Origin of the sequence: Luteibacter yeojuensis (genome assembly GCF_011742875.1) — a bacterium.
Classification (GTDB): Bacteria; Pseudomonadota; Gammaproteobacteria; order Xanthomonadales; family Rhodanobacteraceae; genus Luteibacter; species Luteibacter yeojuensis.
In genome coordinates this window covers 454,521-569,863 of the sequence record NZ_JAAQTL010000002.1, presented here as the reverse complement: position 1 = coordinate 569,863, position 115,343 = coordinate 454,521, and the positions used below count along the sequence as shown (strand labels likewise).

The window sequence follows — 115,343 nt, the reverse complement described above, 5'->3', positions numbered from 1 at the left end:
CCAGCCGATGCTGGCGCACAAGGCCACGCACGAAGCCAAGGTGGCGGCCGAGGCCGCGGCCGGCGAGAAGAGCTTCTTCGACGCGCGCGTGATCCCGTCGGTGGCCTATACCGATCCGGAAATCGCCTGGGTCGGCGTCACCGAACGCGAAGCGAAGGAAAAAGGCCTGAAGGTCGGCGTGGGCAAGTTCCCCTGGGCCGCCTCCGGCCGCGCCATCGGCATCGACCGCACCGAAGGCTTTACCAAGCTCCTGTTCGACGAGGAAACCCACCGCATCGTCGGCGCCGGCATCGTCGGTCCGCACGCGGGCGACCTCATCTCCGAACTCGCGCTGGCCATTGAAATGGGCGCCGAAGCCGGCGACATCGGCCGCACCGTCCACCCCCACCCCACGCTCGGCGAATCCGTCGGCATGGCCGCGGAGGTGTACGAGGGCACGATTACCGATTTGTATATTCCGAAGAAGAAGTAAAACGCCTACGCCCACGCTGCCGGCAAGCCGGCAGCGTGGCTATCGGCACCGGGCCATCCTCGAGGGATGCCCCTCTCAGAAAATTCCAATCAGTTGCGCCGCGGCCGGGTATCGGAGCCCGGGCGCATTTATCTGATCACCAGTGTCACGTGGAACCGCACGCCGCTCTTTCGCAATGTGCGTCACGCGCGTATCGCTTCGCGGATCTGTCACTCAGCGCGCACCTGGCGGCACGGTCGATGTCTGGCATGGGTTCTCATGCCAGATCACTGGCACGGACTGGTCGAGTTGGGCGACGAAGACCTTTATCGTACCGTTGGGCGTTTCAAGGCCGCGGTTTCGCGAGCAATCAATCGCGAAGGGAAAAGACGTTATCCCGTCTGGCAACGCACGTTCCACGACCGCGCCCTTCGCTACGACGACGATATCAAGGCCGCCGCCCGTTACCTGGTGGCCAATCCCCTTCGGGCAGGCCTTGTCGAACGAATCGGCGACTACCCCTATTGGAACGCTATCTGGCTGTAGGAGCCGCTATAGCGGCGAGGAAACCTCGCGACTTGCCAGCAAGATTGCCCTCGCCGCTATAGCGGCTCCTACAGGCGGAGCAGCCGGGCTTCCGGCATCTCGCCCTGCGGCCCGGGTTATGGCATGGTCGGCGGATGCCAGCCCCTCAGCCAGCTCATTACCTCCGTCGCCTGGGCATCTGGGATGCCGCGATGATCGTCATCGGCGGTGTCATCGGTGCGGGTATCTTCCGTACGCCGGCCACCGTCGCGCAGCTCACCAGTTCCGGCACCGAGGTCATCGTGCTGTGGACGCTGGGTGGCATGCTTACCCTTGCCGGGGTGCTCTGTTACGCCGAACTCGGTGCCAGGCGTCCCCAGGCCGGCGGTACCTACGTGTACCTGCGCGAAGCCTTCGGCCAGCTGCCGGCCTTCCTGTTCGGCTGGACCATGGCGCTCATCAACTATCCGGGCAGCGTCGCCGCGGTGGCCACGACGTTCGCCGATTACGCCTGCCAGGCCGTCGGCCTGCCGCACGAATGGGTGAAGCCACTGGCGGTGGGTGCGATCAGCTTCATCGTGGCGGTGAACCTGTTCGGCATTCGCGCCGGTGCGTGGGTGCAGAACACCTTCACCGTGCTGAAGCTCGGCGCCGTCGCGCTACTCATCGTGGTCGGCTTGTATCTGGCGCGGGGCCACCTCGGTCTCGCCTTCGTCGCCGATCCCACCCATGACGTGCCGACGAGCACGATCGTCGGAGCGCTCCTTCCCGCCTTGTTCGCCTACGGCGGCTTCCACTACCTCAACGATCTCGCCGGCGAAGTCCGCGAGCCGCAGCGCACGCTGCCTCGCGCGCTCGGCCTCGGCATGGTCAGCGTCGTCGTCTGCTACGTGCTGGTGAACATCGCCTACATGGCAGGCCTGGGACACGCCGGGCTGGCCGCCAGTACCGCGCCCGCGGCCGATCTCATGCGTCGCGTCTTCGGGGAATCCGGGGCGACCGTCATGGCGGTGGGTATCGCCTGTTCCACCTTCGGTTACTGCAGCATCGCCATCGCCGGCGGCGCGCGCGTTCTGCAGGTGATGAGCGCGGACGGGATGTTCTTCCGGCCCATCGCGCGCATCGAGCCGCGTACCGGCGCGCCGCAGTTCGCACTCGTGGCGCTGGGTGGCTGGGCGATCGTGCTGATCCTCTCCGGCAGCTTCAACGCCCTGCTCAATTACACGACCGTGGGCGAGTGGTTGTCGCATGCGTTCGGTATCGCGACGATCTTCTGGTATCGCAGGAAATTGAAGTCGGAGCCGTCGCCTTACCTGGTGCCGGGGTATCCGTGGCTCCCGCTGATCTTCACGACGACGGTGCTGTGCGTGATCGCGGCCACGGCGTTCGCGGCACCGGGCGATGCCGGGATGAGCTTGCTGATCATTGCGATCGGCGTGCCTGTCTATTACCTGTGGCGCCGGCGACAGAGGACGGCGGAGTCCGTGTAGGAGCCGCTATAGCGGCGAGGAAATCTCGCGACAGCGTGGCAAGATCCGCCTCGCCGCTATAGCGGCTCCTACAGAAGGTCGATCGCAGGGTGCGTTCACGTCGTTCGTGGCAGATTCCGGCGATGCGCTTTGCTGCCGCCATCGTTCTCATCAGCGCCTCGGCCGCTGTCTGGGGCACTACCCTCGATCCCGTTCATCCGGTGGCGATGCGTATCGCGGCGACCGATGCGGCGCTCGACCCCACCGTGCGCAAGACCGCCGACGGCGAGGAACGGGTGGCGGTGACATTCCGCCCGGCGGCGAAGCCGTCGCTTTCGCTGGCGCCGGAGCGGGGCGCCTGGGCGTGGCCCGTGGGTGGGACGATGCGGTGGCGGGTGCAGAACGGGATGCCGTGGCCGGTGACCTTGATCGTGGACGTGGCGTCGGGTGGGAAGCACCTCACGGCGACGGTGGGGCTGCCGCCGGGCCCGCCGATGACATTGGCGCTTCCATTGAAGGCCACCTCGCCGCGGGCCTTCGGGATGCACGCCGGGCCGCCGATGCCGTTTCGCGACGGTGGCACGGAGCGGCTCGTGGCCACCACGGTCGACGGCGCCATCGATGCGGGCGGCGTCACCTCGGTGACGCTGTCGATGCCGCAGCCCGGTGCCGCACAGACGATCCTCGTCGGCAAGCTCGACGGCGTACCGGACGACGATCTTCGCCGGGCTTACACCGGCATCGTCGACCGCTATGGCCAATACACCCGCGACACATGGCCCGAGAAGATCGCCGACGATGCGGCACTCCGGGCGAAAGCCAACGCCGCGCCGGCGAGTCCCGTAGGGAAGAACCTCGACCGTTACGGCGGTCGCACCGATCTTCCGGCACTGCGCGCCACCGGATGGTTCCACACGCAGAAACAGGGCGAGCGCTGGTGGCTGGTGACGCCCGAAGGCCATGCCTTCTTTTCCCTGGGCGTGAATGCCGTGAACCTCACCGACGGGCGCACCTACGTGCAGGGGCGCGAGTACATGTTCGCCGACCCGGATGCCGCCAACGGCAAGTTCGGCGGCACCGGCGACAGTCGCGGCGACCAGGGCTCGCAGCGCGACAACGCCCTGAACCACGGCCGCTGGTGGGACATCTACGCGAACAACGTGGCGCGCACGCTCGGCGACGACGACGCGAGCGCATGGCGCAAACGCACGATAGAGCGCCTCAAGGCGTGGCGCTTCAACACCCTGGGCAATTGGAGCGACCCCGCCTTCGCCGTGGGAACCGCTTCAGCGGCGACGGGTGCCTGCGACAAGCTTGCCCGCTGCCGCGGGATCGCCGGCGGAGTCGGCTCCCGCATGGCTTACACGGTACCGATCCTGATAGCCGGCAACTTCGACGCGGTCAGTACCGGCTTCGACTACTGGGGCCGCATGCCCGATCCGTTCGACCCGCGCTTTGCCGACGCCACGAAAGCCGCGGTGGCGAAAGCGACGCAGGGCGTCAAGGACGACCCGTGGCTACTTGGCTACTTCGCCGACAACGAGCTGGCGTGGGCCGGCGAGGGTCCGCAAGGCCGCTGGGCGCTCGCCACGGGCACGCTGGCGCAGGGCCCGGAAAGCCCCGCAAAACAGGCCTTCCTCGCCTACCTGAAGAAAACCCACGGCGACGCGGCAAGCTTCGCCAAAGCCTGGGGCGTGCAAGTCGCCTCCTGGGACCAGGTGGCAGCGCAAGGCTTCAGGGCGCCGGACCCTGGCGAAGCGCACCCCGCCATCGCCGCCGACGACATCGCCTTTCTCAAGCTATACGCCGACCAGTACTTCCGCACGGTGCGCGACACGCTGAGGCAGGCCGATCCGCACCACCTCTTCCTCGGCGGCCGCCTTGCCGTGAGGACGCCTGAAGTGGAGGAGGCCAGCGCGACATACGCGGACGTCACCAGCATCAACACCTACGCCGACTTGCCGGAACATGGCTTCGACATCGCCGCCTTCAAGAAGCGGGACAAACCGGTGTTGATCACGGAGTTCCACTTCGGCTCGGCGGACAGGGGGCCCTTCGGCAACGGCATCGTCGCGGTGGCCCATGAGGAAGAACGCGGGAAGGCCTATCGGCGCTTCGTCGATGCGGCGGCGGCATCGGGGATCGTCGTCGGCACGCACTGGTTCCAGTACGTGGACCAGCCCGTGACGGGGCGCATCCTCGACGGCGAGAACGCACACATCGGGCTTGTCGGCATCACCGACATCCCGTTCGAGAACTTCACGCGCGCGGTGACAGACACCAACGCGCGGGTGGGCGGTGGATCAGGCGGCGGGCGCTAACGGAACGCCCGGGTGACCGCCGCGCACGATGTCGCGGCCGAGCGCGAAGGCGATGGGCTCGGCGATACCGAACACGGTGCTCAGCACCACGTTCTGGTTCACCGCGTAACTCATGGAAAACGCGATGCTGAAATGCGTCGCGGCAAACTTGATCTGTCGGGCCATGGCCGGACACTCCCAATACGAATAAATCTCATTATGGGGACGGCCCAACCGAAGTCCAACGGATATGGCGAATGGCGCCGATAGGGGCGGTCTATCGCCGGACGACGGTACCCACGACCATCGCCACGACCATCACCAGCGCCACGGCCATGCAGGCGCTGGTCGGCTTCACCCGGCGGGCGTCCACGCGCGGCACCATCCACCAGACCAGCCCGGCGCCCAGCAGCATGTCGACCACCAGCGAGGCGCGTATCCAGGGCAGGGCGAAGAGCGACTGCCCCGGCGCCTGCCCATGCTGGGCGGCGATCGCGATGCCGCCGGTAAGCACGGCCACCAGCGTCCAGACGAGGCTGGCCAGGTAAGCCCGGTTGAACACCACCGGCACCTTTTCCAGCCAGCGCAGGGCCAGCCAGACAATGAGCGCCGGCACGACGGCGACGGCGCTGGAATAGATCACCCACCAGATGGCGGCCGAAAAGAGCGTCAGGAGCGACTGGGTCACGGCATGTCCCTCAGTACGACACGCCGAAGCGGCCGAGGGCCTTGCTCATCAGCCACGCGGGGCCGATCAGCAGATACTGGATGTCGGTGAAGAAAGAGGGGCGGCGGCCTTCGATCTTGTGGCCGATGAACTGGCCGATCCAGGCCACCACGAAGACGCCGATCGCCAGCCGCATCAGCCCGGTGAATCCGATGCTTCCGTAAATCATGTCGGTGAACAGGGCTAGCGCGACGAAGGCGCCCGCCATCGCCAGGCCGATCACGCGCGACAGGCGGTAGTAGTAGAAGCAGAAGGCCAGGAACATCGCCAGCACCGCCCACAGGCCGGGCCGGCCCAGCCAGTGCGGCACGGGAATCAACCAGACGAAGGCGACCACCGTCCAGGTGATCGCCGGCACGCAGATCCAATGGATCAGCTGGTTGGTCGGGTTCTGGTGGTCGCGGCTGTAGTTGCCGAACCAGGTGGCTGCGTCGCGCATGGCTGTCCCCTCCGTGCTGCTTCGATGCGACAAGCTTAGTCCAGGCGGATGCCCGCCAGCTTGTCCAGCGCCTCGGCGTATTTCGCCGCGGTGCCGGCGATGACCTCTTCCGGGACCTTCGGTGCGGGCGGCGTCTTGTTCCAGCCGATTCCTTCGAGGTAGTCGCGCACGAACTGCTTGTCGTAGCTGGGTGGGCTGATCCCCACCTTGTATTCGTCCGCCGGCCAGAAGCGGGAGGAATCCGGCGTGAGCATCTCGTCCATGATGTGCAGCACGCCGTTCTCGTCGGTGCCGAACTCGAACTTGGTGTCGGCGACGAGGATGCCGCGTTCGGCCGCGTAGGCCGCGGCGAAGGCGTAGATCTCCAGCGTGGCCTCGCGCACGGCGTTGGCCAGGTCCTCGCCCACCGCCGCCACCACGGCGTCGAAGCTCACGTTCTCGTCGTGGTCGCCCACGGCGGCCTTGGTCGACGGGGTGAAGATGGGTTCCGGCAGCTTTTCCGCCTGGCGCAGGCCGGGCGGCAGCGTGATGCCGCACAGCGCGCCGGTGGCCTGGTAATCCTTCCAGCCGGAACCGATGAGATAGCCGCGCGCGATGGCTTCCACCGGCACGGGCTTCAGGCGCTTGGTGATCACCGAGCGCTTCGCGTAGAGCGCGACGTCCACACCCGGCGGCAGCACGGAGGCCACGTCCTCGCCGGTGAGGTGGTTGGGGATGATGTGCGCCGTCTTCCCGAACCAGAAGTTGGAGATCTGGGTGAGCATCTCGCCCTTGCCAGGGATCGGGTCGGGCAACACCACGTCGAAGGCCGAGAGCCGGTCGGTCGCCACCATCAGCAGACGGTTGCCGGGCAAGGCATAGACGTCGCGAACCTTGCCGCGATGGATGAGTTCGAGGCCGGGCAGGTCGGATTGCGAGAGGGTGGTGGGCACAGCGGGGCTCCGGTGGGGCATCGATCCGCCCATTGTACCGGCCTACCCCCTGTAGGAGCCGCTATAGCGGCGAGGGGAACGTGCCCCACCGCTTCCTCGCCCCGTTGGCTCCTCGCCGCTATAGCGGCTCCTACTAAGGCGTAACGGTGGACGCCTGCTAGAATCCTGCGTTCACGCCCCCATAGCCCTGCCATGCGAATCCTTACGACCGCGGCATTAGCCCTGGCCCTCTCCACCCCTGTCCTCGCCGACCCGCCTGCGAAGCCGGCGCGCCTCGGCCTGTGCGCCGCGTGCCATGGCGAAGCCGGCATGGCGAGGATTCCCGGCGCGCCGAACCTGGCCGGGCAGAAGCTGGACTACCTGCGCGAGGCGCTGCGCCAATACCGCGATGGCCGCCGCGACATCCCCGTGATGCGCGCCGCGACCGGCCCCCTCACCGACGCGGAGCTCGACCAGCTCGCCGAGTGGTACTCCGCCCAGACCCCTTCCAGGGCCGCTCCATGAATTTCACCGGCACTCTCATCGGCGCCGTGCTCGGCATGTGGCTGACGCACAACCTGCTCGGAGCCCTCGTCGGCGGCGCGCTCGGTTTCATGTTCGACGCCAGCCGCCAGCAGCAGCGCCGCCGCGTACCTGTGCAAGGTGGCTACATCGCGCCGCTGTTCGCCCTGATCGGCGCCGTCGCCAAGGCCGACGGCCGCGTGTCCGAGGCGGAGATCGCCATCGCCGAGCGCCTGATGGCACGCATGGGCCTCGGCCAGGAAGACCGGCGCACGGCCATCGACGCATTCAACGAGGGCAAGCAGCCCGAGTTCAACGCCACGGCGGTCATCGACGAACTCCGCCACTGGGTCGGCCACCGCCGCGACCACGCCTTCCCCGTGATCGACGTGGTCATCGAGACGGTGCTGGCCGAGGGCAGTCCCTCGCCCGAGAAGATGGCCCTGCTGCGCCAGCTCGCCTTCGCCCTGCGCGTGAGCGACATGGAGCTGATGGCGCTGATGGCGATGAAGGGTTACGCCTGGAACGCCGGTGCCGGCGGCCGCGCCTACGGCGGTCGCGCCAACGGCGGCTACGTGCCGCCGCAGCGGAACACGCAAGGCCCGGATCCCTACGCCATCCTCGGCATCCAGCGCGACGCCGACGACCGTGCCATCAAGCGCGCCTACCGCAAGCTCATCTCCGAACACCACCCGGACCGCCTGGGCGACCTGCCCGACGACATGCGCCGCCGCGCCGAAGCCCGTGCGAGCGAGATCAACGCGGCATATGAGCGGATCAAGGCGGAGCGGGGCTTCAAATAATGCGCTGTAGGAGCCGCTATAGCGGCGAGGAGCCAACGCAGCGCTGAAGCAGTAACCTTTCCCTTGAGGCAGGCCCCCCCTCGCCGCTATAGCGGCTCCTACAACGTTACGGTTACCGTCATGGCCAAGCAATCCCCCGTTATCGCCCCGTCCATCCTCTCCGCCGACTTCGCCCGCCTCGGCGAGGACACGCGCAAGGTTCTCGATGCCGGTGCGCAGTGGGTGCACTTCGACGTGATGGACAACCACTACGTGCCCAACCTCACCATCGGCCCGATGGTGCTCAAGGCGCTGCGCGACTACGGCATCGCCGAGCACATCGACGTGCACCTGATGGTGAAGCCGGTGGACCGCATCGTGCCGGACTTCGCCAAGGCCGGCGCGCGCAGCATCAGCTTCCATCCGGAAGCCACCGAACACGTGGACCGCACCATCCAGCTCATCAAGGACGAGGGTTGCGAGGCCGGCCTGGTGTTCAACCCGGCCACCCCGCTGTCCTGGCTGGACTACGTCATGGACAAGATCGACATGGTCCTGATCATGTCGGTGAATCCGGGCTTCGGTGGCCAGAAATTCATCCCGTCCGCCCTGGACAAGATCCGCCACGTGCGCGAACGCATCGATGCCAGCGGCCGGGCCATCCGGCTGGAAGTGGACGGCGGCGTCACGCCGGACAACATCGGGAAGATCTCCGCCGCGGGCGCCGATACCTTCGTGGCCGGCTCGGCCATCTTCAACGCGCCGGACTACGCCGACGTGATCCGCCGCATGCACGCGGCCATCGACGGTCGGGGATCACTTCCCGTGTAGGAGCCGCTATGGCGGCGAGGAAACTCGCCCCACGGCTTCATTGCTTCCGTTGGCTTCTCGCCGCTATAGCGGCTCCTACAGGCCTCGCCCGGCGGCATTCGGCATTTCACTAAAAGATATCAATTCCGGTGCTACGGTGGAGCCGCCCGCCGGGAGTCGTGCCGGGCGGGCAGGGGACGCCGTTTGCGGACCGTGACGGTGGCTCCGGGGAGGAACTTCGACACGGTCCTTATGCCACGCGTACCGGGGGGTACCGCCAGCAAACAGTCGGAGTCGATCATGAAATCCCTGACGTCGTTTGTTCTGTCCCTTGCGGCACTCGCCGCCGCACCCCTCGCCATGGCGAGCGAAAAACCCCAACCGTTGCCCGACCAGCAGGACGCCGTGTCGCGTTCGCTGATGCCATGCCCCGGTGGCCTGGAGCGTTTCCTGCCGGGCGATTACTACTTCTGTTCCGCCGCCCGCAGCTATTGGAGCGGCCACGACGGCCTCGCCCGCCAGAGCCTGCTTAACGCCGCCAGCTGGGGAAGCAAGCCGGCGCAGTACGCCCTCGGTGTCATGTACTTCAACGGCGACCATGCCCAGAAGAACCGCCCGCTGGGCCTTGCCTGGCTGGCCCTTGCCTCCGAAAGGCACGATCCGGCCTACGAGCCGACCTTCGTATCGGCCTTCCAGCAGGTGACGCCCGAGGAACGCGCCCAGGCCAACGCCTATTGGAAGGACATGAAGGGCACGTACGCCGATGCCGTCGCGGCACCGCGTGCCGAGCGCCGCTTCGACCGCGAGTACCAGCGGATCGCATGGGCCGTGAACTTCGGCGGCAGCGTGTTCATCGACGGCGTGACCCTGCCGTACGGCTACGCCGGCATACCCGGCGGCGTTCCGCTGCAGAGCGGCTTCTCGCTGGGCCGCATGCTCCAGACCCAGAAGGCGCAGTACTTCTACGGCTACAACAGCCACGTGTTCGTGGGCGACGCGGAGCTCGTCCCGATAAGCCAGGTGACCACGGCCCGGTCCGAGTAAGCTCCTTCCGCAAAAAAGCTCCCCCGTCCAAGAGGATGGGGGAGTGAAGGAGGCTCCCAGCAAGGAGCTCGGGGGAAAGGGTTAAACGGGTTGCCAGTTCGGGTCGGGTTCCGCCGGCCCGGCGACCGGCGCGCTTCCGTGTGCGCCGGCCGCGCCAAGGCCTTCCATGGCCGGTTCCACGAAGTCGTCGAAGAGATCCATAAATCCTCCCGTCAGTGCATGCCGAAAAGCAGGCCCAGCAGCAGCGCGCCCAGGGCGAGGGCGACGCGCAGGGGCTCGAAGTCGCGTTCCAGTTCGGTGTTGTCGGCGTCGGGCTTGGTCTTCATGGTTTCTCCTCCGGCGCCGGATGGCGCGCCGTCATGCATAGTTGAAAGCCGCAGGCGGCGGGCGGAGCGTCCTGGCGAGGGCAATCCGCGGATCGTTTATGGCAAAAGGAGGGCAAAGACTTCGTGCAGAAGGGCAATGCGGCTATAGGGCTTGCGGTGGGGGCGGGCGCATAGCACGCTGCGCACGCCGATCCCTCTCACGGAATGCCCATGGCCCGCAGCATCGCCATCGTCGAAGACGAACCCCTCATCCGCGCCAACTACGTGGAAGCGCTGAATCGTTTCGGCTACGAGACCCGCGGCTATGGCTCGAGGGGCGACGCGTCCACGGCTTTCGCCATGCGGTTGCCGGAACTGGTGATCATCGACATCGGCCTCGGCGACGAGCCCGAGGGCGGTTTCGACCTGTGCCGCGAACTCCGCGCGAAATCGGCCACCTTGCCGATCATCTTCCTCACCGCGCGCGATTCGGATTTCGACGTGATCTCGGGTCTGCGCCTCGGCGCGGACGACTATCTGTCGAAGGACACCAGCCTCCACCAGCTCGCCGCGCGCATCGCGGCGCTGTTCCGTCGCATCGAGTCGCTGAAGACGCCTGCCGCCAGCGAGACGGTGATCGAGCACGGACCATTGAAGCTCGAATCGGAGCGCATGCGCGTGCTCTGGAACGGCATCGAGATCCCGCTCACCGTGACCGAGTTCTGGATGGTGCACACGCTGGTGCGTTTCCCCGGCCACGTGAAGAACCGCGACCAGCTGATGCGCGAAGCGGAGCTGGTGGTGGACGACGCGACCATCACCTCGCACATCAAGCGCATCCGCAAGAAATTCGTGGCGCTGGCGCCGGAATTCGATGCGATCGAGACGGTGCATGGCGTGGGCTACCGCTGGACACCTTGAGCCTTGCCGCCATGGCGGCTCCTACAAGAGCAAGCCGCCTCCTGTAGGAGCCGCTGCAGCGGCGAGAGCCCGGCCCCTCACCCCATGACCCTCCGCCAAAAACTCCTGCTGGTAGCGCTTTGCACATTGGCACTCCCGGTCGCCGGCTGGCTTTACGTACGCCAGATGGAAACGTTGCTGCGCGAAGGCCAGGCCCAGGCGCTCGTGGCGTCCGCGCGCGCGATGGCGCGCAGCCTGGTCGTGGTCGACGCCCCGCTGCCGCCGGCGGGCCCCGCCTGGTACCTGCAACACACCCCCGTGCCGATCACCATCGACGGCTATGGCGACGACTGGGCCCCGCTCAGCCCGTGGGCGCAGACCTTCGGCAGCAACGCGAAGGTGATGCTGGCCGAGGACGAGCACTGGGTGTATTTCAGCGTCGAGGTGCGCGCACCCCGGCGCCGTCGTGCCGACGCGGGGGATCGTCTCGCGCTCAGCGCCGATCACCTCATCGTCTCCATCGCCAGCGGCGAGGACGCGCAGCGGTACCTGCTGGCCAGCGCCGCGCCCGGTCCGACCACGGCGATCGCGCTCGACGCCGACGCTGGCGTGCTGCCCGATCGCATCAACGCGCAGTGGCAGGAAGACGGCAGCGGTTTCCGCGTGGAATTCCGCCTGCCGCGCGGCTTGCGCCTGGACCACTTCGGCCTCGGCGTGCATGTCGCCGCCGACGGCGACACCGAGCCGCTCAGTGCCGAAACCCGGCCACTGATCGACTTCTCCCCGTCGCTGTCGCAGGAGCTGGGACGCCTGGCGCCCGACGGCGTGCGCGTGCGCATGCTGTCGCCCGATGCATGGCTCGTGGCGCAAAGCGGCAAGCTGGACCTCCCCGATCTTCCCGCCTCGGAACGCCCGGGCTGGTTCGCTTCGCTGGTGTACCGCTCGCTGCTGGCGACGCGTTTCGACGCGCAGAGCCCCTGGGCCGAGGACGTGCCGCGCGTCGACCTGCCCGAGGTGCGCGAGGCGCTGCGCGGCAAGCCCGCCACGGCGTGGCGGGCGGGCGAGGCGCGCGGCAGCGTCGTGCTCGCCGTGGCGATGCCGGTCCAGATGCGTGGCAGGTTGCACGGCGTGGTGCTGCTGGAACAGCCCAGCCGCGCCGTGCCGCTGCTGGCGAACCGGGCGCTGTTCGGCCTGCTGCTCACCAGCTTCGCCGTGTTGCTGGTCGCCGGGGGCGTGCTGCTGCTGTTCGCCACGCGCCTGACCATCCGCCTGCGCCGGCTGCGCAACGCCGCCGAGCGCGCGCAGGCCAACGACGGGCGGCTCGACGGTCCGTTCCCGCTCACCGAAGCGGGCGACGAGCTCGGCGACCTCGCGCGCAGTTTCGCGCGCCTGTTCGAGGCGGTCGGCGGGTATACCGACTACCTGCGCACGCTGGCGTCCAAGCTCTCGCACGAACTCAACACGCCGCTGGCGATCGTCAAATCGTCGCTGGACAACCTCGACCATGCGGGGCTCCCCGCCGAGGCCGAGCCGTACCTCGCCCGCGCCCGCGATGGCGTGGCGCGTCTCGGCGCCCTGGTCCGCGCGATGAGCGAAGCCAGCCGCATGGAGCGCGCCATCGCCGCGGCCGAGGCTGAGGACGTGAACCTCGCCGACATCGTGCGCGGTTGCGCCGAGGGCTATCGCGCACTGGCGGGCGGTCGCCGGCTCGAGGTGGAACTGCCGCCGTCGGCGGTGTTCATGCACGTGTCGCCGGAGCTTATCGCCCAGGCGCTGGACAAGCTGTTCGACAACGCATTGTCGTTCACCCCACCGGACGGGTGGATGCGCATCGCGCTGCGGCCCACACCGGAGGGGGCCGATATCGAACTCGCCAACCAGGGACCGCCCCTGCCGGCGGCCATGCAGGGGCGACTGTTCGACTCGCTCGTGAGCCTGCGCGACAAGGCCACCCCGGGCGACGCGCCCCACCTGGGCCTGGGCCTCTACGTGGTCCGCCTGGTCGCCGAACGCCATCAGGGCAGCGCCAGCGCGCGCAACCTCGCGGACGGCGTGGCCTTCACCCTGCACCTGAGGGGCCTGCCAAGGCAGCGACTGGCCTGATCCGCCCCGTAAATTCTTGCGCAACCCGCTGTAGGAGCCGCTACAGCGGCGAGAAAACCTCGCGACCACCCCGCAAGATCGCCCTCGCCGCCATAGCGATTCCTGCAACACGTCACCCGAGCCCGGTGGACACCCGCACAAGGGGCGCGCAGCCATGCCCGCCACGCCCTACAATCGAGGATTCGTCCCCATCGCCCCGCCCCAGATGATCTCCCGCGAACAATTCGACGCCTACGCCGCGCAGGGCCACACGCGCATTCCGCTGGTTCGCGAGGTCTTTTCCGACCTCGACACGCCGCTGTCGGTGTACCTGAAACTGGCCGACGGCCCGTACACCTTCCTGTTCGAATCGGTCGAGGGCGGCGCCACCTGGGGACGCCATTCCATCATCGGTCTGCCGGCCCGCCGCGTGTACCGCCTGCGCGGCCACGAGCTGGAAGTGGAGGACAGTGGCGAGGTGGTCGAACGCCGCCACCTCGACGACCCGCTCGCCGAGATCGAAACGCTGCGCAAGCAGTACGACGTGCCGAAGCTGCCTGGCCTGCCGGACTTCACCGGAGGGCTCGTCGGGTATTTCGGCTTCGAGACGATCGGCTATATCGAGAAGCGTCTCGCCCAGTGGGACAAGAAGGACGAACTCGGCACGCCCGACGTGCTCCTGATGCTCGCCGACGAAGTGGCCGTGTTCGACAACCTGAAGGGCCGCCTCTACCTCATCGTCCATGCCGATCCGTCGCGCCCGCAGGCTTACGCGGAAGCCTCGCGCCGCCTCGACACGCTGGCCTTCCGCCTGCACCAGGGCGGCGTGTCTTACCCGCAGCTGCTGCAGCCCGAGGCGCTCGACGAATCCGATTTCAAATCCTCGTTCACGCGCGAGGAATACGAGGCCATGGTCCGCACGGCGCAGGAGTACATCCGCGCCGGCGACATCTTCCAGGTGGTGCCTTCGCAGCGCCTGAGCATCGGCTTCAACGCGCGCCCGGTGGACGTGTACCGCGCGCTGCGCGCAATGAATCCGTCGCCGTACATGTTCTTTATCGACATCGGTCCCACGCAGATCGTCGGCTCGTCGCCGGAGATCCTCGTGCGCCTCAAGAACGGCCGCGTGGTGCTGCGCCCGATCGCCGGCACGCGCCGTCGCGGCAAGGACGCGGCGGAAGACATCGCGCTCGAAACCGAACTGCTCGCCGATCCGAAGGAGCGCGCGGAGCACCTCATGCTGATCGACCTCGGCCGCAACGACGTGGGCCGCGTGAGCAAGACGGGCACGGTGGAGCTCGCCGAGTCGTTCGTGGTGGAGCATTACTCGCACGTGATGCATATCGTGTCGCAGGTGGAAGGCGATATTCGCGACGGCCTCTCGTACATGGACGTGATCAAGGCCACGTTCCCCGCCGGCACCGTGAGCGGCGCGCCGAAGATCCGCGCCCTGGAAATCATCCAGGAGCTGGAGCCTTTCAAGCGCAACATCTACGCGGGCGCCATCGGCTGGCTCGGCTGGTGGGGCGACGCGGATACCGCGATCGCCATCCGCACCGCGGTCATCCAGGACGGCCGCCTCCACGTACAGGCCGGCGGTGGCGTCGTCTACGACTCCGATCCCGCGGCCGAGTGGGAAGAAACCATGAACAAGGGCCGCGCGCTGTTCCGCGCCGTGGCCCAGGCGGCCAAGGGCCTTTAAGTCGCCCTCGCTGTAGGAGCCGCTATAGCGGCGAGAAAACCTCGCGACGCCCTCGCAAGATTTCCCTCGCCGCTGTAGCGGCTCCTACAAAGCCAGCCGAAACACGCGAATACCCGTGAAGGATTACCCCATGAACAGCCGAACCATCATCGCCGCCACCTCCCTCGCCGTGCTCGCGGCCACCGCGCAGGCGCGCGAACCGTGGAGCGACGACGTCGCCTCGCGCACGCAGGCGCTGGCGCTGCTGCAATCGCTCAACGCCGACCTGCTGAGCCATCCCAGCGCCACCCTGACACTGGAGCGCTGGTGCGGCGCGCATTCGCTGGCGCCGGAGGCGAAGATCGTCGCCCGCCGTGTGAAGGGCCAGGACAAGCCGTTGCCGGAAGCGGAGCGCACCACCCTGGGTATCGCCCCCGGCGAGGCGGTGCGCTACCGCCGCGTGCAGCTCGCCTGCGGCAAGCACGTGCTGTCCGAAGCGGATAACTGGTACGTGCCGTCGCGTCTCACGCCGGAGATGAACAAGATCCTCGACACCACCGACCAGCCGTTCGGAAAGGTGGTGCAGGCGCTGCACTTCCGCCGGCAGACGCTCAGCGCGGACCTCCTGTGGTCGCCGCTGCCGGCCGGCTGGGAAATGAACGCGCCGCTCCCGCCGTCGCACCAGGGCCCCCTGGCCATTCCGCACGAAGTGCTCCGCCATCGGGCGGTGCTGTTCACCGACGCGAACCAGCCCTTCAGCCTCGTGGTGGAAACCTATACCGCCGAAGTCCTGGCGTTCGGCCGCCGCTAAGCCCCCACAACCCGAGCTGTAGGGGCCGCTATAGCGGCGGGGGGGGGGAACTTGCCGTGTATCGCGAGGTTTTCTCGCCGCTATAGCGGCTCCTACGGATCCTCAGTGTGTGGGAGCCGGCGATCCCGCGGCAGCGGGCCGGGATCCGGCGAGCCCTCTCGCCGCAATAACGGCCCCTGCCGGGGGTGCTTCCTCGGGTTCGGTATGTTTTTGCCCCGGCCAACCCGCTTATTCCATCCGGCCGACTTGGCACGGCCCGCCGGCCGCCGGAAGCTGCGATCGTCCCGTGTCGGAGTGGGGTCATGTCGTCGGTGCCGGTCCAGACTCGAAAGTTTCCCGCGACCGGCGTTCCCGTTGGGAACGCCTTCGGCCCGCTGCTGAGCATCAGCAACGCGCCGCGGCTGGGCCCGCAGCCCAATTCGCTGGATAACGCCGTGAGTTGCGCCACCCACTGGGTGCGGATGTCCGACGGACGCCGGGCGGATGCGATGTGGCTGGAAGCCGGCGCGATGATGCAGAAGATGGTGCCGCGCGCGGAGTGGGTGCGCTACCTGCGGAAGATCCGCCTCGATCGCGGCCAGCTCGTGGGGCGCGAGTGGTTCGAGGTGACGCGCGTACGCGACCCGGTAGGCCTTCCCGCCGGCGATTACCTCAACGTGATCTTCGTATCGCACTACACCCGCGCGGTGCTGTTCGAAACGGTGTCGCTGGCACCGGGCGGCACCGGCAGCGGCAACTGGCTTCCCGTGGGCTACGTCATCCGGCCCGTGCAGCGCGAAATCGCGTTCGCGCAGTAACCATCCCATCCATTCCTCGTTCCTGTAGGAGCCGCTATAGCGGCGAGGCAACCTCGCGGTCGGGGGCAAGATCGCTCTCGCCGCTATAGCGGCTCCTACAGAAGAGCAGGCCTGGAAGGAACCTTGTGGGAGCCGGCTGTGCCGGCGATCCCGCGGCAGCGGGCACGCGTATCGCGAGCACCCATCGCCGCTGAAGCGGCTCCCACACCGGGCGTTGTTTGCGCAGAAGGGGGCTTCAGAGCGCTTCGTCGAGCGCCTTGTAGAAGCGCTCCGGTGCTTCGATCATCGGCGAGTGGGCCAGGCCTTCCAGCGGGATCAGCTTCGCGCCGGGAATGCGCGAAGCGGCTTCCCTCCCGAGCTCCGGGTAATGGCCGAGCTTCGATGCGACGTCCGCGGAGGCGCCCTCGGCGATCGCCGTGGTGTCGCGTTGCCCGATGATCAGCACCGTCGGCACCTCGATCATCGGGAACTCGTAGACCACCGGCTGGGTGAAGATCATGTCGTACGTGAGCGCGCCGGCCCAGGCCGAGGTTTCCTTGCCGTCGCCTTCGTACTGACCGGCCTGCATCAGCGCCCAGCGATCGTAATCGGGCTTCCACTTGCCGTCGTAGTAGTGCGCCAGCTGGTAGCGCTTGATGCCGGCGTAAGAGGTCTTCAGGTCGCGCGCGTACCAGGCGTCGACGCTCTGCCACGGCACGCCCTTCGCCTTCCAGTCTTCCAGGCCGATGGGGTTCACCAGCACCAGCTTCTCGACGCCCTGCGGATACATCAGCGCGTAGCGCGCGCCCACCATGCCGCCCATGGAATGCGCCACGACGGTGACCTTGTCCACGCCCAGGCTCGCGAGCAGGTCGTGCGTATCCGCCGCCAGCTGGTGGAAGCTGTACTGGAAGGTGTGCGGTTTCGAGGATTTGCAGAAACCGATCTGGTCGGGAATCACCACGCGATAACCCTCGGCGCGCAGGTGCTCCGCGGTGGCCGCCCAGTACGGGCCGCAGAAGTTCTTGCCGTGCAGCAGCACGGCGGTGCGGCCGTTGGCGTGTTCGGGCTTCAGGTCCATATAGGCTATCTGCAGCGACTGGCCCTGGTTCGTCACCGTGAACATCGTGACGGGGTAGGGGTATTCGAGCTTTTCGAGGCGGGCACCGAGGGCTTCGACCTTCGGCGTGTCGTCGGCGAAGGCGGGGAGGGACAGTGCCAGGAGCAAGGCGGGAATGAGCGATCGCATCGCGGACTCCTTGTCAGGGTTCTCCCGAGCCTATACGAGGCCACGTTAACCGGGCGCGGAAGCGTGCCTTCGTTCCGCGCGGACGGGACGAAGGCGAGGGCTGAGGAAATCCGGGATGCGTGCCGATATCCATCGAAAGGGCCGATGGCATACTCGGTCTTACGTGCACGCAGGGAGTACATCATGACCGACTTCGACGCACCGGGCCGGCCTTACACGCGCCCGCCCATGACACGCGGCGTGGATCCGCAGCGGATGAACTGGCTATGGCAGCTGATTCTGCAGGCGACCGATCTCGATCCGACCGATGTCCGCGACGCGCTCAAGGCGAACGGCGTGGCCGTGACCGACAAGCGGATGACCAGCTGGCAGGTCACCGACAGCGATGCGGATTATTTTCCACTGACGATCGCGGAACTCGAGCGGAACCTGCGCTCCGTCATCGCGTGGAAGGCAAAGCGTGCGCAGGATGCGCCCGAGGAAAGTCCCTAGCTGTGGGAGCCGCTTCGGTGGCCATGCCGTCACGAGGCGAAGCGTGCGCGGATGCGGCCTGGGAAAATCGCTGGCTCCCTCATGGAGCGGGCCGCGCATGGGCGTATTGGGGGCGTGACGCTAACGGGTTCTCGCCGCTATAGCGGCTCCTACAACAGTGGCGCCCGATTTGTAGGAGCCGCAACGGTGGTGCCCGATCTGTTGGAGCCGCAACAGTGGTGCCCGATCTGTAGGAGCCGCAACGGTGGTGCCCGATTTGTAGGAGCCGCAACAGTGGTGCCCGATCTGTAGGAGCCGCAACGGTGGTGCCCGATCTGTAGGAGCCGCAACGGTGGTGCCCGATCTGTAGGAGCCGCAACGGTGGTGCCCGATCTGCAGGAGCCGCAACGGTGGTGCCCGATCTGTAGGAGCCGCAACAGCGGTGCCCGATCTGTAGGAGCCGCTATAGCGGCGAGCCGACGCAGTCGGCCCGATCGCCGCCGAGCCCGGGCTCTCAGGAATACCGCTCCGACAAGAACCGGAAGAACGCACGCAGGCCCTGGGCCTCGCCACCACGCGGATGGGCAGGGCGGTCCCCGTCGTTCCAGGCGTAGGTGTCCAGGTGCATCCAGTTCTGGCTGTCGGGGACGAAGCGTTCCAGGTACAGCGCCGCGGTGATCGCGCCCGCGTGGCGCGACGGGCCCGCATTGGCGAAATCCGCCACGTACGACTCCAGCATCCGGCGATACGGACGCCACAGCGGCAGGCGCCACAGCGGATCATGCACCCGCTCGGCGGAGCTGATCACGTGGTCCGCCAACGGGTCGCGGTTGGTGAACAGCGCCGGCAGTTCGGGACCGAGCGCCACGCGTGCGGCGCCGGTGAGCGTCGCGAAATCCACGATCAGGTCGGGCGACTGTTCCACCGCGTAAGCAAGGGCATCGCACAGCACGAGGCGACCTTCGGCATCGGTGTTGTCCACTTCCACCGTATGCCCCGCGCGCGTGCGGATGACCTCGCCCGGACGCATCGCGTTGCCCGCGATGGCGTTCTCCACGGCCGGCACGAGCAACGTCAGCCGTACCGGCAGTTTAGCCTTCATCACGAGGCCGGCCAGCGCGATGGCGTGCGCCGCACCGCCCATGTCCTTCTTCATCCAGCGCATGCCGTCGGCCGGCTTGATGTCCAGGCCGCCGGTGTCGAAGCAGACGCCCTTGCCAACGATCACCAGCTTCGGGCTGGAGGCCTTGCCCCAGGTGAGCTCGATGAGGCGCGGCGCGCGATGGCTGGCGCGGCCTACGGCGTGGATGGTGGGGAAGTTGTGCTTGATCAGGTCGTCGCCGACCCATTCCTGCACGGTGGCCTTATGCGCCTTGGCGTGCTCGTGGATGGCCTGCGACAGCTGTTCCGGGCCCATGTCCTCCGTGGGCGTGTTCACCATGTCGCGCACTTCGGCGGTGGCGTCGATCAGCGGTTGCAGCGCGCGGATCGCGGCCGGCGTGACCACCAGCTGCGCAGCCTTGCGCTCGTAGGAGCGGTAGCGGTCGAAGCGGTAGGCGCCCAGCGCCCAGCCGAGGATCGCCAGCTCGATGTGCTCGCGTTCCGTGAACACGCCACCGTCCGACGAAAGTTCGTAGATGCCTTCCGGCAGGCGGAAGGGCAGCCCGCCCAGCGCGGCCATCGGGTTGTGCCGATCCACGCCCACCAGCACCAGGGCGATTTCGCCGGGCACACTGCCCGGCAGTACCGCCAACGCGCCCGGTTTCGGTCGGAATCCTGTGGACTGGAGCCACTTGCGCTGCGCCGTATCCAGGCGAGCCTCCGCGGCAGCCATGCTGCCTGCATCGACGGTTTCGATGGGAACGGCGCGTTTTCCGGATTTGCGATCGATCAGCGGTGACATCAGGCCTCCCGTGCCTCGCGGCCGGGGCGACCGCGTCAAAGGGTTCTTGCTATCGGTGAACCGCCATTCTAACTGTCCCTGGCGAGTGACGCGTCAATCCAGTCCGCAAGGTGGGTCATGTCCGGGAATTCATAGTCCGGCGCGGGACCGTGCGACCAGCGCTCGCCCGTGCGGTTGAGCCATACCGTCTTCATGCCGGCCTCGCGCGCGCCGAGCACGTCGAGCAGGGGGTCGTCGCCCACGTGGAGGATGTCGGCGGGCGCCAGGCCCAGGGCCTCGGCGGCGGCCAGGAAGATCTGGGGGTGCGGCTTCGCCACGCCCACGCCGCTGGCGTTGAGGCGGGTGTGGAAGAGATGGTGCAGGCCGATCACTTCGAGGTCGGCGTTGCCGTTGGAGATGCTCACCAGCGGCACGCGGGCCGCGATGCGCTCCAGGGCCGGCAAGGTGTCCGGGTACAGCTCCACCGCGTTGCGGGCGGCGAAGTAGATGCGCCACACCTCGTCCACCGGCGCATCGTCGATGCCGCAGGCGGCGAAGGCATGGCGGATGGTCAGGCGCCGCTGCGCGCTGAAGTCGTGCGAGAGGTGGGTGTTTTCCTGCGCGATCTTCTCGCGCAGCTCGCGCATGGCCTCGATGGGCCATGCCTCGGCGACATCCGGGTGGTGTTCCCTGAGCCAGCGATTCACGCAGTGCTCGGCCTCGATGAGGGCCGGGAGCACCGGCCACAGCGTGTCGTCGAGATCGAGGGAAACGGCGCGAACCGTCACGGCTCAGCGCGCGCCGACTTTGAGCACCTGGCCGAGGCGGACGTTGTTGTCCTTCAGGCCATTCATGGCGCGCAGGGTGTTCACGTCGATCGCGTTCTTCTTCGCGATGGAGTAGAGGGTGTCGCCCGCGGCCACCTTGTAGGTGCGCGAGGCGGCCGGCTTCCCGGCCTTGGCGACGACCTTCGCCGGCTTCGGAGCCGGCTTGGCCTCCGCCACCTTCGGCGTGGCGACGGTCGTGGACTTCTCCGACGCGTCCGCCGCCTTCGCGACCGGCTTGCCGCGCACGGTGACGGCATCGGCGCGCACCTTGGCGAAGCGTCCGCCGATCTTGGCGTTGTCCGACATGGTGAAAGCTTCCGCGTGCACGCCGACGAAGCTCATGTGCGCCGAGGTGCTGACGCCGGCGACCACGCGAGCGAACTTCGGCGGCTCGGCGGCGGTGGCGGCGACGGTGCCCTTGGTCGTCTTCGCGGCCTTCGCACCCTTGCTCGCGGCCTGGGCCTTGGCGAGGGCGGTTTCCTTCGCGGCGACGGCGGCGGCAGCGGCCGGCGCGGCGGCCACGGCGGCCGGCGTGGTCATCGGCTGGCCGGCGTTGGCGCGCGTACCCACGGCGGACGCGATGGCGGCACGGCGGGAGGCGTCCTTCGCGGCAAGCGCGGCGCCGTCGGCATAAGGCACGAGGCTATGCGAGCGCAGCAGCGAGCTGCCCTTGCTGGACGTGACGAAGGAAATGAACTCCTTCACCTCGGCGGCCTTCGGGCTGCTGTCGTTGGTGACGAGGTAGAGCTCGGTGTACAGCGGATAGGTGCCGCTGCTGACCGTGGACATGGACGGCGCGACGCCATCGATGGAGAGGATCTTCACCTTCCTGTTCGACGAGGCGCCGGCGAGCGTGCTGGCGCCGAGGCCCTGCTTGTCGAGGGTGACGCCTTCCTCGAGCTTCGCCACGTTCACATACAGGCGCGGTGCGGCCACCGGCTGGTTGCCGCGGCCGAAGAGGAGGCGGCGCAGGCTGTATTCGACACCGTCGGCCGGGCTGGCCACCGCGTAGAGGTTGATCGGGGCGTCGTTGCCGCCGAGCTCCTTCCAGTTGGTGATGTGCCCCATGTAGATCTCGTGGAGCTGCTTCAGCGAGATGTTGCTGACCGGGTTGGATGGGTAGGTCACCATCACCAGGGCGTCCCATGCCACCGGCGTGAAGGTGAGCGACTGCTCGGCGGCACCGACGGCGGGGCGGGCCGAACCGGCGAGGTCGGCGCTGCCCTTCACCACGGCGTCGATGCCGGAGGCCGTGTTGAACGGCTGCAGCTCGATCTTGCCCTTGCCGGATTTCTCCCAGGCCTTGGCGACGTCGGTGACCACGCCGCGCGCGGTAGTGATGTCGCCGCGCCAGACCAGCTGGGTGCCTGCGGCGGCAAGAACGGTGGCGGAGGCGCTAAGGCCGATCAGCGTGGCGGTGAACAGTCGCGCGAAACGAAGAGACATGGACGGCTGGGACCTCGGGACGGGGCTAATAGGCAAGCAAGCCGCCATTGTGGGGCATCCCGGCGCCACGCGCAGCATTGACATCGTTCAGCATCCTGCCGTCGGGAAACGGAACGTAGGCTGTAGGAGATCTCCGGCTTCCGTCTTCGTGTAGGAGCCGCTATAGCGGCGAGGGCAATCTTGCGACAGTACGGCAAGGTTTCCTCGCCGCTATGGCGGCTCCTACAAGGCGCTGCGAGGTCACAGCACCGCGTAGTACACCGCGTCGTCTCGCACCACCGTGAGCAACAGTTGCCGCATACCCAGTGAGCCGGTCGTTGGCAGGCTCTTCACACTTGTGATCCGCGCCTGCGAGATCGCCACCACGATATCGCCGTCCTTGAGCCCCGCCGCCGCGGCAGCGGAACCGCGCTGCACACCGCTCAGTGCCACGCCGTAGAGACCCTGCGCTTTCTGTTCCGGCGACAGGTCGCTCAGCGTGACCCCGGCCAGCCGCTTGTCCACCTTCGCCCCGTCCACGCTGGCGATCTTCTCCGCGGCCACCGTGGCCTCGACGTCGCGCGTGGCCCCGTCGCGCTGCACCGTGAGCTTCACCTTCGCGCCCAGCGGCAGCAGACCTTCGGCGTTGCGCAGGTCCTGCGCCCCGTGCACCGGCTTGCCGTTCACCGCCGTGAGCACGTCGCCCGCCTGCAAGCCCGCGCCTTCCGCGGGCGAGGCGTCGTTGATCCGGGTGACCACGGCGCCGTTGGTGTCCTTCAGCCCCAGTGCCTTCGCGATGCGCGGCGTGATGTCCTGCACCTCCACGCCCAGGTTGCCGCGGCGCACCTTGCCGTAGGCCAGCAACTGCTTCATCACGCCCGTCGCCAGGTCGGTGGGAATGGCGAAGCCGATGCCCACGTTGCCGCCGGAGGGCGTGAAGATCATCGAGTTGATGCCCACCAGTTCGCCGCGCAGGTTCACCAGCGCGCCGCCGGAGTTGCCCGGGTTGATCGAGGCGTCGGTCTGGATGAAGTTCTGGATGCCCTTGCCCAGGCCGGAACGGCCCAGCGCCGAAACCATGCCCGAGGTGGCCGTCTGCCCCAGCCCGAACGGATCGCCCACGGCCACCACGAAATCGCCCACGCGCAGCTGCGAGGAATCGGCGATGGGCAGCGCCTGCAGGCGCTCGGCCGGAATCTGCAGCACCGCGATGTCGGTTTCCGGATCGCTGCCCAGCAGCTTCGCCTTCAGGTCGCGGCCGTCCTGCAGGGTGACCGTGATGTCGTCGGCACCACCCACCACGTGGTTGTTGGTGAGCACGTAGCCCTTGGCCGCGTCGATGACGACGCCCGAGCCCAGGCTCTGCTCCACCCGCTCGCGGGGCATGCCGCCGCCACCGAACAGCTGGCGGAACAACGGGTCGTCGAAATAGGGGTCGCGGACCCGTACGCGGGTCTTCGTCGAGATGTTCACCACCGCCGGCGTCACCTTCGCCAGCATGGGGGCCAGGGAAGGAATCGGCTGACCGTCGACGGCCGGAGGCAGGGATGCTAAGGCAGGCGACGCCAGGCTCATGGCAAGGGCGGCACCGAGGGCAAAGCAAGTGGTTCGCCGGTAACTGCGGGCGGGCATTGAGAAGCTCCTTGGCTGGTGTGCTCCGGGCACGTGGGACGGCGCTTTCGACAACAACCCGCGGCGCGGGTTTCAGTCCTTGAGACGCACGTCGCGGATACTTTACATCGCACCCCTGCCGGTTTAAGGTTCACTTCGGCCGCAACCACAACATCTTGTGTTCCTTCGTTCGCTACTTACCAAGTGCTGGTGCTGCGGATAATCAGGTACAAGCTTCAAACCATCGTCGCCAAAGGCTTTTTTGAAAGGTTGGCGAAGGGAAGCCAGGGATGGTCGACAGGAATCTCCGGGGGGAGGGTCCGTCGACGGTGTTGCGCCGACGCAAGCCACTATAAGAAAGGCCCGACAAAGGCCGGAACTCGAGGACGACACATACATGAGCACTGCACGTGCGCAAGCCATGGGGCTTGAGACCGCGGCCATCCCGCTTCAGCCCGCCTCGTATGACATCTGGGACAAGAAGTACCGCCTGAAGTCGAAGACGGGCGAGCCGGTGGACGGCTCCGTCGACGAGACCTACAAGCGCGTGGCGCGCGCGCTCTCCGACGTGGAAGCCACCGACGAGCTGCGCAGCCACTGGTTCGAGCGCTTCCTCTGGGCCCTGCGCCGCGGTGCGATTCCCGCCGGCCGCATCACGTCCAACGCCGGCGCGCTGGAGCACAAGCCCGCCACCTCCACGATCAACTGCACCGTGTCGGGCACCATCCACGACTCGATGGACGACATCCTCGAGAAGGTGCACGAGGCGGGCCTCACGCTGAAGGCCGGCTGCGGTATCGGCTACGAGTTCTCCACGCTGCGTCCGCGCGGCGCGTACGTGTCCGGCGCCGGCGCCCATACCTCGGGCCCGCTGTCGTTCATGGATATCTACGACAAGATGTGCTTCACCGTCTCGTCCGCCGGCGGCCGCCGCGGCGCGCAGATGGGCACCTTCGACGTGAGCCATCCGGACGCCAAGGAATTCATCCGCGCCAAGCGCGAGGACGGCCGCCTGCGCCAGTTCAACCTGTCGCTGCTGATCACCGACGGCTTCATGGACGCCGTGGAGAACGACGAGGACTGGCCCACCGTCTTCCCGGTGCACGTGAAGGAGCAGGGCGAGATCGACCTCGACGACGCCTCCAAGGTCGTGTGGCGCGAGTGGCCCACCCGGGAAAACTACGTCACCCGCGACGACGGCCTGGTGGCCTGCAAGATCTACGGCCACATCCGTGCCCGTCATCTGTGGGACATGATCATGGTCTCAACGTACGACTACGCCGAGCCGGGCTTCATCCTCATCGACCGCGTCAACGAGATGAACAACAACTGGTGGTGCGAGCACATCCGCGCCACCAACCCCTGCGGCGAGCAGCCGCTGCCGCCGTACGGCTCCTGCCTGCTGGGCTCGGTGAACCTCACCACCTTCGTGCGCGACCCGTTCGGCCCGAAGGCCCGTTTCGACTGGGACGAATACCGCGAAGTGGTGCGCGTGTTCACCCGCATGCTCGATAACGTGGTGGAGATCAACGGCCTGCCGCTGGCGCAGCAGCGCGAGGAAATCCTCTCCAAGCGCCGCCATGGCATGGGCTTCCTCGGCCTGGGTTCCACCCTCACCATGCTGAAGATGCGCTACGGCGCGGCGGATGCCGTGGCCTTCACCGAGGACGTGTCCCGCGAGATGGCCCTGGCCGGCTGGGAAGTGGCCCTCGACCTCGCCAAGGAAAAGGGCCCGGCGCCCGTCCTGGCGCGCGAGTACGAAGTGACCGGCGACATGCTGCGCAAGCGCCCGGAAATGGCGAAGGACGGCTGGAAGATCGGCCAGACCATCAAGGGCAGCGTGCTGCACGCGAAGTACTCGCGCTATATGCAGCGCGTGGCCGAAGTGGCCCCGGACCTGGTGGACGCCCTGGCCGAGACCGGTGCGCGCTTCACCCACCACTCGTCCATCGCCCCCACCGGTACGATTTCCCTCAGCCTGGCCAACAACGCCTCCAACGGCATCGAGCCCAGCTTCGCCCACCACTATTCGCGCAACGTGATCCGCGAGGGCAAGAAGTCGAAGGAAAAGGTGGAGGTGTACAGCTACGAGCTGCTCGCCTATCGCGCCCTCATCAACGGCGATGCCCTGCCGCTCTCCGACGACCCGAAGACCCGCCTGCCGGACTACTTCGTGGCGGCCGACGACATCAGCCCGAAGGAGCACGTGGACATCCAGGCCGCCTCGCAGAAGTGGATCGACTCCTCCATTTCCAAGACGGCCAACGTGCCCACGGACTACCCGTACGAAGACTTCAAGGACATCTATTTCTACGCGTACAAGCAGGGTCTGAAGGGCTGTACGACCTTCCGTTTCAACCCGGCCGCGTTCCAGGGTGTGCTGGTCAAGGAAACCGATCTCGAGAACACCCTCTATCGCTTCGAATTGGAAGACGGTAGCGTTGTCGAACTGAAGGGTAACGACGAGGTGGAGTACGACGGTGAAATGCACACCGCCGCGAACCTTTTCGATGCCCTGAAGGAAGGCTATTACGGCAAGTTCTGACCCCGCGGAGAGGGAATACGTATGTCGATCGAGAACCAGACCGTCGAGGGCGAAATGCCCTCGACCGAGAGCAGCGCTACCGACACCATGCCGGCACCGGCGGCGGATCACACCGCCGACGACATGCCGGCACCGGCCGTCGCCAAGAAAGTGGTGAAGCGCAAGCCGGTTGCCCGCAAGGTGATCGAGCCCACGCCGGCACCCGCCGCCAACGCACCGGTGGAAGACGAAACCAGCGAGCCGGCGGTGAAGGCGCCGACCAGGCGTAAGCCTGCGAAGAAGGCTGCCGCTGCCAAGAAGGCGGCTCCGGCTGCCAGGAAGGCTTCGGCCAAGAAGGGCGCGGCGAAGAAGGCGGTTGCCAAGAAGGGTACGGCGAAGAAGGCCGCTGCCAAGAAGGGCGCTGCCGCCAAGAAGGCTACGAAGAAGGCGGCCACCAAGAAGTCGGCCACCAGGAAAGCCTCTGCGAAGAAGGCTGTCGCCAAGAAGGGCGCGACCAGGAAGGCGACGGTGAAGAAGTCCGCCGCCAGGAAGGGCGCCGTGAAGAAGGCTTCGGCCAAGAAGGCCACCCGCAAGGCCGTGAAGAAGTCGGCCGGCCGCAAGGCCGCCGTCAAGAAGGTCGCCCGCAAGGGCGCGGCGAAGAAGACCAGCGCCCGCAAGGCCGCCGGCCGCGTCGCCAGGAAGACCACGCGCAAGGTCGCCCGCAAGAGCGCCGGCCGCGTCGCAACGAAGAAGACGGTCCGCAAGGCCGCCGGTAAGACGACCGCCCGCAAGGCGGTTGGTAAGAAAGCCGCCTCCAAGGCGGTAAAGAGGTCCACTGCCAGCAAGACCGGCCGTACGTCGGCGCGCAAGTCCGCCGCCCGTGGCCGTCGTAAGTAAGTAGTACCCATCCGGCCCGGCGTACGCGCCGGGCCGGATACCTAAGAGAGAAGAGTCATGGCGATCAAGATCGAAAAGAAGATCAAGGGCTACAACGTCGTTAAGCCCGAGGACAAGGCCGCCCCGGCCCCCGCCGCCGCGCCGGTGAAAGACACCGCGCCCGTGGCCGAAGTGATCCAGATGCACGAAAGCCTGGAGCGCCCGGAAACCCTCGTGGGCAACACGTACAAGATCAAGTCGCCGCTCTTCGAGCACGCGCTGTACGTGACCATCAACGACATCGTCCTGAACGCCGGCACCCCCTACGAACAGCGCCGTCCCTTCGAGCTCTTCATCAACTCGAAGAACATGGACCACTTCCAGTGGATCGTGGCGCTCACCCGAATCCTGTCCGCCGTCTTCCGCAAGGGCGGCGACGTGACCTTCATCGTCGAAGAGCTCAAGGCCGTCTTCGACCCGCGCGGCGGCTACTTCAAGGCCGGCGGCGTCTACATGCCCAGCATCGTCGCCGAGATCGGCGCGGTGATCGAGCAGCATATGAAGTCGATCGGGCTCATCCACGATCCCGAAATGAGCGAGGCCACCCGCCAGCTCATCGCCGAGAAGCGCGCGGCTTACGAGAAGGCCGCCGCCAAGCCGGCCGCCGCCCCTGTAGGAGCCGCTACAGCGGCGAGCCAGGCTGGCGATAGCGCTTCCTCAGCCGAGTCCCACACCAACGCCTCGGGCTTCCCTGCCGGCGCCACCCTCTGCGCCAAGTGCAATACCCAGGCGCTGGTGCTGATGGATGGGTGTCAGACTTGTTTGAATTGTGGGTATTCGAAGTGCGGGTGAGGTGATCCCGCTTAAGTCCCTAATAAGGTTGGAGAAAGCACTTCTTCGGCGTGATGCGCTTTGAGCTGCACGAAGTTGATGCGTGTCCCGCAGCAGGGGCTAATAATAACGTCAGGGAGATGCGCGCATCCGTGCGCAAAGATTGGGCTGGGCAATTTTTTCTAGGGGAAGGGGCAGCATGGTCGTAAAGGAAGCGGTGCAGCCGGAAGCCGTTTTCACTCCGCGTGCGAACAGGGTGCGGAGTGATATGTATATTGAGCGCCCCATTCTCGAAAAGGCTCTTCTTCGCGCATTACGTATGTCGAAACATGTAGTGATACATGGCGAAAGCGGCGCGGGTAAGTCTTGGCTCTACAAGAGGCTGTTCGAAGCGGAAGACATCACCTATGAGGTGATAAATCTTGGTCGGGCAAGTTCGGCAGGTACGATATTGGCCGTGGTTGAAAGTACTCTCGCTCGAAATGGTATTGCAACCCGTTCCGGATACTCAGAGGAGAAGAAAGCGGCAGTCAAGGCGTTCGTCGCTGAAGGTGAGCTTTCACACTCCAATATGTTTGCCTTTCCGAAGCAAGATGCATTCGAAGCGTGCTTAAAAGCGGTAAGAGCGAAGGCGGGTACGAAGCGTAAATGTTGCCTCGTGTTCGACAACCTAGAGCATATCCTTGACGATCCTCAATTGATTAAGGAGCTGGTTGGGTTGCTACTCTTGGTGGACGACAGCAACTACGCTCAGTACGATGTGAAGATCTTGCTTGTTGGTACGTCGAATGATATCCGTTCGTATATTACTCAGGCTTCTAATTCCAATACCGTGACTAATCGGTTGATGGAAATACCGGAGGTTGCTCGACTATCGGACGATCAAGCTCGAGTTCTTGCCACCCGAGGGTTCATCGAAATCTTGGGGTATACAATCGAACCCCATCGCGAGTTCAATCTCAAGTATTATGTCAATGAGATAATTTACTATGCGGATCTTATTCCGCAGTATTTGCAGGACATCTGCTTGCAGATTGCATTTCGAGCGCAAGAGAATGGAAATGTTATTGATTTCTCTGCGTTCGACAAGGGGCGACATGACTGGGTTCGGGCCTCGCTCATAAGTGAGCTATCGGTCGTTGAGTTCAATATGAACTCGCGGACGACCAAGATTGGTAGAAAGAATCAAGTTATTTATGCCCTCGGTGCCTGTAAGAATTACGACTTAACAAGTAATGAGATTGAGTTGATAATTCGTCGCGAATTCCCGAATAGCTGCAAAGATGTGGTACTGAATGTTCCTCAATTGTTGTCGGAGCTTGCTTCATCTCAGAAGCCACTAATACGGCGCACGCCCAGAGGAGATGCTTATCGGTTCGTCGATCCCAAATTACGCATGATCATTCGTCTAAAAATGACCAAGATTGCCGGAGAGCAGCTGTACTTGCGACCATTCGACGATTCGATGTCTGATATGAATTCGCGGCCGTCTTAGTGGCTCAATACCCCCGCGCGATATGAAGTCTTCTTCCGCAGGCGCATCGATGTGTTGAGCGTTGGACGCAATCGGGTCGTAAGCTCCCCCTGACCTGCCCCCACTGAGCCCTACCACATGAAGCTGTAAAGTCCGTCAATCACGAGGACGGATATGAAGAAGAGTCGTTTCACCACCGAGCAGATCATCGGGTTTATCAAGCAGGCTGAGGCAGGCATGGCGGTTTCGGAGCTGGCCCGGCAGCATGGCTTCAGTCCCGCCAGCTTCTACGCCTGGCGGGCCAAGTACGGCGGCCTGGAGGCGTCCGAATTGCGCCGGGTGAAGGACCTGGAGGCGGAGAACGCCAAATTGAAGCGTATGTACGCAGAGTTGGCGCTGGATAACGCGGCACTGAAGGACCTGATTGCAAAAAAACTCTAGGACCGGCCCAGAAGCGAGAGGCGGTGCGCTTCTTGACCGAGGTGCATGCCCGCCCACTGAGCCGGTCCTGCAGGTATCTCGGGTTGTCACGAGCGGCCTGGTATGCGCCGCCCCTGGACTGGACGGTGCGTGACGCTGAACTGATCGCCGCCTTGGCGAAGCTGGTGGAAGAGCGGCCAAGCCGGGGCTTCTGGAAGTGCAGCGACCAGTTGCGCAAGAAGCGAAAGGATTGGAACCCAAAACGGATATACCGTGTGTACAAGGCGATGAAGCTAAACATCCGGCGCGCAGCGAAGCGTCGCCTTCCGAAACGCGATCGCATCGCGCTTTATGTGCCGAAGTTGCCGGATACCGTGTGGTCCATTGATTTCATGAGTGATGCTCTGGCTTGCGGCCGCCGCTTCCGGACGTTCAACGTCGTCGACGACTTCAATCGCGAGGCGATGCATATCGAAGTGGACACATCGATCACTTCAAGCCGCCTGGTGCGCGTTTTCGATCAGATCAAGCGCGACCACGGACTGCCGCAGGTGGTGCGTTCGGACAACGGGCCGGAGTTCCTGGGCGAGACGTTCACCCAGTGGGCAAAACCCAATGGCGTGGCAATTCAATACATCCAGCCCGGCAAGCCCAACCAGAACGCCTTCATCGAACGCTTCAATCGCACCTTCCGCGAGGAGGTCCTGGACCAGTACCTCTTTGCCCGCCTTGAAGATGTTCGCGAGGCGGCACACTGGTGGATGATCGACTACAACGAAGTACGACCCCACGACGCTCTTGGCGGCATCAGCCCCGTCGAATTTCGCACCAACCACGCCAGAAGTTCTACTTTTGATGTGTCTGCTTGACAGGGGAGCTTACGGAAGGAGCAGTGCGCACACCGGCACCGCTTCGAAAGCCAGCAGCATGCGATGCGAGTGATCGGCGACTGGATCGCGTTCTACAACCACTGGCGTCCGCACCAGGCGCTGGGGATGAAGACACCCGCTGAGGCATACGCTTTAGCGGCCTGACCTGTGCAGGAACCGCTGGGTCATTACAGACACAGCAATCGCGGACTAGAGTTGATAGCGGAAAGCTATGGGCTTAAGGGCAGCTTGTAGAGGTTGCCAGTCTTCGACTTTGACTACCTCGCCACCTGTAGCGTAGACGTCCTGCCCAGTGCTCCTCAGCGAAATGGAGTGGACGAGGAAAAGATCCGTTGTGTAGCCATCCTTTCGACCATTCCATGCTGACTGGATTTCACCTGCAGTCACGTCGACGGTATGGCCAATCGATTGCGTACCTTTCACTTCCACTCGCTTCTCGACGCCGGCCTGCAAGCACCTTAGATCGAAGGGGTGAGTGCTGGATGTATCGATTACACGGTAGCCCAAGGTCGCGTAGTGCTCTTTGGCTATTTCCATTGCGTGTATCTCGACGGTTCTTCGCCTTTGGTAGTCTCGCATTCGGCCCTGTCCATGCGCACGAGGCATCGCTAGCTCCTCGGTCACGAGTGCTTGCCGGCGTTCGGCCTCGGCAGTCGCCATCGGCGCTTCTGATCGCCAGGCATAGACTCGAGCGAGCTCACCGGTCGGGTGCTGGACAAAGTCCAACACCTCGAACTCACAAGTGACAGGGCGTTCGTCTTTCATCAGCGGTGGCGAAAGTCGGCCGCAATACACAAAAGGAAGTGTCGAGGAAGCCTTCGCTCGGACTCGCACAAAAAGATGAGCTTCGCGCTCGCCCGATATGAGGCTCTGTAGCACTGGACTTTCTTGTGTCTGGCGCGTCTGACTCTGCCACCAGAACAGGTTCCCCTCAAACTGATCGCGATAGGTGTAGTGATCCTTCTCCAACGTCACGAAGAGGAGTACAGCGTTCGCGAATTCGGTAATTCCGGTAGGCCGAACGAAATTCTTAGGCGTTATAGAACCTAGCTCCGCGATCTCCGCACGGCTGTAGCTGTCGCCAAGTCGAAATCTCGAAAGATCGATGAATTCATCCTTCATCGTGGGAGCCCACGAGCCAGTGGCAACGTGAAGTAGGCGACTGCCTTGAATCCCCGAGACGCCTTTCGATGCTTACCCCAAGTCACAGCGACCCCTTCGCCTTTGGCGACCGCGTTATTGCTCTAGGCCGAAGCCCCTTAGGAGATGAGAATAATCCTAAGCAGCTATATGGGAAAGGCTCTTCCTTAAGACATATCGATCGTAAACTCTCCGGGGCATACGCTTCGCCACATGTGTTACTCAGCCAAAATCCTGGCCGACTTCCGCATTTACCAACGCTACGGCGGCACCCTCGACATGCGCGCCTTCGCCAAGCTGGCAGGCTGGGCCGCAGAAGCCGGCACCTGGATGAGCGCCGTCCCGAAATCCATGCGCAACGCCTTCCTGGCATCAGCCATCCCCGAGGACGAGGAGGCCAGAAAGGCCGCCCTCGAGGCCTACCGGGCAGCCGCCCTGGCCCAGGAGCGCCTGATCGCCGAACAAACCGAACGCCTGACCCGCGCCGAGTCCGTCCTGGCCGGCCCCAAGCCCACAAAGAAAGCCGCGACCGACAAACGCGTCGCCACCAACAAGATCGCCGAGGCCCGCCGCAAGCTCTCCGAAGTCAACGACTTCGCCATCCAGGACGGCTTTGACCGCATCTGGCCCGGCTACTACGCCCCCGTCCTGATTCGCGATCCCGCGACGGGCGAGCGGATGGTGGTCCCCATGCGTTACCGCTGCCGCCTCCCCGGTTGGACAGCCGCCGACGAACGCGAAAAGCCCGGCACCTACATGGCCCGCCGCAACAGCCTTTCCACCGTGTGGAGAAAGCTTTGGGGCTTCAACCACGCCGTTGTCGTGGCAAGCCGGTTCTACGAAGCCGTGAGGCTCCACGATCTGCAACACCGTTCGCTGGCCCCCGGAGAACGGGAAATCTCAATAGAACTCGAATTCCGTCCCGAGCCCGCTCAGGACATGTTCCTCGCCTGCCTCTGGCGCTACAGCGAGCCCACCGATAACGAGCCCGGCTTCTACTCCTTCGCCGCCATCAGCCGACCGCCGCCCCCGGAGATCCGGGCAGCAGGACACGACCGCTGCATCATCGCCATCCGACCGGAACACCTCGACGCCTGGCTAAACCCTGACCCGAAACACTTGGCCGATCAGGAAGCCATCCTCGACGACCCCATCGACGCCTACTACCAGCACCAGCTCAGCGAGCGTGGCAAGGGGCCGGCGGATTAGCCTCAGCCCGGGCAGCTTCCGCATAAGTCCCATCCAGCCGAAAAATATCGCAATGAAGCGAACCCCCGTTGGTCTCGTCGCGAGGCGTCGCGGCCAGCGTCACGCCGAGCCTGCGGGCGATGCGCAACGTACAGTCCGACCAGACAAGCGCGCCGCAACTCACGTGCTGAACGATCAGGCAGACGCGCCGCCGGTCGGGTGGCCGGGGCGCAACGGCGTCGTCGATGAGCAGGCCTTGCGCCAGCAGCACCGCGTTGACCACCCCGCTCACGCTGGTGTTCGGCGAGACGGCCTCCAGCCAGGGTTCGCCCCGCTGGACGTCCCTTGCGCACATCGGATATATCGGCGGCTTCCCGGCTCGGATACCAGGGCGAATCAACCGCGCCCAAAGGTGCGCCAGCGACCGCGCCGTGCGAACCATAAGCCAGCGCACGTCGTCGTCGGAGAGTGGGGAGGAGGGAGGTTCGAGATCGGCCATGCGGCAATCCTGCCGCGTGGCCGTATCAGTTCTTGAGAGGCGTGGACACCGTCGACGGCACCGACCGGCCCTCCACCTTCATCCCAAAGACAAGCCGCAAACCCCGGACCCGCCGCACACACCCTTCATAAATAACCAGACACACCGCCATGCTCACAAGCAGAACAGCGACGTACTTGGTCCACGGCCCCCAGGGATACTGCACCACGACATACCCCACCAGAACGATCACCGTCTGGTGAAGAATGTACAGCGGATAGCTAGCCTCCCGCGCCCATGCAAGCAGCGGATTGGCAAAGGAAAGGTGCCGGTACCCATAACCAATAAAGACCATCGTCCACAGCCAGGTGAAAACGTTGGCACCCACATGATCGGTGACCGAATCGTGCGCCACGACCCCGCTGGTCAAGCCCCAGATCAGCAACCCCAAGACCGCGCCGCCCGCGAGCAGCGACCACCGCCGTACATCGCACAACCACTGCCACGTACCGGGCATGGCCGCCAGCACATAGCCGTAAGCGGTAAGCAGAAGATAGTGATTGAAGATGTACCAGTCACTGACGAGGTTATGTGCCTCGGGATACAGGGACTTCAGGCAGGCTTCGTTGATCCCCAGCGGTAGGCCAAGAAGGAACAGCCAGCTGCCAGGCTTGATGCGCGGCTGGGCAGGCTTCCACCACAGCATCGCAGGCAGCAGCAACAGCACATACACGTAGAGATACGCGATGAACCACAGATGGTGCCAGCTGAAATCCCCCGCCGGATACGGATGGAACTGCAGCACCCGCGAAGCATAGAAAGCCAGATAGCCGCCACTCCATTGCCCAGCCTGGAGTCGCTCGGCATAAATCTGCGGTGGCACCAGCAGAAACATGCCGACCGCCAGCGGCACAAGCAGCTTGATCGACCGCTCGCGCACGAAGGTCGCAGGGCTGCGTCGACGCAAGGCAAACCACATGCCCGCCCCGGCAATCACGAACAGCAGGGGCATGCGCAGGCGGTGCGCAATATCCATCGGCCAAACCAGCGCAGGAATGGTTTCATGGTTGACCACATGCCAGCCCCAACCGACAAAGATCATCCCGGTATGAAAGAAGAACAGGATGAAGATGGCGATGACACGCAGCCAATCCAGGAAATCGTAGCGCTCGACCATGGCCCCAACCCTCGTGTGGTGTAGGGGTCGCAGCGTGGCAGTGGACCATGCGCTCCGCCGCGGAAATGTGGCGGACGGGGCGTACCCCGGGGCGAAGTGGAAGCTACTGGCCCATGCGGGCAAAGAAGGCATCGCGGTAACGCCGGCTAAGGCGCAGCGTGGTGCCGTTGCGGAGGTGCAGTTCGTGGTCGCCCTTGAACAGCGGCGTCAACGAGCCGATGGCACCGATGTTGACGGCGGCCGAACGATGGATGCGCACGAAACGCTCCTCGCCAAGCTGGGCCAGCAGGTCCATCAAGGTCCGGCGTAGCATGTACCGGCGCGATGCCGTGTGGACGTGCACGTAGTTGTCGTCGGCCTCGAGCCAGTCGACGGTGGCTGCGTCCAGCAAGTGAAGACGCTCGCCATCGGGCACGAGCAGGCGCTCGCACGGTGGCGCCTGCGCGCGGCCGACCGCCACCGCCGCCGTACCCACGTCGTGCGCGGCCACCCGGGAGCGGACGCGCTCCAGCGTGCGCAGGAGGCGTTCCTGGTCATAGGGCTTGAGCAGGTAATCGACGGCATTCAGGTCGAAGGCGCGCACGGCGTGTTCGTCGAACGCGGTGACGAACACGATCAGCGGCGCCGTGGCCGCATCCAGTTGAGCAGCTACCTGAAGACCCGAGAGCGCCGGCATCTGCACATCGAGAAACGCAACATCCGGCTGCTCCTTGGCGATGGCCTGTGCCGCGGCAAGACCATCCTCGGCCGCGGCGACCACGCTGATGTCCGGCTGTTCCGAGAGCCATCGCGCGATCTTCTCGCGCGCAGGCGCCTCGTCGTCGGCGATCACCACGCGGATCACGCCACACGCTCCGCCAACGGCAGCCGCACCCTCGCGACCACGCCATCGTCCTCGTCGACCACGGCCAGCGACGCGCGGTCGCCATAAAGGATCCGCAGCCGCTCGCGGCAGTTCCGCAGGCCCAGCCCATCCCGATGGCCTGGCCATAACGTGACGCCCGAGTTGCTCACAGACACCTCCACGCCTGCCGGATTGTCGATTCCACGAACCTCGATCACCACCGTGACTGTCCCGATGGTCCGCTCCACCCCGTGCTTGAACACGTTCTCCAGCAGAGGCTGCAACAACAGCGCCGGCACCGGCACATGGCCCACCGCCTCATCCACGTCCCACGCGACCACGACCCGGTCACGGAAGCGCTCGCCCATCACATCGGCATACAGCGCAAGCAGGCGCAGCTCCTCGCGGAGTGGCATCATCTCCGTGCCGACGGTGCGAAGGCTCGCGCGGAGAAGATCGCCCAGCGTCGCCACCAGGCGGTCGGCACGCGCGACATCGGTATGCATCAGCGCCGATACCGTGTTCAGCGCGTTGAACAGGAAGTGCGGCCGCAACTGACCCTGCAGCTGGACCAGCTGCGCTTCGGCCAGTGCACGCTGCGCCTCCAGCAAGCCCTGCCGCTGGTGTCGCCATTGGCCATACGAGTCCATGCCAAACAGGATGCCGAGCCACAGCCCGGCGAACAGGCAGAGCTTCACGCTTTCGTAGATGAAGACGAACATCCACCCCGCGTGCTCGTACGGACGCCCCATCGCGGCGTACACGCCGTGCCGTATCGCATACACCGCCACGACGAACGTGATATCCGCCAAGGGCAGCCAGCGCAGGTACCGGCCGAACCAGGTCAACGGGTGCTCCAGGTAGGGCGCGTACCGATCGCGTGCACGCAACGCCAGCCAGGCCCAGCCCGTCGCCACCACCACCGAACTGCCCTCCCACAGCACCGGTTCCCACCATGCGATGGCCGGGTTGCGCAGCGCATCCTGCGCCGAAGCCCAGATCATCAGCAGCCAGAACGCCGCCCAGAGCCCGGCGAGCAGCGCGGTGCCCCGCATCGGGACACGTTCGGCCTGGGCGGCGGTCAGGGAAGGGCGGGTCAGGAGGGTCATGGAGACCGAGTGTATCGGCGCCTGCCGCGACTGGCGTCGGATTTGTGGTGAGCGGGACATGGGAGGGGCAAAGCGGACCCGGGCGACCATCGGATGCACCAAGGTATTATTTGCAAGCTTTCAGGGCCGGGCGGCGCCTAGATTTGGCCTGAAACACGGAGAACGAACATGCCGAGCCGCAGGCCCATCACCGCCATTTGTATCGCCATTGCCATCGCGATGGCCGGTCCTTCGTTGGCACGGGAGCCCCAGCCCTCGGCGCCCATGCCTGAATCCAGCGAGGTATCCGGCGTGCGACTCCCCGACAGCAAGATGGCTCGCGACGTCACCCGCATCGTTCGCGATGCCGAGGGCGACCTCCTCTTTCAGCACTCCGTGCGCGTTTACTACTGGGCGGCCCTGGCGGGAAAGCGTAAGGGGCTCAGCGTCGACCCGGAACTCCTTTACGTGGCGGCCATGTTTCACGACTTCGGCATGACGTCAGGGTATGGCACAAGTCACTCGCGCTTCGAAGTGGATGGTGCGAACGCCGCACGCGACTTCCTCAAGAAGCACGGCGTATCGGACACGGACAGCCAGAACATCTGGCTTGCGATCGCGCTGCACACGACCAATGGCATTCCGCCGCATCTTTTCCCCATCGCCACCCTGCTTGCCGAGGGTGCCAACATGGATCTCGTCGCCGCCGGTTACGACGACTTCACCGCCGCCGAGCGGAATGCCGTCGAGGCGGCCCATCCGCGCCCCGCCCGCTTCGCTGAGGGCTTTATGCAAACCGCTTACGACAGCCTCAAGCACCGTCCCGAAACGACCCAGGGCACCGGCCTCGCGGACATCATGGCGTACAAGGACCCCACGTTCGTCCGCAGGGACTACAGCAGCATGATGCTGAAGTCGCGCTGGAATACCGGGAAGTAGTAGCGACCGCGTCGTATGTGACGCCGTACAATCAAGGCCCCGCCGGCAGTTGCCAAGAGCTTCTCGGCATGCCCGCACGTCGCGCTTGCAGAATCTGGCTGTTGAGGGACTTCAGGATCTTCATGATGCGCTGATGATGGGGGCGGTTAAACATGCAGAACCTCTCCACCGTAGTGCTTCACCAGATGATCCAGCAGCGCCTGTTCTTCTGGTGGCATGTTTTGCGGATCGATCAGATGCCACTGACGCTCATACAACACGGTGCGGCACCGCCAGGCATCAGACCCAGTCGTCAATGCCAGGCGTTGGGATGCTCGTCAGTAATGCACTGAAGCGGGCCCAGCGCCGATTTGCTCGGATACCAGACGGTAGCCGTCGCTCCCTTCCTGGCGTAATTGACGAACACCTGTTTGTACAAAGTGATCTTGTCGCCGAAGATGGTCTGGTAACGAATGCGAAGAAGCAGTCCTTTCTGGACTGTCTGTGCGGCCTTCATCGGACCGAAAGGCTGCTCTATAGAGCTGTCGCGTACCGAGACCAATAGATTCTGGAGCGACTCGGCTTCTCTCGCCTTGTTTTCTTCGGGCGTCGTGCCGATGGTGAATCCGGCATCGTAGGGGCAGAAGTCGTCGGGAACGCCGTGGACTTTCTTGAGCAGATCATCGAGCGAAAGAAAAGGGTAGTTGGTCGGCTCGCCCTTCTCGACGGTCACCTGCTTCGTTCCCACGGCCCTGAAGATGCCGCTGCTTTCCACCGCAAAGGGCTTGAGCGCGCTCATCTGCGCGGACGTTCCCGGCTTCAGCACCTCGACGATGGTATTGATGGCAGGAAGATCCGATTCCGGACTCAGCTCGATCGACAGGAACGGCCGCGATTGGTCCTCGAACCAGCGCGAAAAGCCGATGCTCGGAAACCCCAGCTTCGTGGGGTGGGTCGCCTTGAGGTAGCTGTCCTGAACGGTGGATCCACCGTAGGTGCAGCGAATGACGATTTTCGCATTGCCGGTCTGGCTACCCAGGGCGGGACTGCAATTGCCCGACGTCGATGGGTTGGCGTATGCCGATCCCGCGGCGAGCACGATGATGAGGAGCAAGATGAGGCGCATGGTCAGTCTCCGATCTTCAGCGTTCCGCCACTCATGTGCTGGATGACCGGGCTGTTCTTGCCGGTGGTCATCGGGGCAGGGTGCGGCAGCGTCGGAAAGAAATAGTCCTTCATGGCATCGAAGACGTGGCGCCGGCAGTCGTCGGATGCCTTGGCGGCGTCGAGGACCTGGCTGGCAAGAACGCCCTCATGGCGTTCCCATTGGACGCCCGCCTTGGCATCTCCCTCCGCCTTCACGATCTTGCGAAGCACCTTGCTCACCTCCGCCTTCACGTCGGCCGATACGTTCGCCGACGCGCTCCACCCACCTGTAGCCGCCTTGGCGCAGACGACGTCGGCCGCTTCGGCGATGTAGACGATGCGCTGGTGGGGATCGGCGGCCTGCGCGTTGGAAAGGTGCGCGATGACCATGAGGCCGACTGCCGCGAGCGCGATAACGATTCGCTTTACCTGATGCATATTCACTCCCTGTCGATTGCTTCGCGCGGCCCCTTGCGGGCTGCGGAGTCCCAAGTCTTCCGGGGTTATCGGCAGGGAGCGATGTCACTTGAGCCCTGGCGGGCACGTGACGAATCAGATCGGGCAAACGGCGATGGCACGCGAGCGCTGATCGATGGCGAGGATCGATGAAGACAGGGCGTGCGCACCCATCAGGATTTCAGGGAAGCGATCGGAAACCCTCGCATCCAGGTTCTCGAGCGTCATGGCCCCGAGTTGCAGGGGACCCGCAACGACGCCTCGCGCAGTGTCGATCTTCGTATTCGACAATTGCCCCGTGCCTGCCTGCGCCAGGGGAGCCGACGAAACACTGTCCCACAGCGCGCGCGGCACCACCATGCCCACATTCGCACCGGTATCAAGATGGGCTTCAAACGGATCCCCATGAATACGAATGGGTACACGGAATGCGCGTTCGTAAGGCAGCGCGCCGCTGTCGTCTTGCGCCAGGTGCGAAGCCCTGCTGAACTCGATCTGCCGCCTTTCATAATCGATGACAACCAGGCCATCGGCGAAGAAGTCACGGCCGAGGATGCCGTCGAACGCCGCATCGCCCTTTGCATGCTTCTTGTAATCGCGCGTGATCAGGTCGATGTCACGGCGCGTAAGTGAGCCCAGCGTCAGCGAATCCAGGTGCGTCGTCTTTACCTCGGCGGTCTTTACCGCGTCCGACGTCGTCGTATTGCCGCTGGTTTGCAAGCCGAGTGCAGAAAGCATGCTGGTATCGAGTCGCCCGACGCCGCTTGCACCGGTGTCTACCGCAAAGCGAAACGGTCCGCGACCGTTGATGTGCGCCTCAACATAAATTCGGTCATCGACGGTGGAAAAGGGCAGGCGGATGACCGGATCGGCGGGATGGCGCGCCACCTCACATGCATCCTTCGTCCAGGCCGTCCCGCACCCGCCAATCGCCAGGCATAGGCTGGCCACGATCTTGAGCGTAAGTTGCATCGTCTTCCCCTGTCCCTGTGGAAATCGAGCGTAACCACGCGAGGCTGCACCGTCGACCCCGACCAATGGCACGGTCCAGCCTGTGCGCCTCCCCCAAGGTGGTGAAGCCCGGTGCGGGAGACGCGTCGGCCTCACCGACTACACCACCCTGAGAACGTCATTCACCGGTGGCGTCTGATCCCAAACCATCCGCGTATGCGCCTGCGTCGCACATTGCAGGCCCATATGCGTCATCGCCTCGATGGCATCGAGTGCCGATGCCATGTCCTTGCACTTCACTCCTTCCGCCTCGTAGATCAACGAGGCCAGAAGGCTGCTGATGCCCCGCGCGTGCTGCAACCACTCGGTGGCTTCGTTCATCAATGCGTGCGCGGTCGCATCCGCGTCGGTCAGGTGGGGGTGGTCTTTCGGTCCGTTCATCGCATTCTCCTTGTCGTGCCGTCGTAACACGGGCTCACGGGTGCGCCGGCGACCCGGTCGCCGGGCGCCGTACGGCGGGCTTGCTTCTTGTGAACAGCAACGGCTATCCAAACGGTAGCATTCACTTTGGCAAGGCCTGCAAGGATGCCCTCGATTAGGACGCCGGCTTTCGCTGCATCGGGACGACCCAGGGCACGGGCCTCGCAGACATCATGGCGTACAAGGATCCTTCGTTCGTCCGCAGGGACTACAGCAGCATGATGCTTATCTCGCGTTGGGATGCCGGTAAGTAGGCTGGCGAAACACCGATTCGAGAATAGTTTCGAGAGGTATGCAATTTCGGCAACTGTCATTCGCGCTTAGAGCAAACGCGCTACGCGGCCTCGAAGCCTGTCGTCGCAACCTATTGCGTTTCACACCGCTACCCTCGTATAACCCTGCGACACGAAGTGCGCGCGAGGACCGGGCCACCTAGTCCGACCTCGTTCCGAACAAGCTGTTCGACAGGGGAAAACAACGGATGGGTGCTTCCAGGCGGTCGCGTACGCGCGATGCGGTTTTCGCGTGTGTTTTAGGGATGATGACGACGGCGGTTACCGCGCAGTCGGTGTCGATCGAGTCGGAATGGAAGAAGCTTCTTCGGGTCAATGAAGACATTCAGCCGCTGGGGCCTGACGCCTTCGGCGAATCCATAAGTACCTACGATGGGTCTCTTTCGTTCCGACAGGTGGACCTCGAGGCTAAGGGCAATGGCCTGCCCATCATCGTGGAGCGAACGATCCATGCGCGACCGGTAGGCGGTCCGAATGCCTATGTGTTCGAGCTGGCTGCCCAAGGCTTCACCGACTGGGACATGACGGTTCCGCAGCTGGAGACGCTCTCTGCCGAAACCAGGTTCACGGACGAAGATGGTCACGACGAGTCCTTCTGGTATTTCATTGACGAGCCGCAACGCTGCACGCGCTTCTACGGGGCGGGCACCATCGACGTGCCGACCAAACCGGGCGAGGACGGCGTGATGTGGACGCCGAACCAGTGGTGGCATGGTATCCAGCTGAAGATTCCGGGCGCCGGTGCGCAGGATGTCCTCCAGCGGGATCCCGGTAACAACAATGTGCCCCAGATGACCCGTGCGGACGGCTCGGCCATGCCGTTTACCGCCGTTACGCGGCAGAACTGGGCGCTCGGCTGCGAGAACACCGCAGGGGTTGGCGAGACCTTCGTCGCCGTCGCACCGGACGGCACCCGTTACTGGCTGGACCGACTGTCGTGGCGCCCGACCTCCACGCTCGCGCATCCCGGCGGCGGCGCCCTGAAGCGGCGCGTCGTGACCTTGCAGGCGAGCCGCGCCGAGGATCGTTTCGGCAGGCGGCTCAGCTATAGCTATGACGCAAACAACCGCCTGACGTCGATCACGGCGGACGATGGCCGCAGTGTCACGTTCACCTATGCGCAGTGGCAGCATTCCTCGGGCCTGTTCCCGGTGGGTGAACGCATCACGACGGTGACTCAGCACGCGGCGACGGGCGACAGGACCTGGACCTACACCTATGGCGGCACGGCCGACGAGCCGGTTCTCGCCAGTGTGACGCTGCCGAACAGCTCTTCGTGGTCGTTCTCCAACATGAAGGCGCTCGCCACCGGCCAATCGGCCCAGCCGGACAAGCTTCGGGTCGACTACGAAGGATGTGTGTACACCGCAGGCGGAACCCCCGTTTCGGACGTGGCGACGCTGACGCACCCGTCCGGGCTTACCGGCACGTTCACGCTGACCTCCGTCGTGCGTGGTCGTTCGAACGTACCGAGGCGATGCATCCTCGACCGCGGCGTGAACATCATCCAGATCCCACACGCCTATGTGTCGTCTGCGATCTCGCAGAAACACTATACGGGGGCGGGCGTCGACCAGCTCTGGAGCTTCACGTATTCGCCCGCCAATGCAAGCTGGAATACCGATTGCACGAGTGGCTGCACGAACACCGTGTGGACACAGGAAACGGATCCCGATGGCAGCCGCGTGGTGCATACGTTTTCCAATCAGTGGGGCTCGACTGAAACACTGCTGAAGCGGGAGGACACCTATCCCGTCGGCGGCGTGAATCCCACTCGCTCGGAAATCACCGAATATGCTGCTGCGACCGCCGGCCCATGGCCATCCCGGCTTGGCGACAACCTGCAGGGCCTGATGAACCACGATCAGACCGAGATGCTTTCACCGGTCTCGAAGCGGACCCTCCTGCAAGACGGCGATACCTACCAGTGGCAAGTAGCATCGGGTAGTTTCGATGTCTTCGCGCGCCCTCTCACCGTCAACCGCGGCACGGTCGGTATGGCCGGCCAGAGCACTCGCACCGAGCGAACGACGTATAACGATGACCTGGCGCATTGGGTGCTTGGCCAGACCAGGAAACTTGAGGTCATCGAACCCACCGCGACCACGACCGTTTCGGAGACGATCTTTGACGCGCTGGCGCGGCCGACCGAGCGAAAGAGCTTCGGCCGCACGGTGATGACCTACGGCTGGAACGGTGGCGACCTGGCCTCGTTCACAGATGGCAATGCGCACACCACCAGCCTGTCGAACTACCGGCGCGGCATTCCGCAGCTGGTGACCTACCCGGATACACATACCCAGACCGCTGTCGTCGACGACCTCGGCCAGATCGTCTCGGCAACCGACCAGCGCGGCGTGACAACGGGTTATCACTACGACGGCATCGGTCGTCTTACCCAGGTCGACTACCAGACCGAGGCGAACGGCAAGACCTGGGCTCCCAAGATCTTCACGTATGAATTCGTGGGGAGCGAGCCGGGTATCGCCGGCAGCCACTGGCGGCGCACCGTCACTCATCACGATCGCGCGGACATACAGCGATTCGATGCCCTGCTCCACCCTATCTCATCCGAACAGCGTCGTGCCTCGGACGGCGCTTTGACGATCACCACGTTGGCGAACTACGACTGGCGCGGCAACCAGACCTTCGCATCGTATCCGATTGCCGGCTCAGCCGCTTACGATCCGACTCAGAAGGGTGTCAGGCATATCTTCGATGCGCTGGGCAGGGAAACCAGCTCGACACGAGACGCCGGTGACGATGTGGTCCTGACGACCGGTACGGCCTATCTCAGTGGTGCGCGCCGGAAGTTCACCGATCCGCGTGGGAATGAAATCACCACTACATTCCAGGTCTTCGACGCGCCCTCCTACGAGCAGCCTTTGCGAGTGCAGGCGCCGGAAGGTGTGGACCAGGTCATCGACCGAACGATTTTTGGCGATGTTCTGGCTATCCATCAGATGGGGGCGGACCCGCGCGGCGAGAAGCTTTACAAGTATGACGCCTTCCACCGTGCCTGCCGGGTGATCGAACCCGAGACCGGTAACACCGTCATGCAGTACGACGGTGCGGATAACGTGGTGCAGACGGCGCGAGGCATCGCCGTCAGCGGCGACGGATGCCTGTCTGCCACGGACATGCCCGCCGGATCGACGGTGGTACGCAGTTTCGATGCGATGAACCGGCTGACTTCAGTGGCCTATCCGGATGGTTCGCCCTCCGTGACCCTGACTTATGACGGCCTCGGCAATCCGGCGACGGCTCAAGCCGGTGTGGACACCATCTGGTCGTACGCGCGTAACAACGTCAACCTGATGAGTCTCGAGCGGTTGCAGGTCGATGGACGGCAGTGGGACATCGCCTACGATTACGATGCGAAGGGGGCGCTGTCCGCGATCACGTATCCCGATGGCAAGATCGTGGGTTACACGCCCGATGCCCTGGGGCGTGCTACGCAGGCAGGCACATACGCCACGGCGGTCAGCTATTTCCCTGACGGAAACCTGGAGTCGTTCGCGTTCGGTAGCGGTGCGGCCTATTTTGCACGGGAAAATGACCGGATGACACTGCAAGATTTCACCTATGGAACAGCGGCAGCCACGGTCATCGATCAGACACTGACGTACGACCGGACGGACAACATCACCCACATCGAGGACCACTTGGGCGGCGGGCAGCGGAGCAAGACCTTTACCTATGACGCGCTCAACCGACTTGTCACGGCGGAATCCGTGCCGCTGTGGGGCAAAGATACCTACCACTACGATGTGCTTAACAACATCACGGGCATCGATACCCTCAATGGCGGAGTGACGACGGGACGCACTTACACTTATGGCGCGTCGAATCGCCTGGACTCCATCACGACGACTGACGGTGTGACTTCCTCGTACGCCTATGACGTGCGCGGCAACGTAACAAGCAGGGCAGGGCAGGTGCTGGCCTTCGACCTGGCGGATCGGCTCAGTGGCATCGCCGGCATCGCGGACTATGCGTATGACGCGAACGGTCGCCGCGTGAAGCAGACGCCGGCGGGCGCCGTGCTTCCCAAGTACTCCGCGTACAGCGCCTCGGGTCAGTTGATGTGGGAGTACAACCCGTCCACCCAGCGAGCCAAAGACTATATCTACCTCGGCAAGAAGCTCGTTGCCGCCGCGGAGAACGTGCACGAGACCCTTATCGGCTTCGTTGGTGGGGTCACCGAGAGCGGCGTGATCGCAACACTGAACGGCTGGGCTTGCTCGCAGGGCTCCACGGACCCTGTCCCGGTGGAAGTATTCATCGACGGCCCCGCAGGAACGGGTACGCCCATGGGCTCGCCCGTTCTGGCGAACAAGCCCAGCAGTGCCACCGACACTGCCATGTGCGGCACGGGCGGCACGGCATACGGCTTTGCCATCACCATCCCCGAGGCTGTTCGCCTCGACCATGCAGGCGCCCCGATCTATGTCGTGGCCCATTCCAATATCGGCGGCCCCGACCAGCAGCTCGCAAATTCGGGTGTGCCGTTCGTGCCCGCCTCGGCATCGGCGCCCGATACCCCTGCCAGTGCGACCGCCGTCGTGGCGGGGGACCTCGCGTCCATCACCGTAAGCTGGGCAGCCTCGGCGCGGACCACCGCGTATCAGGTGGAAAAGCAGTTCAACGGTGGCGCCTGGTCCAGTCTGTATACCGGTACGAACCTGTCGACCGTGTTCGGCGGCCCGGCCGATGGAAACTGGACGTTCCGGGTTCGCGCCTGCGTCACGGTGAACTGCAGTATCGAAAAAGTCTCGAACACGGTCACGGTGGCGCATATTCCGCCGGCACCGGCGACCATCTCCGTGCCAGCCACGAGCAACGGACCGATCACGGTGTCGTGGTCGGCGGCGACTTACGCCGCTACCTATCACCTCGAACAGAGCATCAATGGCGGAGCCTGGACCTTAGCCTACTCGGGAGCTGCGACGTCCAAGGCCCTGACTGTCGGGGTCACGGGTACGTATACGTACCGCGTGACCGGTTGTAACGGGAGCGGTGTGTGCGGGCCATACAAGACGAGCGGTGGGGTCGTGGTGACCATCCCACCCAGCGGCACTCCCTCCATCAGTGCCCCGGCTGCCGTGCACAACGGAGCGTGGACAGTGAGCTGGAGTGGCGTCGCGGGGGCGACACGGTATGCCCTCTATGAGCGATACAACGGCGGTGGATGGGGGTTGGTCCAGAACACGGCCGCCGGCAGTTGGCCTACTTCGAACCGCCCCGATGGCTCGTACAACTATTACGTCAACGCGTGCAATGCCGGCGGATGCGGGCCGAACAGCGCAGTTGTGACAGTGACGGTGACCAACGTTCCGCCGGCACCGACCAATGTCCACGCCGTCGATGCCTTCAGCGGCAGCCATGAGACGCTGACCATCACATGGAATGCCACGCCAGGTGCGACATACCACGAGGTGCTTCGCAACAACACGACCACGACATGGCACGTGAACATGCCGACGCTGAAACAACTCGTCGAAACAGGACCCATCGGGGAAATCATTCTGTATGGCTACCAGGTCCGTGCGTGTAACGCGTATGGCTGCTCTGCCTGGGTGAGCGCGACATGAGGACGATGGCGATGATTGAGCTTTGCAGGTCGGTTCGTGGGGTTGCTGGTCGCTTCCTTTGTTTCATCGCGATTACGCTGGCGGCGTTATGCGGCAATTCGTCTGTTGCTGCGGAGACGGTGACTTATTACTACACAAGCCCGCAGGGGACGGTGCTGGCGACAACCGATGAAGCGGGTAATGTGCTGTCGACAGCGGACTACCGGCCGTATGGCGGGCAGGTGCTTGGAGTCGCGGAGCCGGGTCCCGGCTATACGGGGCATATTTATGATCTCGATTCTGGCTTGGTCTACATGCAAGCGCGGTACTACGATCCTGATATCGGGCGATTCATGAGCGTGGACCCTCTTAGTTCGGAGTTGGCGAACCTTCTCAACGTCGACGACTACGCCTATGCAAGTGACAACCCCGTCGTCAATTGGGATCCCACGGGGCTCTGTCCGATAAGTGTCGACGGTCAGGAGTGTCCCGCAACTGAGCCGCCTCTACCGTTGCCTAAGGACGATCAAGCTCCAACGACATCGCCCCCTCCGCCTCCGTCGAAGAGCATCGTGCAGCTTGACGAAGTCAAGGTCACACCCAACACCGGTTCCGTAGGGATTCCCCCACCGATCTTCCGCCCGCCCGGTGGGCGGCGGATCTTCAGACCGAGCATTTTCAAGCCTGTAGTTCGGCGGATAGATGACTTTCTATCGAATAGAATTGTAAAGATGCTAACGTTCAAAACAGCTAAGATCGCAAAGAGTGGCGTACTTAAGGTGACTCCAGTCGGCTTTGGCGTGGAAGTAGTTACTCACATCGAAGATCTAGGTGGGTGTGACGACAACGGACATTGCGCCGACGAAGCTCCTCAAAGTTCGCTGAGGAATCCTCCAGCTAAACCTTGATGGGTAAACAAAGGTACGCATGTTGTTTGACAAGATATTGTTCTTCATTCTTATCTTGCCCATGTTCGTCTTGGGCAAGATCCTTGCTACCTTGTTGGTCGGATCGGGCGGGTTGAGCTATTACATTTTTTATGTCGCCTGGCTACTGCTCAATACAGTATTGATTCTCAAATTGTGCTGGAGGAATGATGGTGTTCTTATACTGCGAATGATCACGTTCGCGATATTTCACTCCGCAGCAATGGTAGTTGTGCTCCTCTTCTTTGGGTGAGGACATCGAACAATTGGTTCGTTTGGTCGCCTTCACCGTAAAGCCCTACACCGCCTTGTGCACGCGGCCAGCTTCCGCATACGTCCCATCCAGTCGAAAAATATCGCAATAAAGCGAACTCCCGTTGGTTTCGTCGCGAGGCGTCGCGGCCAGCGTCACGCCGAGCTTATGGGCGATACGCAACGTACAGTCCGACCAGACAAGCGCTCCGCAACTCATGTCGGGTGATCGAACCTGAGACTGGTAACACCGTCATGCAGTACGACGGTGCGGATAACGTGGTGCAGACGGCGCGAGGAAGCGCCGTCTGAACCGCCCCGGTTCTCGTGGAGGCTTGACCTGTCCCCACTGAGCCGTACCACGTGAAGCTGTAAAGTCCGTCAATCACGAGGACGGATATGAAGAAGAGTCGTTTCACTACCGAGCAGATCATCGGCTTCATCAAACAGGCCGACGCAGGCATGGCGGTCTCGGAGCTGGCCCGGCAAAACGGTTTCAGTCCCGCCAGCTTCTACGCCTGGCGGGCCAAGTACGGCGGCATGGAGGCCGAGGACGCCAGGCGGCTGAAGGACCTGGAGTCCGAGAACAGTCGGCTGAAGCGTCTGTTGGCGGAGGCGCACTTGGACATCGAGGCGCTGAAGGTCGGGTTCGGGGTAAAACGCTAGTCCCGCAACGCGGGCGCGAGGCAATCCGACGCATGTGCAAGCTGACCTCGATCAGCGAGCGCCGGGCTTGCCGCCTTGCGGGGCTGTCCCGCGATGCTTTCCGTCATGAACCGCTGCCCACGCCTGCCACGCAGGCGTTGTCGCTGTGGCTGGTCGAGTTGGTGTAGGTACGCCGCCGATTCGGTTAGCGCCGCCTACACGACCTGTTGAAGCCGGAATTCCCGACGGTGAACCACAAGAAAGTGTATCGCCTATATCAGGAGGCCAAGCTGTCGGTGCGCCGTCGCCGCAAGGCGAAGCGCCCGGTCGGCGAGCGCCAGAAGCTGCGGGCTTCGTGTCGGCCCAACGACACCTGGAGCATGGATTTCGTCTTCGATGCCCTGGCCAACGGGCGCCGGATCAAATGCCTGACCATGGTCGATGACTTCACTCGCGAGAGCGTAGACATCGCGGTGGACCATGGCATCAGCGGTGTCTACGTCGTACGTTTTCTCGATCAGGCCGCCTGTTTCCGTGGCTATCCACGCGCCGTACGCACCGACAACGGGCCCGAATTCACCAGTCGTGCTTTCATCGCCTGGACGCAGCAGCATGGCATCGAGCACCTCCTGATCGAACCGGGCTGCCCCACGCAGAACGGCTACATCGAAAGCTTCAACGGCAAGTTCCGCGACGAATGTCTCAACGAGCATTGGTTCACGTCACTGATCCAAGCGCGTGACGTCATTGGAAGCTGGCGTCGGGATTACAACGAGGTTCGGCCCCATAGCAGCTGTGGCCGTATTCCACCGTCGCAATTCGCTGCCCACCACCGCGCACAACGGGACGTCAACGCAGTAACCTTCAACCCCGGACTTTCATAGTGATCACTGGTACGGCTGCTGGGGGCAGGTCACGTTACCAAACGAGGAGTCAGCGCATGAAGAGGTCGCGTTTTACCGAGGAGCAGATGGCCTACGCGCTCAAGCAGGCCGAGTTGGGCACGGCGGTCGGGGAGATTTGCCGCAAGATGGGTATCTCCGAGGCGACGTTCTACGTCTGGCGGAAAAAATACGGCGGTCTGGGGCCTTCGGAGCTGAAGCGATTGCGCTTGCTGGAAGACGAGAATCGCAAGCTCAAACAACTGGTGGCCGATCTGAGCCTGGACAAGGCCATGCTCCAAGAGGTGGTCACAAAAAAACTCTAAGGCCTGCCCAAAGGCGAGCCTGGGTAGGCCAGCTGCAGGAGCGCTTCGGCGCAAGCGAGCGACGCGCCTTACGGATCATGTCGATGTCACGATCATCGTATTCGTATCAAGCCAAGTCGCGCGACAACAGTGCGATCCGGCAGCGCATGCGGGAGATCACGCAGACGCGAATTCACTACGGATGTGAGCGAGTCTTTATCATGCTGCGGCGTGAGGGCTGGCGGGACAATCACAAGCGCGTGCACCGTCTTTATAAGCTAGAAGGCCTTTCATTGCGGCTTTGCCGGCCGCGTCGCAGCCGCAGTGCCCGTCGTCGGCAGCCGATCAGGTTGGCAACGGCGGCCAACACACTTTGGGGTATGGACTTCGTCAGCGACGCGCTCTTCGATGGTCGTCGTTTTCGGTTACTGACGGTGAGCGACCATTTCACTCACGAGTGCCTGGACATTGTGGTGGATCAATCGCTGCGTGGCGAACACGTGGCCGAAGCGATGACGCGCCTGGTCGCTCAACGCGGCAAGCCGGCGGCCATCAAAGTGGACAACGGCAGTGAGTTCGCAGGAAAGGTGATGGATCGATGGGCATACGAAAACGGAGTGGAGCTAGACTTCTCACGCCGCGGCACGCCCACCGACAACGCCGTGGTGGAGAGCTTCAACGGCCGTCTCCGACAGGAGTGTCTGAACGAGCATTGGTTCTTGTCGTTAGCCGACGCTCGGAGCAAAACCTGATGAGTCTCGAGCGGTTGCAGGTCGATGGACGGCAGTGGAAGTATTCATCGACGGCCCCGCAGGAACGGCTACGCCCATGAGCTCGTCCGTTCTGGCGAACAAGCCCAGCAGTGCCACCGACACGGCCATGTGCGGCACGGGCGGCACGGCATACGGCTTTGCCATCACCATCCCCGAGGCTGTTCGCCTCGACCATGCAGGCGCCCCGATCTATGTCGTGGCCCCGACGTCCCCCGGCTTGAACTAGCCTGTCGCGAAGCTATGTCGCGGGATCTTCGCCATGACCGTGGTGCCCGGACAACTTCCGCCAATGCGTTGGCGTCACCCCCATGTGCTTCTTGAACGCCCGCTGGAACGCCGCCTCCGACTGATAACCCACGATGCCCGCCACGGCGGCGACATGCGCGGACGGCTTCCTGAGTTCGTTGGCCGCCATGGTCATGCGGATATCGGTGAGCAGGTCGCTGGCTGACGCGCCGAGCTTTTCGCGGAAAAGACGGACGAACGTGGCCCGCGACATGGTGCAGAGCTGTGCGAGTTCCGGGAGTGTCCAGGCACGTGCGGGGTCGCGGAATATCGCCTCCAGCGCGGGTGCGAGGCGGGGCGATCCCGCCAGCGAAAGCAGCCCGGGAGACGGGTCCCGCGACTCGCTGGCCAGGCGCAATGCCACCGTGAAGAGCGCCGTCGACAACGCGTCGAGCATGGCATGGGCGCCGAGCGTTTCGGTATCCGTAATGGCACGCATGAGCGTCGCCAGGCCTTTCAGTTGCCTCGATGTCTCTTCGTCGGCACCGCTCGATCTTCCGATCAACCGCTCCGGGAGGTGGTTGCGGAGCAGGCGTTCGTGAGCGGCGGTCACGACGAAGTGGCCGCATAGCATGTCCAGGCGCGCACCGGCGCCCGTGTTCTCGCTGACGACGATGCTGGCGGCTTCCCGTTCCCGTGTCGGTGCGGGTGACGCCCCGCTGCCATCATGCAGCACATGTGAGGCGCCCTTCGGAAACACCAGGATATCGCCGGCCTTGAGCCGGATGGAGGAGCCGTTTTCCGGATCCTCCAGCGTGGCCGAACCGGCCAGCACGACGTGGTAGGGCATCTCGCCCGAGTCGGCGTGTGGCTGTTCGATGCGCCACGGCGCACCGAACACGCATCTCAGGTCGAGCCGGCCGCGTACCGGTGCGAATTCCAGCAGGCGGCTCAGCCAGTCTGTCGTCTCGTTCACGGCGGGCTCCGGCATCACTCGGCGGACGGAAAATCGAGCGGTGTGTCGTTGATGCGATTGAACGCATTGGTGAACGACGTAACGGCGATCGCGAGGCTGATATCTACGAGCTGCGCGTCGGTATATCCGGCTGCCTTGATGGCGGCGAACTGTGCGTCGGACACCGTCCCATGGCCCTTCGCCAGGACTCGTACGAACTGCACGAGGGCATCGCGCTTCGTGTCACCGGTGGGCTCGCCGGCGCGGATCCGCCGGATATCTTCCGCTTCGAGTCCGGCCCGCGCGCCGAGCTGGCTGTGCGCCGCGATGCAGTAATCGCATTGCGCGGCTTCGCTGACCACCAGCTTCACGGTTTCCTTGTCCCTCGTGCTGAGCGTGCTCGAAGCCAGTACACCGTCGGCTTGCAGGATCGCCTTGAGCGCGGCGGGCTTGAGCGAACCGACGGCGGCGTAGCAGTTCGGGACATATCCTGCCGCTTTGCGGATGTTGGAGAAGACGGCGGCGGCGGCGCCGGTAGCGGATTCGAGGGCAGGGGTGACGATGCGTTCCATGACGCGTTTCCTTCATTGATCGATGTCGTTGGCGCCGCCCAGGCATCGGACGGCGACGGGTTTCGGCTGTGTTGCCTGTCTTACTTCTGTGCGATCTCGAGCGCGGCCCGCTTCACGTCGTGTTGCAGGAGGTAAAGCGACACGGCGAGGAAGAGCACATCCTTCACGAGGAACGCGACGGGGAGGTACATGGCCGGGAAGCCACCCGCTTCCGACGCCCAGGCACCCGGCAGGAACGGCATGATGGTGACGGTGCCGATGAACGTGACGACCGAGCCGGCTGCGCCGAGGATGCCAAGCTTCCTGTTCCAGAAGCCAAGGAGGATGAGGCTGCCGAACAGCATTTCGGTCGCGCCGAGGAAGTGGGCGGCACCGTCGACACCGAAGGCGGGAATCAACCAGAACACCACGGGGCTATGTTCGATGAACCCTCTGATCTGGTGCGCTTCGAAACTGAACCATTTCTGGTAACTGAAGATCGCGAACGTGAAGACCATGGCCGCGCGCACCAGGTGGTGACCTATCTCGCCGCGGAATAGCGCCGTGTTCGACAGGGCGACGATGGCCTTGTCTATCATGTTGTGCCGGATGTGGACCTTGTTCAATTCGTACCCCTTGATGGTTGGGAATGCTGTAGCCGCTTTCGTCACACCGACGGAAAGTCGACCGTCGTGTCGTTGATGCGGTTGAAGGTGTTGGTGAAGACGATGACCGCGATGGTCAGGCTGATATCGACGAGCTCGGCGTCGGTGTAGCCGGCGGCCTTGATCTCGGCGAACGAGGCCGGTTCGATCGTTCCGCTGGTTTCGACCAGGTTGCGGACGAAGCGGATCAGCGCGTCGCGCTTCTCGTCGCCGGTCGGCGACCCGTCGCGGATGCTTTTCAGGGTGCCGGGCTCGAGGCCGGCCAACTTGCCGACGAGGCTATGGGCGGCGACACAGTAGTCGCAGCCGGCGGCGACGCTCACGACGAGCTTGATGGTTTCCTGGTCCTGCTTGCTGAGGGAGCTGGCTGCCAGCACGCCCTCGGCCTCCAGGATGGCCTTCAAGGCCTCCGGGCCATGCGCCCCGATGGCCGCCATGGCGTTGGGAACCCGCCCGAGGCTTTTCTTGATCTGGGCGTAAACCTCGGCGGTCGGGCCAGTGGCGGAGTCGAGGGCGGGGGTGTGCAGGCGTGACATGGTGCCAATTCCTTCGTTGTGTCGGTGGAGACACTTTACGAAGGGGGTGTGAGCTTGTTAATGACGTCAAGGGTCATAAAGATGCTCATTAGGATCACGGCGAGGCGCCCGGGGGCCCGGCCTCGACCCAATGCATTGTTGCCCGCCATGCAACACCCCGCACACGCAAACCCATCTATTCAGCACGATCGCGGGCGCATAAAGTCGATGCGAGCCAGTCACGTCACCGGAGCCAGCCATGACCGACGTCGTCGCCGATCCCGCCACCATCGGGCCGGACCTTTCGCAGGGTGTCGATCGCTCCGCGATTCCGGAAGACGGGGTGTTCCCTGGTCACGTGGATGGCGAAGCCGTCATGCTTGCCCTGACCCGTGCCGGCATCGTGGCCATGACGGCCACCTGCAGCCACTACAGCGGCCCGTTGTACGCGGGCCTGCGGGTTGGCGACACCATCCAGTGCCCGTGGCACCATGCGTGCTTCGACCTCCGCACCGGTCGCGCCGCCAAGGCACCGGCGCTCGCGCCCGTTGCTTGTTGGCGCGTCGAGGAAGTGGGCGGGAAAGTCTTCGTCCGCGAGAAGCTGGATACGCCGTCGCCATCGTGTCCCAAGTCGCGCTCGAGCAGGCGCATGGTCATCGTAGGCGGCGGCGCCGCGGGCTTTGCGGCGGCGCAACGTCTGCGCACGCGGGGCTTCGATGGCGAAATCGTCGTCCTCAGTGCCGATGCCGACGCGCCTTACGACCGCCCCAATGTCTCCAAGGACTACCTCGCCGGCACGGCGGAGCCTGAGTGGATGCCGTTGAAGGACGATGCGTTCTATGCGGACCTGGGCATCGACGTACGGCTGAACACGTCGGTCACGGCTATCGATGCGAAGGCGCATACCGTCATTCTCGGTTCCGGCGATAGCCTCGCGTACGACAAGCTCCTGATTGCTACCGGCGCCGAGCCGATCCGGCCTTCGTCGCCGGGCTTCGAAGGGCCGCACGTCCATACCTTGCGCACGATAAAGGACGCCGACGCCGTGCTCGGCGATATCGATGCCTCGCAGACCGTGGCCGTGATCGGCAGCAGCTTCATCGGCATGGAGGTGGCCGCGTCGCTGCGGAACCGTGGGGTGGCCGTGCATGTGATCGGTCCGGAGCCCGCGCCGCTGGCGACCAAGCTTGGGCCGCAGATCGGTAGTCTCATCCGTTTGTTGCATGAAGCGAACGGTGTCGTATTCCACCTGGAACGGCGTGCGGTGGGATACGAAGACGGCCTGGTGAAGCTCGATGACGGTACCGTCGTCGCCGCCTCGCGCGTGGTGCTGGGCATTGGCGTGAAGCCCCGGTTGCATCTCGCGGAGCAGGCCGGTCTGAAGCTCGATCGCGGCGTGCTCGTCGACGCGTCCATGCGGACTTCCGACCCGGGCATCTTTGCTGCCGGCGACATCGCGCGGTTTCCTGGCGCGGCGGGCGATCCCGTTCGTATCGAACACTGGGTCGTGGCCGAGCGGCAGGGGCAGGTCGCCGCGGCGGCCATGATGGGCGAGGAAGACACTTACTCGGACGCTCCCTTCTTCTGGAGCGTCCACTACGACGTCACCATCCGCTACGTCGGCCATGCCGAAGGGTGGGATGCGATCGAGGAGATCGGTTCCGTCGCGGCCAAGGATGCCGAAGTGCGCTACATCAAGGACGGCAAGGTCGTGGCCGTCGCCACGATCAATCGCGACCTCGATGCGCTGAAGGCGGGCGAGCGCGTGCCTTATCCGCGATAACAGGCTTTGTCCGTCGCCGAGGGTAGGGCGTTCGTGCGGACCTCAAGTTCGCCGTCATGCTGCCGCTACATATGCCGGAGCGGCCGGTCCACCCGGTTCGCATCGAGGGAGCGGGGATCATGGACAAGCTGCTGACAGCCCTGAAGAACGCGGTGCGTGGACTTCCGTACCTGACCTTGTTAACGGCCATCCTCTACATGGCGGGACGGGAGTTCAATACGAACTACTGGCGGAGTATCGGCCTTCCGCTGATGGCGACGGAGCACTCGTTCGCCGACATGCTGTATGACGGATTTCTTGGCTTTTTCATGTGGAGCGGGTCCCTCTTCGGGTCGCGGTTCGATCCCCTGCGTACGATCCTCGTCGTGTCGCTCATCATCGTTGCCATCTACCGCCTGATCGAATTCGTTGCCGAAAAGGCGCAGCGTTGGGCTGTCCGGCATCGTGCCAATGCGCAGGGTCCCCTGATCGGGCCAAGGGTTACCAAGACGCTCGACGAGTTGACGAAGTGGGCGGGTTACTTCATCGCGGTGTACGTTCCGCTGCTGCTGATACCGGTCCTGGTCGGGATCACGGCCTTGACCCCGATACTCCCATCGCTCGGGATCGGCGAAGAGGGATGGGAAGAGGGCAGGAGAGAGTTCGTCCGGTTCGAGGCGAGAGTCAGGCAGCTTCGCGACGGGCTCGTGGATGTATCCGTCGTCGACATCCGGCGAGCCGACGACGGGAAGCCCATGCCCGCCATTCCTATCGAATGCGCAGGCGATCGTTGCGCGGCCATGACGGAGAGTGGGCCGGTGTCGCTGCCGAAAGATCGCTTTGGCGAAGAGCGGCTCGTGCGTTCGGCGACCTGGGACGAATCGTGTCTTTCGTCCAAAGCGTTGGCGAAACGCCGGTCGCGCTGACTACGGCAACGACGGCGTCGTCTTCTCCAGGATCCGCATCGACTCCGCGTTCTTCTTTTCCCATGCGGCAATGTCCGACTTGTTCATCGGCACGTCGTGCACGATGGCGGGGCGGCCGTTGAGGGTGTTCATGGGGCGCTGGGAGATCAGTGCCGGTAACGTGGCCGGCATCTGCCGTGCCTGCGCGACCTGGGTGGCCGCGCGCGCGACGGTGGCGCGCATGGCAGCCAGTTGGGCGGCGTGGATCTCGCGAATGTAGTGGCTGTAGAGCATCGTCAAAGCGACGACCATGGTAAGGACGGCTCCGGCTGCCGCGACCCAGGGCATGCGATTCGACTTTGCGCGCCGCGACCGGCGTGCCTTGCTCGCCCAGGACGGCATGTCGTCGATGCTGGCGTGCGGCAGTTCGGGCTCCGCGACAGGACCGAGCATGGCCCGCACGGCCTTGCCGTCGATGAGACGGATGTGCCGGAACTTGGCGGCGGCTTCGATGGCGGTTTCCGTGAATTCGCCCGAGGTAATGACGATGGCCCCGGTCGCGCCCGCCGTATGCATCACGCCGATGAGCTGGTGCACGTCGTTGTGCGGCACTTTCCAACAGTTCCAGTGCTTGCACTGGACGACGATCACTTCCTCGTCGCGCAGCAGCTTCAGGTCGATGCCGCCGTCGGTGCGGTGCATGCCCCCGCCCGTGCCGGTATGCACCACGTCATATCCGAGGCCGCGGTAGTGATCGGCGATCAGGCGCTCGAAGGCGTCCCACGAAACGCGCGTGAGTGCGTCGTCGTGTCGAAAATCGACGGACTTGAAGCCTGTCGTCATCGGACCGGCCCTGGGATGTACGGCTGTCTTGCCATGGTGTCTCCCCTGTTCCGTTCGCGGCCCGTGCCCCCGGCTGGCCGATCGGAAGAAGGGAATATAGCGCACCCTTGACGGCATTCCTGTAGGCCGACGCCTACAGCCTATGTGACAGGTGCCGCAGGCCACCTTCAGGTTCCCTCTCTAGAATGACCCCCGACCGCCGGGAGGCCGGCAGGATGGAGGTTTGCTCGTGAGGAAGACGATTCGATGGATGTCGCCGGCGCTGCTGCTCGCTCCCGCCATGACATATGCCGCGGGCTTCGACTGTGGCAAGGCCTCCACGCCGGTCGAGAAGGCAATCTGCGCCTCGCCCGCCGTCTCCGCCCTCGATGGGCAGCTTGGCGCCGCCTTCCGCACCGCCGTGAAAAATCATCCGGAAAAGGGCGGTGCGCTGAAGCTCGACCAGCGTCACTGGCTGGCCGACCGGGATGCTTCCATCACGGATTTCCTTCGCGACAGTCCCGGCAAGCCATTGCCCGCCGATATCGGGCAATACCCGGCACGCATCGACTTCCTCCGCGGCCTCGACAGGACGGCCCCGAAGCCGCTGGATGCGGTGCGGGCGGGCCTGTCCCGACTGCCTGCGGGTTCTTACGACGCGTTGGCCGACCTCGGCAAGGTGGGGCTGCCGATAACGCTCGCCACCGATGCCTCGCTCGACGATCCGACATCCTTTCCCTATGAACCCGACGCCAGGCTGCGCAAGGCGCTCGGGGAGCTGGACGCTTCGTCGGGCTATCGAAAGCTTCCCGGCACGACCGTGAGCTCGCTTTTCTCGGTCGGTGGCACGGCGCATTGCTGGACGGAGACGGCATTCCGTGTCGAGGGAACGAAGGCGGTGGCGGTCGATGCACCTGCGATGTGGGACGGTGACTGCATGACCGTGCACGGCATGGCGCGCATCGGCGACGACGTGGTCGCGACGGTGCTTACCAACCCCTCGGCCGGCGAGATGAACCTTGAGGCGAGCCGGTGGGACGGGCGGACGTTCGGTCCGGGCACGCAGCTGACGATGCGTTTCGACCATGCGCTTTCTCCTGTGGGCAGCGCATGTGCACCGAAGCAGTCGCCGTGCGACGACTTCGCCACCACGGCCATGGCCGCGGTGGCCCGCTACGACCCTAGCCCTGTGCCGGGCACGCTCGACCGATCCCTGACGGGCGCGGCGAAAACCGCTTACGAGGCCATGGTCGCGCCCGCCCGGTCACCTTCCGGGATCGCTCCGAAAGGCGACACGAATGCCTATGCGGACCTTCCCACCTTCGAAGCCCGTTTCGCGGAAGGCGAGATGACGGGCTATGGACCCGAAGCCACGTTCTTCCCGATCGACTTCCGCGGCGAGACCCTGCTCGGCTTCATCGGGCACGGGCATGTGGGCTGGCGTATCAACGGCGACTGGATGGTCTCGGCCTGGCGGTTGAAGGGCGGGAAGCTGGAGGCCGTGGGCTCGGTGTACGTGAAGGTGAAGCGGGGGGCGTTGCTCTTGTCGTCGATCGTTCCCGGCGTGGGGGCTTCGGCACGGTGATCTTGCGGTTGGCAAGCGGCCCTCGCCGCTATAGCGGCTCCTACAGAATTCGGCATTGGCGTGACCGCGGGTGTGCGCGTGGCATTCTGAGGTAGCCTTCAGCGGTAAAGGAAAGGCCCGCTCGAAAGAGCGGGCCTTTTCTTGTCTTGAGGCAGGGGCCCAGCGACTCGAACCACCACGTATCGCAAGCCACCCGCCCATGCCGGAACGACGATGGCGGCGGCTTCAGGCCTTCTTCCGGCGCAACGCGTATCCGATGCCAAGGATCGCGAACCACACCGGACTCGCGATCAACGCCTGCCGCGTATCGCTCTCCAGTGCCAGCAACACCAGCACGAAGGCGAAGAACGCAAGGCAGGCCCAGCACATGAACACCCCGCCGGGCATCTTGTAGCTCGACACCGCGTGCAGCTCGGGACGGTTCTTCCGGTAGGCCATATACGCCACCAGGATCAGCGACCAGACGAACATGAAGAGGATCGCCGCCAGCGTCGTCACCAGCGTGAATGCGGTGACGAGGTTCGGGATCACGTATACCAGCATCGCGCCGCCCAGCAGGCAGATGCAGGAGAAGAGCAGGCCGCGCGAGGGTACCGCCGCCTTCGACAGGTGGTGAAAGGCCTTCGGCGCATGGTCTTCCTCGGCCAGTCCGAACAGCATGCGGCTGGTGGAGAAGATGCCGCTGTTGGCCGACGACGTGGCCGAGGTGAGCACCACGAAGTTGATCAGGCTGGCGGCCGCCGGAATGCCTGCGAGTACGAACAGTTCCACGAACGGGCTCTTGCCCGGCAGCACCTGGCGCCACGGCGTCACCGACATGATCACCACGAGCGACAGCACGTAGAACAGGATGATGCGCACGGGGATCGAGTTGATCGCCTTGGGCAGGTTGCGTTCGGGGTCCGCCGTTTCGGCCGCCGTGGTGCCGACCAGCTCGATGCCGACGAAGGCGAACACGGCGATCTGGAAGCCGGCGAAGAATCCGCCGATGCCCATGGGGAACAGGCCGCCGTCGTTCCACAGGTTCGCGAGCGAGGCCACGTGTCCGTCCGGCGACTGGAAGGCCCAGGCCACCATGCCGAAGCCGGTGACGATGAGCGCGCAGATGGCGACGATCTTGATGAGGGCGAACCAGAACTCGAGTTCGCCGAAAAGGCGGACCGTCGTGAGGTTCAAGGTCAGCAGCAGGAGCACGCAGAGCACCGCGGGTATCCACGGCGCGAGACCGGGAAACCAGAACTGCGCGTAGGAGGCGATGGCGATCACGTCCGCGATGGCGGTGATGATCCAGCAGAACCAGTAAGTCCAGCCGCAGAAGAAGCCCGCCCAGGGACCGAGGAGATCGGTGGAGAAGTCGATGAACGACTTGTAGTTGAGGTTGGAGAGCAGCAGCTCGCCCATCGCCCGCATCACGAAGAACAGCATCACGCCGATGATCAGGTACACCAGCAGGATGGACGGCCCGGCCAGGCTGATGGTCTTGCCCGATCCCATGAACAGCCCGGTTCCGATGGCTCCGCCGATGGCGATCAGCTGCAGATGGCGGTTCGACAGGCTACGCCTGAGATGTTCGGGGGAGTGCTCCTGCGAATGCGACATCGGGATGCTCGGTTGGGACGGAAGCCGCACCATACGGGGCCGGGGAGGTCGCGGCAAGGCACGTTCCTGCTCTATCCGGCCATCGCCACGGCTATGTATGATGGCGCCATGACGAACCCCGCCATCGATCCCGCCCGCCAGGCACTCATCGAGGCCTATATCGATGCGTATAACCGCTTCGATATCGAAGGCATGCTCGCCACCCTGTCCGACGACGTGCGCTTCGAGCACCACTCGGGCGACGAGGTCAGCGTGGCGACCGACGGCAAGGCGGACCTGGAGAAGCTGGCGCGCGTCGGCGCCGCGATGTTCGCGTCGCGGCACCAGTCGGTCGTGGCGCTGGTGGAAGAGGGGGATACCGTCGCCGCCACGATCGACTTCCACGGCGAGATCGCCGAGGACATCCCGGACGGACCGCGCGCGGGCACGGTCGTGGAGATGCGCGGCAGTTCCGAATTCGCGTTCTCGGGCGGCAGGATCTGCCGGGTGGTCGACAAGGCCTGAAGCCTCAGGCAGCGACACCCTCGACGGCCGCGAGCAACGTCTTGCGGTCGTAGGGTTTGGGGAGATAGCCCATGCCTTCGACCAGCCACGGGTGCTGGTCGCGCATCTCGCCGGAGGTCACCAGCACATGCATGTCGACGTGGTGGCGCAGGGCCAGGTCCTGGCCCTTCACCCTGCCAGGCATGCGCACGTCGGTGAACAGCACGTCGGGGAACAAGGCGGGCGTCCGCGCATCCAACCACCGCTCCGCGGCATCGCCGTTCGGCATGGCGTGGACCTCGTGACCGGCGTCCTCAAGGATCATCGCGGAGATTTCGCGGATGGCGTCATCGTCCTCGACCAGGAGGACAACGAGGGGGCGTTCGGTGGCCATGCAAATCCGCTCTTAGGGTGGGTCGTGGGCGACGCAGATACCGTGTCTTGCGTGAAGACTTCGTCAACTGAAATCACGCGCCCGGGGGAGCGAGACCTGCACGTTCCTCGAACGGCTTTCGCGGATCGGCACACTGTCATCGACCTCCTGCTCACCGATATCGGCATGCCTGGCATGGACGGCCGCGAACTGGCGGAAGCGGCACGCGCATGGCGCCCGGCGTTGCCGGTGCTGTTCATGACCGGCTACGCCGAGAACGCGATGGAGCGGTCCCGGTTCCTGGGGCAGGGGACGGACATGATCGCGAAGCCGTTCGAGATCGATGTCCTGCTGGCTCGCATCCGGGGCATGCTGGACTGAGCGGCGAGACGGGTACTCAGAAACCCTCGAGCACGATCTTGCCGCGGGCCTGGTGGCTCTCGATCAGCTTATGCGCCCGCCGCAGGTTCTCGGCCGTGATCCTGCCGAAGTGCTCGCCGAAGGTCGTGCGCAGCGTACCGGCGTCGACGAGGTCCGCCACGCGGTTGAGGATGTCGTGCTGCCTCGCCATGTCCGGCGTCTGGTAGGTGGAGCGGGTGAACATCGATTCCCAATGCAGCGAGATGGCCTTGCGCTTCAGCTTGGTCGCGTCGAGTGCCTTGGGGTCGTCGATGAGGCCGAACTGGCCCTGCGGCTTCACGATCGCGACGAGCTGGTCGAAATACTCTTCGGTGTGGGTCAGGCTCACCGCGTGGTCCACTTCCTTGATGCCCAACGCCTCCAGTTGCGGGCCGAGCGGCTTGCCGTGGTCGATGACGTGGTGCGCGCCGAGGCCGGTCACCCAGTCCACGGTTTCCTTGCGCGAAGCCGTTCCGATCACGGTGAGCCCGGTCAGCTTGCGGGCCAGCTGGACGAGGATGGACCCGACGCCGCCGCCGGCACCGATGATGAGGATCGTCTCGCCGCCGCCCTCGGCGACCTTCAGCCGGTCGAACAGCATTTCCCAGGCGGTAAGGGCCGTGAGCGGCAGCGCGGCGGCGTGGGCGGCGTCGAGCGTTCGCGGCTTGCGGCCCACGATGCGCTCGTCCACCCGCTGGAATTCCGCGTTGCTGCCGGGACGCACGAGCGAGCCGGCGTAGAACACCTCGTCGCCTTCCTTGAACAGGGTCACGCCATCGCCCACCGCCGTCACGGTGCCCACGGCATCGAAACCGATCACGCGCGGCTCGGTCACCGGCACGTTGTTCCGCTGCTTGGTATCCACCGGATTCACCGAGACGGCCTTCACGGCCACGAGCAGGTCGCGGGGGCCCGGCACGGGCTTCGGCAGGTCTGTTTCAACCAGGGAGGCGGGATCGTCGATCGACAGGCCGTGCTGGGTATAAACGATGGCTTTCATGGAGGGCGTTCCGATGGGGATCGCCGCATCATCCTCCCTTCGTGCGCGCCAGGCATCGTTTTTACTCCCGCCGGCCCCATAGCCCAAGGCAAGGCCTTTGGGCACCCCTCCAAAATGCCGATATCTTCCCGCCCGGCTTCCGCCTATGATCCGGCGCCACGATCGACAGGCGTTTGCAGGGGAACGGTATGTCGCAGGGGAGGACCGGCGCGCTCGGCGACCATCGGTTCGTCGCGGAGATGGACGCCTTGCAGAAATTCGGTCGCCTGGAGAAGGCGGCGCAGCTCGGGGACGTGCGCGCGCAGTTCGAAGTGGCACACATGTACGCCGAAGGCGAGCACGTGGCACAGGACCGCTTCCGCGCCGCGCAGTGGTTCCGCCGCGCGGCGGAGCAGGGCCATCTCGAAAGCCAGTGCCGCCTCGCGGCCCACCATGCGGAAGGGCTGGGCGTGCCTCGCGACCCCTTCGAGGCCGCCGGATGGTACCGGCGTGCGGCCGAGGCGGGATCGGCGGACGCCCAATGCGCGCTGGGCACCCTCCATGCCCGCGGCCACGGCGCCCCGACGGACCGGCAGGAAGCCCTGCGCTGGTGGACGCTCGCGGCCGACCAGGGGCATGTGCAGGCGTGCGTGAACCTTGGCGTGTCGCATTACTTCGGGCGCGGCGTGCCGCGCGACGCGGAACTCGCCTTCACCTACTATGCCCGCGCCGTCGAGCAGGGCCAGCCCGACGCGGCCGGCTACGCCGACGCGCTGTGCAGCCTGGCCCATATGTACTGCGACGGCATCGGCGTGCCCCGCGACACCGTGGCGGGCGAACACCATTACCGGCGTGCCGCCGAGTTGGGTAACGCCAGCGCGCAGTTCGCGTTGGGCAAGCTGCACCTGGAAGCGAGCGCCTTGCCGGAAGATCGCGAACAGGCGCGTTACTGGTTCGGCCTGGCCGCGGAGCAGGGCGACAGCGAGGCGCGCCGGCACCTGGCCGAACTCGCGGCGATGCCGGGTCCGGAAGCCCCGGCCCTCGAACGCGACGCACGCCTCGGCCCGCAGGACGTCGCGGGGCAGTTCCTGCTCGGCCAGCGCCTGGCCTCCGGCGACGGCGTGACCCGCAACGACCGCGAGGCGGTGCGCTGGCTGGCGCTGGCCGCCGAGCGGGGGCATGCGCCCGCCCAGTACGCCCTGGCGAGGATGCTCGACGAAGGGCGCGGCCAGCCGCGCAACGTGCTGGAGGTGGTTCGCCTCCTCAGGCTTGCCGCCGGCGCGGGCCACGCCGATGCGCAGTTCGAGCTGGGTGTGTGCCACGAGCGTGGCGAAGGCGTACCGCGCAACCTCTCGATCGCCCGGGCGTGGTTCCGCAAGGCGGCCGCGAGAGGGCATTTGAAAGCGTTGCGGAAGCTTGAGAAGAGGGCGTGGTGGAGGGTCTGGCGAGACAGGTAGGAAGTCGCTGGGCCCCTGCGCAAGAACCTGCGCCCATGACTTCCGGCGCTTCCGCGACGCCCGCGCCCCCCGCGACCATCGGCGGATCGACCGCCGCCGGATGTCCGGCGGGGCGCGAACCCAAGGGCTTGCCATGCGTACACCTCTCGTCAGCGCGATCGCTTTCGCGCTCGCCGGTCTCTCCGCCACCGCCGTCGCCGCCCCTGCCGCCGACACCAGCCAGCTCGCCACGACGCAGCTGCCGCGGACGGTGCGCCCGTCGCATTACGACGTGTCCGTCGTTCCCCATCCCGACACGCTGACTTTCGACGGCAAGGTGTCCATCGCCGTCGACGTGCTCCAGCCCACGGCGTCGATCACGCTCAACGCCATCGACATGACCTTCGCCGACGTGACGCTGGTGCCCTCGAAGGGCAAGGCGAGCTTCGCGGCGCCGAAGGTCGCCGTCGACGCGAAGGCGCAGACCGCCACTTTCACCTTCGATCACGCTATTCCCGCCGGCTCGTACACCTTGTCGATGAAGTACACCGGCAAGATCGGCACGCAGGCCAACGGCCTGTTCGCGATCGACTACGACACCAAGGCCGACGGCAAGAAGCGCGCGCTCTACACGCAGTTCGAAAACTCCGACGCCCGCCGCTTCATCCCGTCCTGGGACGAGCCGGCGTACAAGGCGACCTTCACGTTGCAGGCCACCGTACCGGGCAAGGACATGGCCGTGAGCAACATGCCGGCCGCCTCGAAGAAGGACCTCGGCAACGGTCTCACCCAGGTCACCTTCCAGCAGTCGCCGAAGATGTCCACCTACCTGCTGTTCTTCGGCATGGGCGAGTTCGACCGCGCCACGACGAAGAGCGACGGCGTGGAGATCGGTGTCATCACGCAGAAGGGCCTCACCTCGCAGGCGAAGTTCACGCTGGACTCCGGCAAGGCCGTGCTGAAGGAGTACAACGCGTACTTCGGCGTGCCGTACCCGCTGCCGAAGCTCGACAACATCGCTTCGCCTGGCCAGAGCCAGTTCTTCTCCGCCATGGAGAACTGGGGCGCCATCTACACGTTCGAGTACGCGCTCCTGCTCGATCCGGGCTTCTCCACCCAGGCCGACAAGCAGGCCGTGTTCAACACCGCCGCGCACGAAATGGCGCACCAGTGGTTCGGCGACCTGGTGACCATGCGCTGGTGGGACGACCTGTGGCTGAACGAGGGTTTCGCCTCCTGGCTCGCCTCGCGCACCACGGAGCGCCTGCATCCGGAATGGCACACCAACCTTGAAGCCGTGCTCATCCGCGAAGGCGCCATGGCGCGCGACGCCGTCGCCACCACGCACCCCGTCGTGCAGCACGTGGAAACGGTGGAGCAGGCCAGCCAGGCGTTCGACTCGATCACTTATGCCAAGGGTGAATCGGTCATCCGCATGCTCGAGGCCTATGTGGGCGCCGACACCTGGCAGAAGGGTGTGCAGGCGTACATCAAGGCGCACAAGTATTCCAACACGGTGTCCGACGATCTCTGGAAAGAGATCGACGCGGCGGCCGGCAAGCCGGTGAGCACGGTGGCCCACGACTTCACGCTGCAGCCGGGCATTCCGCTCGTGCGCGTCGAGTCGGTGTCCTGCGCCAACGGCTCCACCACGCTGAAGCTGTCGCAGGGCGAGTTCACCCGCGACCGCCCGGAGAAGAAGCCGCTCGTTTGGCACGTGCCGGTGATCGCGAAGACCGTCGGCGGTGCCCCGGCGTCCACGCTGCTGACGGACGGCGCGGGCACGCTCACCGTCGCCGGCTGCGCGCCGGTGCTGGTGAACGCCGGCCAGACCGGCTACTACCGCACGCTCTATGCGCCCGCGCAGATCAAGGCGTTGCAGGGCGCGTTCGCGACGCTCGACCCGATCGACCAGCTTGGCCTCACCGCCGACGTCTGGGCCCTCGGCATGGCCGGCCTGCAACCGTCGTCCGACGTGCTCGACCTGATCAAGGCGGTGCCGCTCGATGCCTCGCCGTTGCTGTGGGAGGACGTTGCCGGCGACATGTCCGCGCTCGACGATTACTACCAGGGCGATGCGAAGCGCCAGGCCGCGTTGCGCAAGTACGCCATCTCCCGTCTCGAGCCGAAGTTCGCCCAGCTGGGCTGGGAAGCGCGGCCGGGCGAGGAAGCGCCGGCCGCCATCCTCCGTGCGCACCTGATCGGCACGCTGGCCCACCTGGGCGACGCAAAGGTGATCGCCGAGGCGCGCCATCGTTACGAAACGAACACCATGCCGGCCGAACTGCGCAAGTCGATCCTTGCCGTGGTGGCCGCGCATGCGGATGCCGCTACCTGGGACAAGCTGCACGCCGAAGCCAAGGCGGAAAAGACCCCGCTGGTGAAGGACCGCCTGTATGCCCTGCTGGCGACGCCGGAAGACGAGGCGCTGGCGAAGCGGGCGCTGGAACTCGCGCTCACCGACGAACCCGGCGCGACCAACAGTGCGGCGATGATCTCCGCCGCGTCGCGCGCCCATCCGGAGCTGGCGTTCGACTTCGCCGTGGCGCACAAGGACAAGGTGGACCACTTCGTGGATTCGACCTCCACGTCGCGCTACTACCCGAGGCTGGCGAGCGGTTCGATGGATATCGCCATGGTCGACAAGGTCAAGGCATTCGCCGACAAGTACATCGCCCCGACCTCGCGGCGCGATGCGGAAACCAGCATGGCCAACATCAAGTACCGCGTGATGGTGCGTAACGAGCGCCTGCCCGCGGTGGACGCCTGGTTGAAGAAGAACGGCTGATGGCGATCGATGTGCCGACGTACACGGCGCACGTCGTGCACATCTACCCGCATGACCGCCAGGCCTTCACCGAAGGCCTGTACTACGAAGACGGGTTCCTCTTCGAGAGCACCGGCGGGTATGTCCAGGCCGGCGTGCGCAAGGTGCGCCTGGACACGGCAGAGGTGGTGCAGCAGCGGGAAACGCCGCTGCACCTCTTCGGCGAAGGCATCGTCGCCAGCGGCTCGAAGATCCTGCAGCTCACCTGGCAGGAGGGCATTGGCTTCCTCTACGACCGCAAGTCGTTCGCCCTGCTGGGCCAGATCCGTTATCCCGGGGAGGGCTGGGCGATGACACGGAATGCCTCGCACATCTTCATGAGCGACGGCACGCCGCGTATCCGCATCCTCGATCCGGACTCCTTCGCGCAGACGGGTTCGATCGACGTTACCGTCGACGGCCAGCCGCTGCGGCAGATCAACGAGCTGGAATGGGTGAAGGGCGAGATCTACGCGAACGTGTGGCAGACCTCGCGCATCGCGCGCATCGACCCCGCGACCGGTCACGTGACCGGATGGATCGACCTGGGCAACCTGGCCGCCATGCAGCACGTGGACAACCCCGCCGACGACGTCCTCAACGGCATCGCCTACGACGCGGCGCACGACCGGCTGTTCGTGACGGGCAAGTGCTGGGATGCCGTTTACGAAATCAAGGTCGGCCACGCGCTGTAGGAGCCGCTATAGCGGCAAGGGAACGTGCCTCGCCGCTTCATCGCTTCGTGGGCTTCTCGCCGCTATAGCGGCTCCTACAGCGACGGTGGGCTCCTACACGGTTGAGGCGGAGCAGGCCGCGACGAGGGCGTCGCGGAAGCAGGGCGCGTCGACCAGCCGCGCCGCCAGCGTGCCCTTGAACGTATCGCCGGCGCCGCAGGTGGGTACGCGATAAAGATCCGCCGCGTCGCCGTGCCGGTCGCTCCCGTGCGACACGAGGCAGCTGCGGTCCAGCGACACCACCACCGTGCCCGCGCACAGGCGTCGGGCGAGCGCATTGATCGTCGTATCGTCCATGCCCGTCACGGCCTGCGCGGTGATGTCGATGGAGAGGAAGCGTCCGCACACGCGGGCGAACTCGTGCACGTCGAGCAGCAGCACGTCGGTGCTGGCGAACTCGCGCACGGAAAGGCCGGGCGGTAACGGGCCCGGATCGAGCACGCGCAGCAGCCGCTTCGTACCGGCGAGTTCGAGGGTGGCCGCCACCGCGTCGATGTTCGCCTCGGTGGAGGCGAGCAGCACTTTCGCGCCGTCGAACAGGTCCGCCTGCGCGGCGACGAAGCCCGCATCGAGATGGTCGTTGGCGCCGGGGGACAACACCGAAAGCGCCTGTCCCTTCGCATCCAGCACGATGGCGGTCCGCCCCGTCCGGACGCCGGAGACCACCTGCCACCGCGCGACGACGTTGGCCGGGAGTCCGGAGGGATCGATGGTGTCGTCGCCGATGGCGGCGACCAGTCCGGTCGGCACGCCCGCGCGGGCGGCGGCCAGCGCCTGGTGGAAGGCCTTGCCGCCGGGCCGGCGCTCGAAGTCGTCGGCGTAGGCGGGCTCGCCAGGGCGGGGAAGACGCGGCGTGCGCCAGCGCTCTTCCTCGCTGTATCCGCCGACCACCAGCAGGCGCACGGCGGTCATGCCGTCAGAACTGCTCGAGCACGCCGGCGATGGTCGCCGTCATGAAGGTGGCGATGGAGCCGCCCAGCACGGCGCGCAGGCCGAGACGGGCGAGGTCGCCGCGACGGTTCGGGGCAAGGCCCCCGATGCCGCCGATCTGGATGGCGATGGACGAGAAGTTGGCGAAGCCGCACAGCGCATACGTGGCGATGAGGCGGCTCTGCGGCATCAGGTCGTCGAGGTGGCGGGCGAGGTCGGCGTAAGCGACGAACTCGTTGATGACCACCTTCTGGCCGATGAAGCTGCCCACGAGGGTGGCGTCGTGCCACGGCACGCCGATGAGCCACGCCACCGGGGCGAGGATCCAGCCGAAGATCGTTTCGAGGCTGAGCGCGATCGGGTGGCCCGCGCTGGCCGAGAGCCACGCGTTGACGCTGTGCTCGCCGCCGATCGTGCCCACCCACTGCACCGGGCCGTTGATGAGGGCGATGAGCGCGATGAAGGCCAGCAGCATCGCGCCGACGTTCATGGCGAGCTTCAGGCCGTCGCCCGCGCCGGTGGCGGCGGCGTCGATGACGTTGGCGGTGGTCTTCTCCACCTCGATCTTCACGGTGCCGCGGGTGAGCGGCTCCTGCGTCTCGGGCACGAGGATCTTGGCCAGCACCATGGTGGCCGGCGCGGCCATCACGCTCGCGGTGAGCAGGTGCTTCGCGTAGAACGTGCGCTGCACGGGATCGTCGCCGCCGAGCATCGCCACGTAGGCAGCCATTACCGAGCCGGCGATGTGGGCCATGCCGCCGATCATGACGGTCATGAGCTCGGCCTGGGTCATGCGCTCGATGTAGGGCTTGATGGTGAGCGGCGCCTCGGTCTGGCCGATGAATACGCTCGCGCAGACACTGGTGGTCTCGGCGCCGGACACGCGCATCACCTTGGTGATCACCCAGGCCATGCCCTTCACGATCTGCTGCATCACGCCCAGGTGGTAGAGCACGCCGGTGAGCGAGGCGAAGAAGACGATGGTGGGCAACACCTTCACGGCGAAGATGACGCCGAACTTGTCGCTGTCGAGCAGGCTGCCGAAGATGAAGCGGGAGCCGACGTCCACGTAGTCGAGCAAGCGCACGAAGCCGGTGGCGATGGCATCGAAGACGTCGCGGCCCAGCGGCACCTTCAACACGATCGCGGCGAAGGCGATCTGCAGGAGCACGCCGGTACCGACGAGCTTCCAGTCGACCTGGCGCTTGTTGTTGGAGAAACAGAAGGCGATGGCGACGAGCACCACCAAACCGAACAGGCCAAAGAGAACGTGGCCCAGCAGACCCAGCATCGTGACTTACCCCTTCGAAGGCCGGGGGTAGCCCCGTGACCGCTTTAAAAAACGCGAGGTTACGGGAGGAATCCCTGGGGGGCAAGGCGGAGTGCGGAAAGACACTAGGCCCCTGCCGCCGCAGGGGCGACAATCGAGGGAATGAACCTCTTCCTCACCATCGCCATCGTCCAGATCGTCGCCCTGGTCACGCCAGGCCCCGATTTCTTCTTCGTCTCCCAGCTCGCCGCCAGCCGCTCGCGGCGGGAAGCCTTCGCGGGCGTGGTCGGCATCGCCCTTGGCGTGGCGGTATGGGCCGCGCTGGCCCTCCTGGGCCTGCACATCCTGCTGCGCCAGCTGGCCTGGCTGGATCGCGGCATCGCGGTCGCCGGTGGCGCCTACCTGTGCTGGATGGGCTTCCAGATGCTCCGCGCATCGTGGAAGGTGAAGCCGGATGCGGGCGTGCCGGTCGTCGACGTGCGCGGTTCCAGCCCCCTGCGCGCGCTGCTCCGGGGCCTGGCGACCAACCTGGCGAACCCGAAGGCGGCGATCTACTTCGCCTCGATCTTTTCGGCTTTCGTGGGCGACGGCATGTCCGGCACCGCGCGCTGGGGCCTGTGGGCCATGGTGACACTGGAGACCATGCTGTGGTTCTCCGTGGTGGCGGGCATCTTCGCCCTGCCGGCCATGCGCCGCGGCTACGTGCGTGCCAGCCGCTGGATCGATGGCGGCGCGGGAGCGATCTTCGCCCTGTTCGGGCTGCACCTGATCTTCGGGCGCCGGGCCGCTTAGGGGGCCTGCCCCTTTTCCAGGTTGCGGGTGACCTGGGCCAGGCTCTCGGCGAGCACGGCCGGCTGGTCCACTCCTTCGAGGGCCGTCCGCGCGAGGTCGGCCACCAGGGCCCTTACCCGCTCGGCCATGCGCTTGCCGGCCAGGGTCAGCGCGATGTCGACCAGGCGGCGGTCCTCCGCGTTGCGCTCGCGGACCATCAGGCCGCGCTCGATACCGGCGTCCACGGCGTGCGTGACGGTGCTGGCGTTGACGCCGCAGGCCATGGCCAGCTCGGTGGAGATCATGCTCCCGCGCAGGGCGAGCAGGAGCAGCATGTCGCTCTGCAGCGCCGTGAGCCCGAACTCGCGCTGGGCACGACGACCGACGGCATCGCGCAGGCGCGAGCCGGCCAGCATCAGGTCCCGGCCCAGGCCGAGGGCGGAGGAAGTCGTCTCTTCGCTACCCATATCAGTCCGCCGCGCGTCGCCAGGCTCCCGGCGGCATGCCGACGGTACGGGTGAAGACGCGGGTAAAGTGGCTTTGTTCGGCAAAACCGCAGGCCAGGGCGATGTCGGCCAGCGATAGGGTGGTATCGCGCAGGAGCTCCCGGGCGCGATCGATGCGCCGGTCGAGCAGCCAGCGGTGCGGCGGCTTGCCCATGCTGCGGCGGAAGGCACGCGAGAAATGGTTGACCGAGAGCCCGCAGGCCTCGGCCACGGCGGATACGGGGAAGGACTGGTCGAGCCGCTCGTCCATATAGGCGACGGCGCGGCGCTCCTGCCAGGTGGCGAGCCCGCCGCGAGGCGCCCCGCCGTCTTCGCGCGGCGAGGGGCCGCCGAGGAGGGCGCGCAAGGCCAGCGCCACATGGGCGAGCAAGGGGGTGTTGGGTGCCTCGGCGCGCAGGCTGTCGAACAATACCTGGGCCAGGGTGCGGACGGCCGGCGGGTGCCCGGCTTCCTTGTCGCCCTCCGCCTGGCGGCGGAACAGGATGGCGCCTGCACCGTCGGCATCGGCCGCGCAGGCGGCACGGTAAACCAGGAGCAGGTCGTTGGAGGCGTCGTCGAGGGCGATTTCGGTCAGCTGCGCCCGGCCCCGCAAATCTTCCACGAGGCTGGTGCTGCCCTGTCGGTCGCCCCGGTCGATGGCGGCGGAGCGCTGGGCCAGGTCGACGATGACCGTGGGGAGGTCCGCACGGCGGATGCTGCAAACGGGTTCGGCGCGGTACATGGAGGCCGATCCTTTCTAGGTATCGGAGGACAACCCAAGCATTGCGCATGCAAGGATCGGCACCTACCCCCTTAAGAGGTAGCCTGCTCAGATTCCGTCGATTTCCACTCGATCGAGGATGTAGCCCAGCCCGCCCTCGCGGAACCAGCGGTAACCGTAGGGCTCGAGCATGATCTGGTGGCGGCCGTGCTCCCCGGGCGTGCTGTGGTCGTCCGAGAGCACGTTGGTCAGCTGGTCCGGGCCGGCGAAACTCGCCTCCACGGGCGCGTCGGAAAGGTTGTGCAGGAACAGCACGGCGTTTCCGCGCCAGGTGTAGCGCATCATCAGCACGGCGTTGTCGTCCAGGGGCAACACCTCGAAGTCGCCCCAGGAGACCTCGGGGATCTCCTTGCGCATGCGGATGAGCCGCTCCATCCAGTTGAGCAACGATCCCGGGTCGCGCCGCTGCTGGGCGACGTTGACGTGCGGGTAGCCGAACGGGCCTTTCGAGATCACCGTCCTGCCGCCGCGACGCAACCGGGTGAAGCCGCCGAAAGGCTCCGTCGACCATTGCATGGGGGTGCGTGCGCACTCGCGCTCGGGCAGCGAGAGGTCGTCGCCCATCCCGATCTCGTCGCCATAGCGCAGGACCGGCGTGCCCGGCAGGCTGAACAACAGGCTGTACGCCAGCTCGATGCGGCGGCGGTCGTTGCGCAGCATCGGCGCGAGGCGCCTGCGGATGCCCCGGTCGTAGAGCTGCATGTCCTTGTCGGGACCGAACGCCGCGAAGACCCGTTCGCGTTGCGTGGGCGAAAGGCGGCCAAGGTCGAGTTCGTCGTGGTTGCGCAGGAACTGCGCCCACTGCGCCGTGGTCGGGCGGGCGCGGGTCTTCCGCAACGCACCCGCCAGCGAACGCACGTCGGCGGATGCCAGCGCATGGAACAGATGCTGGTTCACCTGGAAGTTGAACATCATCTGCAGGCGGTCGCCGTCCGAGCCGAAGTATTCCATGTCGTCGCGCGGCAGCACGTTCGCTTCGGCGAGGATCACGGCATCGCCCTGCCGCCACTGCAACAGTTCGCGGAAGCTGCGCAGCATGTCGAACTGCTCTTTCGGGCGCCTGACGTCGGCACCCTTGGTCGAGATCACGAAGGGCACGGCATCCATGCGGAAGCCGGACACGCCGAGCTGGGTCCAGAAACCCATGATCTTCAGGATCTCCGCCTGCACATACGGGTTGGAGGTGTTGAGGTCGGGCTGGAAGTGGTAGAAGCGGTGGAAATACCAGGCCTTCGCGGTCTTCTCGTAAGTCCAGGTGCTTTTCTGCACGCCGGGAAAGACCATGCCTTCGTCGGCATGGTCGGGGCGGGTCTTCGACCAGACATACCAGTCGCGGTATTTCGACGACGGATCGCGGCAGGCCTCGCGAAACCAGGGGTGGCGGTCCGAGGTATGGTTCACGACCAGGTCGATCATCACGCGCATGCCGCGCTGGCGCGCCGTGTGGGTGAACTCGACGAAATCGCCGAGGGTGCCGTAGCGGGGGTCGACGTTGTAGTAATCGGAGATGTCGTACCCGCCGTCCTTGCCGGGAGAGGTCTGGAACGGCATCAGCCACAACGCTGTCACCCCCAGCCCTTGCAGATAGGCCAGCCGGCGGCCCAGTCCCTGGAAATCGCCGACGCCGTCGCCGTTGGAATCCTGGAACGATCCCACGGAAAGGCAGTAGACGATGGCGTTCTTGTACCAGAGGTCGTTGATCATGACGGCATCCGGGCAATGGGGTGCTCCCGAGGCTGAGCGAGGGTGTGTGAAGGCATTTCGTACACATCCGGCAAGCGAGGCTTCGCTTTGCTGTAGGAGCCGAGGAGGCGATGGGTGGAAGGCTCGTGGTGGCGCGACGGCGTCGTGTATCAGGTGTATCCGCGCTCCTTCGCCGATGCGAACGGAGACGGCATCGGCGACCTCGCCGGGATCCGCTGCAAGCTGCCCTACCTTGCCGGGCTCGGCGTGGACGCACTGTGGATATCGCCCGTCTATCCCTCGCCCATGGCCGATTTCGGCTACGACGTGAGCGACTACCGCGGCATCGATCCGCTGTTCGGCGACATCGCCGGCATGGATGCGTTGATCGCCGATGCCCATGCGCTGGAATTGAAGGTGATTCTCGACTTCGTCCCGAACCATAGCTCCGACGAGCATCCGTGGTTCCGCGAAAGCCGCCGCTCGCGCGATAGTGTCTTCCGCGACTGGTACATCTGGCGCGACCCGGCGCCGGACGGTGGCCCGCCAAACAACTGGCTGTCCAATTTCGGCGGCAGCGCGTGGACCTTCGATCCGCTCACCGCGCAGTACTACCTGCACCTCTTCCTCGACAGGCAGCCGGACCTCAACTGGCGTCACCCCGCGCTGCGCGAGGCGATGTACGAATCGATGCGCTTCTGGTTGCGGCGTGGCGTGGACGGATTCCGCGTGGACGTGATCTACCACGTGATGAAGGATGCGGCCTTCCGTGACAACCCGCCCAATCCCGCGTTCCACGAAGGCATCGATGCGGAATCGCACAGGTACTTGCCTCTGCATACCGCCGACATACCGGAGACGCAGGGCGTGGTGTCCGCCATGCGCTCGGTGGTGGACGAGTTTCCGGACCGCGTCCTCATCGGCGAGCTGTACCTGCCGCTGGAGCGCATCGTCGCCTATTACGGCGAGGATCTGTCGGGTGCACACCTGCCGTTCAACTTCCTGCTGATCGGCACGCCCTGGACCGCGCGGGCGATCGCCGGCCTCGTGACCCGTTACGAAGCCGCGCTGCCATCCGGTGGCTGGCCCAACTGGGTACTGGGCAACCACGACAAGCCGCGGATCGCATCGCGGGTGGGGGACGCGCAGGCGCGCGTCGCGGCGATGCTCCTGCTGACCCTGCGCGGCACGCCCACGATGTACTACGGCGACGAGATCGGCATGCGCGATGTGCCTGTCCCGTTCGACGAAGTGCGCGATCCGTTCGAACTCAACGAGCCGCACAAGGGGCTGGGAAGGGACCCCCAACGGACGCCGATGCGCTGGTATCCGCGCGAGGGAGCGGGCTTTACCCGGGGGAGACCCTGGCTACGTATCGGCGACGACGTGGATACCCGCAACGTCGCGACGCAGGAGGGCGATCCGTCGTCGATGCTGTCGCTGTACAGGGCGCTGCTGCGGCTGCGGCGGGAGACGCCGGCGTTGAGCCGGGGCGACATCCGTCTATTGCTGGCCGACGAAGCGGCGCTCGCCTACGAGCGTACCCACGACGGCGAGCGCGTGGTCGTCGTGCTGAACTTTACCGGCGCTCCCGCAGACCTTCCCATGCCGGAGCCCGCCGGGAAGGTGCTGCTCTCGACGCACGGCGACGAAGCAAGGGGAGCGTTGCGTCCGGACGAGGCGAGGATCTACCGGGTTTCCTGCCTACGTCGTCCCTGCGACGGGATCAGAAGAACTGGCGGATGAAGAAGGCGATCGCGGCAAGCACGATCGCCAGGATCACCACGTGCCGCAGGTACGCCCCACCCGAGGTGCCGCCGTCGTAGCTCGCGTCGTCGAAATCGTGCGACGCGTCGCGCGGGTGGCGGACGAAGGGCAGGCGCAGGCGTTTGCGGCGTTTGGGCGACATGGCGCGATGCTACCGCATCAGCTTCCGACCCTGGACGTGTTCTTCAGCTCCTCGAGGATCTCCGGGCCGCGCACGTCGATGTGGTCGAGGTTGTTCACGTAGAAGCGGACGAAAGGCTTCCCGGCGTCCTTCGGCATCCAGGGCTTGGCCCAGACGAAGGCGACGCAGTAGCCGTCCGATTCGGCGATGAGCTTGTCCAGGCGCGCGCGCAGCAGCTTGCGCACGGGATAGGCCTCGATGTCCTTCGCGGTGAGCGTGATCGTCGGACGCAGCTCGGCGTCCTCATGGCGGAACGGGCGCGAAAACCGGAGGTAGTAGCCGCCTTCCTTCGTTGCGCGGATCGACGCCGTGCCCCACCAGACGGCGCGGGTGCCGAGCAGGTCGGCGACCTTCTGCCGGTAGACGTTGCGGAACAGCGCCTCGTAAGTCGTCGTCTCGCCGCCGATCTCGACGGTGGCGTCGGCCAGATCCTTGTCGCGCCGGTGTTCGAGGAACTTCTGCACCAGCGAGGACAGGCGGTAGTAATGGCTGGCGCGGGGTATCAGGCCGGCCGCGGGCGCGGCAGCCACGCGGCGTACCGTCGGGGTGGTCGCCGCGGATCTGCCCGAGGGGGCTTCCGTGCGGAAATGACCCGCCGGGCGTTCGGCTTCGAACACGTCGGGCTGTTTCACCGCCTTCACCTCGCCGCGGCCGTGCGCCACCTCGCAGGTTTCCGCGTGGTCCTCCAGCCGGTACGAGCGGAAGTACGGCCGTATGCGGAGGTTCTGCTCGGGCTTGTCGAGGCAGGCGCAGATCAGGGCGGCCGAGCATCCCGTGCCGACGCAGGTAAAGGCGGCGTCGCGGTCGAGCAGGTCGGCCCAATAAAGCTCATAGGCGCGCTCGGCGGTGAGCCGTTCGTCGCGGGCGGGGGTGATGGCTTCTTCGATCGACACGTGGTGGCCCGGCGGGTTCGGTTTCGTCCGACTTTACCGCGAGCCCGCCGTTGCCGTCAGAAGGGAATGAAGCCCCGGGTCAGTTCGACGCCGAGGTCGCGTTTCACGCTGCGCAGGAAGGCCAGCACGTCCTCGTGGCGGCCGCATGCGACGAGGGCTTCGGCCGTCTGCTGGCCCAGTTCGGCGATGGGATCGCCGCGATACCAGGCCATGCGCGCGGCTTCGTCAGGCTCGACTTGGGATGCTTCGTGGAGGATGTGCCACGCGTGGGTGTGGCTGGCATCGACCTGAACGGCGGAACGGATATCCACGACGCGGGCATGCATGGGAACACCTCGATACGGTGGCGCGGTTGTAAGGACCCACGGCATGGATTGCCAAGCGCCAGCATTTTGTTTCCTGCCACGATCCTTCTTCCCTTTCCAGAGTTCACATCCATGGCCAAAGTCCTCGTCCTTTACTATTCCGCCTACGGTCACATCGAAAAGATGGCCGAAGCCATCGCCGAGGGAGCCCGCGAGGCGGGTGCCACCGTCGACATCAAGCGCGTTCCCGAGCTCGTCTCCGAGGACATGGCGCGGACGGCGAACTTCAAGCTCGACCAGGCCGCGCCGGTGGCCCAGGTGGACGACCTTCCCGGCTACGACGCCATCGTCATCGGCACGGGCACGCGCTATGGCCGCCTGACCTCGCAGATGGCCGCTTTCCTGGACCAGACGGGGCCGTTGTGGGCCCGCGGCGCCCTGAACGGTAAGGTCGGTGGCGCCTTCGCTTCCACCGCCACCCAGCATGGCGGGCAGGAGACGACACTGTTCTCGATCATCACGAACCTGCTTCATCTGGGTCTGATTCCCGTGGGTCTGCCCTATGCCTTCCAGGGGCAGATGAGACTGGACGAGATCACCGGCGGCAGCCCGTACGGCGCCACCACCATCGCCGCGAGCGACGGCTCGCGCCAGCCCAGCGAGAACGAACTCGCGGGGGCACGCTTCCAGGGACGTCACATCGCGGAAGTGGCCACCCGCCTGTTCGGTTAGGCCTCCTGCCAACGCGACCGCCGCCACTGGCTGGGGCTCTGTCCCACCAGGCGGCGGAAAAGGTTGCACAGATGGGCCTGGTCGGAGAGCCCGCAGGCCAGGGCGATCTGGCTCAAGGGCTCGCGCGTCTGCAACATGAGCGACTGCGCGCGCTCCACGCGGCGGCGCATGATGTAGGCATGCGGCGGATCGCCGAAACTGTCCTTGAAAGCGCGGCAGAAGTAGCTGCTGGACAGGCCGGCGATGGAAGCCAGCTGGTCGATGGTGATCGAATAGCCGAGGTTCTCGTCCACGTGCGCGGCCACGCGACGGGCCTGCCAGGGGGCCAGTCCGGCGCCCACGCGGCGGCGGGCGGCAGCCGGCGGTGCCGGCGGCTGTTCCCGCTCCAGGAGCGCGGCCACGCGCGCTACGCAGGCACGGGTCGTGGCCAGGTCGGTTTCGGCGGCGGTGAGCGCCTGCTCCAGCAGCTTGGTGACGTGGGCGAAGGGCGGCATGCCGTGCCCGGCCTCGGGGACGTTAACTTCGATGCGCATCTGCGTCTGCTCCATGGCGGCGAGTGACGGGCGGGACTGCCCATGACTGGGAGCCTATGCGCGATGCCTATCGGGCCGGAATTCTACGTTCGGTCGGGCCGTTGCATACCAAAGGGTTAGTCGGCGGTTTGTGCCATTTCTTGTAGCGTTCGTACCGTAACGGTCAAAAACCATCACCGCTGTGCAAGACGGACCGAACGGGATTCCGAAACACTTCACGCTCATTCTGTACAAGACACCTACCGGCCTGTCCGATGACTCGATTCCGGCCCCTGCAGAGCCAGGCCTATGCACCCGCCACGCGTCCGCGGCGACTGGTGGCCGTGCTTCTCATGGCCGCGGGGGCGCTGTTGGCCCTGGGGGTGTTCCTCGTGGACACCTTCACCCCGTTGCAGAGCGCCGTCGCGGTGGTCTACGTGGTGGTCGTGCTGCTCGTGGCCGCCAGTGGCAGCCGCCGCGCGATCGTGGGCGCGACGGTGGGCTGCATGGTCCTTACCGCCGTGGCGTACCTGCGCGGCCATGGCATGCCGGCCGTGGACGCGTCCATGCTGCGCTGTGCCGTGAGCTTCGGCGCGATCGGCGTCACCGGCGTGCTGTCGCTGCGCAACCGCGAACGCCTGATCACCATCGCCGGCCAGGCCCGGCTGATCGAGCTGACCCACGATTCGATCTTCGTCCGCGACATGGACGACGTCATCGTGCTGTGGAACGGCGGCGCGGAGCAGCTTTATGGCTGGACGGCGGACGAAGCGCTGGGGCGCCGGGCGAGCGACCTGCTGGGCACCGCTTTTCCGGGCGACCACGCCGAGGCGGAAGCCGCGCTGTTCGATACCGGACGCTGGGAGGGCGAAGTGTTCCAGCGTCATCGCGACGATCGTATCGTGATCGTCGAGGCGCGCTGCGCCTTGCTGCGCGACGAATACGGCAAGCCCCGGGTCATCCTGGAAGCGGGTACCGACGTGACCGGCCGCCGTGCCGCCGCCGCGGCCCTGGCGGAAAGCGAGCGCCGCTATCGGACCATGTTCGAGAACGCGCGCTTCTGCTTCTGGGAACAGGACTACTCGCTGGTGATGGACCGCCTTCGCGCCCTGCGCGAGCAGGGAGTGACGGACATCACCGCTTATCTCGAGGCGCATCCCGGATTCGTGGCGGAGGCGATCGCGCTCACCCAGATCGTGGACGTGAACCAGGCGACGGTGCGGATGCTCGGGGCGCAGCGGCGGGAGGACCTGATCGGTCCATTGTCCCGCGTGCTGGCGCCGTCGCAGCGCACCTTCGGCCGAGTGCTCACCACGATCGAGAGCGGCGGCGTCGCCGAGGGCGAAACCCACCTGGTGAATCTGGACGGCGAACGGCTCACCGTGCTTTTCGCGCTGAACATGCCGTTGGGTCCCACCCGTTACGACCGCGTCCTCGTCAGTGTGGTGGACATCACCGACCGCAAGCGTGCCGAACGCGCGCTGATCGCGGTGCAGGCCGAGCTGGCGCAGGCGGCGCGAATCACGGCGTTGGGGGAGATGAGCGCGTCCATCGCCCACGAAGTGAACCAGCCGCTGGCCGCGATCGTGACCCATGGCGAGGCCAGTCTTCGCTGGCTGCGCCGTGCCGATCCCGACATCGGCGAGGCTTGCGATGCCATCGAGCGCGTGGTGCGCGACGCGCGCCGTGCCAGCGAAGTGGTGAACCGTGTGCGCAGCCTGGCCAGCAAGGAGCCGCGCCAGCATGTCCGTTTCGATCTTCCCGGGCTGATCGAGGAATGTGTGCAATTGCTCGAGGGCGAACTGGTCAAGCATCGCATCGCGTTCTGCATGGACATCGACCGCGACACGCCCGCACCTCGCGGCGATCGCGTGCAACTCCAGCAAGTCGTGGTGAACCTGATGGCGAACGCCATTCGCGCGATGTCCGACACTGGCGGCTTGCGGCGCCTGGTGCTGCGAGCGCGCGCCGACGTCGCGGATGGTCTCCTCGTGGAAGTCGAGGACAGCGGGACCGGCATTCCCGAACACATCGCCCCGCACCTGTTCGATGCGTTCGTCACCACGCGCGGCAACGGTATGGGCATGGGGCTCGCGATCTGCCGTTCCACGGTCGAGTCCCACGGCGGCCGGCTCTGGGCGACCAATCGGCCCGGCGGCGGCGCCACCTTTCATTTCACCTTGCCGCTGGCATTGGAAGAGGAGGCAGGGGTATGACGCGCGCCACCACCGTCGCGCAACCGGCACCGGAACCGATCGTCTGTGTGGTGGACGACGACGCCTCGGTACGCGAGGCGCTGGCTTCACTGTTCCGTTCGGTGGGGCTGGCGGTGGCGACCTTCGGCAGCGCCGCGGACTTCCTCGTGCGCGACCACGCCGACGCGCCTGGCTGCCTGGTGCTCGACGTCCGCCTGCCGGGCGTGAGCGGCCTGGATTTCCAGGCACAGCTGGCCGCGATGGACAATCGCCTCCCGATCATCTTCATGACCGGGCACGGCGATATCCCGATGTCCGTGCGCGCGATGAAGGCGGGAGCCCTGGATTTCCTCGCGAAACCCTTTCGCGATCAGGACATGCTCGATGCCGTCGCGAGCGCCATAGAGCGCGACGCGGCCAACCGGCGGGACGCCGCCACCCTCGACGCCCTGCGCACCGCCTATGCGTCGCTCACCCCCCGTGAGCGGGAGGTCATGGCCCACGTGACGGCGGGCCTGATGAACAAACAGGTGGGCGCACTGCTCGGTCTGTCCGAGATCACCGTGAAGATCCATCGCGGCAACGTGATGCGCAAAATGCGCGCGAAGTCCCTGGCGGAACTGGTAAAACAGGCCGAGGCCCTGGCGGTCCGACCCTGAGCCCACACCTCCGTATGATTCCCAACGGGCATGGAGCGGAGCATGGTAGCGGCGGCAGCGTCGGCAGGTGCCGGGCGAGGATGTGTAGTGACCGCTAACAGGATCGTGGCGATCGTTGATGACGACGAGGCCGTGCGAACGGCCACAGTGAGTCTCGTAAGATCGCTGGGACACGAGGTACGAAGCTTCGCCTCGGCCGAGGATTTCCTGCGGCATGACGACGACGGCGTCGTCGATTGCCTCGTTACCGACGTGCACATGCCCGGCATCGACGGTGCGACCCTGCATCGCCGCCTGATCGAACGTGGCCGCACCTATCCGGTGGTCTTCGTCACCGGTTATCCGGACGATGCGATGCGCGACAGCGTCATGGCGGCCGGCGCGTTCTGCTACCTCGGCAAGCCCTACAGTGGCGACGAACTCGTGGAGTGCCTGGAGCGGGCCCTGGATCGACGCTAGCGCGGGGCTTTTCGTCATCGGGGTTTGCTAACCTCGGCGTCCATGACACTCATCCTGTTCCTGATCCTCCTTGTCGCCGGCCTCGTCCTGCTCGCGCGGCATCGCCCGCGCGGCGGGTGGGTCTTCTCCATGCTCGCGCTGGCATGGCTGTGCTTCGCAGGCTGCGGTCCGCTCACCGGCCTGCTGCTCGATCGCCTGCAGGCAGGCTTCGCGTCCGATGTCTCCCGCTGGGGGCAGCGTAACGCGATCGTTCTGCTCGGTGCGGGCACCGTGCGCGGCAGCAGCGGGACGATCGAGCCGAGCCTCTATGCCAACGGCCGGATCCTTCGCGCCGCCCAGCTCTACCACGCCTGCAAGGCCACCGGTGCGGAGTGCAAGCTCGAGGTAAGCGGCGGCGACGCCATGAAGCTCAAGCAGCCCGAGGCGGACGTCTATGCGTTCTCGCTGGACAGGCTCGGCGTACCGCGCGGCGACCTGATCCTGGAAGGACGCAGCATGAACACCTTCCAGAACGCCCAGTTCAGCAGGCCGCTGCTGGCTGCCTACGGCGCGGACAAGGTGGTGCTGGTCTCCTCCGCCGTGCACCTGAAGCGCGTGGCGCTGTACTTCGCCCATTTCGGCATCCACGGCGAGGCGGTGCGCGGCGACTACGTGCGGGCGCGTTACGGCTGGTTGCCCACTTCCGAAAACCTGTCTTTCGCGGATTTCGCCATCCACGAATACATCGGCGTCGCGCGCTACCGCCTCTACAACGCGTTGGGTTGGAACGTGCCGAAAGTACCTGAAGAAAGCGTGACCGCGCAGACACATACGTAACAATTGGCCGTTTATGCTGTGCCACCGTTCCGTACGTCCCCGACCACCCAGGAGTTGCCCGTGAAGTCTCGCTACCTACTCGCCGCCCTGCTGGCCGTCGCTGCCGCCGCACCGGTTGCCGCTTACGCGCAGCAGGCCGCGCCCAATCCCGCATCGCAGATCCCGGCGTCGGACAAGCAGGCGATCCAGAACTACAACCTCAACGAAGACGTGTTCAACCGTATCGTGAAGGTCTCGCAGGAGGCGAAGCAGGCCGGTATCAAGCCGAAGGACGCGAAGACCGATTTCTCGAAGATCCACTCGCTGGACGATCTCGCCAAACAGGTCACCGATGCCGATCCGCGCATCGCCCCGCTGCTCCAGAAGTACAAGTTCACCCCGCGCGAGTTCCTGCTCGCGAACCTGGCGGTGACCAACGCGGCGATCGCCTCGGAAGCGAAGAAGAACCCGCAGATGGCCCAGTACGTCGACCAGTCGAAGGTGAACCAGGCGAACGTCGCCTTCTACGAGAAGCACAAGGACCAGGTCAACGCCCTGATGTCCCAGGACGACGGCGCGGACCAGTAAACGCGCGTCGCGGCATCAACGCCGGAGATGGGCCTCCATTGCGCCTAGTGCCTCGCCGAAGTCGGCGCGGCCGAAGCCGATGCGGAACCTCTCCGGCGGCGTTTCGGTAAGGGCCGAGCGGTAATTGGACGCGGGCAGCAGGAGCACGCCGGCGCGCTCGACCAGGTCCGCGGCGAAGGCGTCCACGCCTTCCGGACCCAGATAGCGGGGATAGGCGATGCATCCGCCGTCCGGCCGGCACCATTCGAAACGACTGGGCCAGCGGGCGAAGAAGTCGTCGAGCAGCGCGAGGTTGCGATCGATGCGCTCGCGCTGCGCGGCCAGGATCGTCTCGCGTGCCTTGATCGCGATCAACGCGAGTTGCTCGGACGGCCCGGCGCTACAGATCGACAGATAATGCTTGTAGCGCTCCATGCGCCGCAGAAGGTCGCGGTCGGCGCAGGCGATCCAGCCGATGCGCAAACCCGGAAGTCCATACGCCTTGGACACGACATTGAGCGAGATGCCACGCTCGTATACATCCGCCGCGTTGGGCAGGTGCACGGTGCCGGACGGGCCGAGCGGTCGATAGACCTCGTCGCTGAACAACCAGATGCCATGCTGCCGGCACAACGCGACGAGTGCATCGAAGCGATCGCGCTCGAGGATCTTCCCCGTGGGGTTATGCGGAAAATTGATCGAGACCACGCGTGTGTTGGGCCGGATGGCGGCGGCGACTTTGTCGATATCCAGGGACCAGCGGTCGTCGGCATCGAGCGCGACACCCGTCACCTCGCAGATGGATAACGGCACCGTTTCGGCGGATTGATAGTTCGGCGTCACCACGATGGCATGGTCGTCCGGTTCGAGCAGCACGCGCATGGCGATGTAGATGCCTTCCTCGGCGCCGGCGAAGCAGAGCACATCGTCCGCGTCGCGTTGCGCATACGTCGCGGCGATCGTTTCCCTCAGCGCGGGTGCGCCGTAGGTCTGCGTATAGCCCAGGTGCAGCGACTCGAAGGCCTCGCGGTCGGCCGGGCTGGCCAGGGCGAGCAGGTCCGACAGGCGCATGCTTTGGGCGTCGGAAGCGGCGAGGTTGTACCGCGCGGCGAATTCCCAGCGCGAGAAATAGGTTTCCAGACGAAAATCGGGGAGGGCGGTCATGGCTTTCCTTGCGTGTGTACTATCTGCCAGATCTAAGCATTGCTGGCCGGTCATGTCGATGAAATCCCCGCGATCCACGCCCTGGCTGCCTGCGCTGGCCGTGCTCGGCTCCGTCACCTCGCTGTGCATCGGCACGTCCTTTGCGAAAAAACTCTTTCCGCTGGTGGGCGCGGAGGGTACGTCGGCCCTTCGCGTGGGGTTTTCGGCCATCGTCCTGCTGCTGGTATGGCGCCCCTGGCGCTGGCCGCTCAGTCGCCGGGACGCGGGCTCCGTGATCCGCTACGGGCTCACCCTGGGCACGATGAACCTGCTGTTCTACCTCGCCCTGCGCACGATCCCCTTCGGCATCGCGGTGGCGATCGAATTCAGCGGTCCGCTGGCCGTGGCGATGTGGTCGTCGCGACGGCCCGTGGATTTCCTCTGGCTGGCTTCGGCCATCGCGGGGCTGGCAATGATCCTGCCGCTGGGGCACGGCAGCACGCTCGATCCGACCGGGGTGGTGCTTGCCCTGGGCGCGGCCGTCTGCTGGGCGCTGTACATCGTGTTCGGGAAGAGGGCGGGGCACCTGCATGCCGGTCATTCCGTATCGCTGGGGCTCGTCGCGGCGAGCCTGGTGGTCGTGCCCTATGGGGTGGCCCATGCGGGCACGGGCCTGTTCGACCCCGTCATTCTCGCGGCCGGCCTGGGCGTGGCCATCGTCTCCAGCGCGATTCCCATGTCGCTGGAGATGATGGCGATGAAGCGGCTGCCCAGCGAGACGTTCGGCATCATGGTGAGTCTCGAGCCCGCCGTGGCATCGCTGCTGGCGATGCTGCTGCTCGGCGAGCACCTGACGTCGTTCCAGTGGCTGGCCATTGGCTTCATCGTGCTCGCCTCGATCGGAAGCACGGTGACCGCGCGACGCGCGCGGCCTGAAGCCGTGGAGCTGGCGGGGTAACGGGGCTTACCAGTTCTTCCTGACGCCCAGCGTGCCCGCGACACGCCGATAGCGGCTCGCACCGAAGCGGGTTTCCACATCGCCCCACAGGCGCCAGCCATCGTGGCGCAACATGGCGAGGCCGAGCTTCAACGCATAGGCATTGCGCGGCACGCCATCGGCGAACATCGCGTCATTGAATTGCGTGGCGTCCAGCCGGCCGAGCCGGCGAAGCCAGCTACCGGTGAAGTAAGGCGAGGCGACGTGGCCGCCCGGCGTATGCCAGCGCCCGGCCGCGCGCATGCCGAGGCGGGCGGTGGCGCCGCTGGCATGCCGGGACGCCACCCGTGTGCCGCCGGCCTCGGTATGCCTGCCTCCGCGCAGACGCGTGGCCACGACTTGCGCCTGCGGTTCCAGGTACACGTCGGTGTCGCGGTTCAACGCCTTCCGCCAGCGATGGCCGGCCTCGATGCTGGTGGTGAGGGTACGGCTGTCGTAGCGCTCGCCGGCGAGGGCATCGCCCTCCACCCGCTGGTTGAAACGCGCGTGCTGGATCCATCCACGCAGGTAGCTACCGGTGGCGGTGCGAAGCCCGCCATACACGCCACCCGCGGCACCCGTCACGCGCCCCTTTGCCGAGTAGCGGGTGAGCAACGACATGCCGCGCGTGTCCGACCGGCCCGTCGCGGCCATGATGCCGAGATGGGACTCGACCTCGCCGCCGCCCTGGAACAGATCGGTGCCGAGGGTCAGCTCGTTCGTGGCGGTGGTGGTCGTGATCTGCCTGCCAAGATCGAAGGCGGTATGTCGCCGCTCGAAGCGAGCCCAGCCACTGCCGCGCGAGGCGTCCTGTTCGTCGTCCCTGCCGGCGCCGGGGCCTGCCTGGAACATGTCGAGCGCGGCGACCTGGTTGGCCCGGTAGGTGCCCGTTTCGGGACGAAGGACGGCGGGCCGGACGATGGGGTCGACAGGGTCGACGGGGTCGAGCGGACCCGTGGGCTCCTCGCCTTCGCCGGGTTCGAGGATGGGATCGGTGAGGGACGAGCGCAGGTACCAGCTGCCGTCTCCGGGCCGGCTGACCGAACCCTGGTGCAGGAAATATTCGTACGCCCCCGCGACGGCCCGGCCGGATAGCTCGAAGCGGCCGTCGGAGCGGCCATCCACCTGGACCAGCCGGATGCCGTCCGTGGTGGCGTCGCCCGCGCCGTCGAGGGCGTCGACGGCGATGAAGCTCGTGCCCGAAGTATTGCCCATGACGTGGATGCGATCGGTGGGCGAGCCGTCACCGCCGAGCTGGCCGCGCATGCGGAAGAGGCCTTCGTTGCCTTCGTAATCGCCCGCGATAGTCAGCGTGCCGAAGACGCCGGGTGTTGCGGATGCGAACGCGACCACGCCATGGTCGTTGCGCAGGGTGTCGACGTGGCTGTCGCCGGCGACGATCCACGTGCCGCCCCGTTCGAGGGAGAGGCCGCGCACGATAGAGGATGCGCCGACCCAGATCGCCTCGCCGTGGATGGCGAGGGAGAGCTTCGTCTCGTCGGAGGCGGTCGGTTTCGGCGGCGCGGAGAGACGGATGTCGCCGATGGCCTGGGCCTTGTCTTCGAGCACCAGGGTAAATGGCTGGACGGACGTGGGAACGACCTCGGCGAAGACACCGCTCTGTCCCTGGAGTTGCGCACCACCACCGAAGCGGATCGCACCCGCATCATTCAGCCGTATCGCTGCCTGTGCACCGAGCACGCTGCCTCCGACGAACGCGAGCGTACCGCCGTATTGGATGGCGATGCCATAAGCGTCCACTCCCATTGTATCGATGGCAATATTCCTGGCATTCACGGCACCAGCGTTGACGAGCAATCCATGGCTTTTCGCTCCGGACGTCTTGATCGTCGTGTCGAACAGCTCGAGCCTGCCGCCGAAGCTCGCTACGGCGCCATGCGCGGATCCGCCTCGCGTTTCGATACGCGAGCCGCGAACGTCGATTTGGGGATATGTTCCCGCATAGTCGCCGCCCTTCGCGGTGACCCCAAAGGACAAATTGCCGTGCGTCACGACATCGGTGTTCTGCAGTTCGACGAAGGCGGCTCGATCGTAGACGGCTGGCGCGTTCGTACCAGAAGTTTCGATGTGAGAGCTGCGGACGACCAGCCGGGCACCATTCTCCACATTGACAGCCACGGAGTCGTCTCCCTCGGTGAGTAGCCTGCTACCTTCCCCGACCGTGATAAGGCCGCTACTTAGGCCGGCTTTTATCGCCTGCGCGCCCCAACCGCTGGTCGCTATGGTGGTTCCAGTGAGTGTTGCCGACGAGCCGTTGTCCACATGCAGGCCATGGCTGCCACGTCCCGATGTTTCGATGGTGGCAGTGTTGGCCTCCATGCCGCCGCCACCGCTGACGAGCAAGCCTCTTGCGGCCTCCCCCTCGGTCGATACCTTTGTGCCGCCTTCCAGGGAGAACGATCCGCCGTTCGCCGCATCGATGCCCGTGGCGCCATAGCCAATGGTTTCAATGCGACCGCCGCGGAACTGGCCGCGCGTTTCCGCACCGCGGAAGTTGGCGCCCATCGCGCTGCCCCCCTTCGTCAGGATGGTTACATTTTCCAGCGCGGCGCCGCCTCCGTTCGCCACGTGCAATCCGTAGGCGCTGTCGCCCGTGGTTCGCAGCGTGCCTCCGGTCAGCGAGGCGAAGCTGCTGGACGTGATTATTTCAGCGGCGTGCGCGGACTTGCCGGCCGTGGCTATGTCGATGTCCGTGCCGGTGGCGCGGCCCCCATTTGTTACCCGGAGACCGACATGGGAGTCCGCAGTAGTTTCGTAGGAGCCGGAAGGAAGTGTCTTTTCCGTGCCATCGACCAGGAGAGGGGGGGGCTCGGCTGCCGCGGCCGCAGGGGCAAAAGTGGCCATGAGGAGAGCCGTGAGATGGCGGTGGGGGAGGGTGTGGGGGTCTTTCATAAGCGCGTGTCGCTCCTTGTCTGGCTGCCGGGCGGGGATGCCGGCAACTATCGAGTGACAGGCTAGGGGCTGGCTTCGGACAGGGGAACGCGATTATTCTGAAAATGTCTGCGATCGCGTCTGCGCTGCGCCGCTGGACATCCACGCTTCATAATTGTCGTCGCACCCTAGACGGGCCGTCTTCGGAGGGAAACGTCCAGGATGCGAGAATTATCTGCATACATAACGAATGAGGAGCCCAGCATCATGAAGGTTATTTCGATTACCGCCCTGGCTTTTGTCGCCGCCGCCCTGCTCGCCGGCTGCAACAAGTCGGAAGACAACGCCGCCCCGGCGCCGTCGGCCGCTTCCACCGCTGCCCCGGCCGCTGCTCCGGAGGCCACCCCGCCGGCCGCCAGCACCGCCGCCCCGGCCGACGCCATGGCCGCTCCGGCCGACTCCATGGCTGCGCCGGCCACCACCGGCACGGCCACGACCCCGGCCCCGGCTTCGACCGCCGGCGGTCAGTAAGCCGTATTCCGGCGCTTCTTTCGAAGCGTCCGGAAAAAAGAAAAACGCCGCTGCTCCGCAGCGGCGTTTTTTTTGGCGCGGGCGAAGCAGGGTTCGTGCCATGGCACCCATGACTGGTGGCATGCGTGGCCCTTCCGTTCAGGATGCGGCACGCTTAGGGGGTTCCCTTCGTCCCACCGCCACAGGAATGCCCATGCCATATCGTCCCGTGTTGCTGCCGATGCTCGCCCTGTCCCTGGCCGTCGTTTCCACGTTCGCCGGTGCGCAGACCGCACCGATGACGCCGGACATCCCGGCGAAGTACGAGTCGCCGACGGCCGCCAACGATTACGTAAAGCGTGTCGTCGAGATCCCCATGCGGGACGGCGTCAAGTTGCACACCGTCATCGTCATCCCGAAGAACGCCAGGCACGCACCGATCCTCCTCACCCGTACGCCGTACAACGCCGACGGCCGCGCCGAACGTTCCGATGCGCAGAGCATGCGCAACCTGCTGCCGATGGGCGACGAGGTGTTCGTGGACGCCGGCTACATTCGCGTGTTCCAGGACGTGCGCGGCAAGTACGGGTCCGAGGGCGACTACGTGATGACCCGCCCGCTGCGCGGGCCGCTCAACGACACCAAGGTCGATCATTCCACCGACGCCTGGGACACCATCGACTGGCTGACGAAGAACGTTCCCGAGTCCAACGGGAAGGTCGGCATGCTCGGCTCGTCCTACGAGGGTTTCACCGTGGTGATGGCCCTGGTGAATCCGCATCCCGCGCTCAAGGTCGCCGCGCCGGAGAGCCCGATGGTGGACGGCTGGATGGGCGACGACTGGTTCCATTACGGCGCCTTCCGCCAGACCAACTTCGATTACATCGCCGGTCAGAACGCCAAGCGCGGCAAGGGTGCCCAGATTTCGCGGGCCGGCTACGACGACTACACCAACTTCCTCAGCGCCGGCTCCGCCGGGGATTATGCCCGGGCCAACGGCTTCGACCAGCTTCCCTACTGGCGCAAGCTCAGCGAGCACCCCGCGTACGACGCCTACTGGCAGGAACAGGCGCTGGACAAGGTGATGGCGAAGCAGCCGCTGAAGGTGCCCACCATGTGGCTGCAGGGCCTGTGGGACCAGGAGGACATGTGGGGCGCGATCCACAGTTACGAGGCGGTCGAGCCGAAGGACAAGGGCAACGACAAGAACTTCCTGGTGATGGGCCCCTGGCGGCATAGCCAGGTGAACTACGACGCCGCGTCGCTGGGCGCGTTGCAGTGGGACGGCGACACGGCCCTGCGGTTCCGCCGCGACGTGCTGCTGCCGTTCTTCAACCAGTACCTGGTCGATGGCGCACCCAAGGCGAACACCCCGCCCGTCTTCATTTACAACACGGGCGAGAATCATTGGGACCGTTTCGCCTCGTGGCCCCAGGCCCGGAAGACCCGTCCGCTGTACCTTGGCGCCAACGGGAAGTTGTCGTTTGAAGCCCCCGCCGCCGGCGATGCGAAATATGACGAGTACGTCTCGGACCCGGCCAAGCCGGTGCCGTACGTACCGCGTCCCGTGCACTTCGCCGACCGCCAGTCGTGGACGACCTGGCTGGTGCACGACCAGCGTTTCGTCGACGGCCGTCCGGATGTCCTGACCTACATGACCGAACCCCTCACCGCCCCGCTCAAGGTGGCGGGCGCCCCGCAGGTCGACCTGTACGCCTCCACCAGCGGTACGGACAGCGACTGGGTGGTGAAGCTCATCGACGTCTACCCGCCGGCCGATGCCAGCAACCCCACCATGGGTGGCTACGAGTTGTCGGTGTCGATGGATATCTTCCGCGGCCGCTATCGCGAAGGCTTCGGCGAGGGCAAGCCGATCACCCCGAACACGCCGCTGGCATACCGCTTCGGCCTGCCGACCGTGAACCACACCTTCCAGCCGGGCCACCGGGTGATGGTGCAGGTGCAGTCTTCCTGGTTCCCCCTGTACGACCGCAACCCGCAGACCTTCGTACCGAACATCTTCTTCGCCAAGCCTTCCGACTACCGGAAGGCCACGCAGCAGGTGTGGCACACGGCCGGGACGGCCAGCGCCATCGAATTGCCGGTGGTGGAAGCGAAGTAATTTCGCCGGACACATGGTGGGAGCCGCTTCGGCGGCGATCCCGCGGCAGCGGGCAACGCTGCCGCGAGAGCCCAATCGCCGCTGAAGCGGCTCCCACTAAAGGCGGCTTTTTTGCAATCCCTCCACGCCCGCGACCGTATCCTCGCGACACCCACGCGCCGAGGATCGTCCCATGGCCCGCCCCATCTGGACCGGAACGCTGTCGTTCGGTCTGCTCAATATCCCCATCCGGCTGATGTCCGGCGAGCGTCGCAACGACCTGCATTTCCGCATGCTCGACCAGCGCGACAACACGCCCGTGCGCTACGAGCGCGTCAACGCGGAGACGGGCGAGGAAGTGCCCTGGAAGGACATCGTCAAGGCGTTCGAGTACCAGAAGGGAAACTACGTGGTGCTCGAGGAAGAGGACATCCGCAACGCGGCCAGCGACGCGCACGAGACGGTGGAGATCGACAGTTTCGTGGACGGCGGCGACATCGCGCCGGCCTATTATGAGAAACCCTACGTCCTCCTCCCGGCGAAGAAGGCCGAGAAGGGCTATGTCCTGCTGCGCGAGACACTGAAGAAGACGGGGAAGGTCGGCATCGCGCGGGTGGTCATCCGCACGAAGGAGTACCTCGCCGCCGTGATGCCGCAGGACGACGCCCTGGTGCTCAACCTGCTGCGCTACAAGGCCGAAATCGTCGACGTCGACGACTACGAGCTGCCGGGCAAGGCGGCTTCGGAGTACCGCATCTCGTCGCGCGAGATGGAAATGGCCAGGGAGTTGATCGAATCCATGTCCGGCAAGTGGAAGCCCGAGGACTACCACGACGAGTTCCGGGCGAAGCTGCGCACGGCGATCGAGAAGCGGTTGAAGAGCAAGGGCGTGACGACCACGGTCGAGGAAGAGGAGCGGACACCCGAACATGCGACGACCAACGTCGTCGACTTCATGGCGCTGCTGAAGAAGAGCATCGGCGCGAAGACGCGGACGCCCGCGGCCAAGAGCACGTCCACACGGAAGGCGGCGGCGAAGAAGACGCCGGCGAAGAAAACCGCCGCGAAAAAGGCCGCGAAGAAGACCGCGAGCCGCAAGTCGGCCGCGAAGCGGCGGGCGGGCTGACCGATGGCGGGACTTGTCGTCGGCGGCGTGACCATCACGCATCCCGAGCGCAAGGTGTTCGGGGAGGACGGCCCAAGCAAGGGCGAGGTGGCCGCCTATTACGAGGCCGTCGCCCGCTGGATGCTGCCCGAGCTGCGCCACCGCCCGCTATCGCTGGTGCGTTGCCCGCAGGGTTCCACGGGTCCGTGCTTCTTCCAGAAGCACCACGCCGGGACGCTGGGGGCGCATGTGCATCCTGTCACTCTGGAGGAAAAAGGCGGCGACGAGGCGGAGTACATCTACGTGGACGATGTGCGTGGCGTCCTCGAACTCGTGCAGATGAACACGCTGGAATTCCATCCCTGGGGGGCCCGCGCCGACACGCCGGACAAGCCCGACCGCATGATCTTCGACCTCGATCCGGCGAAGGGCGTGGCGTGGAAGGCCGTCGTTGCCGCGGCGCGCGCGATCCGCGAGCATCTTTCCGCCGCGGGTCTGGAGAGCTTCGTACGGTCGTCGGGCGGGAAGGGGCTGCACGTGGTGGCGCCGATCCGTCCCGGGCCGCCGTGGGCGAAGGTGAAGTCCTTCTGCGAGGGCGTCGCCGATGCCCTCGTCGCGGAGAAGCCGAAGCTCTACATCGCCGAGGCCAGCAAGGCCAAGCGCGATGGATTGATCTTCATCGACTGGCTGCGCAACACCCGTGGCGCCACGAGCGTCACGGGGTGGTCGCTGCGCGCCCGTCCGGGCGCGCCGGTCGCGATGCCCCTGCGCTGGGAGGAGATCGCTCGGCTGAAGAGCGGTGGGGCATTCGACCTGACGAAGGCACTGAAGCGGGCGAAGGCACTGGAGGCGGATCCGTGGGAGGGGATCGCGACCTTGAAGCAGGCGCTGCCGTCGGGCTGAAGACGGCCTACTTCTTCTGCATCCGCCGCAGCGAAGCCATCACCTCGTAGCACGCGCCCATCGTGTGATAGTCCGTCTTGCCGGCCGGGCTCTTCTCGTCGTCGTACTTTTCGTTGTTGCGCTTGAGGATGCGGTACCACGCGCCATACGTGTGGTCGACGAGGTGTTCCCAGCTGTACGCCCAGATCTTCCCGTACCACTCGTCGTACTTCGCCTCGCCGGTGGCCTCGAACAGCAGCTGCGCCGCCGCCAGCGATTCGGCCTGCACCCAGAAGTACTTGTCGTCGTCGCATACCTCGCCTTCGGGCGCGAAGCCGTAGGCGATGCCGCCGTATTCCTTGTCCCAGGCCTTCTCGAGGGCCACGTCGAAGAGGTGTTTCGCGGTGGGGACCAGCCAGTCCCTGTGCCGCGGCGTGCCCTTCGTGTAGCGCTCCAGCATCGTCAGCAGCTTGGCCCACTCGGTCTGGTGGCCGGGCTGGAAACCCCACGGGCGGAACAGGTGCTTGGGGTTGTCGAGGTTGTATTCCCAGTCGATCGACCAGTTCTCGTGGTAGTGCTCCCAGATCAGTTTCTGCGGGGTGAGGCCCGCCTGGCGCTGGGTCATGTTGTTCGCGAGCAGCATGGCGCGGTCGAGGTAGCGGTCGTCCTTGGTGGCTTCCCACGCGGCGATCATCGCCTCGGTCATGTGCATGTTCGCGTTCTGGCCGCGATACCCGGTGAAGTTCCAGTCCTTGTCGGCCTCGTCGCGGTACAGGCCGTGCGACGGCTCCCAGTAACGCTTCTCGAGCAGGTCCCAGATCTCTCCCTGCCAGGCACGCGCCTCGTCGAACCCGACCTTCACGCCGCAGGAATACGCCAGCAGCATGAAGGCGAGGCCGTAGCAATGGTTCATCTGGTCGTCGCGCTTGCCGTCGGCGATCGTCCAGGCGTAGCCGCCGGTTTCCGGATTGAGGTGCACCTCGCGCAGGTACTTCAGCCCGTGCATGACCAGTTCCTTGTCCTCGGGCTTGTGGAACTCGAGGTAGGCCATGGCGTGGTTGAAGACGAAGCGCGTGCTCGACACCAGGTGGCGATGGCTGCGGTCGTAGACCGTGCCGTCGTCCTTGAAATACTGGAAGAATCCACCAGCCGGGTCGACCTCGTTCGGCTTGTAGAAGGCCATCGTCTTCGCGACATGCTCGCGCAGCACGTCGATCGAATGGAAATCGGGGAGGGGGATGGTCGTCATGCGTGCTTCTCCATGAAGGCCTTCACTTCGGCCTGGTCGGGGATGGCGGTGAACGAGCCCTTGCGCGTCGCGGTGATCGCGCCGGCGGCGGCGGCGAACCGGATCAGCCCGACCAGGCGGGCCTCGTCCTCGATGAGCGCATCGAAAAGGGCGGGCGTGACGCCCTCGGCGGCCAGGCGCGCCAGCAGGGCACCCACGAAGGCGTCTCCGGCGGCTGTCGTGTCGACGGCCTCCACGCGGTAGCCCTGCAAGGTGCCGCGCGCATGGCGCGTGAACCATTTCATCGGCTCGGCGCCGTCGGTCACCAGCAGCAGGCGGGCCTTGCCGCGCCAGATGCGTTCGAGCACCGCATCGTCGGAGCCGGCGCCGGCATGGATGAACGCGAATTCCTCGGCGCTCAGCTTGATCATGTCGGCTTCGTGCAAGGTTTCCCACAGGCGCGGCAACGGTGCCTCGTCGCGCGGCCACAGGGCGGGGCGCAGGTTCATGTCGAAGCTGACCAGCGCACCCGCGGCGCGCGCGCGGCGCATGCCTTCGACGGTGGTCGCGGCGATCGCGGCCTCGGTCAGCGAATTGGAACAGACGTGGAAGATGCCGAGGCGCTCGAAGGCGTCCTTGCGGAAATGCTCGGGGCGGAACAACAGGTCCGCCGCGGGCGGACGATAGAAACTGAAGCTGCGGTCGCCCTTGTCGTCGTGCGCGACGAAGGCCAGCGCGGTGCGCGCCTCGTCGGTACGGGCGATGTCTTCCGTCCCGACGCCAAGCTCGGTAAGGCTCTTCAGCAGGAAGTCGCCGAACATGTCTCTCGCGAGCATGCCGGCAAACCGGGCGTGTCCGCCCAGGCGCGCCGCGGCGACGGCGACATTGGCCGGCGCACCGCCGGCAAAGGGAACGAAGGCGGGAGGCTGACCGGCGCCGCCCTGGGGCTGTGCGTGGAAATCGATCAGCGCCTCGCCGAAGCAGAGGATGGAAGACATGCTACGGCCTGTCCTTGGGGCGGGGAGGAAAAAAACACGAGGGCCGGCAGGCCGGCCCTCGATGGAAGCGATCAGCGCGCGGCGACCGGCACGTTGCGCACCTTCGAACCGCTCAGACCGTAGAACACGATGTACGCGTAGCAGATCAGCGGAATGAAGAAGGCATGCTGCAGGCCGATCTGGTCGGCGATGACGCCCTGGATCCAGGGAATCAGCGCGCCACCGACGATGGCCATGATCAGCAGGCTGGACGCCTTGCCGGTGAGCGGACCCATGCGCTCGATGCCGAGCGAGAAGATCGTCGGGAACATGATCGAGTTGAACAGGCCGATGGCGACGATGCTGTACACCGCGACCGTGCCGGTGGTGGACATCGTGGTGACCACGAGCACGCCGTTGATCACGGCGAACACGGCCAGCAGCAGGCGCGGCGAGAACCTCGCCAGCAGCGCGGAGCCGATGAACCGGCCGACCATCGCGCCGCCCCAGTAGAAGGCCACGTGGCTGGCGGCCACCGCGCCGGACATGTTGCCGATTTCCGGCAATTCCAGGTAGTTGATCATGAAGCTGCCGATGGCGACCTCGCCACCCACGTAGAAGAAGATGGCGAGCACGCCGAAGAAAACGTGCGGCGTCTTCAGCGCATCCATCAGCGAGTGGTGGTCCTCGTCCGCCTTCTCGGTGGTCTCCTCGAGGGCGGGCAGGTTGAACAGGTAGACGCCGACGGCCAACAGCACCAGCACCACGGCCAGGCCGATGTACGGACCCTGCACCGTGCCGGCCTCGTGGGCGCGGTAGGCGATCTGTTCGGCGGCGCTCATCTTCGCGATGTCGGCGCTGCTCTTCACCTCGCTGGAGAGGATCAGGAAACCGCCGAAGAATGGGGCGAGGAAGGTGCCGAAGGAGTTCAGCGCCTGGGCGAGGGTGAGTCGGCTGGAGCTGGTCTTCTCGGGGCCGAGCAGCGCCACGTAGGCGTTGGCCGCCACCTGCAACACGGTAATGCCGGTAGCCAGGATGAACAGGGCGCCCAGGAAGAACGCGTAGACGCGCATGCCCGCGGCGGGCCAAAACAGCGCGGCACCGATGCCGGCGATGATGAGACCGGCGACGATGCCCTTCTTGTAGCCCAGCCTGGCCACCAGCCGGCCCGCCGGAAGCGACATGATGAAATACGCGCCGAAGAAGGTGAACTGGATGAGCAGGGCCTGGGCGTAGTTCAGTTCGAACACCGCTTTCAGGTGCGGAATGAGGATGTCGTTCAGGCAGGTCAGGAAGCCCCACATGAAGAAGATCGTCGACATCACGCCGAGCGCGAGCGGGAAGTAGGTGTATCGGCTGTCGCCAGGTGTCGCGGCGGACGGCGAGGTGGGCGATGGCGTGTAACCGGTGGCCATGGGGCGCTCCATTATCGGGTTCAGGGGGAGGACGGTGGGCAGCTGCTTTCGCGTACGACCAGCCGGACCGGCGCAATCGTATAGGCAGCTTCCGTCTCGGGATTGCCAAGTCTTTCGAGGATGAGTTCGGCGCTGCGCCGTCCCAGCCCACGCGGATCGACCGCGATGGTGGTCAGGGGCGGCACACACACCGAGGCTTCGGCGACATCGTCGAAGCCGGTCAGGGCGAAATCCTCGCCCGGACGACGGCCTCGCTTCGTCAGGCCAAGCATAAGCCCCAGCGCGACGGCGTCGTTGTAGCAAACCGCCGCCGTGGGCGCCGGATCGCGCGCGAACAGCGCGCCGGTCTGGCGCGCCGCTTCGAGACGCGTCGGCGCACTCTCGATAAGCCAGGCTGGATCGACCTTCAGGCCGGCGTCGCGCATCGCGCCCGCATAGCCGCGGCGGCGTTGTTCCACCGAGCTGGAATCGCGGTGGCCACCGAAGAAGGCGATGCGCTGGTGGCCGAGACTGATGAGATGTTCCGTAGCGAGGCGGGCGCCGTGCTCGTTGTCCATCTCGAGCGTGTCCCACCGATGGGCGCCTTCCTCGTCGGGCAGTTCGCGGTTGAAGACGAGCAGGGGCGTGTGCATGCCCACCGCCGCGAGCACCTGGTCGCCCTCGCTGCCTTCGGCGGGGGACAGGATGATGCCGGCGGGGCCGTGCTCGATGAGGGAATTCAGCACCGCCTGCTGGCGCACCGGGGATTCCCCGGTATTGCCCAGCAGGGTGACGTAACCGGCGCTGGCCAGGGCCTCGTCCGCGCCGGCCGCGAATTCCGCGAAGAAGGGGTTGCCCAGGTCGTTGATGACCAGGCCGATGCTGGATGAGGTGCGCCGGCGCAGGTTCGCCGCGGCCCGGTTGTACACGTAGCCCTGGCGCTTCAGTTCGGCCTCCACCCGCGCCCGGGTGGCGGAGTTCACCAGCGGGCTGCCTCGCAGCACCAGCGACACGGTCGCCCGGGAGACGTCGCAGCCCTGTGCGATATCGGCGAGCGTGACCTTGCGGCGCTGCGGGGTATTCCTCGACATCGGAACTCCTTCAAACGATCTAAACCCGGCGATCATCGCGCGGGGGGCTTAGGGATGCATCACGCACTGCAACATGCGCGGTTGCGCTATCTTTGCTACGTTCGACGCGTTTGTCACGATCCAAATTACCTGGGGTATCCATGATGTCGAGAACCACCCGCCTGCGCCGGGGCCTGCTGGCCGCCACGCTGACCCTGGCCCTTCCGGCCCTGGCCCCTGTGGCCGCCGCCGGAAAGGCCGAGAGCGCCTTCGCGGCGGTGGACCCGATGATCGGGACGGGCGGCGACGGTCACACCTTCCCCGGCGCCACGGTGCCGTTCGGCATGATCCAGCTGTCGCCGGACACGGCGATGCCCGACTTCAAGCACGCATACAAATGGGCTGCCGGCTACCAGTACGGCGATTCCAGCATCCTGGGCTTCTCCCATACTCACTTCTCCGGCAGCGGCCATTCCGACCTGGGCGACGTACTCGTCATGCCCATCGCCGGCGATGTGAAGCTGGACCCCGGTTCCCCTGACCAGCCCGGTAGCGGCTATCGCTCGCGGTTCGACCACAAGAGCGAGAAAGCGGAGGCAGGGTACTACGCCGTCACGCTGGCCGACTACGGCGTGCGCGCCGAGCTGACCGCCGGGGCCCGCGTGGGCTGGCATCGTTACACCTTCCCCAAGGGCAAGCCGGCCCACCTGCTGCTCGACCTGCGTCCCAGCATCTACGACTACGACGGCAAGGTGTTGTGGTCCTCGCTGCGCGTGAGGGCGGACGGGACGGTCACCGGCGGCCGCACCACGCGCGGCTGGGCGCCGGGCCGCCAGCTGTATTTCGCCATGCGCTTCAACCAGCCGCTGACCTCGCGGAGCCTCAAGAACCGCGAAACGGCCGTTCCCTACCGGGGCTTCGCCGGCCCGGGCAACCGTGCCGAGGACGTCGACGCCATCAGCGGCCGGGCCCTTGAGGGTGTGTTCGACTTCGGCGACCTGGCCAAGCCGCTGGTCGTCAAGGTGGCCGTGTCCTCGGTAAGCGAGGACAACGCCGTGGCCAACCTGGACAAGGACGGGGCCGGTTTCGACTTCGACGCCCGCCGGGCCGAGGCTCGCGAGGCCTGGGAGAAGGCGCTTTCCACCGTGGACGTCCAGGCGCCCGCGGGAACCCGCAAGACGTTCTACACGGCGCTGTACCACGCCATGATCGCGCCGGGCCTGTCGATGGACGTGAACGGGCAATACCGCGGTCCCGACAACCAGGTGCACACGGCGAAGGGCTTCGACTTCTATTCCACGTGGTCGCTGTGGGACGTGTACCGCGCCCAGCAGCCCCTCATGACCCTGCTCGAACCGGCGAAGAGCAACGACTTCGTCAGCTCGCTGATCGCCGCGCAGCAGGCCAGCCCGTTTGGCATCCTCCCGGTGTGGGCGTACCAGGGCATGGAGACGTGGTGCATGATCGGCTACCACGCGGTGCCGGTGATCGCCGACGCCTATATGAAGGGTATCCGCGGCTACGACGCCGATGCCGCGCTGAAGGCCATGGTCTCCAGCGCCACCTATGGCCCCTACGGCGGCCTCGACGACTACATGAAGCTCGGCTACGTGCCGATCGACCGCCAGCCGGAGGCCGCCTCCAAGACGGTCGAATATGCCTTCGACGACTGGTCGCTGGCGCAGATGGCCAAGGCCATGGGCAAGGACGATGTGGCCGCCACCTTCATGAAGCGCGCCGGGAACTGGAAGAACAGCTTCGACACGAAGACCGGCTTCCTCCGCGCCCGCAAGAGCGACGGCAGCTACCGCGAGCCGTTCGATCCCTCGTCGGCCGGTTACGGTACCGACTACACCGAAGGCAACGCGTGGCAGTACTCCTGGTACGTGCCGCAGGACGTGGCCGGCCTCATGGAAGCGCTCGGCGGCAAGGACGCGTTCGTGAAGAAGCTCGACCAGGTGTTCGACGCCAAGGTGGACCCGAAGTCGTTCGCCCACGTGGAGGACATCACCGGCCTCATCGGCTGGTATGCGCACGGTAACGAGCCGAGCCACCAGGTGGCCTACCTTTACGACTATGCCGGCCAGCCCTGGAAGACCCAGGAGCGCCTGGTCAAGATCATGCAGACGCAGTACACGCCCACGCCCACGGGCCTGGTCGGCAACGACGACCTCGGCCAGATGTCGGCCTGGTACATCTTCACCTCGCTGGGTTTCTACCCGGTGGCGCCGGGCAGCAACCAGTACGTGATCGGCCGGCCCTTCGTCGAGAAGGCCACGCTCAAGCTGGCGGGTGGCAAGCAGTTCACGGTGTCCGCGGACCATCTGGATGCCAAGCACCCGTACGTCGGCAAGGTCACGCTCAACGGCAAGCCGCTGGACCGCACCTTCATCCGCCACGAGGAAATCGTGGCCGGCGGCGAGCTGCATTTCTCGATGCAGGAGACGCCGGCGAAGGATTGGGGCAGCGCGCCCGGCGCCCAGCCGTATTCCATGAGCGACCCGGCGCGTTAAGAGATGCTTGCCGTCACGACGCCTTCACGGCCGTTTCGGCATTAAGCACGCCTCTATCCGGACGGGTGCGCCCTTTCTTTCTCCCAGCTAGCGGGGGAGAAGGGGCGCACCCGTCCTCGTATATCGACAGGCGTGCCATGAGATCCCACCAGCCAGCCATCCCGTGCGTACAATGAAGGCCTTTCCTTGGCAGGATTCGTCGTGGGGATGACGGAGGCATGATCGAACGCATCGGACTGCGCTGGCGGCTCGTGGGGCTGCTCGCCGCCGTACTCGTGATCGTCGCGCTGCCGTACATCGTCACGCGCTCGAGTTCCGAGGAGGCGCTCAATTCGCGCGACTGGGTCACCCATACCGCGATGGTGAAGGCGAGTGTCTACGAACTGGCCGAAACCTTGCGCAACAGCGAGGCCGCGGTATATGCGCGCCTGGCCGGTGCGCCCGACAACGCCGCGCTGGAAACGCGCGCGCGGATGCCGCGCAAGGTGGTGCCGGGCATCGTCGCCGGGCTGCGCGAGATGACCCGGGACAATCCCGAGCAGGTCGCCCGCATCGGCGCGCTCGAATCCATCGCCAGCGGCCGCATGGCGCTGACCGACCAGGCACTGCAGCGCCTGCAGGCCGGCGATCGCGACGGCGCCCTGGCCTCGATGGAAGATGCCCGCCAGCTCTTTCCCGTCCGCGAGCAGATCGATGCGGTGCTGGCCGAGGAAACCGGCCTGCTCGCCACGCGCCGCGACGACGCCCGCAAGCTTGCGAGCAACAACCGCCTCGTGCTGCTCGTGGCGGCGCTGGCCCAGATCGCGCTGCTCGGCATCGTGGTCGTCGTATCCGAGCGGCAGATCGCCATCCGCCTCGCCGCCGAGTCGCGCGTGGCCGACGCGGTGATGCGCTCCCAGCTCATCGTGCAGGCCGTACGCGAGCCGATCGCGATGCTCGACCGGCAGTTGCGCACCCTGCTGGTCAACACCGCCTTTGCCGAGCTCTACGGTTTCGATCCCGAGCGGGACCGCAAGCTGCCCCTCGACCAGATCGGCGAGGGCGCCTGGACCGACACGGCGCTCCTGCAGCGCCTCACCGACGTGATCATGCGCGATCGCGAGCTGTGGGATTACGAGCTCACCCAGCGCACGGTCGACGGCATCGACCGCTTCGTGGTCATCAATGCCCGGCGTATCGAGCAGCCCGACAGCGACGACCCGGCCCTGCTGCTGACGGTGAGCGACATCACCGCCCGCGCGCTGGTCGAGCAGAAGGTCTCCGAGCTGAACCGCCAGCTGGAAGGCAAGGTCGAACAGATCTCGGACGTGAACCGCGAACTGGAGGCCTTCAGCTATTCGGTGTCGCACGACCTGCGCGCACCGCTGCGGCATATCTCCGGCTTTGCCGGCAAACTCGAGACGCAGCTGGGCGACCAGGCCGACGATCGCGCGCGCCATTACATCGACGTCATCAGCAGTTCGTCGCGGCGCATGGCGCAGCTGATCGACGACCTTCTCGTGTTCTCCCGTCTCGGCCGCGGCGCGCTGCGCCTGCAACCGGTGGACATGCAGTCGCTGGTGGAGGAAGCACGCGCGCTGGTGGAAACCGACACGCGCGACCGCCGCATCGACTGGAAGATCGCGCCCATGCCCATCGTGGTGGGCGACGAGAACATGCTGCGGACCGTGTGGCAGAACCTTCTCGGCAACGCGGTGAAGTACACGGGCAACCGCGAGGTCGCGACCATCGAGGTGAGCGTGAACCGCCTGCCGGCGGGCGACTACGAGTTCAGCGTGCGCGACAACGGCGCGGGCTTCGACATGCAATACGCGGGCAAACTGTTCGGCGTGTTCCAGCGCCTGCATCGCGCCTCCGAATTCCCGGGCAACGGCATCGGCCTTGCCAACGTGAGACGCATCATCGCGCGCCATGGAGGGCGTACCTGGGCCGAGGGCGAAACCGGTGTCGGCGCCACCTTCCATTTCTCTTTACCGGCCTCGGACGTTCCGGGCGCCAGAGCGGGTGACACATGAACAAGCGCGACCTGCGCACGATCCTCCTTGTCGAAGACTCCATGGCCGATGCGGAGATGGCCATCGACGCCCTGCGCGAGGCCAAGCTGGCCAATCCCATCGTGCATCTCGAAGACGGCGTGGACTGCCTCGACTGGCTGCACCGTCGCGGCGCCTTCGCCGACCGCCCCGAGGGCGATCCGGCGGTGATCCTGCTCGACATCAAGATGCCACGCATGGATGGCCTCGAGGTACTGACGCAGCTGCGTACCGAGGATCGCTGGAAACGCCTGCCGGTGGTCATCCTCTCGTCGTCGCGCGAGGAGAGCGACCTTGCGCGCAGCTGGGACCTCGGCGTCAACGCCTATGTCCTCAAGCCCGTGGACGTACAGCAATTCTTCACCGCGGTGCAGACGCTCGGTCACTTCTGGGCCGTGCTCAACCAGCGTCCTGAAGGGGATTGAGGCGCGAGACCGGACCATGACTGACATGAGCGTGCCGTCCCAGAAGGTTCGCGTCCTCCAGGTGGAGGACAACGCATTCGACGCGGAACTGGTGCTGGGTGAACTCGAAGAGGACGGCATCGCGTTCGACGTGCGGCTGGTGGACCACGAAGAAGCGTACGTCGCCGCGCTCGAGGACTTCCAGCCCGATATCGTGCTGTCCGACCTCAGCCTCCCGGTCTTCAGCGGCGAACGGGCGTTGCAGATCCTGCGCGAGCGTTCCTCGGACATCCCGTTCATCTTCGTCTCGGCGACGCTTGGCGAGGAAGCCGCCATCGAGGCGTTGCGCAACGGCGCCACCGATTACATCCTCAAGCACAACACCGCGCGTCTCGCGAGCGCGGTGCGCAGGGCGTTGCGCGAAGCCGAGGAGCAGCGCGCGCGCAAGCGCGCCGAGTCCGAGCTGATCCGCGCGCAGCGCTTCGAAAGCCTTGCCCTGCTGGCGGGCGGCCTGAGCCACGACCTGCGCAACCTGCTGCAGCCGCTGCTGCTCGCGGGCGATACGCTCGAAGACTATGCCGACGACCCGCGCCTGGCGCGGCTCGGCACGCTCGTGCGCGATTGTGGCCGCCGCGGCCTGGAAATGGTCTCGTCCATGCTCTCGTTCGCGCGCGGCGCGCGACGGGCGGAGCAGGTGAAGCTTGGTGCGCTGATCGAGGCGCTGAACCTGCTGTTGCAGGGGAGCGTGCCGCGCACGGTGAAGATGGAGGTGGACATCTTCGATCCCGAGGTCGCCTTCGAGGGCAACCACACCGAGTTGCAGCAGTGCCTGCTCAACCTCTGCCTCAATGCCATCCAGGCCATGCCGGATGGCGGCACGCTGCGGATCGAAACCGACGTGGTGAGCCTGCCGGAGGATTTCTTCGTCGACGTCGAGCCGGCTTCGCCGGGGCGGTACCTGCGCCTTTCGGTCATCGACTCCGGCGAGGGCATGACGCCCGATGTATTGCAGCGCCTGTTCGAGCCGTTCTTCACCACGAAGGCAGCGGGAACGGGACTTGGCCTGCTTTCGTGCAAGCGGATCGTCGCCAGCCATGGCGGTCTCATGCGCGTGCGCAGCCAGGCGGGAGAAGGCACGGCATTCCATCTCTACTTGCCCCTGCGCACGGAGGACGCCGACCATCCCGATCCGCAGGCGATGGATGCGAGCCTGCAGGGCGAGGCCGAGCGCGTGCTCGTCGTGGTCGAAGAAGCGGTACAGCTCTCCTTGCTGGTGGATACCCTCGATGCTTACGGTTACCAGGCGGGCGCGAGCCAGAGCGGCACGGCCGCACTGCAATGGATCGAGGCGCACGGCGTGCCGGATCTCGTGGTCATGGATGCCGACATGAACCTCTTCACCGGCGTGCGCACGCTCGCCGCGTTGCTCGAGCATGGTTACACCGGCGCGGTGCTGCTGCTGGCCCGGCCGGATGCTCCGCCGAACTTCGACGAGTTGCCGCAACTGGATCACCTGTATGTGATCGAGAAGCCGGTCCAGTCGAGGGGTTTGTTGCGGAAGGTGCGCGAGGCGCTGGATGCCAGCGCCTAGTTCACAGGCATTTTTCCGCGTTGACGTCGCGTTTCACCTCTCGTCGTCCCTGCGAAGGCAGGGACCCAGGGACTCGGTCCTCAATCAGGTGGTGAGGCGCTGCACTCCTGCTTTCGCAGGAATGACAAGGTGGATGGCTTAGTCGATCCCTAGCTTTTTCAGCTTGTACCGCAGCGCACGGAACGTAATCCCCAGCTTCTTCGCCGTCGCCGTCTTGTTGTACCGCGACTCTTCCAGTGCCTTGATGATCGTGTCGCGCTCGATGTTCGAAATGTAATCCTCGAGCGAACCGTCCGCGGCGGCTACGCCACGCACCGTCGCATTGGCGATGGCGGCGGGTGCCGCCTCGGTCTCGGTGGCGGTGGCCGGCGCCGCGCTGCGTTGCGGCAACATCAGGTCGTCGGCCTCGATGGTGTCCCCTTCGCACATCGCCATCGCGCGTTCGAGGATGTTCTCCAGTTCGCGCACGTTGCCCGGGAAGTGGTAGGCCTCCAGCGCGGCCAGGGCTTCGGGCTTCAATCGCCCGGTCGAGCCGCCGGATTCGGTGGCCAGCTGGCGCAGGATGAAGTCGGCGAGGCGAGGCACGTCGCCGCGGCGCTCGCGCAGCGGCGGCACCCGCAATTCAATCACGTTGATGCGGTAGAACAGGTCCTGGCGGAACAGGCCCTGCTCGACCAGCGCGGCAAGGTTCTTGTGCGTGGCCGATAGGATGCGCACGTCCACCGGAATCTCATCGCGGCCGCCGATCGGGCGCACGGCTTTTTCCTGGATGGCGCGCAGCAGCTTCACCTGCATGTGCAGCGGCAGCTCGGCGACCTCGTCGAGGAACAGCGTGCCGCCCTGTGCCGCCTGGAACAGACCTTCCTTGTCGGCGTGCGCGCCGGTGAAGCTGCCCTTGCGGTGGCCGAAGAACTCGCTTTCCATCAATTCGGACGGGATGGCGCCGCAGTTCACCGGCACGAAAGCGCCGGCGGAACGTGGGCCCATCTCGTGGATGAGGCGCGCGACCAGCTCCTTGCCCACGCCGGATTCGCCGGCGATGTACACCGGGGCCTGGTTGCGGGCCAGCTTGGCGATCTTGCCGCGCACGTCGGTCATGGCGGGAGAATCGCCGATGAGGCGATCCGCGCCGGGGGCGGTCTTGCTGCCGGCTTCGGCCTTGCGCTCCTCGGAGAGGCGCAGCGCGGTGCGGACGAGGCGGCGGAGGAGATGGATATCCACCGGCTTGGAAACGAAGTCGAAGGCACCCGCCTTGAGCGCGTTCACCGCGGCGTCGACGTTGCCGTACGCCGTGATCATCGCCACCGGCATGTCCGGATAGCTCGCGGCGATCAGTTCGATGATCTCCTGGCCACTGCCGTCGGGAAGCCGCATGTCGGTGAAGCACAGGTCGTAGCGCCGGGCGGCCAGTGCGCTCCGCGCTTCGCTGACGCTCCCCACGGCGTCGACGTCGAGTTCCATTCGACCGAGAGTGATGGTCAGCAACTCGCGGATGTCCCGCTCGTCGTCGATGACCAGTACGGTCTGCTTGCTCATTGGGTCCGAATGTTTCGGTGAATAGTCCAAATGTAACCGCCCGGGAGGGATACGCAAAGGGCGCCCGTCACGCGCGGACCGCCACGGGTGCCGCCGCGGCGGTACGCGCCGGCGGGGTCAGGCTGATCCGGAAGCAGCTGCCGCCGCCCGCCACACGCACGTATTCGAGGGCGGCCTGGTTCGCTTCCGCCATCTGCCGGGCGAGGTAAAGGCCGAGTCCCGTGCCGTATTCGTGCGTGGTGAAGAAGGGTTCGAAGATCTGCGCGGCCACCTTCGGCGGAATGCCAGGGCCGCGATCGATCACCTCGAGGATGGGAATGCCCGCCTCCGAATGCCTCGCGACCAGCATCACGCGCGCCGGCTCGCCGGGCAGGCGGCCGTAGCGCAGGGCGTTCTGCACGAGGTTCCAGATCACCTGCTGGAGGTGCTGGGGATCGGCCACGGCGGCCACCGGTTCGCTGCCGGAGACGGCGCGGAGGATGTCCGAGCCGAGGTCGTTGCCCTGGCGGTACTCGGTCACGAAATGGTGTACCCATTGGCCCAGGTCGAGGGTTTCCGGCCGCGAACGTTCGCGGCGCGACAGCTGCAGGATGTTTTCGATGATCTCGTTGAGCCGCGAGCAATGGTTGTTGATGATCTCGACCATGCGCAGGTCGGTATCGTTCATGTCCGTGGATTCGGCCAGCAGCTGCGCCGAATAGTGGATCGCGGCGAGAGGATTGCGGATCTCGTGGGCGATGGACGCGGACAGCCGGCCCAGCGAACTCAGCGTCAGTTCCTCCGCGCGACGCGACACCAGCGAGGTGTCGTCGAGGAAGATGAGCACATGGGAGTCGTCGTTCGGCGCCAGGCGCGTGAAGCGGGGCACCACTTCGGGGGTGCCGTCGGCCAGCATGGTGGCGCTTTCGTCCAGCTTGCCGGATGCGCGCCAGTGATAGAGGCGTCGCGACAGCTCGGGCGCGAGGCTGCCCAGGTCGCGCTGGTCGGCCGAGGGATTGCCCATGAGCATCCAGGCCGATTCGTTGAGCTGGTGGATGCGGTTGCCCTCGTCCACCAGCAGCACGCCGGTTTTCATGCGCCGGATGATGAGCTCGTTCACCTGGGAGAGGTTCGCCAGGTCGATGCCGCGCTGCTCGGCCAGGGCCTCCGAGGCGCGGATGTTCCGACCCAGCACGTAGCAGAGCGAGGCGCAGGCGAAGTAGGCCGCGCCGAACAGGCCGTATTCGGCAAACTCCCGGTCGGAGGGATCGGCTTCCGTGAGGTCGAACACCGAGTGCCCCAGCATCCCCAGCGTGGCCAGTGCGGCGAAGAACATCGATATCCGGAAGGGCAGCAGGAGCGCGCCCGTGGCGATGTTCACGGCCAGCATCATGGCCACCCCCATGCGCACGTCGTGCATCAGCACCAGGGCCAGCATGGCCGCGGCGATGTCCAGCGTGAGCCCGATGGAGACGATCAGCACCGGCCGGTGCAGGGTATGCCGGGTGCGCGCCACCATCACGAGGGCGGCCAGCAGGTAGGCGAGGGCGAAGACCCGGGCGATGACGGGCTCCGGCAGCGCCGGCCAGTTCATATGCTCCGGGCGGAACGCCAGCGCGGTGTAGACCGCCGCCTGGCCCAGTCGGAAGTAGTTGAAAAAGAAGAGTTCGTGGCGCGACGTAGCCTGATTCGCGCTCGCTCGGGCGGCGATGGTCGACGCGGGCGTGGACACCTGGATACTTCTCCGCCGAGGGGCCCCCGGGCCCGAGATGAGGCCCCAGTATAGGGGGCCGGGCAGTGGCGGCAAGCCGGTCCGGGGCCGCCATCCGCGGGCGAATGTCTTGGCGCCCCTTTCCATCCGGGGCGCCTTCCGGGAAAATACGCGGCCGTATTGCGTGAAATGCCTCGCAATCGATCCCCCCTCCCCGTGCGGGCCTCACGGCCGGCGCGCTTTCACACGTTTTCTCCCGTTCGCTCGAGGTATCGAATGAATTTCCACGAGTACCAGGCTAAAGAACTGTTCGCCAAGTACGGCATTGCCGTGCCGCCGGGCAAGATTGCCAACTCTCCCGACGCCGCCGTCGATGCCGCCAAGCACCTTGGCGGCACGCAGTGGATGGTGAAGGCCCAGATCCATGCGGGCGGCCGCGGCAAGGCCGGCGGCGTCAAGTTCTGCCGTAGCCTGGACGATGTCCGCGCCGCTGCCAAGGGCATGCTCGGCACGAACATGGAAACCTACCAGTCCGCCGGCCGCGCGCTGCCGGTGAACCTGGTCCTGGTCACCGACGCGACCGACATCGCGAAGGAACTGTACCTGTCGATCCTCACCGATCGCGACACCAAGTCGATTTCGTTCATCGCCTCCAAGCACGGCGGCGTGGACATCGAACAGGTGGCCCACGACACGCCGGAAGACATCCACACGATCGTGGTGGATTACGTCGAAGGCCTGCAGCCGTACCAGTGCCGCGACCTCGGGTTCAAGATGGACCTGAATCCGAAGCAGGTGAACCAGCTCGTCAAGATCATGATGGGCCTGTACAAGCTGTTCAACGAGAAGGATCTCGCGCTGGTCGAGCTGAACCCGCTGGCGATCCTCGCCGACGGCAACCTCGCCGCCCTCGACGGCAAGGTGAATTCCGACGACAACGCCGAGTTCCGTCATCCGGACCTCGCCGCCATGCGCGACCTGACGCAGGAAGACGCCGCCGAAGCGGCCGCGGTCCAGCACAATCTCAATTACGTCACGATGGACGGCACGATCGGCTGCATGGTCAACGGTGCCGGCCTCGCGATGGCCACCATGGATGTGATCAAGCTGGCGGGCGGCGAGCCGGCCAACTTCCTCGACGTCGGCGGCGGCGCCACGAAGGAGCGCGTCACCGAGGCGTTCAAGCTCATCCTCTCCTCCGACAAGGTGAAGGCCATCCTGGTCAACATCTTCGGCGGCATCGTGCGTTGCGACCTGATTGCCGAAGGCATCATCGCGGCCGTGAAGGAAGTGGGCCTGAAGATTCCGGTGGTCGTGCGCCTGCAGGGCACCAATGTCGAGAAGGGCCGCGAACTGCTGGCCAACTCGGGCCTGGCGATCACGCCGGCCGACGATCTCAACGATGCGGCCCAGAAGGCCGTGGCCGCCGCGGCCTGAGGAGCGAAAGCAACATGAGCGTCCTGATCAACAAGAACACCAAGGTCCTCGTCCAGGGCTTCACCGGACAGCAGGGCACCTTCCACGCCGAACAGGCCATCGACTACGGCACCAAGATCGTCGGTGGCGTGACCCCGGGCAAGGGCGGTTCCGAACACATCGGCCTGCCGGTCTTCAACACCGTGCGCGACGCCGTCGACCAGACCGGCGCGGATGCGTCGGTGATCTTCGTGCCGCCTCCGTTCGCGGCCGATTCGATCCTCGAAGCCATCGACGGTGGCATCAAGGTCATCGTGGCGATCACCGAGGGCATCCCCGTGCTCGACATGATGCGCGTGAAGAACGTGCTGAAGTCGCACCCGGACGTCGTGCTCGTCGGCCCGAACTGCCCCGGTGTCATCACCCCGGGCGAGTGCAAGATCGGCATCATGCCGGGCCACATCCACAAGCCGGGCAAGGTCGGCATCGTTTCGCGCTCGGGCACGCTTACCTATGAAGCCGTGTTCCAGACCACGAACGAGGGCCTCGGCCAGTCCACCTGCATCGGCATCGGCGGCGATCCGATCAACGGCCTCAACTTCATCGACTGCCTGAAGCTGTTCCAGGACGATCCGCAGACCGAAGGCATCATCATGGTCGGCGAGATCGGCGGCAGCGCCGAGGAAGACGCGGCCGAATTCATCGGCCAGTACGTGAAGAAGCCGGTGGTGTCGTTCATCGCCGGTGCCTCGGCTCCTCCGGGCAAGCGCATGGGCCATGCCGGCGCCATCATCTCCGGCGGCAAGGGCACGGCGGCGGCGAAGTTCGCCGCGCTCGAGAAGGCGGGCGTGACCACGGTCAAGTCCCCGGCCGACCTCGGCAAGACGCTCGCGGGCCTGATGAAGTAAGCCTCGCAAGCAGCTGTATCGAAGAAGCCGCGGCCTTCGGGTCGCGGCTTTTTTATGGTTCTTCACGGATTACCGGGGGCAACAGATGTTTCGGCTCGACGGTTGTGGTTTCCCCGAGCTCGTCCCGGCGTTCACGAGCATCGAGTCGCCAAAGCGCTACGCACCTTAGCGCTTGGCATGGGCCCTTGGTGCCCACCCTCGCTGCTCAGACAGGTCCTCCGCGTTCGTAAAGGAAGGCCGCTGACGCGGCCCATGTACTTATTGGCCTGCGGCCGCTCACTTGTGCGGAACTCGCCTCGAGGGCGGACACCAAGGACCCTCCCGGGCGGCGCGGGCGCGTGAGGGGAGAGCGGCGGGCGTTCGAGACGGTGGCCTGCACGCGCACGGCTTCAGGCGAAAGATGCCCGACAAGGGGTGGCCCGGCGTCACGAAAGGCCTGACCGGCGCTACCGGACCGAGGCGATGCGATGCTGTCGCATGAGCAGCGGCTGCCGGCTTGTGCGGTGCTGCTCTCCGGACACGCACCTCATGTATCGGGGGAGTCTTCGGTGTCCACCCTCGAGGCGAGTTCCGCACAAGTGAGCGGCCGAAGGCCAGATAGGTAAACGGGCCGCGCAAGCGGCCCCACCGATACGAACGCGGAGGACCTGTCTGAGCAGCGAGGGTGGACACCGAAGGCTCTGGCCCTACCGCCCGAGCAGCGGCGGCGCCAGCCGCTGGCTACATGCATTCGCCTTGGCGAATGAACCGATGCATGCGGCATGCGTCCCCGGACTTCCGCGATGAACCTTTTTTGTTCGTCGCCCCTGCGAAGGCAGGGGCCCAGCGACTTACGCGTTTGAGGATACGTCGCGCGCTACGCAATCGGTTGCCCTGCTAGCGCAGGCCCACGTCCAAGCGGCTTCGCCGCATCTTGCAAGCTCGGCTTGCGCCATCGCATTCGCCTGACACACCTCTCCGCAAATTGAGGTGCGGCGATAGGCGAGCAAAGCGCCCGTTCTGCGGATGCAGGTGCTTCGAGGTAATCACGCGAATTTTCAGAATTTCCCTATATGAGGATGCGCCGAAACCTCATACCGTTGGCGTGGCGCGTTAGCCCTGATCAACAAGGGTCGGACATTCGCAGTCCGATGCAAAGAAAAGGAAAAATGCATGCTCCAAGGATGCTCCAAACTCGAACCTCACCGGGCTTATGGCATATGGCACGGTGGTCGTCTCGTGATTGCCTTGAGGCGGATGATCGGCTGGGCGTCATGGCTCGCCGTCGCGACGTTTCTCTACAGTATGGCTTGGATTCGTCTCGATGAGGATTTTGTTCTGGCCTTTCCTCCAGCCCTGTACGGCCGCCTGGAGGCATTGATGGGTTTGACGTCGCATGACGCACGCGAAAATCTGGCTATATGGTTTACATCCCTCTACGCGGTGCTTGTTCTTCACGCCATTGCATGGATAGCCATGGTGCGTCTGAAGCCCAAGTCCGAGCACCGCGCAAGCGTCTGGAACTTATGGAAGGGCCGCCTATATGCCACCGTTGGCTGGACATGCTGGTGGATCGTCTCCGTTATGGGCACCCATCTGGCCGGTGAAATCATTTATGAAGCGCGCGGCGGCACGTTATCCAACGACTCCGATGTGCTCAATCAGGAGCTTGCAGCAGCAATCGTTCTAGTCGTGTTGCTTCACCTGGCGGGCGTCGGCCTGGCCCATCTTGTAGAAACGGCGACGGCGAGGATTGCCAGGTGGTTTCGATCATCCTGCACCTAGGCGCAGGTCGGCCCGGGAAGCTAAGACGACAGTTGTGTCCTCGGTTGAGTTCAGCGGGTCGGACAGGGCCACCTAAAGCCTAAGCTTCTCGTGGGTTTACGGAAAGGAAAGGGAAAGCACCCAAGGTTAGTGTCAGGGCCAATCCGATAACGGTGGCCCGTCATGATCCCGCACGAATGGAACATCCTTTGCGACTTCGACGGCACGATTTCCGTCGAGGACGTGATGGATTCCCTGTTGGACCGATACGGCCGGCCCGGTTGGGAACGGTTGGAGCGGGACTGGCGGGAAGGGCTCATCGGGTCGCGCGCCTGCATGAGCGGCCAGGTGGCACTGCTGGAGATGAGCGCCGGGGAACTCGACGCGCACCTGGCCGAGGTCCGCATCGATCATGCATTTCCGGATTTCGTGGCGAAGGCACGCGAACTGGGCGTGCCCATCCACGTGGTGAGCGACGGGCTGGATTATGCGATCCGCAGCATTCTCGGCCGCCACGAGATGTACGACCTCCCCATATCGGCGAATCACCTGGCGCCCGGCGCCGCACCGAACCGCTGGCGCCTGGTCTCGCGATTCCAGGCGGCGGGCTGCGCCAGTGGCACCTGCAAGTGCGCCTGCGCCGACCGCAGCCACGGGGACGGTACCCGGAAAACCCTGCTCATCGGCGATGGCGCGTCGGACTTTTGCGTGGCCGACCGCGTCGATCTCGTTTTCGCCAAGCACCGGCTGATCGAGCATTGCCGCGCCGCGGGTATTCCCTACATCCCGATCACCGGCTTCGAGGATGCGCTCGCATTCCTGCCAGCCCTGCTCGAAGGCCGCCTGCCCGAGCTGACGACTTTCCCCCAACCCCAGGACGCTCCTGTCTGACGCAGGACGAACGACCATGACGCTACTCGAAAAACACACGGCGCTAAGGATCGACGACGCGCAACTCCTCGCCGACGAGGCACGCTACAGCTCGTTCGGCGATACCGTCCATTACGTCGATCCGCCTAAGATTTTCCGTCGCTGCGAAGGCAGCTGGATGTTCGACAGTGCCGAGGTGCCTTTCCTCGACCTGCAGATGTGGTATTCCGCGGTCAACTTCGGTTATGGCAATCGCCGCCTCAACGGTGTCCTCAAGCACCAGATCGACGAACTGCCGCAGGTCGCCAGCCAGTACCTGCACCAGAGCCGCATCGAGCTGGCCAAGACCATCGCCCTCGACGTGGAGGGGAAGTTCGGCCGCAAGGGGCGCGTTCACTTCAATGTGGGCGGGGCGCAGGCGATCGAGGATTCGCTGAAGCTCGTCCGCAACGCCAGCAACGGCAAGAGCCTGATGTTCGCCTTTGAAGGCGGCTACCACGGCCGTACGCTGGGTGCGTCGTCGATCACCTCCAGCTATCGCTATCGCCGCCGTTTCGGCCACTTCGGCGAACGCGCGATGTTCATTCCGTTCCCGTATCCGTTCCGCCGTCCGAAGGGCATGACACCGGAGGAATACTCCGATGCCTGCGTCCGCCAGTTCGCGCGCCTGTTCGAGACCGAATACAACGGTGTGTGGGATCCCAAGGTCGGCCAGGCCGAATACGCCGCCTTCTACGTGGAACCGATCCAGGGGACCGGCGGCTATGTGATCCCGCCACCCAACTTCTTCCGCGATCTCAAGAAGGTGCTCGATCAGTACGGCATCCTCATGGTCGTCGACGAGATCCAGATGGGTTTCTGGCGTACCGGCAAGCTCTGGTCGATCGAACACTTCGGCGTCACCCCCGACGTACTGGTGTTCGGCAAGGCGCTGACCAACGGTCTCAACCCGCTTTCCGGCCTGTGGGCGCGGGAGGAGCTGATCAATCCGACGGTGTTCCCGCCGGGCTCCACGCACTCGACCTTCAACTCGAATCCCCTGGGCACGGCCCTCGGGCTCGAAGTGATCCGGATGGGGTACGAACTCGACTACGAGACCAGCGTCCCGGCCAAGGGGGCGTATTTCCTCGAAGGCCTGCGCGATCTCCAGAAGCGGCACAAGGAAATCGGCGACGTCGATGGTCTCGGCCTGGCATTGCGTGCGGAAATCTGCACGGAGGACGGTTTCACGCCGAACAAGGCGTTGCTCGATCGCATGGTCGATATCGGCCTGGCGGGCGAGCTCGAACACAAGGGCAAGAAAATCGGCCTCGTCCTGGACGTGGGCGGTTGGTACAAGAACGTCATCACCCTGGCGCCTTCGCTGGACATCACGTACGAGGAGATCGACCTCGCCATTGTCTTGCTGGACCAGTTGCTGACTCGCGCAAAGCGTCGCTGAGCAGGCATGCCCAGCGCGAAGGAGGAATGCCATGAACGCCGTGCCAATCGATGAACCGATCCGCGACCGGATCGTCGCGGTCATTGCCAGACAGGTGAACCTGGAGCCCGCGGCCTTGCATCCCGAGGCGACGCTCAAGAGCCTGGGCATCGCTTCGCTGGACGCCATCGAATTGATCTTCGACCTCGAGGAGCACTTCGATATCACCTTCCCCGAGGATTCCGCGGATTTCAACACCGATACCGTGCAACACCTCATCGATGCCGTAGAGCAGGCCTTGGCCAACCGCCCGGGCGAAACGGGGGCCGCCGCTTGAACCCGCAACGTCGGCGCGTGGCCATCACGGGCATGGGGGCCGTCAGCCCTTATGGCGAAGGTGCCGATCCCTTATGGCAAGGCTTGCGGGACGGTATCGGTGCGATCGGGCCGCTGCGGCATCCGGCCTCCGCGCAGGTGCGGATCAAAATGGCGGCACAGGTGCCGGAAAGTTTCGACCCGTCCTGCCAGTTCGCCGAGAATGTCCTGCCCCTGCTCGACCGCACGTCGCAGTTCGCGCTGCTGGCGGCACGCGAGGCCATTACCCAGGCGGGTCTCGACTTCACGGCGAACGACCTGGGTCGACGCACTGCCGTGGTGATCGGTACCGGCGTCGGTGGCGAGGGTACGCGCGACGAGCAATCCCGGCGCATCTACGCGGAAGGCTCGGTGCGCATGCATCCGCTGACGATCGTGCGGATGATGCCCAACGCGCCCGCCTGCCAGATCAGCATGGCGTACGGCTTGCGCGGGCCGGCCTTCGGCGTGGTCGGCGCATGTGCCTCGTCCAATCACGCGCTCGCGCAGGCGGCGCTCCTGATCCGCGCAGGCCTGGCCGATGTCGCGATCGCCGGTGGCACCGAAGCCTGTTTCACCTTGAGCGGGCTGCGTGCCTGGGAGGCGATGCGCGTCCTGTCCGACGAAACCTGCCGACCGTTCAGCAGCAACCGTCGCGGGTTGGTCCTGGGAGAGGGCGCGGGCGTGTTCGTGCTCGAAGCCATGGAACACGCGCAGGCGCGAGGTGCCGTGACGCTCGCGGAGCTGGCCGGCGTGGGCATGACGGCGGACGCGGGCGACATCGCGGCGCCGGATCCCGCCGGTGCCGCCGCGGCCATGGCGCAAGCGCTGGAAGATGCCGACCTCTCCGCCGCCGACGTCGATTACATCAACGCGCATGGCACGGGCACGCGGGCAAACGATCCCAGCGAAACCCAGGCCATCCACCGGGCATTCGGCGGGCATGCCCGGAAACTCATGGTCTCGTCGACCAAATCGATGCATGGCCATGCCTTGGGCGCATCCGGTGCGCTGGAACTTATCGCCGTGCTGGGCGCCCTCAGGGAAGACACGGTGCCGCCTACCGCCAACCTGGACGAAGCCGATCCCGCCTGCGATCTGGACTATGTGCCGAACACGGCCCGGAAAAAGCATGTGCGCGCCGCGCTCAGCAATTCGTTCGCCTTTGGTGGACTGAACGCTGTCCTTGCCCTGAAGCGCGCGTAATGCGTGCCTCCGTCCCGGTGTCCACCGCGCTGGAACCTGAAGCGCTGGTGGAACATTTTCTCCGGCATCCGCCCGCCGGCTTCAGCGCGGAGCGATCGCCGTCAGGCATGCCGACCTTCGTCACGCCGTTCGATCTCCTGACGACGGCGGACGAGCCACTGCGCAAGCGCATCGCCGCACTGCCCCTGTACCGGATGTGGGGGCCCCTTCTGCGCTGGCGCACCCGGTTCGCCGGCTGCACCGTCACCGAGTACGCGCCGCTGCCATCCACCGTCGCCCCTTCGACGCTGGCCGACGAACTCCTCGCCGTGTACGGCCGGGAATGCGCCCTGTTCATCGTCAAGGACCTGCCGGACGCCTCGCCCTTGCTCGACGAAGCGGCCAACGTCCATGCCGCCGCCTTTGCCGAGGCGCTGGTCGCCCGCGGGTTCGTCTTGCTCGACGGCATGGACCTCGCCTGGGTCCCGCTCGATTTCACCTCGATCGACGACTATCTTGGCCGTCTGTCGGCGGGACGGCGGAAGAATATCCGGCGGAAGCTGCGCTCCCGCGCGCTTCTCGACGTGGAGGAACTACCTGCCGGCAGCGAGGTATTCGCGTGCGAGTCCCTGCTCGACGAGTGTTATTCGCTGTATCGAAACGTGCATGCGCAGAGCGAGGTACGGTTCGATTTCCTGGATAGGGCATTCTTCGCGTCGGTGCTGCGGGACAAGGAAAGCGACGGCGTGGTCTTCCTTTACCGCGCGGATGGCCAGCTCATCGGCTGGAACCTCTGCTACGCGTTCGGGGGCATGCTCGTCGACAAATACATCGGTTTCGCCTATCCGGAAGCCCGCGATCACAACCTGTACGCGGTCAGCTGGATGCATAACCTGGAATACGCGCGCCAACGCGGTTTCAGCCATTTCGTTGCCGGTTGGACCGACCCCGAGGTCAAGCGACAACTCGGCGCGCGCCTGTCCCGCACGCGGCACGCGGTCTACTTGCGCCATCCCTGGCTGCGCGCTGCGTTTCGCCGGATCGCGCATCGGTTCGAGGCGCCGCCGGTGAGTGACGGCGAGCAGGGGGTATCC

General features: G+C 65.4%; 99 protein-coding genes and 4 pseudogenes (2 of these 103 cut by a window edge). 60 read left to right on the top strand and 43 right to left on the bottom strand.

Translation table 11 applies throughout. The features are described from left to right. The 4 genes from lpdA to HBF32_RS17485 form a co-directional block, all read left to right on the top strand. Nucleotides 1-472 carry the final stretch of a dihydrolipoyl dehydrogenase gene (gene lpdA, locus HBF32_RS17500; protein WP_166701062.1) on the top strand. It extends 1,328 nt beyond the left edge of the window, so 472 of the gene's 1,800 nt are visible here — the last part of the coding sequence; the start codon falls outside the window, past its left edge; it ends in the stop codon at nt 470-472. A gap of 66 nt (nt 473-538) precedes the next feature. Continuing rightward, on the top strand, nt 539-997 hold the full coding sequence (locus HBF32_RS17495; protein ID WP_166701061.1) for an REP-associated tyrosine transposase: 459 nt from the start codon (nt 539-541) through the stop codon (nt 995-997). A 134-nt stretch (nt 998-1,131) separates the two neighbouring features. Beyond that, nucleotides 1,132-2,466 carry an APC family permease gene (locus HBF32_RS17490; protein ID WP_166701060.1) on the top strand — a complete coding sequence of 445 codons (1,335 nt, stop codon included), beginning with the start codon at nt 1,132-1,134 and terminating at the stop codon, nt 2,464-2,466. A gap of 89 nt (nt 2,467-2,555) precedes the next feature. Continuing rightward, complete coding sequence (locus HBF32_RS17485; protein WP_166701059.1) at nt 2,556-4,766, top strand: beta-agarase; 2,211 nt, start codon at nt 2,556-2,558, stop codon at nt 4,764-4,766. Here the strand turns inward: HBF32_RS17485 and HBF32_RS17480 are convergent. The 4 genes from HBF32_RS17480 to HBF32_RS17465 all read right to left on the bottom strand — a co-directional run bounded on the left by HBF32_RS17480 (nt 4,749) and on the right by HBF32_RS17465 (nt 6,843). Further along, complete coding sequence (locus HBF32_RS17480) at nt 4,749-4,931, bottom strand: DUF2061 domain-containing protein (RefSeq protein WP_166701058.1); 183 nt, start codon at nt 4,929-4,931, stop codon at nt 4,749-4,751. The two genes, HBF32_RS17485 and HBF32_RS17480, sit on opposite strands and share 18 nt — an antisense overlap. Before the next feature lie 91 nt (nt 4,932-5,022). Beyond that, nucleotides 5,023-5,433, bottom strand: a complete 411-nt coding sequence (locus HBF32_RS17475; RefSeq protein ID WP_166701057.1) for a hypothetical protein — start codon at nt 5,431-5,433, stop codon at nt 5,023-5,025. A 10-nt stretch (nt 5,434-5,443) separates the two neighbouring features. After that, a complete protein-coding gene (locus tag HBF32_RS17470; RefSeq protein WP_166701056.1) occupies nt 5,444-5,911 on the bottom strand; it encodes an Mpo1 family 2-hydroxy fatty acid dioxygenase in 468 nt (155 codons plus the stop codon). A gap of 35 nt (nt 5,912-5,946) precedes the next feature. Then, nucleotides 5,947-6,843 carry a phosphoribosylaminoimidazolesuccinocarboxamide synthase gene (locus HBF32_RS17465; RefSeq protein ID WP_166701055.1) on the bottom strand — a complete coding sequence of 299 codons (897 nt, stop codon included), beginning with the start codon at nt 6,841-6,843 and terminating at the stop codon, nt 5,947-5,949. A 192-nt stretch (nt 6,844-7,035) separates the two neighbouring features. On the opposite strand from HBF32_RS17465, the gene HBF32_RS17460 reads away from it, so the two are divergent. The 9 genes from HBF32_RS17460 to HBF32_RS17420 all read left to right on the top strand — a co-directional run bounded on the left by HBF32_RS17460 (nt 7,036) and on the right by HBF32_RS17420 (nt 16,556). Further along, nucleotides 7,036-7,347, top strand: a complete 312-nt coding sequence (locus HBF32_RS17460; protein WP_166701054.1) for a c-type cytochrome — start codon at nt 7,036-7,038, stop codon at nt 7,345-7,347. After that, complete coding sequence (gene djlA / locus HBF32_RS17455; protein WP_166701053.1) at nt 7,344-8,147, top strand: co-chaperone DjlA; 804 nt, start codon at nt 7,344-7,346, stop codon at nt 8,145-8,147. Before HBF32_RS17460 ends, djlA begins: the two co-directional genes overlap by 4 nt. A 120-nt stretch (nt 8,148-8,267) precedes the next feature. Then, nucleotides 8,268-8,957: a ribulose-phosphate 3-epimerase gene (gene rpe / locus HBF32_RS17450; protein ID WP_166701052.1), complete on the top strand. Its 690-nt coding sequence runs from the start codon at nt 8,268-8,270 to the stop codon at nt 8,955-8,957. 279 nt (nt 8,958-9,236) lie between these two features. Continuing rightward, the gene (locus HBF32_RS17445; RefSeq protein ID WP_166701051.1) at nt 9,237-9,980 is read left to right on the top strand and encodes an SEL1-like repeat protein; all 744 of its coding nucleotides are present in this window, start codon (nt 9,237-9,239) and stop codon (nt 9,978-9,980) included. A 536-nt stretch (nt 9,981-10,516) separates the two neighbouring features. After that, entirely contained in the window at nt 10,517-11,206 is a 690-nt protein-coding gene (pdsR, locus tag HBF32_RS17440) for a proteobacterial dedicated sortase system response regulator (RefSeq protein ID WP_166701050.1), read from the top strand. Nucleotides 11,207-11,290: 84 nt separating this feature from the next. Continuing rightward, the gene (locus tag HBF32_RS17435; RefSeq protein ID WP_166701049.1) at nt 11,291-13,288 is read left to right on the top strand and encodes an ATP-binding protein; all 1,998 of its coding nucleotides are present in this window, start codon (nt 11,291-11,293) and stop codon (nt 13,286-13,288) included. 205 nt (nt 13,289-13,493) lie between these two features. Next, nucleotides 13,494-14,969, top strand: coding sequence for an anthranilate synthase component I (gene trpE / locus HBF32_RS17430; RefSeq protein WP_166701111.1), 1,476 nt, complete (start codon nt 13,494-13,496; stop codon nt 14,967-14,969). A 130-nt stretch (nt 14,970-15,099) separates the two neighbouring features. Next, nucleotides 15,100-15,759 carry a hypothetical protein gene (locus HBF32_RS17425; RefSeq protein WP_166701048.1) on the top strand — a complete coding sequence of 220 codons (660 nt, stop codon included), beginning with the start codon at nt 15,100-15,102 and terminating at the stop codon, nt 15,757-15,759. A 302-nt stretch (nt 15,760-16,061) separates the two neighbouring features. Beyond that, on the top strand, nt 16,062-16,556 hold the full coding sequence (locus HBF32_RS17420) for a DUF4019 domain-containing protein (protein WP_166701047.1): 495 nt from the start codon (nt 16,062-16,064) through the stop codon (nt 16,554-16,556). A gap of 235 nt (nt 16,557-16,791) precedes the next feature. Here the strand turns inward: HBF32_RS17420 and HBF32_RS17415 are convergent, their stop codons facing one another. Then, complete coding sequence (locus HBF32_RS17415) at nt 16,792-17,784, bottom strand: alpha/beta fold hydrolase (RefSeq protein WP_166701046.1); 993 nt, start codon at nt 17,782-17,784, stop codon at nt 16,792-16,794. A 183-nt stretch (nt 17,785-17,967) separates the two neighbouring features. Here HBF32_RS17415 and HBF32_RS17410 point away from each other — a divergent pair, with 183 nt between their 5' ends. After that, nucleotides 17,968-18,276, top strand: coding sequence for a hypothetical protein (locus tag HBF32_RS17410; RefSeq protein WP_166701045.1), 309 nt, complete (start codon nt 17,968-17,970; stop codon nt 18,274-18,276). 493 nt (nt 18,277-18,769) lie between these two features. Here the strand turns inward: HBF32_RS17410 and HBF32_RS17405 are convergent, their stop codons facing one another. From HBF32_RS17405 to HBF32_RS17390, 4 genes are all read right to left on the bottom strand, one after another. Continuing rightward, nucleotides 18,770-20,158, bottom strand: a complete 1,389-nt coding sequence (locus HBF32_RS17405; RefSeq protein WP_166701044.1) for a leucyl aminopeptidase family protein — start codon at nt 20,156-20,158, stop codon at nt 18,770-18,772. Nucleotides 20,159-20,226: 68 nt separating this feature from the next. Next, a complete protein-coding gene (locus HBF32_RS17400) occupies nt 20,227-20,925 on the bottom strand; it encodes an HAD-IA family hydrolase (protein WP_166701043.1) in 699 nt (232 codons plus the stop codon). A 3-nt stretch (nt 20,926-20,928) separates the two neighbouring features. Further along, nucleotides 20,929-22,410, bottom strand: a complete 1,482-nt coding sequence (locus HBF32_RS17395; protein WP_166701042.1) for a LysM peptidoglycan-binding domain-containing protein — start codon at nt 22,408-22,410, stop codon at nt 20,929-20,931. A gap of 240 nt (nt 22,411-22,650) precedes the next feature. Further along, complete coding sequence (locus tag HBF32_RS17390; protein WP_166701041.1) at nt 22,651-24,021, bottom strand: DegQ family serine endoprotease; 1,371 nt, start codon at nt 24,019-24,021, stop codon at nt 22,651-22,653. Between the two features lie 376 nt (nt 24,022-24,397). On the opposite strand from HBF32_RS17390, the gene HBF32_RS17385 reads away from it, so the two are divergent. The 6 genes and pseudogenes from HBF32_RS17385 to HBF32_RS17360 form a co-directional block, all read left to right on the top strand. Continuing rightward, a complete protein-coding gene (locus HBF32_RS17385; protein ID WP_166701040.1) occupies nt 24,398-26,545 on the top strand; it encodes an adenosylcobalamin-dependent ribonucleoside-diphosphate reductase in 2,148 nt (715 codons plus the stop codon). Nucleotides 26,546-26,566: 21 nt separating this feature from the next. Then, nucleotides 26,567-27,421, top strand: a complete 855-nt coding sequence (locus HBF32_RS17380; protein WP_166701039.1) for a histone H1-like repetitive region-containing protein — start codon at nt 26,567-26,569, stop codon at nt 27,419-27,421. Nucleotides 27,422-27,478: 57 nt separating this feature from the next. After that, nucleotides 27,479-28,252 carry a TSCPD domain-containing protein gene (locus HBF32_RS17375; protein WP_166701038.1) on the top strand — a complete coding sequence of 258 codons (774 nt, stop codon included), beginning with the start codon at nt 27,479-27,481 and terminating at the stop codon, nt 28,250-28,252. A 178-nt stretch (nt 28,253-28,430) separates the two neighbouring features. After that, the gene (locus HBF32_RS17370) at nt 28,431-29,726 is read left to right on the top strand and encodes an ATP-binding protein (protein WP_166701037.1); all 1,296 of its coding nucleotides are present in this window, start codon (nt 28,431-28,433) and stop codon (nt 29,724-29,726) included. A gap of 153 nt (nt 29,727-29,879) precedes the next feature. Continuing rightward, a protein-coding gene (locus HBF32_RS17365) for an IS3 family transposase (protein ID WP_240148021.1) occupies nt 29,880-30,994 on the top strand; the annotation gives its coding sequence in 2 pieces (ribosomal slippage) (nt 29,880-30,132 and nt 30,132-30,994; 1,116 coding nt in all). Between the two features lie 27 nt (nt 30,995-31,021). Beyond that, a pseudogene (locus tag HBF32_RS17360) lies at nt 31,022-31,159 on the top strand (integrase core domain-containing protein); the annotation flags it as partial. 45 nt (nt 31,160-31,204) lie between these two features. Here HBF32_RS17360 and HBF32_RS17355 read toward each other — a convergent pair. Next, nucleotides 31,205-32,137: a DUF3427 domain-containing protein gene (locus tag HBF32_RS17355; RefSeq protein WP_166701036.1), complete on the bottom strand. Its 933-nt coding sequence runs from the start codon at nt 32,135-32,137 to the stop codon at nt 31,205-31,207. A 231-nt stretch (nt 32,138-32,368) separates the two neighbouring features. On the opposite strand from HBF32_RS17355, the gene HBF32_RS17350 reads away from it, so the two are divergent. Further along, nucleotides 32,369-33,364 (top strand): SOS response-associated peptidase family protein, encoded by a 996-nt coding sequence (locus HBF32_RS17350; protein WP_166701035.1) that lies wholly within the window; start codon nt 32,369-32,371, stop codon nt 33,362-33,364. Here the strand turns inward: HBF32_RS17350 and HBF32_RS17345 are convergent. The 4 genes from HBF32_RS17345 to HBF32_RS17330 form a co-directional block, all read right to left on the bottom strand. Then, nucleotides 33,333-33,842, bottom strand: coding sequence for a hypothetical protein (locus tag HBF32_RS17345; protein WP_166701034.1), 510 nt, complete (start codon nt 33,840-33,842; stop codon nt 33,333-33,335). The genes HBF32_RS17350 and HBF32_RS17345 overlap by 32 nt on opposite strands. A gap of 25 nt (nt 33,843-33,867) precedes the next feature. Beyond that, nucleotides 33,868-34,998: an acyltransferase family protein gene (locus tag HBF32_RS17340; protein WP_166701033.1), complete on the bottom strand. Its 1,131-nt coding sequence runs from the start codon at nt 34,996-34,998 to the stop codon at nt 33,868-33,870. 103 nt (nt 34,999-35,101) lie between these two features. Continuing rightward, nucleotides 35,102-35,842 carry a response regulator gene (locus tag HBF32_RS17335; RefSeq protein WP_166701032.1) on the bottom strand — a complete coding sequence of 247 codons (741 nt, stop codon included), beginning with the start codon at nt 35,840-35,842 and terminating at the stop codon, nt 35,102-35,104. Further along, the gene (locus HBF32_RS17330; RefSeq protein ID WP_166701031.1) at nt 35,839-36,951 is read right to left on the bottom strand and encodes a sensor histidine kinase; all 1,113 of its coding nucleotides are present in this window, start codon (nt 36,949-36,951) and stop codon (nt 35,839-35,841) included. Before HBF32_RS17330 ends, HBF32_RS17335 begins: the two co-directional genes overlap by 4 nt. A 168-nt stretch (nt 36,952-37,119) precedes the next feature. On the opposite strand from HBF32_RS17330, the gene HBF32_RS17325 reads away from it, so the two are divergent. Next, entirely contained in the window at nt 37,120-37,869 is a 750-nt protein-coding gene (locus tag HBF32_RS17325; RefSeq protein WP_166701030.1) for an HD domain-containing protein, read from the top strand. A 292-nt stretch (nt 37,870-38,161) separates the two neighbouring features. Here the strand turns inward: HBF32_RS17325 and HBF32_RS17320 are convergent, their stop codons facing one another. The 4 genes from HBF32_RS17320 to HBF32_RS17305 form a co-directional block, all read right to left on the bottom strand. Further along, nucleotides 38,162-38,974 carry a hypothetical protein gene (locus tag HBF32_RS17320; RefSeq protein ID WP_166701029.1) on the bottom strand — a complete coding sequence of 271 codons (813 nt, stop codon included), beginning with the start codon at nt 38,972-38,974 and terminating at the stop codon, nt 38,162-38,164. A 2-nt stretch (nt 38,975-38,976) separates the two neighbouring features. Beyond that, nucleotides 38,977-39,432: a hypothetical protein gene (locus HBF32_RS17315; protein ID WP_166701028.1), complete on the bottom strand. Its 456-nt coding sequence runs from the start codon at nt 39,430-39,432 to the stop codon at nt 38,977-38,979. Between the two features lie 114 nt (nt 39,433-39,546). Next, nucleotides 39,547-40,422, bottom strand: coding sequence for a retroviral-like aspartic protease family protein (locus tag HBF32_RS17310; protein ID WP_166701027.1), 876 nt, complete (start codon nt 40,420-40,422; stop codon nt 39,547-39,549). A gap of 138 nt (nt 40,423-40,560) precedes the next feature. After that, a complete protein-coding gene (locus HBF32_RS17305; RefSeq protein WP_166701026.1) occupies nt 40,561-40,842 on the bottom strand; it encodes a hypothetical protein in 282 nt (93 codons plus the stop codon). A 520-nt stretch (nt 40,843-41,362) separates the two neighbouring features. Between HBF32_RS17305 and HBF32_RS17300 the strand changes: the two genes are divergently transcribed. The 5 genes and pseudogenes from HBF32_RS17300 (at nt 41,363) to HBF32_RS17280 (ending at nt 50,755) form a co-directional block, all read left to right on the top strand. Next, nucleotides 41,363-46,768, top strand: a complete 5,406-nt coding sequence (locus HBF32_RS17300; RefSeq protein WP_166701025.1) for an RHS repeat domain-containing protein — start codon at nt 41,363-41,365, stop codon at nt 46,766-46,768. Then, nucleotides 46,765-47,655, top strand: a complete 891-nt coding sequence (locus HBF32_RS17295) for an RHS repeat domain-containing protein (protein ID WP_166701024.1) — start codon at nt 46,765-46,767, stop codon at nt 47,653-47,655. Before HBF32_RS17300 ends, HBF32_RS17295 begins: the two co-directional genes overlap by 4 nt. 669 nt (nt 47,656-48,324) lie before the next feature. Further along, nucleotides 48,325-49,454: pseudogene (locus HBF32_RS17290) on the top strand (IS3 family transposase). A gap of 56 nt (nt 49,455-49,510) precedes the next feature. Beyond that, nucleotides 49,511-50,502: pseudogene (locus HBF32_RS17285) on the top strand (IS3 family transposase); the annotation flags it as partial. An 82-nt stretch (nt 50,503-50,584) separates the two neighbouring features. After that, nucleotides 50,585-50,755 carry a hypothetical protein gene (locus tag HBF32_RS17280; RefSeq protein ID WP_166701022.1) on the top strand — a complete coding sequence of 57 codons (171 nt, stop codon included), beginning with the start codon at nt 50,585-50,587 and terminating at the stop codon, nt 50,753-50,755. A 12-nt stretch (nt 50,756-50,767) separates the two neighbouring features. Here the strand turns inward: HBF32_RS17280 and HBF32_RS17275 are convergent, their stop codons facing one another. The 4 genes from HBF32_RS17275 to HBF32_RS17260 all read right to left on the bottom strand — a co-directional run bounded on the left by HBF32_RS17275 (nt 50,768) and on the right by HBF32_RS17260 (nt 53,461). Then, nucleotides 50,768-51,730 (bottom strand): cupin domain-containing protein, encoded by a 963-nt coding sequence (locus tag HBF32_RS17275; protein ID WP_338039826.1) that lies wholly within the window; start codon nt 51,728-51,730, stop codon nt 50,768-50,770. Between the two features lie 14 nt (nt 51,731-51,744). Continuing rightward, entirely contained in the window at nt 51,745-52,281 is a 537-nt protein-coding gene (locus HBF32_RS17270) for a carboxymuconolactone decarboxylase family protein (RefSeq protein ID WP_166701020.1), read from the bottom strand. 80 nt (nt 52,282-52,361) lie between these two features. Continuing rightward, complete coding sequence (locus HBF32_RS17265) at nt 52,362-52,886, bottom strand: YkgB family protein (protein ID WP_205287767.1); 525 nt, start codon at nt 52,884-52,886, stop codon at nt 52,362-52,364. Nucleotides 52,887-52,927: 41 nt separating this feature from the next. Then, nucleotides 52,928-53,461 (bottom strand): carboxymuconolactone decarboxylase family protein, encoded by a 534-nt coding sequence (locus tag HBF32_RS17260; RefSeq protein ID WP_166701019.1) that lies wholly within the window; start codon nt 53,459-53,461, stop codon nt 52,928-52,930. Between the two features lie 238 nt (nt 53,462-53,699). Here HBF32_RS17260 and HBF32_RS17255 point away from each other — a divergent pair, with 238 nt between their 5' ends. Further along, the gene (locus HBF32_RS17255; protein WP_166701018.1) at nt 53,700-55,223 is read left to right on the top strand and encodes an FAD-dependent oxidoreductase; all 1,524 of its coding nucleotides are present in this window, start codon (nt 53,700-53,702) and stop codon (nt 55,221-55,223) included. Between the two features lie 119 nt (nt 55,224-55,342). After that, a complete protein-coding gene (locus HBF32_RS17250) occupies nt 55,343-56,128 on the top strand; it encodes a hypothetical protein (RefSeq protein WP_166701017.1) in 786 nt (261 codons plus the stop codon). Here HBF32_RS17250 and HBF32_RS17245 read toward each other — a convergent pair whose 3' ends face one another. Then, nucleotides 56,129-56,950 (bottom strand): restriction endonuclease, encoded by an 822-nt coding sequence (locus tag HBF32_RS17245; RefSeq protein WP_166701016.1) that lies wholly within the window; start codon nt 56,948-56,950, stop codon nt 56,129-56,131. Nucleotides 56,951-57,179: 229 nt separating this feature from the next. On the opposite strand from HBF32_RS17245, the gene HBF32_RS17240 reads away from it, so the two are divergent. After that, nucleotides 57,180-58,514 carry a lysozyme inhibitor LprI family protein gene (locus tag HBF32_RS17240; RefSeq protein ID WP_166701015.1) on the top strand — a complete coding sequence of 445 codons (1,335 nt, stop codon included), beginning with the start codon at nt 57,180-57,182 and terminating at the stop codon, nt 58,512-58,514. Nucleotides 58,515-58,739: 225 nt separating this feature from the next. Here HBF32_RS17240 and cycA read toward each other — a convergent pair whose 3' ends face one another. Beyond that, complete coding sequence (gene cycA / locus HBF32_RS17235) at nt 58,740-60,113, bottom strand: D-serine/D-alanine/glycine transporter (RefSeq protein WP_166701014.1); 1,374 nt, start codon at nt 60,111-60,113, stop codon at nt 58,740-58,742. Nucleotides 60,114-60,221: 108 nt separating this feature from the next. Between cycA and HBF32_RS17230 the strand changes: the two genes are divergently transcribed. Next, on the top strand, nt 60,222-60,617 hold the full coding sequence (locus tag HBF32_RS17230) for a nuclear transport factor 2 family protein (RefSeq protein WP_166701013.1): 396 nt from the start codon (nt 60,222-60,224) through the stop codon (nt 60,615-60,617). Nucleotides 60,618-60,621: 4 nt separating this feature from the next. On the opposite strand, the gene HBF32_RS17225 is transcribed toward HBF32_RS17230, so the two are convergent. Then, nucleotides 60,622-60,990 (bottom strand): response regulator, encoded by a 369-nt coding sequence (locus tag HBF32_RS17225; RefSeq protein WP_166701012.1) that lies wholly within the window; start codon nt 60,988-60,990, stop codon nt 60,622-60,624. Between the two features lie 51 nt (nt 60,991-61,041). Here HBF32_RS17225 and HBF32_RS17220 point away from each other — a divergent pair, with 51 nt between their 5' ends. Beyond that, nucleotides 61,042-61,350, top strand: a complete 309-nt coding sequence (locus HBF32_RS17220) for a response regulator (RefSeq protein ID WP_338039825.1) — start codon at nt 61,042-61,044, stop codon at nt 61,348-61,350. A 16-nt stretch (nt 61,351-61,366) separates the two neighbouring features. On the opposite strand, the gene HBF32_RS17215 is transcribed toward HBF32_RS17220, so the two are convergent. Further along, nucleotides 61,367-62,368, bottom strand: a complete 1,002-nt coding sequence (locus tag HBF32_RS17215) for a zinc-binding alcohol dehydrogenase family protein (protein WP_166701010.1) — start codon at nt 62,366-62,368, stop codon at nt 61,367-61,369. A 188-nt stretch (nt 62,369-62,556) separates the two neighbouring features. Between HBF32_RS17215 and HBF32_RS17210 the strand changes: the two genes are divergently transcribed. From HBF32_RS17210 to HBF32_RS17200, 3 genes are all read left to right on the top strand, one after another. Next, complete coding sequence (locus tag HBF32_RS17210) at nt 62,557-63,804, top strand: tetratricopeptide repeat protein (protein ID WP_166701009.1); 1,248 nt, start codon at nt 62,557-62,559, stop codon at nt 63,802-63,804. A 133-nt stretch (nt 63,805-63,937) separates the two neighbouring features. Beyond that, complete coding sequence (locus tag HBF32_RS17205; protein WP_166701008.1) at nt 63,938-66,571, top strand: M1 family metallopeptidase; 2,634 nt, start codon at nt 63,938-63,940, stop codon at nt 66,569-66,571. Beyond that, complete coding sequence (locus HBF32_RS17200; protein ID WP_166701007.1) at nt 66,571-67,284, top strand: glutaminyl-peptide cyclotransferase; 714 nt, start codon at nt 66,571-66,573, stop codon at nt 67,282-67,284. Before HBF32_RS17205 ends, HBF32_RS17200 begins: the two co-directional genes overlap by 1 nt. A 93-nt stretch (nt 67,285-67,377) precedes the next feature. Here HBF32_RS17200 and HBF32_RS17195 read toward each other — a convergent pair whose 3' ends face one another. Together HBF32_RS17195 and HBF32_RS17190 are read right to left on the bottom strand one after the other, a co-directional pair. Next, a complete protein-coding gene (locus tag HBF32_RS17195) occupies nt 67,378-68,235 on the bottom strand; it encodes a PfkB family carbohydrate kinase (protein WP_166701006.1) in 858 nt (285 codons plus the stop codon). A gap of 4 nt (nt 68,236-68,239) precedes the next feature. Beyond that, nucleotides 68,240-69,544 carry a NupC/NupG family nucleoside CNT transporter gene (locus HBF32_RS17190; RefSeq protein WP_166701005.1) on the bottom strand — a complete coding sequence of 435 codons (1,305 nt, stop codon included), beginning with the start codon at nt 69,542-69,544 and terminating at the stop codon, nt 68,240-68,242. Nucleotides 69,545-69,685: 141 nt separating this feature from the next. Here HBF32_RS17190 and HBF32_RS17185 point away from each other — a divergent pair, with 141 nt between their 5' ends. Next, nucleotides 69,686-70,315 (top strand): homoserine/threonine efflux transporter, encoded by a 630-nt coding sequence (locus HBF32_RS17185; protein WP_166701004.1) that lies wholly within the window; start codon nt 69,686-69,688, stop codon nt 70,313-70,315. Here the strand turns inward: HBF32_RS17185 and HBF32_RS17180 are convergent. The 3 genes from HBF32_RS17180 to HBF32_RS17170 all read right to left on the bottom strand — a co-directional run bounded on the left by HBF32_RS17180 (nt 70,312) and on the right by HBF32_RS17170 (nt 73,264). After that, nucleotides 70,312-70,761: a MarR family winged helix-turn-helix transcriptional regulator gene (locus HBF32_RS17180; RefSeq protein ID WP_166701003.1), complete on the bottom strand. Its 450-nt coding sequence runs from the start codon at nt 70,759-70,761 to the stop codon at nt 70,312-70,314. The genes HBF32_RS17185 and HBF32_RS17180 overlap by 4 nt on opposite strands. Nucleotide 70,762: 1 nt before the next feature. Beyond that, complete coding sequence (locus HBF32_RS17175) at nt 70,763-71,521, bottom strand: helix-turn-helix domain-containing protein (protein ID WP_166701002.1); 759 nt, start codon at nt 71,519-71,521, stop codon at nt 70,763-70,765. 87 nt (nt 71,522-71,608) lie between these two features. Then, nucleotides 71,609-73,264: an alpha-amylase family protein gene (locus HBF32_RS17170; protein ID WP_166701001.1), complete on the bottom strand. Its 1,656-nt coding sequence runs from the start codon at nt 73,262-73,264 to the stop codon at nt 71,609-71,611. A gap of 114 nt (nt 73,265-73,378) precedes the next feature. On the opposite strand from HBF32_RS17170, the gene HBF32_RS19660 reads away from it, so the two are divergent. After that, a complete protein-coding gene (locus HBF32_RS19660) occupies nt 73,379-74,989 on the top strand; it encodes an alpha-amylase family glycosyl hydrolase (RefSeq protein WP_166701000.1) in 1,611 nt (536 codons plus the stop codon). Here the strand turns inward: HBF32_RS19660 and HBF32_RS17160 are convergent. The 3 genes from HBF32_RS17160 to HBF32_RS17150 are packed head-to-tail and all read right to left on the bottom strand — an operon-like array spanning nt 74,970 to nt 76,410. Then, nucleotides 74,970-75,152: a hypothetical protein gene (locus tag HBF32_RS17160; RefSeq protein WP_166700999.1), complete on the bottom strand. Its 183-nt coding sequence runs from the start codon at nt 75,150-75,152 to the stop codon at nt 74,970-74,972. The two genes, HBF32_RS19660 and HBF32_RS17160, sit on opposite strands and share 20 nt — an antisense overlap. 17 nt (nt 75,153-75,169) lie before the next feature. Further along, nucleotides 75,170-76,084 (bottom strand): hypothetical protein, encoded by a 915-nt coding sequence (locus HBF32_RS17155; protein ID WP_166700998.1) that lies wholly within the window; start codon nt 76,082-76,084, stop codon nt 75,170-75,172. A gap of 56 nt (nt 76,085-76,140) precedes the next feature. Beyond that, nucleotides 76,141-76,410 carry a hypothetical protein gene (locus HBF32_RS17150; protein WP_166700997.1) on the bottom strand — a complete coding sequence of 90 codons (270 nt, stop codon included), beginning with the start codon at nt 76,408-76,410 and terminating at the stop codon, nt 76,141-76,143. A gap of 111 nt (nt 76,411-76,521) precedes the next feature. On the opposite strand from HBF32_RS17150, the gene wrbA reads away from it, so the two are divergent. After that, nucleotides 76,522-77,121 (top strand): NAD(P)H:quinone oxidoreductase, encoded by a 600-nt coding sequence (gene wrbA / locus HBF32_RS17145; RefSeq protein WP_166700996.1) that lies wholly within the window; start codon nt 76,522-76,524, stop codon nt 77,119-77,121. Here wrbA and HBF32_RS17140 read toward each other — a convergent pair. Further along, nucleotides 77,118-77,654 carry a helix-turn-helix transcriptional regulator gene (locus HBF32_RS17140; protein ID WP_205287766.1) on the bottom strand — a complete coding sequence of 179 codons (537 nt, stop codon included), beginning with the start codon at nt 77,652-77,654 and terminating at the stop codon, nt 77,118-77,120. The genes wrbA and HBF32_RS17140 overlap by 4 nt on opposite strands. Nucleotides 77,655-77,908: 254 nt before the next feature. Here HBF32_RS17140 and HBF32_RS17135 point away from each other — a divergent pair, with 254 nt between their 5' ends. The 5 genes from HBF32_RS17135 (at nt 77,909) to HBF32_RS17115 (ending at nt 82,329) form a co-directional block, all read left to right on the top strand. Further along, nucleotides 77,909-79,849 (top strand): PAS domain-containing sensor histidine kinase, encoded by a 1,941-nt coding sequence (locus tag HBF32_RS17135; protein ID WP_166700994.1) that lies wholly within the window; start codon nt 77,909-77,911, stop codon nt 79,847-79,849. Continuing rightward, nucleotides 79,846-80,487, top strand: coding sequence for a response regulator transcription factor (locus HBF32_RS17130; RefSeq protein ID WP_166700993.1), 642 nt, complete (start codon nt 79,846-79,848; stop codon nt 80,485-80,487). The genes HBF32_RS17135 and HBF32_RS17130 overlap by 4 nt, the downstream gene beginning before the upstream one ends. 87 nt (nt 80,488-80,574) lie before the next feature. Beyond that, nucleotides 80,575-80,946, top strand: a complete 372-nt coding sequence (locus HBF32_RS17125) for a response regulator (RefSeq protein ID WP_205287765.1) — start codon at nt 80,575-80,577, stop codon at nt 80,944-80,946. A gap of 42 nt (nt 80,947-80,988) precedes the next feature. Then, the gene (locus HBF32_RS17120) at nt 80,989-81,762 is read left to right on the top strand and encodes a YdcF family protein (protein WP_166700991.1); all 774 of its coding nucleotides are present in this window, start codon (nt 80,989-80,991) and stop codon (nt 81,760-81,762) included. Between the two features lie 60 nt (nt 81,763-81,822). Then, complete coding sequence (locus HBF32_RS17115) at nt 81,823-82,329, top strand: hypothetical protein (protein ID WP_166700990.1); 507 nt, start codon at nt 81,823-81,825, stop codon at nt 82,327-82,329. 15 nt (nt 82,330-82,344) lie between these two features. On the opposite strand, the gene HBF32_RS17110 is transcribed toward HBF32_RS17115, so the two are convergent. Beyond that, nucleotides 82,345-83,472, bottom strand: a complete 1,128-nt coding sequence (locus HBF32_RS17110) for an aminotransferase class I/II-fold pyridoxal phosphate-dependent enzyme (protein ID WP_166700989.1) — start codon at nt 83,470-83,472, stop codon at nt 82,345-82,347. Nucleotides 83,473-83,524: 52 nt separating this feature from the next. Between HBF32_RS17110 and HBF32_RS17105 the strand changes: the two genes are divergently transcribed. Continuing rightward, a complete protein-coding gene (locus HBF32_RS17105; RefSeq protein ID WP_425482249.1) occupies nt 83,525-84,409 on the top strand; it encodes an EamA family transporter in 885 nt (294 codons plus the stop codon). Between the two features lie 6 nt (nt 84,410-84,415). Here HBF32_RS17105 and HBF32_RS17100 read toward each other — a convergent pair whose 3' ends face one another. Then, entirely contained in the window at nt 84,416-87,292 is a 2,877-nt protein-coding gene (locus HBF32_RS17100) for an autotransporter family protein (RefSeq protein ID WP_166700987.1), read from the bottom strand. Nucleotides 87,293-87,586: 294 nt separating this feature from the next. Here HBF32_RS17100 and HBF32_RS17095 point away from each other — a divergent pair, with 294 nt between their 5' ends. The 4 genes and pseudogenes from HBF32_RS17095 to ligD all read left to right on the top strand — a co-directional run. Continuing rightward, entirely contained in the window at nt 87,587-87,850 is a 264-nt protein-coding gene (locus HBF32_RS17095; RefSeq protein WP_166700986.1) for a hypothetical protein, read from the top strand. A gap of 220 nt (nt 87,851-88,070) precedes the next feature. Next, nucleotides 88,071-89,951 carry a CocE/NonD family hydrolase gene (locus HBF32_RS17090; RefSeq protein ID WP_425482253.1) on the top strand — a complete coding sequence of 627 codons (1,881 nt, stop codon included), beginning with the start codon at nt 88,071-88,073 and terminating at the stop codon, nt 89,949-89,951. A gap of 172 nt (nt 89,952-90,123) precedes the next feature. Next, nucleotides 90,124-91,056 (top strand): non-homologous end joining protein Ku, encoded by a 933-nt coding sequence (ku, locus tag HBF32_RS17085; protein WP_166700984.1) that lies wholly within the window; start codon nt 90,124-90,126, stop codon nt 91,054-91,056. Nucleotides 91,057-91,077: 21 nt separating this feature from the next. Next, nucleotides 91,078-91,938, top strand: a pseudogene (gene ligD, locus HBF32_RS17080) (non-homologous end-joining DNA ligase); the annotation flags it as partial. 7 nt (nt 91,939-91,945) lie between these two features. Here ligD and HBF32_RS17075 read toward each other — a convergent pair. The 4 genes from HBF32_RS17075 to HBF32_RS17060 all read right to left on the bottom strand — a co-directional run bounded on the left by HBF32_RS17075 (nt 91,946) and on the right by HBF32_RS17060 (nt 96,607). Continuing rightward, complete coding sequence (locus HBF32_RS17075; protein ID WP_166700982.1) at nt 91,946-93,166, bottom strand: AGE family epimerase/isomerase; 1,221 nt, start codon at nt 93,164-93,166, stop codon at nt 91,946-91,948. Then, complete coding sequence (locus HBF32_RS17070) at nt 93,163-94,143, bottom strand: carbohydrate kinase family protein (RefSeq protein ID WP_166700981.1); 981 nt, start codon at nt 94,141-94,143, stop codon at nt 93,163-93,165. Before HBF32_RS17070 ends, HBF32_RS17075 begins: the two co-directional genes overlap by 4 nt. A gap of 71 nt (nt 94,144-94,214) precedes the next feature. Continuing rightward, nucleotides 94,215-95,537 (bottom strand): L-fucose:H+ symporter permease, encoded by a 1,323-nt coding sequence (fucP, locus tag HBF32_RS17065; RefSeq protein ID WP_166700980.1) that lies wholly within the window; start codon nt 95,535-95,537, stop codon nt 94,215-94,217. A gap of 20 nt (nt 95,538-95,557) precedes the next feature. Next, nucleotides 95,558-96,607 (bottom strand): LacI family DNA-binding transcriptional regulator, encoded by a 1,050-nt coding sequence (locus tag HBF32_RS17060; RefSeq protein WP_166700979.1) that lies wholly within the window; start codon nt 96,605-96,607, stop codon nt 95,558-95,560. Nucleotides 96,608-96,750: 143 nt separating this feature from the next. Between HBF32_RS17060 and HBF32_RS17055 the strand changes: the two genes are divergently transcribed. From HBF32_RS17055 to HBF32_RS17040, 4 genes are all read left to right on the top strand, one after another. Continuing rightward, nucleotides 96,751-99,099 (top strand): GH92 family glycosyl hydrolase, encoded by a 2,349-nt coding sequence (locus tag HBF32_RS17055; protein ID WP_166700978.1) that lies wholly within the window; start codon nt 96,751-96,753, stop codon nt 99,097-99,099. 218 nt (nt 99,100-99,317) lie between these two features. After that, nucleotides 99,318-101,114, top strand: coding sequence for an ATP-binding protein (locus HBF32_RS17050; protein WP_166700977.1), 1,797 nt, complete (start codon nt 99,318-99,320; stop codon nt 101,112-101,114). After that, nucleotides 101,111-101,557 carry a response regulator gene (locus HBF32_RS17045; RefSeq protein WP_166700976.1) on the top strand — a complete coding sequence of 149 codons (447 nt, stop codon included), beginning with the start codon at nt 101,111-101,113 and terminating at the stop codon, nt 101,555-101,557. Before HBF32_RS17050 ends, HBF32_RS17045 begins: the two co-directional genes overlap by 4 nt. Nucleotides 101,558-101,573: 16 nt before the next feature. Beyond that, nucleotides 101,574-103,127 (top strand): hybrid sensor histidine kinase/response regulator, encoded by a 1,554-nt coding sequence (locus HBF32_RS17040; protein ID WP_240148019.1) that lies wholly within the window; start codon nt 101,574-101,576, stop codon nt 103,125-103,127. A 138-nt stretch (nt 103,128-103,265) separates the two neighbouring features. Here HBF32_RS17040 and HBF32_RS17035 read toward each other — a convergent pair whose 3' ends face one another. Together HBF32_RS17035 and HBF32_RS17030 are read right to left on the bottom strand one after the other, a co-directional pair. After that, on the bottom strand, nt 103,266-104,663 hold the full coding sequence (locus tag HBF32_RS17035; protein WP_166700975.1) for a sigma-54-dependent transcriptional regulator: 1,398 nt from the start codon (nt 104,661-104,663) through the stop codon (nt 103,266-103,268). A gap of 67 nt (nt 104,664-104,730) precedes the next feature. Further along, nucleotides 104,731-106,374 (bottom strand): sensor histidine kinase, encoded by a 1,644-nt coding sequence (locus HBF32_RS17030; protein ID WP_338039824.1) that lies wholly within the window; start codon nt 106,372-106,374, stop codon nt 104,731-104,733. A gap of 255 nt (nt 106,375-106,629) precedes the next feature. Between HBF32_RS17030 and sucC the strand changes: the two genes are divergently transcribed. The 8 genes from sucC to HBF32_RS16990 all read left to right on the top strand — a co-directional run. Continuing rightward, entirely contained in the window at nt 106,630-107,790 is a 1,161-nt protein-coding gene (gene sucC / locus HBF32_RS17025) for an ADP-forming succinate--CoA ligase subunit beta (protein WP_166700973.1), read from the top strand. 14 nt (nt 107,791-107,804) lie between these two features. Next, nucleotides 107,805-108,677 (top strand): succinate--CoA ligase subunit alpha, encoded by an 873-nt coding sequence (gene sucD / locus HBF32_RS17020; RefSeq protein WP_166700972.1) that lies wholly within the window; start codon nt 107,805-107,807, stop codon nt 108,675-108,677. A gap of 1,152 nt (nt 108,678-109,829) precedes the next feature. Next, a complete protein-coding gene (locus tag HBF32_RS17015) occupies nt 109,830-110,441 on the top strand; it encodes a hypothetical protein (RefSeq protein WP_166700971.1) in 612 nt (203 codons plus the stop codon). A 162-nt stretch (nt 110,442-110,603) separates the two neighbouring features. Continuing rightward, a complete protein-coding gene (locus HBF32_RS17010; protein WP_166700970.1) occupies nt 110,604-111,311 on the top strand; it encodes an MtnX-like HAD-IB family phosphatase in 708 nt (235 codons plus the stop codon). A 16-nt stretch (nt 111,312-111,327) separates the two neighbouring features. Next, nucleotides 111,328-112,731, top strand: a complete 1,404-nt coding sequence (locus tag HBF32_RS17005; RefSeq protein ID WP_166700969.1) for an aspartate aminotransferase family protein — start codon at nt 111,328-111,330, stop codon at nt 112,729-112,731. Nucleotides 112,732-112,762: 31 nt separating this feature from the next. Further along, nucleotides 112,763-113,047 carry an acyl carrier protein gene (locus HBF32_RS17000; RefSeq protein ID WP_193570522.1) on the top strand — a complete coding sequence of 95 codons (285 nt, stop codon included), beginning with the start codon at nt 112,763-112,765 and terminating at the stop codon, nt 113,045-113,047. Next, complete coding sequence (locus HBF32_RS16995; protein ID WP_166700968.1) at nt 113,044-114,270, top strand: beta-ketoacyl-[acyl-carrier-protein] synthase family protein; 1,227 nt, start codon at nt 113,044-113,046, stop codon at nt 114,268-114,270. The genes HBF32_RS17000 and HBF32_RS16995 overlap by 4 nt, the downstream gene beginning before the upstream one ends. Further along, nucleotides 114,270-115,343, top strand: the 5' portion of a protein-coding gene (locus HBF32_RS16990) for a GNAT family N-acetyltransferase (RefSeq protein ID WP_166700967.1). The gene runs 6 nt beyond the window's last position; the window shows 1,074 of its 1,080 coding nt (coding positions 1-1,074); it begins with the start codon at nt 114,270-114,272; its stop codon lies beyond the right edge, outside the window. Before HBF32_RS16995 ends, HBF32_RS16990 begins: the two co-directional genes overlap by 1 nt.

Coding starts and splice junctions, on each gene's coding strand:
- HBF32_RS17495 (WP_166701061.1), top strand. CDS start 539: ATGCCCCTCTCAGAAAATTCCAATCAGTTGCGCCGCGGCCGGGTATCG.
- HBF32_RS17490 (WP_166701060.1), top strand. CDS start 1,132: ATGCCAGCCCCTCAGCCAGCTCATTACCTCCGTCGCCTGGGCATCTGG.
- HBF32_RS17480 (WP_166701058.1), bottom strand. CDS start 4,931: ATGGCCCGACAGATCAAGTTTGCCGCGACGCATTTCAGCATCGCGTTT.
- HBF32_RS17470 (WP_166701056.1), bottom strand. CDS start 5,911: ATGCGCGACGCAGCCACCTGGTTCGGCAACTACAGCCGCGACCACCAG.
- HBF32_RS17460 (WP_166701054.1), top strand. CDS start 7,036: ATGCGAATCCTTACGACCGCGGCATTAGCCCTGGCCCTCTCCACCCCT.
- djlA (WP_166701053.1), top strand. CDS start 7,344: ATGAATTTCACCGGCACTCTCATCGGCGCCGTGCTCGGCATGTGGCTG.
- rpe (WP_166701052.1), top strand. CDS start 8,268: ATGGCCAAGCAATCCCCCGTTATCGCCCCGTCCATCCTCTCCGCCGAC.
- HBF32_RS17445 (WP_166701051.1), top strand. CDS start 9,237: ATGAAATCCCTGACGTCGTTTGTTCTGTCCCTTGCGGCACTCGCCGCC.
- pdsR (WP_166701050.1), top strand. CDS start 10,517: ATGGCCCGCAGCATCGCCATCGTCGAAGACGAACCCCTCATCCGCGCC.
- HBF32_RS17435 (WP_166701049.1), top strand. CDS start 11,291: ATGACCCTCCGCCAAAAACTCCTGCTGGTAGCGCTTTGCACATTGGCA.
- trpE (WP_166701111.1), top strand. CDS start 13,494: ATGATCTCCCGCGAACAATTCGACGCCTACGCCGCGCAGGGCCACACG.
- HBF32_RS17425 (WP_166701048.1), top strand. CDS start 15,100: ATGAACAGCCGAACCATCATCGCCGCCACCTCCCTCGCCGTGCTCGCG.
- HBF32_RS17420 (WP_166701047.1), top strand. CDS start 16,062: ATGTCGTCGGTGCCGGTCCAGACTCGAAAGTTTCCCGCGACCGGCGTT.
- HBF32_RS17415 (WP_166701046.1), bottom strand. CDS start 17,784: ATGCGATCGCTCATTCCCGCCTTGCTCCTGGCACTGTCCCTCCCCGCC.
- HBF32_RS17410 (WP_166701045.1), top strand. CDS start 17,968: ATGACCGACTTCGACGCACCGGGCCGGCCTTACACGCGCCCGCCCATG.
- HBF32_RS17405 (WP_166701044.1), bottom strand. CDS start 20,158: ATGTCACCGCTGATCGATCGCAAATCCGGAAAACGCGCCGTTCCCATC.
- HBF32_RS17395 (WP_166701042.1), bottom strand. CDS start 22,410: ATGTCTCTTCGTTTCGCGCGACTGTTCACCGCCACGCTGATCGGCCTT.
- HBF32_RS17390 (WP_166701041.1), bottom strand. CDS start 24,021: ATGCCCGCCCGCAGTTACCGGCGAACCACTTGCTTTGCCCTCGGTGCC.
- HBF32_RS17385 (WP_166701040.1), top strand. CDS start 24,398: ATGAGCACTGCACGTGCGCAAGCCATGGGGCTTGAGACCGCGGCCATC.
- HBF32_RS17380 (WP_166701039.1), top strand. CDS start 26,567: ATGTCGATCGAGAACCAGACCGTCGAGGGCGAAATGCCCTCGACCGAG.
- HBF32_RS17375 (WP_166701038.1), top strand. CDS start 27,479: ATGGCGATCAAGATCGAAAAGAAGATCAAGGGCTACAACGTCGTTAAG.
- HBF32_RS17370 (WP_166701037.1), top strand. CDS start 28,431: ATGGTCGTAAAGGAAGCGGTGCAGCCGGAAGCCGTTTTCACTCCGCGT.
- HBF32_RS17355 (WP_166701036.1), bottom strand. CDS start 32,137: ATGAAGGATGAATTCATCGATCTTTCGAGATTTCGACTTGGCGACAGC.
- HBF32_RS17350 (WP_166701035.1), top strand. CDS start 32,369: ATGTGTTACTCAGCCAAAATCCTGGCCGACTTCCGCATTTACCAACGC.
- HBF32_RS17345 (WP_166701034.1), bottom strand. CDS start 33,842: ATGGCCGATCTCGAACCTCCCTCCTCCCCACTCTCCGACGACGACGTG.
- HBF32_RS17340 (WP_166701033.1), bottom strand. CDS start 34,998: ATGGTCGAGCGCTACGATTTCCTGGATTGGCTGCGTGTCATCGCCATC.
- HBF32_RS17330 (WP_166701031.1), bottom strand. CDS start 36,951: ATGACCCTCCTGACCCGCCCTTCCCTGACCGCCGCCCAGGCCGAACGT.
- HBF32_RS17325 (WP_166701030.1), top strand. CDS start 37,120: ATGCCGAGCCGCAGGCCCATCACCGCCATTTGTATCGCCATTGCCATC.
- HBF32_RS17320 (WP_166701029.1), bottom strand. CDS start 38,974: ATGCGCCTCATCTTGCTCCTCATCATCGTGCTCGCCGCGGGATCGGCA.
- HBF32_RS17315 (WP_166701028.1), bottom strand. CDS start 39,432: ATGCATCAGGTAAAGCGAATCGTTATCGCGCTCGCGGCAGTCGGCCTC.
- HBF32_RS17310 (WP_166701027.1), bottom strand. CDS start 40,422: ATGCAACTTACGCTCAAGATCGTGGCCAGCCTATGCCTGGCGATTGGC.
- HBF32_RS17305 (WP_166701026.1), bottom strand. CDS start 40,842: ATGAACGGACCGAAAGACCACCCCCACCTGACCGACGCGGATGCGACC.
- HBF32_RS17300 (WP_166701025.1), top strand. CDS start 41,363: ATGGGTGCTTCCAGGCGGTCGCGTACGCGCGATGCGGTTTTCGCGTGT.
- HBF32_RS17295 (WP_166701024.1), top strand. CDS start 46,765: ATGAGGACGATGGCGATGATTGAGCTTTGCAGGTCGGTTCGTGGGGTT.
- HBF32_RS17280 (WP_166701022.1), top strand. CDS start 50,585: ATGAGCTCGTCCGTTCTGGCGAACAAGCCCAGCAGTGCCACCGACACG.
- HBF32_RS17270 (WP_166701020.1), bottom strand. CDS start 52,281: ATGGAACGCATCGTCACCCCTGCCCTCGAATCCGCTACCGGCGCCGCC.
- HBF32_RS17260 (WP_166701019.1), bottom strand. CDS start 53,461: ATGTCACGCCTGCACACCCCCGCCCTCGACTCCGCCACTGGCCCGACC.
- HBF32_RS17255 (WP_166701018.1), top strand. CDS start 53,700: ATGACCGACGTCGTCGCCGATCCCGCCACCATCGGGCCGGACCTTTCG.
- HBF32_RS17250 (WP_166701017.1), top strand. CDS start 55,343: ATGGACAAGCTGCTGACAGCCCTGAAGAACGCGGTGCGTGGACTTCCG.
- HBF32_RS17245 (WP_166701016.1), bottom strand. CDS start 56,950: ATGACGACAGGCTTCAAGTCCGTCGATTTTCGACACGACGACGCACTC.
- cycA (WP_166701014.1), bottom strand. CDS start 60,113: ATGTCGCATTCGCAGGAGCACTCCCCCGAACATCTCAGGCGTAGCCTG.
- HBF32_RS17230 (WP_166701013.1), top strand. CDS start 60,222: ATGACGAACCCCGCCATCGATCCCGCCCGCCAGGCACTCATCGAGGCC.
- HBF32_RS17225 (WP_166701012.1), bottom strand. CDS start 60,990: ATGGCCACCGAACGCCCCCTCGTTGTCCTCCTGGTCGAGGACGATGAC.
- HBF32_RS17215 (WP_166701010.1), bottom strand. CDS start 62,368: ATGAAAGCCATCGTTTATACCCAGCACGGCCTGTCGATCGACGATCCC.
- HBF32_RS17210 (WP_166701009.1), top strand. CDS start 62,557: ATGTCGCAGGGGAGGACCGGCGCGCTCGGCGACCATCGGTTCGTCGCG.
- HBF32_RS17205 (WP_166701008.1), top strand. CDS start 63,938: ATGCGTACACCTCTCGTCAGCGCGATCGCTTTCGCGCTCGCCGGTCTC.
- HBF32_RS17200 (WP_166701007.1), top strand. CDS start 66,571: ATGGCGATCGATGTGCCGACGTACACGGCGCACGTCGTGCACATCTAC.
- HBF32_RS17195 (WP_166701006.1), bottom strand. CDS start 68,235: ATGACCGCCGTGCGCCTGCTGGTGGTCGGCGGATACAGCGAGGAAGAG.
- HBF32_RS17190 (WP_166701005.1), bottom strand. CDS start 69,544: ATGCTGGGTCTGCTGGGCCACGTTCTCTTTGGCCTGTTCGGTTTGGTG.
- HBF32_RS17185 (WP_166701004.1), top strand. CDS start 69,686: ATGAACCTCTTCCTCACCATCGCCATCGTCCAGATCGTCGCCCTGGTC.
- HBF32_RS17180 (WP_166701003.1), bottom strand. CDS start 70,761: ATGGGTAGCGAAGAGACGACTTCCTCCGCCCTCGGCCTGGGCCGGGAC.
- HBF32_RS17175 (WP_166701002.1), bottom strand. CDS start 71,521: ATGTACCGCGCCGAACCCGTTTGCAGCATCCGCCGTGCGGACCTCCCC.
- HBF32_RS17170 (WP_166701001.1), bottom strand. CDS start 73,264: ATGATCAACGACCTCTGGTACAAGAACGCCATCGTCTACTGCCTTTCC.
- HBF32_RS17160 (WP_166700999.1), bottom strand. CDS start 75,152: ATGTCGCCCAAACGCCGCAAACGCCTGCGCCTGCCCTTCGTCCGCCAC.
- HBF32_RS17150 (WP_166700997.1), bottom strand. CDS start 76,410: ATGCATGCCCGCGTCGTGGATATCCGTTCCGCCGTTCAGGTCGATGCC.
- wrbA (WP_166700996.1), top strand. CDS start 76,522: ATGGCCAAAGTCCTCGTCCTTTACTATTCCGCCTACGGTCACATCGAA.
- HBF32_RS17140 (WP_205287766.1), bottom strand. CDS start 77,654: ATGCGCATCGAAGTTAACGTCCCCGAGGCCGGGCACGGCATGCCGCCC.
- HBF32_RS17135 (WP_166700994.1), top strand. CDS start 77,909: ATGACTCGATTCCGGCCCCTGCAGAGCCAGGCCTATGCACCCGCCACG.
- HBF32_RS17130 (WP_166700993.1), top strand. CDS start 79,846: ATGACGCGCGCCACCACCGTCGCGCAACCGGCACCGGAACCGATCGTC.
- HBF32_RS17120 (WP_166700991.1), top strand. CDS start 80,989: ATGACACTCATCCTGTTCCTGATCCTCCTTGTCGCCGGCCTCGTCCTG.
- HBF32_RS17110 (WP_166700989.1), bottom strand. CDS start 83,472: ATGACCGCCCTCCCCGATTTTCGTCTGGAAACCTATTTCTCGCGCTGG.
- HBF32_RS17105 (WP_425482249.1), top strand. CDS start 83,525: ATGTCGATGAAATCCCCGCGATCCACGCCCTGGCTGCCTGCGCTGGCC.
- HBF32_RS17100 (WP_166700987.1), bottom strand. CDS start 87,292: ATGGCCACTTTTGCCCCTGCGGCCGCGGCAGCCGAGCCCCCCCCTCTC.
- HBF32_RS17095 (WP_166700986.1), top strand. CDS start 87,587: ATGAAGGTTATTTCGATTACCGCCCTGGCTTTTGTCGCCGCCGCCCTG.
- HBF32_RS17090 (WP_425482253.1), top strand. CDS start 88,071: ATGCTCGCCCTGTCCCTGGCCGTCGTTTCCACGTTCGCCGGTGCGCAG.
- ku (WP_166700984.1), top strand. CDS start 90,124: ATGGCCCGCCCCATCTGGACCGGAACGCTGTCGTTCGGTCTGCTCAAT.
- HBF32_RS17075 (WP_166700982.1), bottom strand. CDS start 93,166: ATGACGACCATCCCCCTCCCCGATTTCCATTCGATCGACGTGCTGCGC.
- HBF32_RS17070 (WP_166700981.1), bottom strand. CDS start 94,143: ATGTCTTCCATCCTCTGCTTCGGCGAGGCGCTGATCGATTTCCACGCA.
- fucP (WP_166700980.1), bottom strand. CDS start 95,537: ATGGCCACCGGTTACACGCCATCGCCCACCTCGCCGTCCGCCGCGACA.
- HBF32_RS17060 (WP_166700979.1), bottom strand. CDS start 96,607: ATGTCGAGGAATACCCCGCAGCGCCGCAAGGTCACGCTCGCCGATATC.
- HBF32_RS17055 (WP_166700978.1), top strand. CDS start 96,751: ATGTCGAGAACCACCCGCCTGCGCCGGGGCCTGCTGGCCGCCACGCTG.
- HBF32_RS17050 (WP_166700977.1), top strand. CDS start 99,318: ATGATCGAACGCATCGGACTGCGCTGGCGGCTCGTGGGGCTGCTCGCC.
- HBF32_RS17045 (WP_166700976.1), top strand. CDS start 101,111: ATGAACAAGCGCGACCTGCGCACGATCCTCCTTGTCGAAGACTCCATG.
- HBF32_RS17040 (WP_240148019.1), top strand. CDS start 101,574: ATGACTGACATGAGCGTGCCGTCCCAGAAGGTTCGCGTCCTCCAGGTG.
- HBF32_RS17035 (WP_166700975.1), bottom strand. CDS start 104,663: ATGAGCAAGCAGACCGTACTGGTCATCGACGACGAGCGGGACATCCGC.
- sucC (WP_166700973.1), top strand. CDS start 106,630: ATGAATTTCCACGAGTACCAGGCTAAAGAACTGTTCGCCAAGTACGGC.
- sucD (WP_166700972.1), top strand. CDS start 107,805: ATGAGCGTCCTGATCAACAAGAACACCAAGGTCCTCGTCCAGGGCTTC.
- HBF32_RS17015 (WP_166700971.1), top strand. CDS start 109,830: ATGCTCCAAGGATGCTCCAAACTCGAACCTCACCGGGCTTATGGCATA.
- HBF32_RS17010 (WP_166700970.1), top strand. CDS start 110,604: ATGATCCCGCACGAATGGAACATCCTTTGCGACTTCGACGGCACGATT.
- HBF32_RS17005 (WP_166700969.1), top strand. CDS start 111,328: ATGACGCTACTCGAAAAACACACGGCGCTAAGGATCGACGACGCGCAA.
- HBF32_RS17000 (WP_193570522.1), top strand. CDS start 112,763: ATGAACGCCGTGCCAATCGATGAACCGATCCGCGACCGGATCGTCGCG.